The organism is Rhizobium sp. CF122, from assembly GCF_000282035.1.
Lineage (GTDB): Bacteria > Pseudomonadota > Alphaproteobacteria > Rhizobiales > Rhizobiaceae > Rhizobium.
In genome coordinates this window covers 57,672-170,828 of sequence record NZ_AKKA01000072.1, presented here as the reverse complement: position 1 = coordinate 170,828, position 113,157 = coordinate 57,672, and the positions used below count along the sequence as shown (strand labels likewise).

The following is a 113,157-nucleotide window of genomic DNA, read 5'->3' as shown; positions in this document are numbered from 1 at the left end:
ACGCCCACTCATCCACCCCCGATTGACCGAGGTGACCGACGCCTGAGACCCTTTCCGGCTCGAGGAACGGCTTGCCTTCGACAGTTCCTGCGATCAACCGTGCCATGGAGACCGGATAGCCTCCGACATCGAGGATACCGCCGCCGGCCGTCTCGTTGGCAAAAAGCCGATGCTCGGGCTTGAACGAGCCCATGTTGAAACCGAAGCTCGAGCGGATGATGCGCACGCTGCCGATGACACCGCCTTTGATCAGTTCGACGATCTTGGCCGTTTGCGGGTGAACGCGATACATGAAGGCCTCGCCTGCAAAGACGCCGGCCTTCTTGGCTTCGTGATAGATCGCATCGGCGTCGAACGCGGAAAGTGCAATCGGCTTTTCGACAAGAACGTGCTTGCCGGCGCGGATAGCCTTGATTGCCCATTCGGCATGACCGGTATGTGGGGTTGCGATATAGATCGCGTCGATTTCTGCGTCCGCCAGCAGCGCATCATACCCATTGACGATGCGGGCGCCGGGGAAGTTCTCGCCGAGTCCGGGCTTTTGCGGGTTGCGGGTGGCAATGGCGACGAGTTTTCCTGTGCGCGAATGCGCGATGCCGTCCGCAAAGGTGCGGGCGATCGTGCCCGGGCCGATAATGCCCCAACGGATCGGTTGGTCTGTGCTCATAGGGAATTCCTCTTCATTGCATAAATCTTGGGATGAGGTTTACAGTCAGCGCAGGCGGTTGCCGTCGCCATCGAACAGAAAGATGCGATGGGCGCTCAGGCCGACGGTCAGTGTGTCGCGATTGCCGGCAGCGCGCGATTCCGGGCGCTCGATAATGAGCGGCTCGCCGCCTGCCGTGGTCGCATAGATGTAGCTTGTGTTGCCAAGATGCTCGGCGACGTCGATCGTCACGGTGAGATCTGCCTCACCCTGCCCGGCGTCGACAAAATGCTCCGGCCGGATGCCGAGCGTCACCTGTGTGCCGGGCATGACCGAGCTGCTCACGGGCATGTTCAGGCGGACATTCCTGTCACCCGCAAGCGCAATCGTCGCGGTTGCACCGTCCTTTTCGATGATCTCTGCTTCGAGGAAGTTCATCTTCGGCGAACCGACGAAGCCGGCGACGAACTGGTTGGCGGGATCATCGTAGAGGTCGAGCGGCGCACCGACCTGCTCGATATTGCCTGCACGGAGGACGACGATCTTGTCGGCGAGCGTCATCGCCTCCGTTTGGTCATGCGTGACATAGATCATTGTCGTGCCAAGCTGCTTGTGAAGGCGGGAGATCTCGACACGCATCTGCACGCGCAATTCCGCATCGAGGTTCGACAACGGCTCGTCGAAGAGGAAAACCTGTGGTTCGCGCACGATGGCGCGGCCAATCGCAACGCGCTGGCGCTGGCCGCCTGATAGTTGCTTCGGGCGGCGATGCATCAGCTCATTGATCTGCAGAATGTTGGCTGCATGCTTGACGCGCTTTTCCGTGTCCTGTTTCGGGTTGCCGTTCATGCGCAGACCGAAGCTCAGGTTCTCCTCGACCGTCATGTGCGGGTAGAGAGCGTAGGACTGGAAGACCATGGCGATGCCGCGATCGGCCGGCTCGACATCGTTGACGACCGTGCCGCCAATGTTGATCTCGCCGCCCGAGATGTCCTCAAGACCGGCGATCATGCGAAGCAGTGTCGACTTGCCGCAACCGGAGGGGCCGACGAAGACGACAAACTCGCCGTCCTTTACCTCAAGATTGGCGCCATGGATGATTGCCAGCGCGCCGAAGCGCTTGACGACATTTTTCAACGAAAGTTCAGACATCAGGCGTTTTCCGATTATTTGACTGCGCCGGCCGCGATGCCGGCGATGAAGTGGCGCTGCAGGAGCACGAAGACGACAAGGATCGGCGCCGTCAGCATTATTGCTCCCGCCATGATCCCTCCCCACGATACCTTGGTCAGACCAATCAGCGTGCCAAGCGCCACCGGTGCCGTCATCATCCCCGGCTTGGAGTTGATGAGCAGCGGCCAGAGGTAATTGTTCCAGGAGTGCAGGAAGAGGATGATGGCAAGCGCCGCCATCGTCGGCCTTGCGAGGGGCAGTGCGATCCGAAGGAAGATCTGCCATTCCTTGACGCCTTCGACACGCGCGGCATCGAAGAGTTCCCCAGGCATCATCGAGAAGGCCTGACGCATGAACAGCACTCCGAGCGAGTTGAAGAGCGGTGGGACAATCAGCGCAATCCAGGTATTAGCCAGCCTGAATTCGCGGGCCACCATGATGAACTGCGGAATGACAACGACGGCAAAGGGCAGCGTGATCGTCCCGAGAATGATGCCAATGACGATCGACCGCCCGACGAAGCGATAGCGGGCCAGCGCCCAGCCGGCCATCGAGGTCAGAAGCACCGACAGGAACGTGTAGATCACCGCAACGCCGATGGAGATGAACATGGCGCGTATGAAGTCGGTATCGGCCTGCAGGTTCTTGAAATTCTCGACGAAGTTGGTCGACGGCCAGAGCACGATCTCGGGGCTGAATATGCCGAAGTCCGACATCGTCGAGAAGACGAACATCATCCAGAGCGGAAACAGCCAGATTATGGCCAGCGGCGTCAGGACGGCGTGGAGGGCGATCTGCCGGAGCAGCAGCGATTGAGACTTCGATCTCATTTGGGCTCCCTTCCGATCCAGAGGTTGAAGAGTGAGATCGCGACCGCCAGCGCCGCCATCGTGTAGGCGACAGCCGAGGCATAGCCGAAATTGAGCGAGCGGAAGCCCTCGCGATAAAGGAGAAGGCCAAGCGTTTCCGTTCCACCTCCCGGACCGCCGCGATTGGTGATGAGGAATGGTTCGGTAAAGAGCTGCATGGTGCCGATGACCGACAGGATGACGCAAAACAGGATGATCGGCTTCAAGAGCGGCAGCGTGATGTGGAAGAACTGCTGTGTCTTGCTGACGCGATCGAGCGTTGCCGCCTCGTAGACGTCGTCAGGAATGGATTGCAGGCCGGCGAGAATGATGATCGCGTTATATCCCGCCCAGCGCCAGGTCACCGCAATGATGATCAGGGTCATGGCAGCGTTGGCATTGTCGAACCAGGAAACGGCTGGAAGACCGACCAAGGTGATGATCTTGTTGACGATCCCGAAATCGAAACTGAACATCAGGCGGAAGACCGCAGAATAGGCCACCTCGCCAACGACGACGGGCGCGAAAAAGGCGAAGCGGAACAGCGGCCGCGCCTTTAAAAGCGGCGAGTTCAACAGCACCGCCATTACGGTGGCGAGCATGATCATGACCGGGACCTGGATGACCAGGATGATCAGCGTGTTGTAGAGCGCGTTATAAAAGGCCGGATCGCCGATGAGACGACCCCAGTTAATGGAAAGACTGAATTTCCATGGATTGACGCGGGTATTCTGAAACGAGGTCAGAAACGAACTGATGATCGGCCAGATCCAGAAGGTGGCAAAGATCAAGAGGTAGGGCGCAAGAAAGGCGTAAGCGTTTCGGTTGCGGATCGGCATTGTATTCTCCTCACAGACGAGACGAGCCACCCCTCAGGATGGAGGCCGGGCGCGTTGCCACGCCCGGCACCGTTACTCATTTCGCAATGGGAAGACCTGTCGCCGTGGCGATCTGGTTTGCGGCGTCATCGAGCGCGGCCTTCGCGTCGGGGTAGCCGCCGGCGAAGTACTTCGTCTGCGCTGCCCTGTAGATCGAGTCGGCGTCCGTCTGGAAAGCCGTGCCGCGGCTCGGAACGATCTTCGGGAGGGTCGACAGGATATCGACCCAGACCTTCTGCCCGCCCCAGAAAGGTTGCGGCTCGTTGACGAACGGGTCCTGAACGGCGGTCAAAAGCGACGGAACGAGACCGAAGGACTTCAGCATCGTCACCTGGCCCTCATTGGTGCCAAGAGCGTAGTTGATGTAGGTCCAGGCGGCTTCCTTGTTCTGCGAGTTGGCAGCGATTGCGAGCGACGAACCACCAAGGTTTGCCGCATGCGGGCCATCGGCCGTCAGGCTTGGCATCGTGTAGACGCCCCACTTGCCGGAAAGATCGGGGGAGCCGGACCTGATCGTGCCTTCGTACCAGCCGCCATACATCTGGCTGGCCGCCTTTCCTGCCGTATTGGCCTGGATCTTCTCATCCCAGATGGCTGCCGTCAGCGTGCCGGCGTCCTTCATCTGCTTGACCTTTTCGAGCGTCGCAACGCAGGCCGGCTGATTGATGGTAATCGTCTGGCCATCCGTCGAGAAGTAGCCGCAGCCCTGCTCGTTGGAAATCATGCGGAACCATTCGCTGTCGCCGTTGAAGTCAGCTTGCGCCATGACGACGCCCGGATTGGCTGCGGAGATCTTCTTGCCGGCTGCAATGAAATCGTCCCAGGTCTTGATGGTCGACGGATCAACGCCTGCCTTTTCATAGAAGTCGCGGCGATAAAAGACAGCGACCGGGCCCGAATCCCAGGGCATGGCGTAGGCAACATCCCCGACTTCTAGCTCGGTGCGCTTGAAGTCTGGGAACTTTGCCTGAATTTCTGGGGTGTAGCCCAGCTCTTTCAGGTTGGCGAAGCAGTCGGGAAAGCGGCTCCAGAAGATTTCCGCTTCGAAATTCTCGACGCTGACGATGTCCGGCAGTCCTTCGCCGCCGGCAGCGCAGGCAGCCAGCATCTTGTCGAACACCTGCTGGTTGCCGAGGTCCTCGACCGTGACCTTGATGTCCGGATGCTGCTTGTTGAAGCCCTCGAGCGTGGACTTCAGCGCCGATGCGGCGATATTCCAGCTCCAGATGGTGAGATTGCCCGACTGCTGCGCGAACGCAGAACCGGAAGCAAGCAGCGCGACAACAGCGGTCGCACCGATAAGTTTGAAGCGCATTGAAAATCCTCCCTTTTCAATTGCCGTCCCTTAGTGAACGCGGCTAGACTATCTGGAAGGGAGCCGCTGTCTCCTAAAAAGGGAACATGGATTTGGCGGAAAGTAAGATCGTAAGGCGGGCTGTCTATCAGCCGGGAGCAAGCAGTATCGAAGGGTTGCCGACGGCCCTTCAGATGTTTCACAACCACCCGCCAGTCATGTTGATGCCGCATTGGCATGTACAGGTTGAAGTGAACTACATCATGCAGGGGAGCGTCCACTATCGCGTGAATGGTTGCGAAATCACCATGCGGGCGGGCGACATGTGCCTGTTCTGGGGCGGGCAGCCGCACCAGATGGACGATTGCTCCGAGGACGCGATCTATGCCGGCGGGCATCTTCCGCTCGTCTACTTCTTCCGCATGCGCCTGCCGATCAACATTTCCAGCCGCCTGATGAAGGGCGAGATCCTGTTCACCTCGGCAACCGACGCCGCCGACCGGGAAAACTTTCCACGCTGGGTGCGCTACGCCAAGTCAGGCGACCCTGCCAAGGCGCAGCACGCCGTCGACGAGATGATGTTGCGGGTGGAGCGAATCGCACTGGAGCCCTATTCCATGATTCCGACACTCGGGCCGACCGATGCTGACGATATCGAGCAGTGCTATCCGCAATCCTCGCGCAGTGTGGCGCGCATGTGCGACTTCATCGCCGTCAACTTCCTACAGGAAATTGATTCGGTCGATATCGCTCGTGCGGCCGACCTTCACCCGAAATATGCGATGAACCTGTTCAAGAAGACGACCGGCATGACGCTCAGCAAATATGTCAATCTGCTGCGCCTGTCGCGCGCGCAAGCGATGTTGATGAACGACGAGGCAAACGTGTTGCAGGTCGCAATGGACAGCGGATTCGGCTCGATCAGCGCCTTCAACAAGTCGTTTCGCCATATTGCGGGCATGTCACCTTCCGATTTCCGCCGCGATGCGCGCATGGTCACGCAGTATGCGCCTTAGGCTGTTGGAGGCGGCGCCGCATTAAGGGTTTCGCGTTGTGGCAAACACATTGTAGACAAGCTCGGCGGAGGCAGACAGTTCGCGTTCCTTGAGTTTGACGAGGCCAAAACCTGGGACGGAGATATCGCCCTCTATCTGCAGCGCCTTAACGAGACCATGCCGCTCGAGCAGGGCTGCCACGGGCTCGGCAAAGATGCCGAGCCGCTGGCTCTGCAATATCAGCAACATGGTCAAAAGCGCATCGGAAGTCGAAACGACGCTTGCTGGCACGATGCCGTGACGACGGATGAAATCATCGATGACCTGTCGAAGGAACGAGCCATGCGGCTGGAGCACCCAGCTCAGGTGCCTGAGATCGTCCTCGGTGACGACAGGCTTGGCCGAGAGCGGGTGATCCACGGCCACGATGACACGCAGCGTCTCCTGGCCGACCGGCAGATAGTCGAACCAGAGTGGGTTCATGCCACTTGGAATGCGGCAGACGGCAAAGTCGAGCCTTCTGTTCAGCACATCCTCGAGAAGCACGTCGCTGCTGCCAACGGAGATGCTGATGTCGATCGTCGGGTGGGTTTCGAAGATCCGTTTCAGCGCAGGGGCAACGTAATCGGCTGCCGGCGTCATGATCGTGCCGAATGCCACGCTGCCGCCCTGCCCGGCAGCTGCGACAACCATTTCATATTCTGCGCGTTGTGCTTCGGAGATCAGCATTTTGGCGTGGCGAACGATCACTTCGCCCTGAGGGGTGGGGACGAGGCCACGATTGTGTCGTTCGAAGAGCTGGTGCCCAGACATTTGCTCCAGCTCATTGAGGGTTCTCGACAGGGCCGGTTGCGAGATGCCAAACATTTCGGCAACGACGCCGAGCTTGCCGTGCTCGCTGAGCGCCACGAGCATCTTCAGGTGCCGCAGTCTGAAACCATCTAATCCCACGATTGCCTCACTCGATATAAGATATTTGCATATCAAAATGCGAAAGACTGATTATACATTCCTGTATCGATCAGCTAAGTGCATGACAACAGCGGCTTCAAAGCAAGGAAATTCATCGTGGTTGAGAAAAATCCCTCCCCGAATCAGAACGCAGTTCAAGAGCAGGACGGATCGCGCCAGCTTCGCTCCAAGGCCTGGTTCGACAATCTGGCAAACCCCGACATGACCGCGCTCTACCTGGAGCGTTACATGAACTTCGGTCTGAGCCAGGAAGAGCTGCAGTCGGGAAGGCCGATCATCGGTATCGCACAGACTGGCTCGGACCTGTCGCCGTGCAATCGTCACCATATCGAGCTTGCCAAGCGCGTTCGCGAAGGCATTCGTGACGCTGGCGGTATCGCCATTGAATTCCCGGTGCATCCGATCCAGGAAACCGGCAAGCGCCCGACCGCCGGTCTCGACCGCAACCTCTCCTATCTCGGCCTTGTCGAGGTTCTCTACGGCTATCCGCTCGACGGCGTAGTCCTGACGATCGGTTGCGACAAGACGACGCCGGCCTGTCTCATGGCCGCGGCCACCGTCAACATTCCGGCGATCGCGCTCTCGGTCGGTCCTATGCTGAACGGCTGGTTCCGCGGCGAGCGTACGGGCTCCGGCACAATTGTCTGGAAGGCCCGCGAAATGATGGCGCGCGGCGAAATCGACTATCAGGGCTTCGTCAAGCTCGTCGCATCCTCCGCACCCTCGACCGGCTACTGCAACACGATGGGCACGGCGACGACAATGAACTCGCTTGCCGAAGCGCTGGGCATGCAACTGCCGGGTGGCGCGGCAATTCCGGCCCCCTACCGCGACCGTCAGGAAGTTTCCTATGAAACCGGCCTTCGCATCGTCGAGATGGTGCGCGAAGACCTGAAGCCGTCCGACATCCTGACCAAGGAAGCCTTCATCAACGCGATCAAGGTCAACTCCGCAATCGGTGGTTCCACCAACGCGCCGATCCACCTGAACGCTCTGGCACGCCATGTCGGCGTTGAACTGACGGTCGACGACTGGCAGACCTACGGCGAGGAAATTCCGCTCCTCGTCAACTTGCAGCCGGCCGGCGAATATCTCGGCGAGGACTACTACCATGCCGGTGGCGTTCCTGCCGTGATGGGCGAACTGATCAAGCATGATCTCCTCAATACAAGTGCGATGACCGTCAACGGCAAGACTGTCGGCGAGAACTACACAACGGCGACGATCGAAGACGACAAGGTCATTCGCCCGTTCGAGCGACCGCTGAAGGAGCGTGCCGGCTTCCGCGTCCTGCGCGGCAATCTCTTCTCGTCCGCAATCATGAAGACGAGCGTGATCTCGCCTGAATTCCGTCAGCGTTACCTCTCCAACCCGAACGATCCAGAAGCCTTCGTTGGCCGCGCGGTCGTCTTCGACGGACCGGAAGATTACCATCACCGCATCGACGACCCGTCGCTGGCGATTGACGCCTCGACGATCCTCTTCATGCGCGGAGCCGGCCCGATCGGCTATCCGGGTGCAGCCGAGGTCGTCAACATGCGCGCCCCCGACTACCTCTTGAAGCAGGGCATCACCGCGCTGCCCTGCATCGGTGACGGTCGTCAGTCCGGCACCTCTGGCTCCCCCTCCATCCTCAACGCTTCGCCGGAAGCGGCAGCTGGCGGTGGGCTCGCGCTGCTGAAGACCGGCGACCAGGTTCGCATCGACCTCAAGAAGGGGACGGCCGACATCCTCATCAGCAACGAGGAGCTTGCCGAACGGCGCAAGGCGCTCGAGGCAGCCGGTGGTTATGTCTATCCGGAGAGCCAGACGCCCTGGCAGGAAATCCAGCGTACCTATGTCGGTCAGATGGAAACCGGCGCCGTGCTCGAGCCCGCCGTCAAGTACCAGCGCATCGCACAGACCAAGGGTATCCCGCGCGACAACCACTAAGCCGCCGGCGTGCAGTAGTGCACGTTACGTGAGCCACGGCTGATCATGCACAATGGGCGCGTTGCCAACTCCGGCACCGCGCCCTTTTTCATTTTCGAAACGAGGTCGAGATTGATTGGTTTTGACCTTGCCGACGGGCATCTATTGTGGTCGATTTCCCCGCGCCGTCGGGTTGGAGGGCGGCTGGTTCGTTTTGATTTTGAGCGCCTCCATCGCTCGCGTGACGGAACACATCGATGTCTTACACTCTTCTGGACGCTGTCGCCGCTGGCGGCTTGTTTATCGGTCGTGCCTGGAACCCTGCTGTCCGAGGTCCATGCGTCGTGGTGGTTCGGGATGGCCATCTGGTCGACATCACCTCCAAGACCGTGCCGACGTTGAGCGCACTGCTGGAGCAGGTCGACCCGGCTGCCTTCGTGCGCGCTGCGCGCGGTCCTGTGCTCGGCGCGCTCAAGGAAGTCGACGCCGTTGGTATCGGAACGCCTGACCCGTCTCGCGTCCATCTGCTTGCTCCGGCCGACCTCCAGGCGATCAAGGCCTGTGGGGTGACATTCGCTCAGTCGATGATCGAACGCGTGATCGAAGAGAAGGCGGCCGGAAATCCAGATCGCGCCGCCGCGATCCGCGAGCGCGTCAGTACGCTGATCGGCGGTAGCCTCAACAACCTGAAGGCAGGCTCGCCGGAAGCCTTGAAGGTCAAGCAGGCGCTGATCGAGGAAGGCATGTGGTCTCAATATCTCGAGGTTGGCATCGGACCGGACGCCGAGGTGTTCACGAAGTCACCGGTGCTCTCGTCTGTCGGCTGGGGCGCCGATGTCGGCCTGCATCCGATCTCGAGCTGGAACAACCCGGAGCCCGAGATCGTGCTTGCCGTCAACAGCCGCGGCGAGATCAAGGGTGCAACGCTTGGCAACGACGTCAATCTGCGTGACGTCGAAGGCCGTTCGGCGCTGCTCCTCGGCAAGGCAAAGGACAACAATGCGTCGTGCTCGATCGGTCCATTCATTCGCCTCTTTGATGAGAGCTATAGCCTCGATGAGGTCCGCAGGGCGGAACTCGATCTCAAGGTTACTGGGACAGATGGATTCATCCTTCACGGAAAGAGTTCGATGTCGAAGATCAGCCGAGATCCGTGCGACCTCGTCAAGCAGACCTGCGGGCCTCACCATCAGTACCCCGATGGCTTCATGCTGTTCTTGGGGACGCTGTTTGCCCCGACACAGGATCGTGACGCACCAAACCAGGGGTTTACCCACAAGGTGGGCGATGTCGTCGAAATTTCGTCGGCGGGCCTCGGCTCGCTCGTCAATACCGTGCGGCTCTCGACCGAGTGCTCTCCCTGGACTTTCGGTATCACCGCGCTGATGGCAAATCTTGCAAAGCGGGGCCTGTTATAGGCGTTGGGCAAGCGTTGCGGCGGACCTGCTGAATTCTTGCGCCAGACGGCATCTGTTCCGGCCCGATTGATTGCATATATGCTTCAGGAATGAAACAAAACGGTCGAGGGTACCATGAAGAAGGCCCTTGCGTTGATTGGTGTCCTCGCACTTGTCGGGTGCACGACGAAGGACTTTTCTTCGCCGGGTCTCGATCCGATCCCGGGCAGCGTCACCTATGGCGGCCAGCCGCGCACCAAGTTGACGAAGTCCCCGCCCGGGTCGACCTTCCCGCACAACTTCATTGATCAGTGGGGCCGGCAGATCGATGAGACCTACATGATACAACCTGACAGGTCGCTGAAGATCGTGCACAGGGAAATCCGGCCAATTCGCTTCAAGCGTTGACCGAGTGCTTCGGCGCATCCAGCACGGTCGCCGTCGACCTAAGGTCTGGTTGCAGTGCTGTTCTACCTTGTTGCGGTGAGTGTCTGATTTCTGCCAGATGATATTACGCAGGTCGTATGAACTAACAATTGAATTTGGTCGACGGCTAATACACATTTCATGAGAGTGCTGTATACCGGAGGTCGAGCGATGATCGCGACACCAGCCCGGCTCATGGAAACATTGACGATGAATGCAAAGACGCCGAATGCCATCGATACCTATGTCGGTTCTCGCGTGAGGATGCGCAGACAACTGCTTGGTCTTAGCCAGGAAAAACTGGCCGATCAGATAGGTGTTACATTCCAACAGGTGCAGAAATACGAAAAAGGTCTGAACCGGATCGGTGCCAGCCGACTGCAACGGATTGCCGAGGTACTGAGCACGTCTCCGAGCTTCTTCTTTCAAAAGGACGACTCCGAGCCACGGAGCTTGGCCGGATCTGAAATGACTGTCGCGGCCGACCCCGTTGCCGAATTCCTGCATTCGAAGGAAGGCCTCGCCCTCAACCGCGCTTTCCTGCAAATCACCGATACTCAACTGCGCGAAAAGATTGTCGCCTTGGTCAAGGCGATGGCGCAGGCTCAGGAAGGACGCGACATTGCGACGGGGCGGTCGAAACCGGGCGAGACTTTCGCCTGAGTGGGATACTGCCGCACGGGTGAGATTGCGACCCGCTGGTTGTAAGCGTACAGTCTTCTGCGCCGCTTACGCCCGCTCCTCCCATACCTTCGCGAGTTCGACGAGCGTGGCTACGGCCTTCTCCATGTCCTGCCTGCTGATCCATTCGCGCGGCGAGTGAAAGGCATGGCCGCCAGCAAAGATGTTCGGGCATGGCAATCCCATGAAGGATAGACGGGAACCGTCGGTTCCGCCTCGGATACTGCCCCGGACTGGCGACATGCCGGCTCGCCGAATAGCTTCCACAGCGTTCTCGACAATCTGAGGGTGGCGATCGAGCATGACCTTCATATTGCGGTACGTCTGCTTGACGAGAAAGGTATAGGAAGAACCGGGATAGTCAGTCATGATCTCGCGCACCAGTGCTTCGAGATGTTTCTCCTTGTCGATGAGACCGGCTTCCTCAAAGTCGCGGACAATGAGGCTGACAGCCGCCCTTTCCATCGAGCCGGTGACGCCGGTCGGATGAATGAAGCCTTCTCGTCCTTCGGTCGTCTCTGGTGCGGCATTCCTCGGCAACCGGTCGATGATGGCGCCTGCGATCTTGATCGCATTCTCCATCTTACCCTTCGCAAAGCCCGGATGGATGGCGACGCCCTCAATGGTGATCTCGACGCCATCGGCCGAAAATGTCTCGTCTTCGATGTGCCCGGCGGTTTCGCCGTCCATCGTATAGGCAAACTGCGCGCCAAGCTTCGCCAGATCGACCTTGTCGACGCCACGGCCGATCTCCTCGTCCGGCGTGAAAAGCAGCTTGATGGTTCCGTGCCTGATGTCGGGATCGTCCACGAGGATTTGCGCTGCCGTCATGATCTCGGCAATGCCTGCCTTGTCGTCAGCGCCGAGCAGCGTCGTTCCGTCGGTAGTCACGATGTCGTTGCCAATCTGGTCATTGAGAGCTGGATTGTCACTGACCCGAATGACCTGCTTCCTGTCACCGGAAAGCTGAATGTCGCCACCCTGATAGTTGTGCACGATCTGCGGCTTCACGTTCGTCCCGGTGAAGTCGGGAGCGGTGTCCATGTGCGAGCAGAAGCATATGACCGGAACCGCTTTATCGACATTCGAGGGAACGGTCGCATAAACGTAGCCATGCTCGTCGAGATGAGCATCGGATAGGCCGATTGCCAACAATTCGTCGACCAGCAAACGCCCCAGGTCCTTCTGTTTCATGGTCGACGGCTGTGTCGATGATGCCGAATCCGACTGGGTATCGATGACGACATAGCGAAGAAAGCGATCGAGGACGGTTTCGGTCATGGCAGGTCCATTCAATGTTTTTGCGTCGCCCCGGTATAGCCGTCGAGGACGCGTTGTGAACAGAAGTATTCGGGCGCTGACGAGCGCATTTAACAACAAATGGTTGTCTTTGCGCGGTCCCGTGTGAAGCCAAGGTGACGAAGCGGCCGCCGGAGGGAGGGCCACGTCGGACCTAAGTCCGATGGAACCTTGGGGCAGCGGACTTAGTTCCTACCCGGCAAACCAATAATACAATCGCAGGAGTAGCGGATGAGAAAAATTATTCTAGTTGGCGCATTTATGGGTGCATTGGCGTCATGCACAGCCACCGAAAAGGGAACCGCAATCGGTGCCGGTACCGGCGCCATCATCGGCGGCGCCGTCAGCAACAGCTGGGGAGGCGCAGCCATTGGCGCCGTGGCGGGCGGTGTTGCAGGCGCTCTGATTGGACGCTCAACCGAACGTCGTGGCTATTGTGTTTATCGTGACCGATATGGCCGCACCTATGAGGCGCGCTGCCGATAGCCGGAGCCGCCAACCGACCGCCTCGTTGCAAGAGGCGGTCTAATTCCTTGAGATTTTGAACTAGTGGGCGCTTTGCTGTTTCGCCCTCGCTACGATCTGCGTCGGGTTCACGAACTGCAAAGCGAGAACCAGCCAGAACAATGTCGTGATCATGTAGACCACCGCCATCGCATCAATCGACTGACCCGCGCGAACGCCCGACGCAAAGACGGCGTAGTAGAGCGACACCACCAGCGTTTGCGTCGTCGGCCCGGCAATCAGGAAGGTCAGCTCGAACATTGCGATGGTGCGCACCAACACAAGCAGCAGTGCAGCCAGCATCCCCGGCAGAAGCAACGGTAGCAAGATGCGCAGGAAGAGGCTCGTCGTTCCTGCACCAAATACCCGTGCGGCCGCTTCGATACGCGGGTCGATCTGTTCGATGAAGGGGATCATCACCAGCACGACGAAGGGCAGAGACGGGACAACGTTGATCAGCACGACGCCCCAAAACGTGCCGCCGAGCCCAAGCTGATAAAGGACGGTTGCGAGCGGAATGCCGTAAGTCAGCGGCGGGATAAGCAGAGGCAGCAAGAACAAAAGCACGACCAGACGCTTTCCGGGAAAGTCGCGCCGCGCCAGTGCATAGGCGGCCGTGATGCCCAAGATTCCGGACATGATGACGACGGTGAAGACTATCTCGAACGTGACAAGAACCACGCTGGAGAGCTGGAATTCCTTCCAGGCACTGAAATACCAGCGTGTCGTCCAGCCGACCGGTAGCCATGTGCCAAGCCAGCGCGTCGCCAAGGAGTTGACGATGACGGCCGCGATGACAGCAAGCAGATTGAGGACAAAGAGGATGGCCAGCGCCCAAATGGCAAAGCGCCAGATCTTCGAGGTGAGGCCCTGATCTCGGATCATGACTAGCCTTTCGTGCCGCCGGTCGGGCCGCGGTAGAAGAGTGAGCGTGTGGCCAAAACGGCGAGCACGACGACCAGCTCCACGCCGCCCATGATGAGCGCGATCGCCGAACCGAGGGAATGATCATATTGCTCGAAGGCTGCCTGATAGGCGGCAATCGAAATGACGCGCGTTGGGCCTGCAGGCGCCCCAAGAAGAACGGCGGAGGGGAACACTGCGAAGGCCTGCACAAAGGCCAGGCAGAAGGTGACTGCAAGCCCAGGGACGAGAAGCGGCAGAAAGACACGGAAGAACCGTTGGCGCGGTCCCGCGCCCAGCGTCGCCGCGGCCTGCTCGATGGCCGGGTCGATGCCGGTCACGTAGGACAGCGTCAAAAGGAACGCGAAGGGAAAGCCGGTGATCAACAGCGAGGCAAACACGCCCCAGTAATTGTTGGTCAGCTTCACCGGTGCGTCGAGAATGCCGAACATCAATAGCGTGTGATTGAACCAGCCGCGCGGCCCGAGAAACGTCAACAGGCCGTCCGCGACGAAGACAGTACCAAGGGTGATCGGCAGGACAAGAATGGTGGTTAACAGCCGCTGTCTGCGCATCAGGCGCACACGTAGCGCGACCGGCACGGCGAAGGCGAGGTTGATGACGGTCACCGGTAGCGCCAGCCACATGGTTGCAGCGATGGTCTGGTACTGGAATGGGTCACTAAAGAACTTTGCATAGTTGGCGTACCACGCGCCCTCTTTCGGCACGAGAGAATCGGCCACCCCATAAAGAAACGGATAGACAAACAGCGCGATCATGAAGAACAGCCCCGGCAACAGCAGGAGCGTCGTGCCATCGAGCCCCCGGGCGGCAAGCCGTATTTGCAACGACGGTCCGCTCATTGCGCCGCTCCCGCAAAGACCAGCGCCCGGCCGGCAGCCGGTTGCAGCCTTGTTGACGCTCCGCGCGCCAACGGCTCATCTGCCCGGAAATAGAGTTCCGAACCGTCCGTTGCCCGCGCCATGCCAAAGAAAGCACGACCGCGATATTCCATGCTGCTGACGGTTGCGGCGATTCCCTCGCCACTTGATGCGACAAGATCTTCCGGCCGGACAGACAGAATGGCTGCGTCGCCAACGCTGAGCGGCGACCGCATGGTGCCGACGAGCCGCGCGCCGGCGACCTCAATCTCGGCCTCATCGGTTGATACGCGTGTAATGCGGCCCGCAACGCGTGTCCGGAAGCCCATGAAATCCGCGACCTCGACGTTCACGGGGCGCTGGTAGAGATCCTGCGGTGAGCCGATCTGTTCGATATTGCCTTGGCTCATGACGACGATACGGTCGGCAAGCGACAGCGCCTCGTCCTGGTCATGCGTAACATAAATGGTCGTGGAGCCGATCTGGTCGTGGATGCCGCGAATTTCGGCGCGCATCTCTAGCCTTAGTTTCGCATCGAGATTGGAGAGCGGCTCGTCCATCAACACGATCGGGGGGCGAATGACGATGGCGCGGGCGATCGCGACGCGCTGCTGTTGGCCGCCGGAGAGCTGGCCCGGCAACTTGTCGGCCTGGCTTTCGAGACGCACCAGCGCCAGGGCATCGCGGATACGCTGGTCGGCTTGCGGGCCCTTTATGCCCTGCATGGCAAGACCGAATCCGACGTTCTTGCGAACGCTCATATGTGGAAACAGCGCGTAGCTCTGGAAGACCATGCCAAAGCCACGACGCTCGGGTTCGAGCTGGTCAATGCGTGTGCCGCCAAGGCGAATTTCGCCGCCCGTCAGTGCCAGCAGGCCGGCAATGCAGTTCAGCGCGGTCGACTTGCCGCAGCCGGATGGACCAAGCAGGGCCACGAACTCTCCCGGCTCGATCGCAAGATCTATGCCGTTCAAGGCGTTGAACGTTCCAAAAGCGCGACGCATCCCATCGAGTTCCAGGCGTGCGTTCTTGCGCGTCGGTGCGGCGGCATTCGAAACCGAGGTCAAACCAATCTCCATCTGCAGAATGAGGTTGCCGGCCCAAGACGCGATCCCGGGCCGGCTGATTTCTTTCGATCAGCCCTTCTTGGCGCCGATCTTCTCGTCCCAGATGCGGAAGGCTTCAACCAGCTGCTTCGGTTCCAGCGGAACCTCCAGGGGATTGTTGGCGATCCATTCGGCATATTCCGGCCGGCCGAATTCCTTGATCGTGTCCTGGCTTTCCTGCGGCGCCATTTCGAGGGTGACGTCCTTGACGGCAGGACCTGGGTAGAAATAGCCAGCATCGTAGGCGATCGCCTGCTGCTTTGGTTGCAGGATGTAGTTGAGGACGTCGATCAGCACGCCGATCTTCTCGTCCGACACGCCCTTCGGGATCACGGCGTAATGGGCATCGGTGACCCAATGGAAGCCATCGAGCTTCTGCACCTTCGCCTCAGCCGGCACGATGCCGAGCGCACGTGGATTGATGTCCCAACCGGTCGTCGAAACGACGATGTCGCGCGTCCCTTCGCCAAGCTCCTTCATCACCTGGCCGGTGCCGGTCGGATAGTACTCGATGTGTTCGCCGAGCGCCGCGAGATAGTCCCACGTCTTTGCCCAGCCCTTAGCGGGATCGCGTGGGTCACTGTCACCAAGGAGGTAGGGCAGGCCCATCAGGAAGGTACGGCCAGGACCGGAATTGGCCGGTCGGGCATAAATGAAGCGGTTCTTGTTTGCCTTCGCCCAGTCGAGCAGTTCCTGCGCGGACTTCGGTGGCGTAGGCACCTTGTCGGGCATGTATTCGATGAGCGGACCGGACGGGTAATAGGTGATGACGACGCCCTGATCCTTCGCAAGAGCCTGCATCTTGAAGGCTTGCGGCTGCAGGATCTGCTCGAGGTTGGGAAGCTTAGACTTATGTGCCGTAAGATCGATCCAAAGGCCCTGATCAAGACCGGCCGAAAGCGCGTCCGTGCCGGTCAAAACGAGATCGATGTCGACCTTGCCGGCCGCCTGCTGCGCCTTGATCTTGCCGGGCAGTTCCGGTGCCGGCGCCTTCGTGAAGGCAAAGCTGGAGACCCAGTCGGCCTTTTCCGAGGCATAGGCCTCGAACATGCCCTGCGTCAGCGCCAAGTTGCCGGCGACGTCCGCGATCGTGATGGTGACGGGGCTTGCCGGCTTCTTGGCCTGGGCAAAGACTTTCAGCGGCAACATGGTTGCGACGGCGGCGCCTGCCGCGGTGCCGACAAATGTTCTGCGGGTGACTTTCATAGTGTTTCTCCTCCTCTCGTTGCGGGACGCTGCAAATACGGTGCTAGGCGTCCACGGGCCAGTCGCTGCGGGACCGGAACCTTGTCTTTAAATGTGTGAAACCTCCTGAAATGATTGCCAAAAACACCGTTCCTCCTCGGCGTGCCTTGGCAGTCGCAATAAATTGATATACTAGTATGCACGATCAAGTCAACGTCAGGGTACGTTATGCAGGCAGCAGTTGTTTCCGTCCCGGCAGCCATGGCTTCCGAAGCCGACAGGCCGGTGAAGATCCGCCGCGTGACAACTGCCGACGCCATCTACGATCGGCTCTACGCGGACATTCTCGCTCTCCGGATGCCGCCCGGAATGCAGTTGCAGGAAAAGCGGATTGCGGAAGAATTCAACGTCAGCCGCACGCCGGTGCGCGAAGCGTTGCTGCGGCTGTCCGAGGGCGGGCTTGTTGATATTTACCCGCAATCCGGTACCGTGGTGTCGCAGGTGCCGGTCTCGGCGATCCCCGAGGCCGTGGTCGTTCGAAAGTCGCTTGAGGGCACAACGGTGGAGCGCGCGGCCGAGATTGCAACGGCAGCCGATATCGCCCGCCTGGATTCCATTATTTCGCGACAGAGATCGCTTGCCGCCCTTGGTGATACCTCGGCCTTTCACGAAGAGGACGAGGCCTTCCACGAGGCCATCGCCAGCATTGCCGGCTATCCCGGCATCTGGACAATTCTAAAGACCGTCAAGGTGCAAATCGACAGGGCGCGGCGTCTGACGCTGCCGGTTCTTGGCCGCATGGACAACGTCTTGCACGAACACGGGCTCATTCGCGACGCGATTGCAGCCCATGACGCTGAGATAGCGCGCGCGGCGATGATGCAGCACCTCAGTGCCGTCGTTCCCGATGTCGCCGAGCTTCGCAGCCAATATCCAGATTATTTCCGCTGAGCCGATCAGCCGACAACGCCAAAGAAGACCCCAAGGAGGTACACATGCGCCAAGGTTGGAGATGGTTCGGGCCGGAGGCACCTGTCACGCTTGATGAGGTGCGCCAGACCGGAGCCACCAATATCGTTTCGTCACTGCACCAGGTTCCGATCGGCCGCGCCTGGACTGAAGGCGAGGTGCGCGAGCGACAGGCCATGATCGAAACGACACCGCCCGGGCGCTCGCGCCTCGCCTGGTCGGTGGTCGAGAGCATCCCGATCCCCGATGCCGTCAAGCGCAATGGCGGACGCGCCAAGGCCGAAATCGAGGCCTGGATCGCCAGCCTTGAAGCTGTGGCCGCCTGCGGGATTCCGATCGTCTGCTACAACTTCATGCCCGTCGTCGATTGGACGCGCACGGACCTTGACCATGTGATCGATACCGGTGCCACCGCCATGCGTTTCGATCATGAGACGTTCGCCGCCTTCGATCTTTTCGTACTCCAGCGTGCCGGCGCCGAGCAGCAATACACCCCTGAGGACATGGCGCGTGCGCGCGACGTGTTCGATGCGATGAGCGAAGAGGAAGTCGCGGAGATCACCCGGATCATAACGTCCGCGCTGCCTGGCTCGACAACCGAGCCGCTGACGATCCCGCAGTTTCGTGAAAAGCTTGCCGCCTACGCCGGCATCGATGCCGCCAAGCTGCGCCAGCATCTGATCGAATTTCTCCAGGCAGTGACCCCGGCTGCGGAAGCTCGCGGTGTCAAGCTGACGCTGCATCCGGACGATCCGCCGCGCTCACTCTTCGGTCTGCCGCGCATCGCGTCGACTGCGGACGACTATGCCGCACTCTTCGAGGCGGTACCCTCTGAGGCAAACGGCATGTGCTACTGCACTGGCAGCCTTGGCGTGCGCGCCGACAATGACTTGCCGGCAATCGCTCGCCGTTTCGCGTCGCGTATCCATTTCGCGCATCTGCGTGCAACCAAGCGCGAGGGCGACGGCCGTACTTTCCATGAAAGCGCGCACCTTGAGGGCGACGTCGATATGGTTGCGGTTCTGAAGGAGCTTGTCGCCGAAGACCGCCGGCGTCAGGCAAACGAGACCATCGTGTTCCGCTCGGACCACGGCCATCGCATGCTCGATGATCTCAACAAGAACGTGACGCCAGGCTATCCCGCGATCGGGCGTCTGCGCGGCCTGGCGGAGCTTCGCGGCATACTCTACGCGCTGGGCGCGCCGCCGACATGAACCGTGGACTGGAATTACCTGCTGGTCTAGTCCGGCCAATACCTAAGTTTAGTTACGCGGCCTGCCGGACGGGGCTACCTTTCACCCGTCGCCTCAACCCCTCGATGAGGCGGGTAGCGTCCTCGCTGCTACCGGCTTCGGTGTCCCTCCCCTCCGCCGAGGCCGCGGATCCTCCCAAGGTCCGCTAAAGGCCGTCTCCATCCGCCCGGAGACGGCCTTCTCCCCTTGTGAGAGCCGCATCGGATTCAAGCGATAGAAGAACAGACATGGCTCGTATCCGGCCAAGGCAGGCGCACGGAGCGATATCGCGCACCAGATAGCTGGGGCCTGCGCTATTTTCATGTGCGGATACCGGGCCAACGATCGGCGCCCTATGCCTCTGTATAGTGTGCAACGTTCGCACGCGTTGCTAGGTTCTCGGCTGATGTGCACTCATCTGCGGCGTCCTGGTCGCCGCGCAGGATCGAAGGAGCTTCGACATGAAGGATCAGCGTCCAGAAGGCATCGAGCAATATGATCAGCCGGCCGGCGGCTGGGGCGCGCTCAAGGCGGTTGCCAAGACGCTTGCGCATCAGCAAGTCGTGGCGCAAGGCACCATGACGCTGCTGAAGGCCAATCAGCCGGAAGGGTTCGATTGCCCCGGCTGCGCCTGGCCGGATCCTAAGCACACTTCGTCATTCGAGTTCTGTGAGAACGGCGCCAAGGCGATCACCTGGGAATCCACGGCCAAGCGCTCAGGGCCGGAGCTCTTCGAAAACAATACGGTCTCGCAGCTTTGGAAGTGGACGGACCATGAACTAGAAGATGCCGGGCGGCTAACAGCGCCGCTGCACTATAACAGCCAAACCGATCGCTACGAGCCGATCGAGTGGGATGAAGCCTTCAAGCTGATTGCGGCTGAACTGAACAAACTCGACGACCCCAACAAGGCCGAGTTCTACACATCCGGTCGCACCTCAAATGAAGCGGCTTTCCTCTACCAGCTCTTCGTCCGCGCCTTTGGCACCAACAACTTTCCCGACTGTTCCAACATGTGCCACGAGGCAACCAGCGTCGGGCTTCCAATGTCGATCGGTGTCGGCAAGGGCACCGTGACGTTGGAGGATTTCGACGACGCCGATGCGATCTTCAGCTTCGGTCATAATCCCGGTACCAACCATCCGCGCATGATGACGACGCTGCACAATGCGTCGCGTCGCGGCGTGCCGATCGTCGTCTTCAATCCGCTGAAAGAACGCGCATTGGAGCGCTTCGCCGCGCCACAGGATCCGGTCGAGATGGTGACGCTGTCCTCCACGCCGATTGCCTCCGCCTATCACCAACTGCGCACCGGAGGTGACCTTGCGGCGCTGAAGGGCATGATGAAGGCGGTGTTCGAGCGCGATGCCGCCGACATCGCTGCTGGCGGCTCCGGTGTGCTCGACCGTAGTTTCATCAAGGAGCACACAGTCGGCTTCGACGTCATGCGCGCGGATGTCGATGCCACCAGCTGGGGCCAGATCGTCGCTGTCAGCGGCCTTACGAAGAATGCGATCGAGAGTGCGGCCGACGTCTACGTGAAAGCCAAGAATGTGATCGTCTGCTATGGCATGGGCATCACCCAGCATGCCAACGGCACGGGCAACGTGCAGCAGATTGCCAATCTGCTGCTGCTGCGTGGCAATATTGGCCGGCAAGGAGCCGGGATTGCACCGATCCGTGGCCATTCCAACGTCCAGGGCGACCGCACTGTCGGGATCACCGAAATTCCAAACAAGGCGTTGCTTGACGGGATGGAGCGGGCATTCGGTTTTCGTCCATCCGGGGAGAAGGGCCACAATGCGATCGAGGCGGTGGAAGCGATCATCGCCGGTGAATCGAAGGCGCTGATTTGCCTCGGCGGCAATCTCGCCGTCGCCATGTCCGATCCGGAATCCACCTGGCGGGGAATGCGCAAGCTCGATCTTGCAGTCCATATTGCCACCAAGTTGAACCGCTCGCATCTCCTGACGGCAAAGACGTCGCTCGTCCTGCCCTGCCTCGGCAGGACCGACCTCGACACGCAGGCCTCCGGCCCGCAGGCGGTGACCGTCGAAGATTCCATGTCGATGGTGCACGCCTCTCGAGGCTTCCTGAAACCCCCGAGCGAGGCTTTGAAATCCGAGCCCGCCATCGTCGCCAACATCGCCAAGGCGACGCTCGGCGATCGGTACGGCATCGACTGGAACGGGCTGATTGCAGACTATGACCGGATCCGTGAGAAGATCGAGGTGGTCTTCCCCGACTTCCACGACTTCAATAAGCGTGTGCGTGCGCGCGGGGGGTTCCGCCTTGATGTCGCCGCCTCCTTCCGTCGATGGAACACGAAAAGCGGTAAGGCAAACTTCCTTGTCGCCCCAGGTCTTGACGAAGATCCGCTGATCAAGAACCCGGACGCTCTGGTCCTGACGACGATCCGCAGCCACGACCAGTACAACACCACGGTCTATGGCCTGAACGATCGCTATCGCGGTGTCTTTGGTCGCCGCGACGTGATCTTCATGAACAGGGATGATCTCGCCCGTCTTGGTCTCAAGGACGGTGACCGGATCGACATTCGCGGCCTCGTCGGGGCTGGCCAAGCAACGCACCTCGTGCGTGGCTTCACGGCGGTGGAATACAACATCCCGAAGGGGTCGGCTGCCGGTTACTACCCGGAGATGAATGCGGTCATGTCTCTGCGCCACTATGACCGGCTCTCGGGAACACCGTCCTACAAGGGTGTGCCTGTGATGGTCACCGCTAGCAACAGCTGACCCATCACCGACTTTGCCAGATCCAACTCCGGCGTCGCAGATGCCGGGGGACTGTTGCCGACCGGCGGCGACACGCCGCCTTCGCTCTGCCTTTCGCGGCTGTGACGCTGGCCTAGGCTAGACCTTCCTCTCACCCACCTACACTTACGTATGGTTCAACGCTGCGCCGCGTGCGACTAGCCTTCCTCCATCAACCAGCGAAGCGCTCGGCCCGGTCCGGGCAGGATGCGAGGATTTCGTCATGTACCAGGATTCCATCACAAATTTCGCCGAGTCAGGCGAACACAAGGCGCTCATTGTCCGTACGCAGTTCTTCGCGTTCCTGATTGGAGCGGCGATGGCCGGTGCCTATATCGGCTTCGGCGACATCCTCATGTACACCGCCGGTGCGCATGCCGATCCTGCCTGGGCCCATCTCGTTATGGGCGTGGTCTTCTCCTCGGCCCTGACGATCGTCGTGTTTGCAGGCTCCGAACTCTTCACCGGAACGGCCATGTATATGCCGCTCGCGGTGCTGACGGGACGCGCGCGCCTTTCGGACGTGCTGCTCGTCTGGTGTAGCGCGTGGATTGGCAACCTGATCGGTGCGGTGATCCTCGCCGCCCTCTTCCACATGGCAGGCGGCGGCGTACTGCTGGGCGATGGAAGCCAGGCGTTCTTTTCAGCCGTTTCGGCAAAGATGTCGGCAAGCTCCGAAGAGCTTTTTGCCCGCGGAATCCTGTGCAACTGGCTGGTCTGCCTGGCAATCTGGATGGCCGGGCGCACCGATAACGCCGCGGCCAAGATCATGCTGATATTCTGGCCGATCACGATCTTTGTCGCGGCCGGATATGAGCACTCCGTCGCCAACATGTTCACCTTCTCCATGGCGCTGATCGGCGATCATCCCGCAAATATCACACTTGCCGGTGCGATCCACAATCTGGTCTGGGTTACGTTTGGCAATCTGATCGGCGGCTCGGTCTTCATGGCACTGGGCTATTGGGCGCAGTTCCACAGCAGCGGGCACGTTTCATTTGTTCCGGCACCCGCGACTGTCCGCGCAAAGATTTCCGCCAACCGGAACGACAAGTGAGGGTCGTCATGGCCGACCAGCTTCGTATCACAAATCTCAGCCCGTCGCCTGCGACCAGTCGAGCACCGGCCGCAGAGGCGCCCAAGCCGATCGCGCAGCCTTCGACGACCGTGGCGACAATCCGGCGCCTCGCTATTCCGGTTCTTGCAGTCGTCATCGTTGGCGGCAGCGTGGCTCTGGTCATGGCAGATTGGAACCGATGGGTAGCGGGTGCTGCCCGGCAAGCGACCGATGACGCCGTCATCAACGCCGATGTCTCCGCCCTCAGCGCGCAGGTTAGCGGCACGATACGGAGCACGCCGATTGGCGACTATCAGCGGGTAACGAAAGGCCAATTGCTCGCGCAGATCGATCCTCGCGAGTACGATGCCGCCGTCGAGGTGGCGACGGCAAACCTGGCATCTGCCAACGCCTCGCTCGCAAACCTTGCGAACCAGATCGAATTGCAGAAGGCTGTCATTGAGGCCGCCGAAGCGCAGAACGCATCGGCGCTTGCCCAGCAGACGCAGACCGAGCTTGAGTTTCATCGGCAGACCAGCCTGGGCGATGCCACGTCGCAGCAGCAGCTTCAGCAGGCGCAGTCGTCCTATCTCCAGGCGCAAGCTGCCGTCAAATCGACCGCTGCCGCGATCGATCAGCAAGAAGCGCAGTTCAAGGTGCTCGACGGGCAAGAGCCGTTGTTGCGCGCGCAAATCGGCGCCGCACAGGCAAACCTCGACACGGCGCTGATCCGTCAGGGCTACACCAGGATCTATGCGCCCTTTGATGGCGTCCTTGGTCGCAAACTCGTCCACGAAGGCGATTTTGTTGCGGCCGGAACCAGCGTCAATTCGGAGGTCCCGCTTCCTAGCGTCTATGTGACAGCAAACTTCAAAGAGACCCAGCTTGCGCGGATGACCCCGGGCCGCACGGCCGAGATCACCATTGATACATTTCCGGGTCAGACGCTCCACGGCAAAGTCTCCCGGCTGTCGCCTGCAAGCGGCTCCATATTCGCGCTGCTGCCGCCTGACAACGCGACCGGCAATTACACCAAGGTTGTGCAGCGCATTCCGGTCAGGATCGATCTCGATCCCGGCCAACCGCTGATCGATCAGCTCCGGCCTGGAATGTCGGCCATCGTTAACGTCGATACATTGGCGGACACGACGCCATGAGTGTCGCACCGAGCGCCTTTGGCCCGGTGACCAGCGGCACGACGGCGAGCCGCCCTCACCTTATCGTCGCTGCGCTATTGCTCGCCTCCTTCGTGGTAGGCTTCGACACCAGAGTATTTAGCGTAGGCCTTCCGGATCTCCGGGGCGCCTACTCGTTGGGAATCGACGAGGCCTCGTGGCTGAGCACCATCGCCAACGCACCGCAAATTCTCGTCTCGTCGGCCGTGGCATGGCTCGCCACGGTGTTCGGCATCCGCCGCGTGATGATCCCTTCGAGCCTTATCTACGCTTGCATCTCGTTGGCGATCCCACTCCTCCATGACGGCTCGGCACTGTTTGCCCTTCATGCCGTAAGAGCGCTTTTGCTCGGCGTGTTCATTCCGGCAACGATCATGGTGATCTTCCGGAACCTCGACATGAAATACTGGCTGATCGGAATTGCGATCTACGCGCTTCGCGTTCCGCTCTCGCAAAGTCTCGGTTTTGTCCTCGTCGGTGTCTATGGGGATTATATCGGCTGGCAATGGCTGTATTGGCAGGACGTGATCGTCGCGCCACTCATCGCGCTATTGCTCATCGTAGCTGCTCCCAAGGAAGAGCTCAACGTCAGCCTGCTTGAAACTGCCGATTGGGGCGGCATGCTCCTGCTCGGTTCGTCAATGACAATGCTCTATGTCGCGCTTGACCAGGGAAACCGGCTCGACTGGTTCCAGTCAGGCATCGTCACGTCGCTTGTTGTGGGCGGCGGTATTCTAGCCATTGGATTTTTTATCAACGAGAGCGTGGTAAAACGTCCCTGGGCTCATGCGAGCGTCATCCTGTCGCGCAATATCGGAATTGGCTACGGCATTATCGTTGCCTTCACATTCTCGAGCTCGGGCGGATCGATTGTCATACCGTCGTTCCTGCAAAACGTCGCAGGGTTACGGCCGATCGCGATTTCGGAACTCTACGTTGTTGGTGCTGTCATTCCGGTCTTCGTGTTCATTACCCTGGCCGTCTACCTGCAGCGTCGGGTGGATTCGCGATTGTGCATCCTCATCGGTCTCGTGGCGATGGCCCTTGGATCCTTGATCGGTTCGAGGTTGACGATTGAATGGTCGCCGTGGAGTTTCCTGCCGGTCGTTCTCTTGTTCACAGCTGGCCAGTCATTTACCTTCTTTTCGACCGTCGTCTATCTGCTGGCGAACACCGATCCGAAGCGCGCGACGGCGTCGTCCGCCTATATCCAGGTCATCCGGCTCGGCAGTGCGGAGCTGGCTGTCAGCATATTGAACACATGGCTGCGGCAGCGCGAGCAGTTTCACTCCAACATACTGGGCGGCCCGATTGCGGCTTCGTCGCGCGATCTCCATGGCGTGATCAACAAACTGGAGACGCTGTTTGGGACCTCTCCGCGGGGAAGCCTGGAAGCCTTGTCGGCAGTCGCGTCGCAGGTCCGGGCGCAGGCCTATGTGCTTGCCTATGCCGATGGCTTTGTGCTGTCATTCTGGTTCGCGATGGCCGGCCTGTTGCTGGTGGTGTTCATGGGGGCTATGCCATTCGGCCCATTGCACCCCGATTTTGAACACAATGCGCCTCAAGCCGCCCCGGCAGCACAGGAGAAGGCCGCTTGATCGGCGGGCTGCCAACGATATGGTCGCATCGGGCCACACCTATGTATAGGTTAGATTGCGTCTGCAACAGGATATGCTCGCGCCCAAATAGACTGGGGGAACAATGTCTATAGTGTCAACTTTACTTCGCGCCCGCGATGCTGAAGGAGGCCACAACGTGGCCTTCGGCTTGATTGCCGTCGGGCTCGCCGCGGCCGTCTTTTATGTCGATACGTACACCGACATCGAGGGCGCCATCGCGGTGCTCTATGTCGTCATCATGCTGCTTGCCGCCCAGGCCACCACGCGCGTCGGCCTGTTTGTGATTGCGGCTGCATGTGCCGCTCTCACGCTCCTTTCCTACGCCATGACGCATGGGGACAATGCTGACCTTCAGTCTACCACCCGCCTGATCGTCGCTCTCGCGGCGCTGTTCGTAACGACGATGCTGTTGGTGAAAACGGAGACAGCGCGCCTTACGCTGCTTTCAATCAATTCTGCCTTGAAAGAGAGCGAGGCAAGATACCGTTCGATTTTCGATCGTACGCGCGTCGCGCTCTGGGAGCGAGACTATTCGAAGTTGCGGAGTTATCTGATGGATGTCAGGGCGCAGGGCGTTACCGACATCAAGACCCATGCGCGCACCAACCCGACCTTCGTCGATCATTGCATCGGCCTTATCAAGGTTGTCGCGGCCAATGAAGCGGCACGCGAGATGCTGGGGCCAGAATCTTCCGCAGTCGGCAGCCTGCGTCGATCCTTCATCACCGGGCAGGAACGGTTTCTCGACGTAGTGCAGGCAATCATGGACGGCGAGAGGGTCTTTGAAGACAAGGCCGAGGTACGCGCGGACAATGGCGAAGACAAACTCGTGCTGCTCAGTATCGCATTTCCCGAGGATCCGGCCGCATTCAACCGTGTGGTTGTCAGCATGGTCGATATCACACAGCGCGAAATGGCCCTTAAGGCCTTGGCCGAAGCACAGGCTGAGTTGACGATGGCATCGAAGGCCGCAACGGTCGGCGCAATGTCGGCATCGCTGGCACATGAACTCAACCAGCCGCTTGGTGCGATCGTGGTAAACTCTCAGACGCTCTTGAGGTGGCTTGATCGCGATCCGCCAGATCTCGCGGCTGTGCGCCGCTCGGCCGAACGAATGATCCGCGACAGCCAGCGCGCCAGCGACATTATCCAGAACACCCGCGGCCTTCTTTCTCCGTCGAACAACAAGCTCGAGAGTATCAGCCTGGACAGGTTGATCGACGAGACCATGGCTCTTATGGAGCACGAGCTACAGCGGAGTGGGACGACCGTGCATATCGAACGGAAGGCTCACATTCCGCCCGTCTCAGCCGTAAAGATCGAGCTGCAACAGGTACTGATCAATCTGCTTACCAACGCCATTCAGGCAATGGATGAGGCCAGCAGCCCGCAGAGGATCATCAAGATAGCGACAGCGCGGCCGGATATTGAGCATGTTAGTATTGCTGTGCGTGACACCGGACCCGGGATCACCGACGATGTGAAGGACAAACTGTTTGCCCCCTTCTTCACGACCAAGGCGGCCGGCATGGGTATGGGCCTGTCTATTTGCCGCACTACATTGGAAGCCCGTGGTGGAAAGCTGGATGGGACCAATCATCACGACGGTGGCGCGATCTTCGAGATGAGCCTGCTGATTAAGCCGGAGGTGGAACATGCCTGATACACGTAGGCTGCAAAAGGAGCCGCCTGAACCTGTGGTCTTTATCGTCGATGACGATCTCTCGATGCGAGAAGCGCTGACGGACTTGTTCCGATCGATGAAATTCGACGCTGAGGCATTCGAGAGCGCGACGGCCTTTCTGGAAACCGCGAACTTCAACCGTCCGGGCTGCATCCTCCTCGATGTCCGCTTGCCAGGTGTCAGCGGTTTGGACTTCCAGACGCAGCTGGAGCGCATCGGCAGCAAGATGCCGATCGTCTTCATGACGGGGTTTGGTGACATTCCGATGAGCGTGCGAGCAATGAAGGCCGGCGCCGTCGATTTTCTGACCAAGCCCTTCAAGGACCAGGATATTCTCGACGCCGTTGCAGCGGCGATGGAACGTGACGCTGCGCGCCGCCGGCAAAATGCGCAAAGCGAAGCGGTCGCTTCGCTGGCGGGAAGCCTTACCCCGCGCGAGCGCGAGGTCATGGAGGCGGTGGTCAAGGGGCTGATGAACAAGCAGATCGCCTATGAGCTCGGTATCAGCGAGGTCACGGTGAAGCTACACCGCGGCAACGTCATGCGGAAAATGGAAGTTCGCTCGGTCGCCGAGCTCGTGAGGAAGACAGAAATGCTGGGCGAAGGAGTACGACCACCTGTATCTTAGTATGATATCTTTGAATGGGGCGTGAGCGCATAACAAGAATGTGAAAGCAGTCAGAAAAGGTCGGTTCATTGCCCTCAGTCCCTACCATAGCCGTCGTCGACGACGACCAGGCCATCCGTGAAGCTATGGATGATCTCGTCAAGTCCTGCGGTTACGAGTGCCGTTTGTTCGCCTCGGCGGAAGAATTCCTCGTCTTCGAACCGCGATCAGCGATCGATTGCATGCTCGTCGACGTGAAGATGCCCGGCCTCAGCGGAATCGAACTGCAGGCAGAGTTGAACAAGCATTCGCAGCGTCCCCCGATGATCTTTGTCACGTCGTACAAGGACGAGCGGACGCGCAGCAGGGCAATGAACGGTGGCGCATTCGCCTTTCTTGGCAAGCCGGTCGATATCGAAAAGCTGATCGTTTGCCTCGAGCAGGCGCTCGCGCACTAGGTCGGATTGACGCGCCGCGGCTTCGATTGACGAGGCTTTAGCGCGTCGGATTATCGCCTATAAAAAACGGCCCGCCTGGCGAAAGCCAATGGGCGCATCTCAAATCGGTACTTCACCGGGACATGCCCTGACGACACCGTCTGGGCACGCGGTCCCGTGGTGCTTGCCCAGACATACCCGAAGCAATATGCACAAGGAGACAAGATGATGTTCTCATTCACGAACACCCAGCTGTCAGAGCGAGACGGCTTGCTGTCCCTGAGTGTCAGCCTGGTCAATCACGTCTCGCGTCGATCATATACGTTGCGGTGCGAACTGCGGCGCGACGAGCCTGGCCACACGATTGACGCGGCACGTTTCGACGAGCGGCTTCAATCGCTCCGCCGGTCGATCGACAACTCCTTTTCCGGCAATTGACCGCCGCACAACCTTCCATGAATCGACATCCGTCTACCCCTGTCAGCCGATCGCCAAGCGAACAGGTCAATGCTCGAGATCGTTTACCGCCGGCAAGAGCAGCCAGGAAATCGCGCTCATCCGCGGTTTGAGCAGTCACCCTGTCAATACCTATCTGCGCTCTGCCATGGGAGGCTGGACGTGGTCAATCAGATCCAGGCGGTCGCTGCCACGTGCTGTCTTCGGCTGATCTAATCGGGAACAATCGCCCTAGACGCACGCCGCAGCGGTCCAACAGCCGGCCGAGGTCATTGGCGCATTGGTGGCGACATCGGCGCCTGGCATCACGCTCATACCTTTTGCGAGATCCGACTAGACCTGCGTATAGATGTGCCGATGCCCATCCAGTTGTAGCCTTCTGTCATCACATTCATTGACAGGAGGACATGATGTCCAGGTTCAAAAACAAGCCAACCGTCCTGGCCCGGCTATTGGACGACATCGTCAAGTCAATCTCGATCCGATTTGAAGACGCCATCGAGGCGGCAGCACGCCGTCCTGAGGGTCTCTGGATGCAGCCTCAATACCTTCCTGTCCGCGTCCGCGCGGACGCAAGCCGGCGCACGGCTTCCTATCACCGCGATCGATCATCAATCGGCTGATGCCGCATCTCAACACAATGGTTCGATCTACATTTCTGGAGCCCGGAATGACAACCATCCGAACCATTGCTACCCCTCCGAAACACAGGCGATCTGCCGCAGCCGCCGCTATCGTTGTGCTCGTGGTCGCGGGTGTGTCGGCAGCGTCGTTCTGGGTCGCGGGAACCGGGCCGACCGCAGCAGCACCTGAGGCCGGCGCTCCGGCAGTGCCGGTCCAGGTTGCCGCACCGTCGATGCAAGAGGTGCCGGTTTATCTCAATGGCCTCGGCACTGTGCAGGCGAATTACACGGTCAACATCACGACCCGCGTCGACGGCGAGCTTCAGAACGTCCTCTTTACGGAAGGACAGGCGGTCAAGAAGGGCGATCTTCTCGCCGTCATCGACCCCCGTCCCTATCAGGCCGCGGCCGATCAGGCGGCTGCAAAGATCCAGCAAGATCAAGCCGATCTTGCCAATGCGCAGTATCTGCTCGCAAAAGACCAAAAGCTCTCCCAACAGCAGATTGCCACCCAAGAGACCGTCGAGCAACAACAGAGCCAGGTGGCGAGTTTCACGGCCCAGCTTGCCGAGGATCAGGCGGCCAAGGAAGCCGCCGACGTCTCGCTCTCCTATACGCAGATCCGATCACCGATTGACGGGCGCACCGGTATCCGCCGCGTCGACGCGGGAAACCAGGTCCACACGACAGACACCACGCCGATCGTGACGATTACGCAAACGCAACCGATTTCTGTGGTATCGACGCTTCGCGAAGACGATCTCGGCGCTGTTCGGGATGCGATGAAGTCGGGTCCCGTTGCAGTCGATGCGCTCGCGATGGACCAGTCCAGAACGCTGGCGACCGGCAGCCTTTCCCTGATCGACAACGTGATCGATCAAAACAGCGGCACCATCCGCATCAAGTCCACGTTCGAGAACCAAGACGACGCTCTGTGGCCGGGACAATTTGTGCTGCTGCGGCTCAGGCAGAAGACGCTTCATCAGGCGATCACGATCCCGTCGGCGGCGCTACAGCGGGGCGCGGATGGCTTCTTCGTCTACGTCGTCGATGGCAACGGCACTACCGCGGTCCGCAAAGTTGTTCCCGGGCCGATCGAGAAAGGCCGGGCCGTCATCACAAACGGGCTTGCCGGCAACGAGCAGGTGGTGACCGCCGGCCAGTACCGGCTCGATGTGGGCACACATGTGTCTGTCGAGCAAGGCTCATCAAACACGGCGCAGAAGGAGTAGCGTGGTGTCTATCTCCTCGTGGTTCATTCAAAGACCGATCGCCACCTCTTTGCTGATGGCGGCGTTGTTTGCAATCGGGGTCGTTGCCTACCCGCTCCTGCCTGTCGCGCCGTTGCCTCAGGTCGACTTCCCTACGATCCAGGTGTCGACGCAGTTCCCGGGCGCCGATCCGAAAACAATGGCCTCATCCGTCACGCAGCCGCTCGAGCGACAGTTCGGTCAGATTCCCGGCGTTACGCAGATGACGTCGACGAGCACGCTCGGCAGCAGCTCGATTACGCTTCAGTTCGATCTGTCACGCGATGTGGACGGCGCTGCACAGGACGTTCAGACAGCGATCAACGCCGCCGGCGGGCAACTGCCGACAGGCCTGCCGTCGCCGCCGACCTACCGAAAAGTCAACCCGGCGGACCCGCCCGTCATGGTGTTGGCACTAACATCGGACACGCTGCCGCTCACCCAGGTTGATGACTATGCCGAGAGCGTTCTCGCCCAGCATGTCAGCCAGCTCAATGGCGTTTCCCAAGTCCTGATCTTCGGCCAGCAGAAACCCGCCGTACGCCTACAGATCGATCCTCGTAAAATCGCGAACATGGGGCTGTCGCTCGAAGACGTCAGGACCGCTGTCACCGGCATCACCAGCAACGCCCCGAAGGGCTCCGTTCAGGGAGCAGAGCGTACGTACACCATCTACGACAACGACCAATTGCTGGATGCAGCGCCCTGGAACGATGCGATCGTTGCCTACCGGGACGGTGCGCCGGTTCGCATCCGCGATATAGGTCAGGCGGTTGATGGACCGGAGAACACCCAGCTCGCCGCCTGGGCGAATGGCAAGCACGCGATTTTGCTGCCGATCTTCAAGCTGCCGGGCGCCAATGTCGTCGAAACCGTCGATCAGATCAAGGCGACGCTGCCTCTGCTCCAGGCGATCGCGCCCGCAGCCATTCATCTTTCGATCCTCAGCGACCGGACCGAGACAATCCGTGCGTCGGTGCTCGACGTCGAGACGACACTAATGATCACCATCGCGCTGGTGGTCACGGTCATCTTCGTCTTCCTGCGCACTCTCTGGGCAACCGTCATCCCAAGCATTACAGTGCCGTTGGCGCTCCTGGCGACGCTGGCTTTGATGTATCTCGCCGGATTCAGCCTCGACAACCTGTCGCTGATGGGATTGAGCATAGCTGTCGGCTTCGTCGTCGATGACGCGATCGTCATGGTGGAGAACATTCATCGCCACATGGAGATGGGCAAGACGCCGAAGCAGGCTGCCATCGATGGTGCCCGCGAGATCGGCTTCACCATCATCTCGATCAGCATCTCTCTGGTCGCGGTCTTCATACCGCTGCTTCTAATGGGTGGCATTGTCGGAAGATTGTTTCGCGAGTTCGCCATTACCGTGACGATGACAATCGGCGTTTCCGCACTCGTCTCGCTGACCATTACGCCGATGATGGCCGCCCGGTTCCTGAAACCTGACGAGGCGTCCGGCCATGGAAAGCTCTATGTTGCATCCGAGCGCATCTTCGACCTCATGCTTGACGTCTATCGGCGCACACTCGACGTCGCGCTGCGCCACCATCGCCTGACGATGGTCGCATTCCTTGCCTCGCTCGCAGCAACTGGCATCCTCTTCGTCAACATTCCGAAAGGCTTCTTCCCGACGCAAGATACGGGCCTGATCACCGGCATCCTGGAATCTTCCCAGGATATCTCGTTTGCCGAAATGGCACGGCATCAGGTGGAAGCAGGCAATATTGTCGCGAGCGATCCAGGCGTTGCGACAATCGGCATGGCTGTCGGCGGCGGCTCGGGGCTGACGGTTAACACGGGCCGCATGTTCATCACACTCAGGCCGCGCGATGAGCGAGACGCATCGGCGAGCGAGATCATCAACCGGCTGCGCACGAAGCTGGCACAGATGCAGGGCGCGCAGCTTTTTCTACAGCCGGCGCAGGACATCAATGTCGGCGGCAGGAGTTCGGCCACGCAGTTCCAATACACGCTGCAGGATGGCGACGCTGACGAGCTCGACGACTGGTCAAACAGGCTGCTGGCCAAGTTCAAGACCCTGCCTGAGCTGACCGACGTCGCCACGGACCAGCAAAATGGTGGCGCTACCGTCACCCTGGCAATCGATCGCGATCAGGCATCCCGCTTCGGCATATCCCCCCAGACGATCGACAACACGCTCTACGATGCCTTTGGTCAGCGCCAGGTCACACAGTATTTCACCGACTTGAACAGCTATCATGTCGTCCTTGAGTTGGCTCCGCAGTTTCAGAATTCGCCGCTGGCGATCAATGGCCTCTACATCGAGTCGCCGCTGACCGGCGAACAGGTGCCGCTCAACCAGCTGGTCAGGCAGACCACCGAACCGACGGCGGTTCTCGCGGTCAATCATCAAAGCCAGTTTCCCTCCGTCACGCTGTCCTTCAACCTAGCCAAGGGCGTGGCGTTGAGCCAGGCGGTCGCAGCCATCGGCGAGGCCGAGGTGGAGATGGGCAAGCCGGCGACGTTGATCGGCAGTTTCCAGGGTAACGCCCAGGCCTATCAAAGCTCTCTGGCGAGCGAGCCGCTGCTGGTACTTGCTGCTCTCGCGGTCATCTATCTCATCCTCGGCGTGCTATACGAGAGCTACGTCCACCCGCTGACTATCCTGTCGACCCTTCCCTCCGCTGGTCTCGGCGCGCTGGCGATGCTGTGGCTCTTCGGCTTTGACTTTACCGTAATCGCCCTGATCGGCGTTATTCTCCTGATCGGGATCGTGAAGAAGAACGGCATCATGATCGTCGACTTCGCCATCGCGGCTCAGCGCGAAGAGGGCTTGTCACCGGAGGATGCGATCCGGCAGGCCTGCCTGCTGCGCTTCCGTCCGATTATCATGACAACTTGTGCGGCGCTGCTTGCCGGCATGCCTTTGATGGTCGGTCACGGCACCGGCTCGGAGCTTCGCCAACCGCTCGGCTACGCCATGGTTGGCGGCCTTTTGATCAGCCAGGTCATGACACTCTACACAACACCGGTCGTCTACCTCTACCTCGAAAAGCTCGGCGAACTGATCCGTCGAAAGCGACCTGCAGTTCCCGGTGTTCCAGCGCCGGCGGAATAGTCCAAACAGGAGTGACAGCCATGGAACCCTTATCAAGACGCACAGTGCTTGCCCTTGGAGCGATGGGAGGCACGGCGCTCGCGGCGGGTGCCGCCCACGCCGCCAGCTTCGGCAATCCGGATCAGCCGGCCGAGGGCGCGATCAATGCCAATCGTGCCGGCCTTTCGGATCCCGGTCCGAAAAACCCCGCGATCAACGAGCAATTTCCCTCGTTTCAAAACCCGCCAGCAACGGATGTGGGTGACATGCAGCTGTTTTGGGGATCGTTCAACAATGCCGCCAAGCGCATCCAGAATGGAGGCTGGGCGCGCCAGGTCACCAAGTCGGATTTTGCGATCTCCGAGGCCGTTTCCGGCGTCAACATGCGGCTCGGTCCCGGCGGCATCCGCGAGATGCACTGGCACCGTGCCGCCGAATGGGCGATCATGACCAACGGGCGCTGCCGCGTCACGGTTCTTGATCCCCAGGGGCGAGCCTATGTGCAGGATGTGGAGGCAGGCGATCTCTGGTATTTTCCAGCCGGATTCCCTCATTCGCTGCAAGGACTTGGGCCGGATGGCTGCGAATTCGTGATCGTCTTTGACGAAGGCGACCAATCCGAATATGGCACGCTGCTTCTGACGGACTGGCTGGCGCACACATCGCCGGAACTTCTGGCCAAGAACTTCGGCGTGCCGCAGGAGACGTTCAAGAACATTCCGTTGCAGGATCTCTGGATCTTCCAGGGCAAGGAGCCCGGTCCGCTTTCGGCCGACCAAGAGGCCGTCGCTTCTGCTGGACTGCCGCCGTATCCCTTTACCTACAGGCTGACGGCCTCGGCTCCACTGAAGCAGAACGCATCCGGCACGATCCAGCTTGCCGACAGCAATAGCTTCAAGGTGTCCAAAACCATTGCGGCGGCGATCGAGACGATTAGGCCCGGAGCCGTGCGGGAGATGCATTGGCACCCGAATGCAGACGAATGGCAGTATTGGATCAAGGGGGAAGGTCGAATGACGGTGTTCGACGCCGGTCCGCGCAGCCAGACGGCCGACTTCCGGCCGGGTGATATCGGATACATAAAGAGAAGCCAGGGCCACATCATCGAAAACACCGGCAAGACGGATCTGCAATTCGTGGCCGTCTTCAAGGTTGCTGAGTATCAGGAGATAGGCCTGTCGTCCTGGCTGACGCACACGCCGGCAGCGCTTGTGGCACAGCATCTCAATGTCAGTGTCGCCGACATTGCGAAATTCCCTGCCGATCAGCCGGGTATCGTGCCGCGCTGAACCCCGATATCGCGGCGGCGCCAGGCGCCAAGATGCCCCTTTTCTCCCGTCATCGACTGGAGAACAGACAAAGCGCCGGCGAAAAGCTCGTCAGGGTGCTTACAGATCTCGTCGGAGGTACCGACCTGCTGGATGTCACCGGCTTTGAGAATGACGATGCGATCGCAAGCGTCATTCCCTCGGCCTGGTCGTCGGTCACGTCGATGATCGCTGTGCCGACGGCTCGGTGCAGCCGCTTGATTTCGGTACGGGTCGTGGCACGTCAACTTCGTTGAAGACAAGGAATCGTCGAGTGGTTGGCTGGGCACCTTTCGGCCTGGCGTGACGGACCAGCTTAGTCGACGCTGTCGGCAACGATACGCGAACCGCAGCTAAAAGCCACAAGTCGTAAAGAACATACAAAATGTCGCACATGCGATATCACGTAATTAAATGAAAGCTAATGTGCGTCACAACGAAATAAATCGCGCGCCAAGCGCGCCGGGAACGCATCAAATGACTCCGTCCGAATTCAGGGCGGCGCTCGCTGTCACTGGATTGACGGCAAGCGTCGCCGCAGAGCTTTTTGGCGTCGATGAACTCGCTAGCCGTCGGTGGGCGTCGGGTGAGCAGCCGGTCCCACGTGCCGTTGCGCTCAGTCTGTGGCTGATGGCATCCTATGGCGTTTCAGTGGCCCAAGCGCGAATTCTTTCAGAAAGTCCAAAATTGCCAAAGTCGGCTTGAGCGCTTAGGCCCGGAATCTCCTGTTACCGCCGGAGGCCTCTTCCGAGCGAAGGTCGGCGTCGTGGTGAGGCGCTGAGGGGCCGCCTGATCTTGCTCAGCCTCTGCGAAAGGCGGCATTTCTATCAAGGCTGTGACGCAGGTTTGGGGTTCCTACGCGATGGAATCGGCGGCGACCCGTTCCCACTCATGATCCTGCGCCCAATCCGCGCTACTTATTGAATTTGGCCTAGCTATCCGGATATATAGGAGGAAAGAAGAAATCTCGGAGACAGACCGTGCGCCAGGAAATTATTGAGGAAACTGTCGCTGAGAGCGGTTATCGGCAAATAAGGGCGGACATAATATTCGGGCGCCTCGCGCCCGGCCAGAAGCTCAAGCTGGAGAATTTGAAAGGCGCTTACGAGACCAGCGTCAGTACGCTCCGGGAAATTCTCAACCGCCTGACGTCTGAAGGGCTCGTTGTGGCTGAAGGTCAGCGAGGCTTTGAGGTTGCACGAGTATCCGTTGCGGACCTCAAAGAGATCGCAGCTCTGCGCCTGCTTCTCGAAGAGCACGCGCTCGAACAGTCCTTCGAACAGGGCGATGTGGAGTGGGAGGCAAGACTGGTGTCTGCTCATTACAAGCTTGCGCGGATGGAACAGGTCATGGCGTCGGGCGACACAAGCAGAGCGGAAGACTGGAAGCGCTACGACTGGGAGTTTCACCAGGCCCTGATTTCCGCCTGCGGATCGCGTCTGCTGATGGAGACCCACTCGGCCGTTTTCGACAAATACCTGCGATATCAGATGGTTGCGCTGTCCTATCGCGGCAGCGTTGCCGAACAGGAACATAGGCAACTTCTGGAGGCCGCGTTGCAACGCGATAGCAAGACCGCAAAGAAGGTCCTGCAGTGTCATATACAAGCAGGCGTCGAGCATGCGCTTGGAAAAGGCCTGTTATCCGCCGTGCCACGACAATCGTGATAGTCGGCACTCTCGTAGTGCCTGAGCAAAGCAGAGGACCTCATGCTCAAAATTGCCGGTGAACCTTCCGAGACTGTAGGCGACGTCGTTTTCCGGCAGATCCGTCAGGACATCATTTCCGGCGCCTTGGCGCCTGGTGCGAAAATCAAACTTGAGCAAGCCAAGGAGCGCTATTCGATTAGCGTATCGTCGCTGCGCGAAATACTCAGCCGCCTGACCACGGAGAACCTGGTGCTAGCGGAAGGCCAGCGCGGCTTTGAAGTCAGCCCGGCCTCCCGCAAGGAGCTCGAGGAGCTCGCCGATCTGCGTACCGTGTTGGAAACCCATGCGATCGACCTTTCATTTTCGGCCGGAAATCTCGAGTGGGAGGGACGCATCGTCGCCGCCCACCACAAGCTGGCGGCAGCGGAGAAGAAACTGCTAGCAGGCGATACATCACGCACCATCGACTGGGTTCGCTATGATTGGGAATTTCACCAGGCGATCGTATCGGCTTGCAATTCCGCAACACTCATGGCGGCGCTATCTTCTGTGTTCGACAGGTTTTTACGCTATCACATGCTAGCCCAGAGCTTTCGCGGTCAGGCCGTCGTTGACGACCACAAGCTACTTTTCGAACTTGCCTTGAAGCGCGACATCGAGGGCGCTCGAGCCGTCATTGCCCGGCATATAGAAAGCGGCGTGGCGCACGTCCTGAAGAGCGGTCGCATCGACTGACGCCGATCAGACGGCATCCTTCGGGACACCTTCGGGCCGCATCTGCCTCTTGAGTGCAGCAATACGGAAAATGGCGTTCGGCGCGCCATAACCCCGATAGCCGCGTCGTTCGACGATTTCGAAGAAGAACCCCTCGCCGTAGGTGCCGCTGTAGAGCTGGAAATATTCTCCATGCTCATCGCGGTCATAAAGGATGTTTTCTGCCTTCAGGCGCTCGGTGAGATCGGCATCCAAACCGAAGCGGGCTTCGACATCGTCATAATAGTTCGGTGAGATATGGAGCGGCTTGAAGCCTTGCTTGCGAAGCGATCTGGCGGTGACGAAAATGTCGTCGGTCGAAAAGGCCAGATGCTGGATGCCCGAACCGAATTTTTCGGCGATGAAGTGACCGGCGAGCGTGCGGCGGTTCTCCGCGCCATTCATTGTAAGGCGCAGCCTGCCGGTTTCATTTTCAACGACCTGGCTGCGCACAACGCCGCTCGGATCGATGATATCAACCATTGGCGTCTTTCTGGTCTCGAAAATTGAGGTGTAGAAGAGCAGCCAGGTCAGCATTTCATCATAGGCGACCGTCTGGGCGATATGGTCGAACTGCAGCAGTCCGGCGCCAGCCTTGCCGCCGTCTTCTGAAACCGGCTCGAAATCGATTTCCGAGAAACGGCCGAGCGGGCTCTTGTCGTCGATGAGGTAGATCAAGCCGCCGCCGACGCCGCGAATTGCCGGCAGTTCGAGTTCGCCATCGGCAACGGCCTGTTGGAAGGGCTCAGCATCCATCGCAAGAGCGCGCCGATAAGCTTCAGTGGCATCCTCGACAACGAGCGCCAGAGCATAAGCGAATGTGCCGTGGACTGCATAGGCAGCGCTTGCAAAACCGAGCGGATCGGCATTGACCAGAATCCGGATGCTGCCCTGTTCAAACAACGTCACCTTTTTAGATCGATGGATGGCCCTCTTGCGGAAACCCAAGGCCTGTAAGAGCGCAATCAGCTCGACGGCCTCATCTTCATCGGTGGCGAATTCAACAAAGCCAATACCCCTGACGACAGCACGTTCCGGCATGGGAACGCCGATCGGCGTCTGCACATTGCGGCGAACCTGGTCGGCCAGATAGATCAGCGAACGATGACCATCCGCGGCGATCGCCCGCGTGGAGCCGCCACGAAACTGGTCATTGAAGATCTCCAGCGAGAAATAGCCGTCATACCCGGTCGACGCCACGGCCTCGGTGAACGCTGTTACCGGCAGATCGCCCTCGCCTGGCATGTTGCGAAAATGGCGGCTCCAATAGAGCAGATCCATGTCGATCAGCGGCGCATCGGCCAATTGTACGATGAAGATCCTCTCCTTTGGAATCGACCGGATCGAGTTGATATCAATCTTGCGCGAGAGCGAATGGAAGCTGTCGAGGATAAGCCCGACGTTCGGATGATTAGCGCGACGCACGATCTCCCAGGCATCGCGGTGGTCGTTGACGTAGCGGCCCCAGGCGAGCGCCTCATAACCCACCTTGAGGCCGCGTTTGGCCGCGCGCTCACCCAATTCGTGAAAGTCGGCAGCCGCGCGATCGATGCCTCCAAGCGCTGCCTGCGAGACGTTCGAGCAGACAAGCACCATGTCGGTTCCGAGCTCCTGCATGACGTCGAACTTGCGTTCAGCCCGGTCGAAGGTACGGCTTCGAAGCCCATCCGGCATGCCTTCGAAGTCGCGGAAGGGCTGGAAAAGCGTTATCTTGAGCCCGAGATCGTTCGCCATCTTGCCGACGTCGGCGGGGCTCCCGTCAAAGGCCAGAAAGTCGTTCTCGAAAATCTCGACACCGTCGAAGCCCGCGCGCGCAATGGCTTCAAGCTTGTCGGGTAATTCGCCGCTGAGCGTTACCGTCGCAATCGAGGTCTTCATAATTCAAAACCCTTTCCATCGGCGCACCGGAGCGCCGCCATGGGCCACTTTGCCTGACGCGCCAACTCTCGATCATGGCATTATGCCAAATGTCGTGAACATTTCAAATCAATTGGTCAACTCAAAAGTATCATATGATTTTTAAAAACTATGTTGATTTATAGCAGATCCTCTGGCAAAAGTTGGTCATGCAGTCGGGAGAGGATGACTGTTGGGTCCCGAGCGACCGCCAAAAAGGAGGAGGAATCAATGTTCAAATCGCTGCTGACGCGCCGAAATGCGATGCTGGGTGCCGCTGCTGTCGTAGCTGCCATCGGGCTTGCCAATCCGGCTGCCGCCGTCACGCCCGAAGAAATCAAAGCCAGAGGAAAGCTTATCGTTGGCATCCAGGGCGACAACCCGCCGTGGGGCTTTGTGACGAGCGGCGGCAAGCAGGACGGCCTCGATGCCGATATTGCAACGCTTTACGCAAAGGAACTGGGCGTTTCCGTCGAATTCGTGCCGCTGGAAGTCAACAACCGCATTCCGGCCCTGACCACGGGCCGCGTCGACGTTCTCTTCGCAACGATGGCCATGCTGCCGGAGCGCGCCAAGGCCGTTCAGTTCAGCAAGCCTTACGTCGCCAACGCCATCGTGCTGATTGCGCCAAAGTCCATGTCGGTCAAAACGAATGACGACATGGCCAATCTTTCGATTGGTGTCGCGAAAGGTGCGGCTCAAGATACCCAGGTCACCAAGAACGCACCCCAGAGCGCTACGATCCGCCGCTTCGACGGCGATGCACCCAGCGTCCAGGCGCTGGTGTCCGGCCAGGTGCAGGCGCTCGGCGGCAACATCTTCTACATGGACCGTGTCGAGAAAGCCCGTCCGGGCGAATTCGAAAACAAGCTTGAGTTCCAGAAGCTCTACAATGGCGCTTGCACACGGCTTGGCGAGAAGGAGATCAACGCCTCGATCAACGCCTTCGTCGACAAGATCAAGGCCGATGGCGAGCTCAAAAAGATCTATGACAAGTGGATGAAAGTGCCGGTTCCCGAGTTCCCCGAGAGCCTGGACGGCATTCCGTTCACCGCCAACTGAGCCACTAACCGCTTGGCAAAAGCAAACTGGCGGGCGTTGCGATGCCCGCCGACGGTGTCGCGACGCCGAAAAGCACGGCTTTGCGCGTTTCGAGGAGCGCGATCATGAACAATACGATATTTGTGCTCAACGGGCCCAACCTGAACCTGCTCGGCCAGCGGGAGCCCGCCATCTACGGCGCGACAACACTGGCGCAGATCAAGGAAAAATGCCTCGCCAAGGCAAATAACCTTGGGTTCGACATCGACTTTCGCCAGACAAATTTCGAAGGTGAGCTTGTAGAGAGCGTACACCAGGCACGCAACGAGGCCTGCGGCATCATCATCAACCCGGCCGGCTACACCTTCACGTCGATTGCACTACTGGACGCGCTGAAGACTTTCGATCCGCCGAAAATCGAGCTGCATATCTCCAACGTGCATGCGCGTGAGAGCATCTATCACAAGTCCCTTATCTCTCGTGCAGCAACGGCAATCATCATTGGGTTTGGCGCAGCTGGCTATGAATTGGCGATCCAAGCCATGGCCGGGATGGTCGAACGCGACTGAGGAGAGGTGATGAACTACACGTTGGATTTCACGCCGGTCATCGATGGCCTGCCGAGCCTGCTCCTCGGCTGTCTCGGCACGTTGCTGCTTGCCATTTGCGGCATGCTGCTGGCAATCGTGATTGGCATCGGCGGCGTCGCATTGCGCGATTCGCGCTACAAATCGCTGCGCTGGCTGGTGATCGGCTTCGTCGAGCTCATTCGCAACACGCCGTTCCTGGTTCAGATCTTCTTCCTGTATTTCGCCCTCCCCCTTGCCGGCATCCGGCTGGATCCGACGCCAACGGCGATCATCGCTCTTGGGATCAACGGCGGCGCCTACGCCATCGAGATTATCCGTGGCGGCGTCCAGTCGATCTCGAAGGGTCAGATGGAAGCCGGCCTCGCGCTCGGCCTGCACAAGGCGCAGGTTTTCCGCCTCATCATCCTCAAGCCGGCGCTGAGGGCGATCTATCCGTCGCTGACCAGCCAGTTCGTGCTGCTGACGCTATCGACCAGCATTGCCTCGGCCATCTCGGCCTATGAGCTCACCTCGGTTTCGCAGCGCATCGAGTCGGAGAGTTTCCGCAGCTTCGAGGTCTATTTCACTGTGACGGTTTTCTACCTCGTCATTTCTTGGCTGATGATGCGCCTCTTCGCGTTCTTTTCGGCACGTTATTTCGCCTATCCGGTCAAGTAGGAGCAATCGATGGGCAGCGAAGAATTCGTCTTCCTTCTGATCGGTCTGAAATGGACCGTCGTCTTGTCCGCGGTTGGCTTCGTCTGCGGATGCATTGCCGGGCTCGGTGTGGCGCTCGCGCGCACTTCGGAAATTCCGCTGCTGGAGCGAGTGATGGCTGGCTACATCGCGGTCTTTCAGGGAACACCACTGCTGATGCAGCTCTTCGTGGTCTATTACGGACTTGCCCTGATCGGTTTCAAGCTCGATGCCTGGGTGGCTGTTGCCATCGGCCTGACGCTGCATGCCAGCGCCTATCTCGGCGAAATCTGGCGTGGCTCGATCGAAGCGGTTCCGCACGGCCAGACCGAGGCCGCAAGAGCGCTCAGCCTCAAATATGTCTCGCGCATGAAGGACGTCATCCTGCCACAGGCTCTGCGCATCTCACTGCCGGCAACGATCGGCTTCCTCGTGCAGTTGATCAAGGGAACCTCGCTCGCCTCCATCGTCGGTTTCACGGAACTCACCCGCGCCGGCAACATCATTTCCAACCAGATCTTCGAGCCGCTGACGGTCTTCGGGATCGTGGGCGCGCTGTATTTCCTGATGTGCTGCCCGTTGACGATTTTCGGCGCCCGTCTTGAACGGAAGTTCGTCGCGTCGCGGTGATCTCCGGCGCCTGCCACGAAAGAGACGGAATTAAACTCATGAACAGTCCTTTGCCCGCATCGACCACCGAAACCATTATCACCATGAACCACGTGGAGAAGTGGTATGGCGCCTTTCAGGCCTTACACGATGTCAACCTGTCGGTTCGCAAGGGCGAGAGGATTGTGCTGTGCGGTCCGTCCGGCAGCGGAAAATCGACGCTGATCCGCTGCATCAATCATCTGGAGACCTATCAGAAGGGGGAAATCCGCGTCGGCGGCATCCTGCTCGGAAACCAAGCGAAGGCAGTCGACGCGATCCGCCGCGAAGTCGGCATGGTCTTCCAGCAGTTCAATCTCTTTCCCCATCTGACCGTGTTGCAGAACTGCATGCTAGCGCCGATGCGCGCGCTTGGCGTTGGAAGGGCGGAGGCAGAGGACCGCGCACGTTCTCTGCTAGGCCGGGTCAAGATCCTCGAACAGGCAGGCAAATATCCTGTGCAGCTTTCAGGTGGCCAACAGCAGCGCGTCGCAATTGCGCGGGCGCTCTGCATGCGCCCGAAGGTCATGCTCTTCGATGAGCCGACCTCAGCTCTGGATCCCGAGATGGTCAAGGAAGTGCTCGATACCATGATCAGCCTTGCCGACGAAGGCATGACGATGGTCTGCGTGACGCATGAAATGGGCTTCGCCCGACAGGTCGCAAACCGCGTCATCTTCATGGCGAGCGGCGCGATCGTCGAGGAGGCGCCTCCTGCGGAGTTCTTCACCAATCCCAGCCATGAGCGCACACGCAAATTCCTCGGCGAAATCCTGCGCAACTAGGACCTTTGAGGGAATTTTCATGTCAGCACCATCGCAGTCGGCCCCCTTGAAAATCGCGGTGATGGGCGCCGGTCTCATCGGTCAGCGCCATATCGAAGGCATTCTGGCCGAGCCGCGCACGATACTTTCCGCCGTCATCGATCCCTCTGATGCCGGGCGTGACTTTGCGGCAAGCAAGGGCGCTTCATGGTTTTCCACACTTGCCGAGGCGACAGCAGCCAAGCGCCCGGACGGCGTAATTGTTGCCACCCCGAACCAACTTCATGTCGACAACGCCCTGGAGGCCATTGCAACGGAAATTCCCGTCCTTGTCGAGAAGCCGATCGCCGATAATGCGCAAGCAGCGGCCCTCCTCGTTGCCGCCGGCGCAAGGGCAGGCATCCCCATCCTGGTTGGTCACCATCGCCGTCATAATCCCATGATACGGGCGGCAAAACGCGTTCTCGACAGCGGTCGGCTCGGTAAGATCCTGACTGTCCAGGCGACATTCTGGGTCGCCAAGCCGGAAAGCTACTTCAATATCGGTTGGCGCCGACAGGAAGGTGCGGGGCCGACCTTCATCAACCTGATCCATGACGTTGATCTCTTCCGCTATTTCTTCGGCGAGGTCGAAGCCGTCCATGCAATGGAGTCAAATTCGGCCCGCCAGCACCTTGTCGAGGACACCGTCATCATCCTGCTCCGTTTCGCGAGCGGTGTGCTCGCAACGTTGAATGCATCCGATGCCGTCGCCTCTCCCTGGAGCTGGGAGATGACGACTGGGGAGAACCCGGCGTTTCCGCACCAGGATCAATTTTGCTACCAGATCGGGGGGACGGGCGGATCGCTGGCCATTCCCCAACTCGCGCTTTGGACCAATGCGTCGAAGCCAGATTGGCTTGAACCGCTTGTCACGGAACACGTGCCCTTCACTCCGGCCGATCCACTGGCGCTACAGCTTCAACACTTCTGCGATGTCATTCGTCGTGAAGCAGAGCCACTTGTCAGCGGCAAGGAAGGTCTTGCGACCCTGCGCGTGATCGAGGCGATCAAGGCATCGGCGCGGTCAGGCGAGACGATCCACCTGGACAAAGTCCAGGTTCGACGAGGTCATTGAAATGATTACTGGGACCACCCGGCTAATTGCTCATCTCGGCTATCCGACAGAGTCATTCAAGGCTCCCCTGATCTACAATCCCTATTTCGAAAAGAATGGCATCGACGCCGTCGTCGTACCAATGGGTTGCAAGCCCGAAGACTATCCGTCATTCCTCAAGCTCGTCTTCAGACTTTCGAATATTCACGGCGCCCTCGTCACGATGCCCCACAAGATTACGACAATGGGGTTGATTGACGAGGTGTCGACGAATGCGAAGGTGGCCGGCTCCTGCAACGCGGTCAGGCTCGCGCCGGACGGACGGTTGATGGGCGACATGTTCGACGGCGAGGGTTTCGTGAGGGGACTCTTGCGCAAGGGACAAACGATAACAGGGGCGCAGGTATTGATCGTCGGTGCTGGCGGTGTTGGGTCGGCGATCGCTGCGTCACTGGCAGGCGCTGGCGTGCGCCGGATTGCGCTTCATGATGACAACGCTGTCACGCTCAATGGGCTTAGAAGCCGTCTGACGACACACTATCCGAAGACAGAAGTGACTGCTGGCTCGAATGACCCGACGGGTTTCGATATCGTCGTCAACGCGACACCGCTCGGAATGGGGAAAGACGATCCGTTGCCTCTTGATGTGTCTCGGCTGTCTGCGTCCACTTTCGTGGGCGAAGTCGTCATGAAGGAAGAAATCACGCCGCTGCTGGCCGCGGCACGCGCGCGTGGATGCCCATTTCAGATTGGCACGGATATGTTGTTCGAGCAGATCCCGGCCTATCTGGAATTCTTTGGATTTCCAACGACAACGGCAGATGACCTGCGGTCGATCGCAAGGCTTCGATGATCGCGCTCCGATCACTTGCGCAGCGCGCCAAGCCTTGCAAGAACCTCGTCGGGGATTTCGTAGCGCTTGATGACATCCCTCCCATTGTGGAGCCCGCAGATCTCGCGTTGAATAAACAACGCCCAAACGGCTTCGGAGGCGTCATCGAGAAGGCTTTGCCGGTCAATTCTTCGGTCGTCTACCGACCACGCTGCAAGCCTCGCCAACGCGGCTTCCGCTTTCCTGCCCTGACGGCCCAGAGCGTCCGCTCGCGCTGAGGCAAGCTCATATTCCAATGGATTCAAGGCACTCGACTGGCCGGAGAGTGATCGTGGTGGCCTCAGACTCACAATGTCTCCTTTCCCGGATATCCGCTCCATTCTCGTCAGCCAGCGAAGTCGCGTTGCCAACGGGCTTCCTAGATGTATCAACCAACTCGCTCAGTTGGTATGGCATGTTTCCTTCTTCCCATCACGCGTCAGCGTGGCTTCCCGGCCCTTGATCCAGAACTCCATATCACTGTTGGCGTAGCGGCCGCCGTCGGCCGAAACGACCTGCGGCAGATTGATCTCGCTAGATGAACCCGAGAAGACAAGCACGACACTTCCGGGCGAACCACTGGGTGACGAAAAGGCTGCATGGAGACGTGTGCCGGCGGTGCATTCGTATTGTGCCTCGATGGCAACCGTACTGTTTGCCGATACCGCAAGAGCGGCAAACGCAAGCGTCACGATTGTTTTCGCAGTCATCACGGCCCCTTTGCCAAACTCGATAATCAATCGGCTCGTTTCACGCCTTGCGCCAGCGTGTCAGCCGTCGGATGACGCTCTGGTCAACAACCAAGTCTAACCCTGCAGCGCTCTTGAAGAAAGGCATCGCGTCTTTGGCCCTGCTTCCAAAGCGTGCTCACGCTTCGTGAGCGGCGGCATGCTGTTTGACGTTCGCGCGTTTCATAGGCGAGCGAAATTGAACCGGTGACACCGCTATGGCGTCGCCAACAAGCATTGCGATCCGAGCCTTCAAGGCGCGAGCCGCACGATGTTGCATTTGGGCGTGCAACGCACTATCCAGCCGGCTTCAGAATATGGAGAAGCCAAGTCATATTTTCTCCAATGCGGATTTTGGGCTGATTGGATTCGGCCGTCCCCTGTTCATTTCGAGTGCTTCAATGTTGCGTCGCTTCTTCTCCTATTATCGGCCGTATCGCGGCCTTTTCATTCTCGACTTTTCCTGCGCCATTCTGTCAGGCCTGTTGGAGCTTGGCTTTCCCATGGCCGTCAAGCTGTTCGTCGACAGGCTCCTGCTCAGCCATGAATGGCTGTTGATCCTGCTTGCGTCGGCAGCTTTGCTTGCAATCTATGTCGTCAATACCGGCCTGATGACGGTCGTCACCTATTGGGGTCATATGCTTGGTATCAATATCGAGACAGACATGCGCCGCGCGGCGTTCAATCATCTGCAGAAGCTGTCTTTCAGCTATTTCGACAACCAGAAGACCGGACATATCGTCGGGCGGCTGACGAAGGATCTCGAAGAGATTGGCGAAGTCGCACACCACGGCCCCGAGGACCTTTTCATCGCATTGATGACCTTTGCCGGCGCCTTGCTGCTGATGTTCTCGGTCAACTGGCAACTGGCGCTGATAACGGCTGTTGTCGTGCCCCTGGCAGCCTGGGTGACGAGCCATTTCGGGAGCCGCATGACGCAGAATTTCCGTCATCTCTTCGACCGGGTCGGCGACTTCAACACCCGCATTGAGGAAAATGTCGGCGGCATCCGCGTCGTGCAAGCTTTCGCCAACGAGAACTACGAGCGCACGCTCTTCGAAAAGGACAATCAGAGCTATCGGCGCGTCAAGCTCGACGCCTACAAGCTCATGGCGGCAAGCAGCTCGCTGAGCTATATGAGCATGCGGCTGACGCAGATGGTCGTGATGATCGCCGGGGCTTATTTCGTGCTCTCTGGCAACCTCACCGCCGGTGGCTTCATCGGTTTTCTGCTTCTGGTCGGCGTCTTTTTCCGTCCTGTCGAAAAGATCAACTCCGTCATTGAAACCTACCCCAAGGGCATTGCCGGCTTCCGACGCTTCACCGAGCTGATCGATACCGAGCCAGATATCGCCGATGCACCTGATGCCGTCACGGTCGATCATCTCAACGGCGAAATCGCCTATGAGGACGTTTCTTTTGGATACAGTTCGTCAGCGGCGGTTTTCGAGCATGTCAATCTGACGATCCGCGCCGGGGAAACGATCGCTTTCGTCGGCCCTTCGGGCGCCGGCAAGACGACGATCTGTTCGCTCCTGCCGCGCTTCTACGAGGTTCGCAGTGGCCGCATCACGATTGACGGCCTCGACATCCGCGACATGACCAAGGTGTCACTGCGCCAACAGATCGGCATTGTGCAGCAGGACGTCTTCCTGTTCGGCGGCACGATCCGCGAGAATATCGCCTACGGTCGATTGGGTGCCAGCGAGGGCGAGATCGTCGAGGCAGCCCGTAGGGCACGGCTGGAAGAAATGCTTGCGGGTCTGCCCGCAGGTCTCGATACCGTCATCGGCGAGCGCGGCGTCAAGCTTTCCGGCGGACAGAAGCAGCGTGTCGCCATTGCGCGCATGTTCCTGAAGAACCCTCCGATCCTGATCCTCGACGAAGCGACATCGGCGCTCGACACCGAGACGGAGCGCGCAATCCAGCGCTCACTTGGCGAACTGTCGGAAGGACGCACGACCCTCGTCATTGCCCATCGGCTCGCGACCATCCAGGGAGCGGATCGGATTGTCGTCGTGGACGGCAAGGGCATCGTTGAGCAGGGCACGCATCTGGACCTCATCGCCAAACGCGGCGCCTATAACCGGCTGCATGATGCACAGATGAGGAACCACTGAAAAGCCTGAAACGTCACGATTGAAGCGATGCAATAAACTTGATAATTGCACACATGTTTTATAGTTGCAGGACATTGCCATGACATTTCAGCCGCGCATGCAGAACGCGATCGAGGGGTTCTCGGTCGTTGGCGGGCTCAGGCGTCGAAACTGGAACGGCATTACAGCCGACCTGTGGGATGTCGAATGCGGCGCTTATGCAGGCGGACATTACGTGGCGCGCGATCCGCGCCTCTTCATCCTTCTCGACCACCTCGGGCGCGGTCGTCCTTCGGTCAGGCGTTCGGCGACGGCAGCCGGGACACCGCAGGACCGTCGAGCGAGTCCAATTTCCTACATTCCAGCGGAAATGGAACTGTGGGTGGACATCAGAGAGGTACACCAGATGCGTCATCTCGACGTCCATTTCGATGCCGATGTCATCAGCCAGCGGCTGATGGAAGATATCGATCCGCAAAAACTGAGAGAGCCGCAACTGCTCTTCTTCGACCAGCGGGCAATGGCGCTTGCCGAACTGATTGCCACAGAGATCGCCAGCCCCATTCCGTTGCATGATCTCTACGGCGATGGTCTTGCGCTCTCACTTGTCATCGACGTGCTGAAGATGGTCAAGACGCCGCCGCGCAAGCGCGGTGAACTGGCATCCTGGCAATTGCGCCGCGCCACCGAGTTCATGCAGGAGCATTGCGGTCGCAACATCCGCCTGCAGGAACTGGCCGAACTGACGGGGCTGTCGCAGTCGCATTTCAGCCATTCGTTCAAGGCCTCTACCGGCCTCACGCCACACGATTGGCAGATGAACGCCAGACTTGAGCTTGCCAAAGAGCTGCTGCGCGATGGCGATCAAGGCCTCACCGCAATCGCCGTGGAGACGGGCTTTTCCGATCAGGCACATTTCACACGTGTCTTTCGCAAGCACGTCGGCACGACACCGGCGCGCTGGAAGCGGTCTAAGTGTGAGTGATGCATTTTTGCAAAGATTTGCCCACGAATTTTGAAATTGCCCAAAATCGTTCAATCGCCGCTGATCAGGCCAAGCCCGACCTTTAAATTTGAGTTAATCGCTCAGCTTATTGGAGCTGGCGCCTGACAGGCCGCCGGTGGGCCTATGAGCGGGGTAGTAGGAATATGCAAAAAGTAGAAGATTTCCAGGGCGCGCGGCGGGCTCTGAGTGCGAGTGTCGCGCTGATCGGTCTTTGCGCCGCCTGGACGGCGCAGGCGCAGACGGCCGACACGGCACTTGCGCCGATCGTCGTCCAGGGCAAGAGCGCCGACAACAAAGCGATCGGTCCCGTGAACGGATACGTCGCCAAGGAAACCACGACGGGATCGAAGACCGACACGCCGCTCAACGAAATTCCACAGGCCGTCTCCGTTGTCGGAAGGCAGGAAATGGATGACCGCGGCGTCGTCAACAAGGTCGATGAAGCCTTGCGCTATACGCCTGGCGTGACCGCTGCTCCTTATGGCACCGACCCTGACACGGACTGGTTTTACATTCGCGGCTTCAACGCCACGCAAACGGGCGTTTTCCTCGATGGCCTCAGCCTGTTCAGCTATGGCTTCGGCGGCTTCCAGATCGATCCATTCATGCTGGAGCGTGTCGAAGTGCTGAAGGGGCCCGCCTCCGTTCTTTACGGCGGCTCCAACCCAGGTGGCATCGTCAACATGATACGCAAGCGACCGACCGACGAGCCCTATTATTATACCGAGACCGGCATCAACAGTAACGGCAACGGGTTCGGCGGTTTCGACTTCTCGGACAAGGTCGGCAGCAGCGATACCATGAGTTATCGCCTGACCGGCAAGATCGCCGGCGGCGACAACTATTCCGATTTCTCACATGACCTGCGCGGCTTCATCATGCCGCAGCTAACGGTCTCCCCGGACGCCTCCACCAATTTCACCGTATGGGCCTACGCTGGCGGGCTCGATCAGGTCCATATCGGCAACGGGTTCCTCCCCTATGTAGGCACCGTGGTGGACGCGCCGTTCGGCAAGATACGCCGCGACTTCTTCCCGGGCGAACCGGACAGCGACACCGGTCGCTACAATCAGGAAATGGTCGGCTATGAGCTGGAGCACGAGTTCGACAACGGCTGGAAACTGTCGTCGAACTTTCGCTACGGGCATCTCAACAAGTATGAATTCGGACCCTACCCCTACGGCTATGTCGGGGGCACGCCGACGGCGCCGAACTACGACCTGCTGCGCATCGGTTTTGAGGGTGATACCAGCGCCGACACATTGGCATTTGACAACCGCGTCGAGACCGATTTTGAGCTCGGCGGTGCCAGCCATACCGTCATGGCCGGGATAGACTACCGCTACTATCGCATCGATAATGTTCAAAACTCGCTGTTCGGGACGACGCCGATCAGCCCGGTTAACCCGATCTACGGGCTGCCGCTGCCGCCCAACAACCCGCTTTACAATCAGGTTCTGGCGATGAACCAGCTTGGCTTCTACGCCCAGGACCAGATCCGCTTCGGTGATGGCTGGATAGCCACGCTTAACGGCCGCTACGACTATGTGCGCAGCGAGATGGACGATCGGCTGCCCGCCAATGACGACTTCCGCACCTCCGAAGGCGCATGGAGCGGTCGTGCGGGCCTCGCCTATGAGTTCGCCAATGGCGTGACGCCTTACATCAGTGCCGCAAGCTTCTTCAACCCGTTGGTTGGGCTCGGCGCGCAAGGCCCGCTGCTGCCGGAGGAAGGCGAGCAGTTTGAAGCCGGTGTAAAATACGAGCCGACCTTCATGGACGCGACCTTCACGGCCTCGGTCTTCCACATCAACAAGCGTAACAACGTCGTGTCGATCGCAGTACCACCGTGGCAGGATCAATTGGGTGAAGTCAGATCCCAGGGTGTCGAACTGGAAGGCAAGGTCAACCTCAACGATAACTGGAAGGTTCTCAGCTCAGTTGCCTATAATGACGTCGAGGTCACCAGGAACGATCCCAACCCGTCGCTTGTCGGGAAAACCCCGTACATCGTGCCGGACGTTACAGCCTCCTTGTGGCTCGACTACACCGTCACGACAGGCACACTCGAGGGCCTGAGCCTCGGCGCAGGCGTGCGTTACAAGGGTGAGTCGTGGGCCGACGAAGCGAATACACTCAAGGTTCCCGACGCGACACTTGTTGACGCCGCGGTCCGTTACAAAAAGAACGACTGGGTCGCGTCACTCAACGTCACCAACATATTTGACAAGGTATACGTGGAAAGCTGCGGTGGTGTAGGCGCATGCGGTTATGGTGACGCACGCACCTTCACCTTCAAGCTGAGCAAAGTCTGGTAGCATAATAATTTTGCATATGAAGAAGGCCCTTCCGGACCTTCTTCGCGCGACTGGAGATGAATTTGCGCGCATCACTGCTCGCCCGCAGGACTTTTCTGGCTGGAGCGGCCACGTTCGTTACGAGTGTGGCGCAAGGCCGGTCGCCAGAACCACGGGTTGCCACGCTCGACTGGGCGCTCTTGGAAACGCTGCTTGCGATCGGTGCCAACGTGGTTGCGGCGACGGAACTGCGCCAATTCAGGCAGATCGCCGTAACACCCGAAGTGCCCGAGACCGTCGCTGATCTCGGGCTGCGCGGAACGCCGAACCTTGAGGTTTTGCGCTTCGCGCGCCCCGACTTGATCTTCAACTCAAACTTCTACGCCTGGGCCGATCCGCTGATGAGCCGCATTGCAGCGGTCGAAAGTCATGCGATCTATGTGCCCGGAAGAAGTCCTTACGAACTGGCCGAGCAGGCAACACTGGCGATCGGCGAACGCCTTGAGCGCAAGGAGGCGCGGCAGCTGGTCGAGGATCTCGCTGCGAAACTGGATCGCTATAAGTCCCTGTTTGCCGCCAGCGGCGATGGACGCCCCATCCTGCCAATCAATCTCGGCGATGCCCGCCACTGCCGGGTGTTTGGTTCCGACAGCATGTTCGGTGAAGTATTGCAGCAGGTCGGACTGTCTAACGCCTGGAAAGGAGCGACCAGCTATTCCGCCACGGCGCCTGTCGGCATTGAAACTCTGGCGTCCATGCCAGATGCCTGGATCCTCCTCATTCCGCCGCATCCGCAAGACGCGTTCGATGCCCTGACCGGCAGCGCATTCTGGAAGGCCCTTCCGGCCGTACGCGAGGACCGCATCCTGACGAGCGGTTCGATCAACCCCTATGGCGCGCTTCCGGCCGCGGGTCGCTTCGCCGACTTTCTCGCCGAAGGATTCTCCCGTGTCCGAAACCGCTAGTCTCGTCATACCACGTGCGTGTTCACGCAGTCCAATCATGCCAGCTAGCACACTTGCCGTCGCCTGCGTCGTCGCCTTCGCCCTGCTGTTGCTGTTGCGTCCTCAGGTGCCCGGCGATCCTGAGCAGGCCAAGGCGCTCGACGCGATCCTGCTGTGGAGCAGCCTTATGCCACGGGCTGTGATCGCTTTGATCTCGGGGGCCGCACTGGGCCTCGCCGGGGCGCTCCTGCAGCGCATTCTGCGCAACCCGATCGCCGATGCCTCGACGCTCGGTATCGCCTCCGGCGCACAACTGGCGCTGACGATCGGTCTTAGTTTTTCGCCCGTCCTTGCCGGTGCCTCGCGTGAGCTCATCGCCTTTGCCGGTGGCCTGAGCGCCGTCGCCCTTGTCCTTGCCTTGAGTTGGCGCCGCGGTCTTGATCCGGTCACCGTGGCCATCTGCGGCATGATCGTCAGCATGGTTGCAGCCTCACTTAGCGTTACGCTGGTGCTGGCGCGAGGCGAATATGCCATGTCGATCCACATCTGGGGCGCCGGCGCCCTCAACCAGCAGGATTGGGGTGGCGTAACATCGCTTGCACCTCAGCTCGCTGCTGGTATCCTCGCCGCGCTGCTTCTGCTCAGGCCGCTCAACATGCTGGCTCTGGACGATGCCAGCGCCAAAGGTCTCGGTGTTTCGCTACACGCCGTCCGGCTTGCCGTTCTGATGCTTGCCGTTTGGCTGTCGGCCTCCGTCACCGCGACGGTCGGCATCATTGGCTTCCTCGGGCTTGCCGCGCCGGCGATCGCACGGCTTTGCGGTGCGCGCACCACGCGTCAGATCATGACGACCGCGCCTCTTGCCGGCGCCGCGGTGTTGTTTCTGACGGATTGCCTGACGCAGCTGCTCGGTCCCGGCTTTTTTGACCTTGCGCCAACAGGAGCAGCCACCGCGCTCATCGGCGGCCCGCTCCTGCTGTTTTTGCTGCCGCGCGTGCACGGGCGGGCGGCGGTTACGGCAAGATCGGCCGGGGCTGTGCGACGTCGATTGCGACCAGCACCGGCGCTTCTGCTCCTCGCCGCTGGCTTTCTGCTTGTGTTCGTAGCCGTGCTTGTTGTTGGACCGACCGAGGGTGGCTGGAGAGTAGCCATCGGCTCGCTGCTCTTAGATCTTCTACCGTTCCGGCTGCCGCGGATTGTCGTTGCGGCCGGAGCAGGCGCGATGCTCGGTGCGGCCGGCTTCATCATGCAACGCGTGACCGGCAATCCGCTGGCTAGCCCCGAGGTGCTCGGCGTCTCCTCCGGCGCCGGGGCTGGACTGACGGTGACGCTATTCATATTCGCCTTCCCCTCGCCTCCAATCATGATCGCCGGCATGGCATCAGGCGCACTCGCTTCATTCCTGGCCATGATCGCCATTGCCCGGCGCGCCGGGCTATCGACGGAGGCACTCCTGCTTGCAGGTGTTGCCATCAGCGCTTTGTGTCTTGCAATCGTCGGCATGGTGCTCGCCCAGGGAGACATGCGAAGCTACATTCTGCTGACCTGGATATCGGGCTCGACCAACCGCGCCGGCACGCTCGAAGCCTGGACGGCAATCCTCTCGCTAACAATTCTGACAGCACCGCTCTTCCTGATGACGCGCTGGTTCGCGATCCTGCCGCTTGGCGAAGGGTTGGCGCGCAGTGTCGGACTTCGCGTCACATCGACACGGCTGCTGCTTGCAGCCTTCGCCGCGCTGATGAGCGCGATCTCTTCCTTCCTCATTGGGCCGCTCAGCCTCACCGGCTTGATCGCACCCCACCTGTCAAGATTGATCGGCTTTCGACGGGCCAGCGATAACCTGCTCGCGGCCATGCTGATCGGCGCCGGCCTGCTTCTCGTGGCCGACTGGTTATCGCGTGTGGTTATCTATCCCTACCAGGTGCCGGTCGGCCTGTTCGCCGCCCTGATCGGAGGACCGTACCTTCTCTGGCTCCTCGGTCGAAAGGAAACGCGCTCATCACTCTAGGACCCGACCAATCGGCACTCCGGGAGCGCGCAAGCCAATAGCTAGCGTTTGGGCACGGTCACATTCCGTAACGCAAGGTCGATGCATCCGAGTGCAAGCACAATGTCAGCCAACTCAGTGAGTAGATTGATTATTTGATGATTTCGATCACGCTGTGCATATGTGGATCGACGATCACGCGTTGCTTGTTGATCACTGTGTAACCGTATGCATCATTGCTGGGGATCGTGTGTATTTCAACCGAAGACGGCAGTTGCGATCCGACAATGATATCAGTCGTAGGCAACGGACGGTACTTCCTGTCCGGTTATGTAGGTTCTCACCTCGCCAGGCACGGTCACAACAGTCTGGGCATAGCGGTGCCGGTAAACGCAAGTGCTGCTGCAGCAGCTATTGTAAGAGCTTTCATATCTGCCTCCATAGATGAAAAGGGGAACGCCCTTTCCACATGAAGGTCCCGCACGAACGAGGTCCAATCGACTTACTGAAGTGTGCGGCTTGCGCCATCGTCGAGCGGCACTTCAGCGGTCAAGAGAAGCTTGTCGATTCTACGTCCATCAAGGTCGACCACCTCGAACCGCCAGCCGTTCATCACGAAACTCTCGCCGACGTCAGGCAGATGCTTCATCTCTTCCAGTACGAGCCCTGCAACCGTCTGATAATCCCTGTCACTGTCAATCTGGAAGCCCATGAAATCGGCAAACTCATCGATCGGCGTCCAGCCGGATACGAGATAGCTGCCATCGTGGCGGCGTACGATCGCCTTCTCGCCAATCGAGTCCTCCTGGACCGCGCCCAGGATTGCTTCCAGAATGTCGCCGGAGGTGATGACGCCTTCAAAGTGGCCATATTCGTCATAGACCAGCACCATGTGGCAGCGTGAACGACGAATGGCCTGAATGACGTCGAGAGCGCCTGACAGATCAGATACGATCGGCACTTGCTGCACAATAGCGGTGATGTCGACATGGCCGGACGACGCAAGCGCGTCGTAAAAATCCTTGGTCAAAAGCACGCCGATGATTTCGTCGGAGCTATTCTTGCGCACTGGCAGTCGCGCCTGCGCGGTCCGGCGGAGTTGATCCCGAATCTCGTTGAAACCGTCCTCGACATCGATCACCTCCACCTCCCGGCGCGGTGTCATCAAGGCTCTGGCATTTCGGTCGGCCAAACGCATGACACCAGAGATCATTGCAGACTCTTCCATCTCGATGACGCCAGCGCTGTGCGCCTCTGCCAGGACGGTCTTGATTTCTTCATCGGTCACCACGTCACCAGACTTGCCCGATTGACCCAGAAGACGAAGGATGGTGCGGCCGGAGAAATCCAACAGCCAGACGAGCGGGGCGGCCAGGCGAGACAGAAGCATCATCGCCGGAGCGACTTTGCTTGCAACCGTCTCGGGGGCGCGAAGCGCGATCTGCTTTGGTACCAATTCGCCAACGATCAGCGACAGGTATGTGATGGCGACAACGACCGAGCCGACCCCGAGTGCATCGGCTGCGGCCTGTGACAAGCCGTGCGTGCCTAGCCAACCGGCCAGTCGCGCGCCAAGCGTTGCACCCGAGAATGCACCGGACAGTACGCCAACGAGCGTAATGCCGATCTGTACGGTCGACAGAAACCGACCGGGCTGCTCAGAGAGCCGGATTGCCATGGCGGCCCCGCGGCTTCCCTGATCGGCCATGACTTTGAGACGAGCCGGCCGTGAGGAAACGACCGCAAGCTCGGACATGGCGAGGACGCCATTCAAGATGGTGAGAATAACAACGATTGAAATTTCGAGAAGCAAAAATAGGAACCCTGTAGTTTCGAAACTACGCGAAACATAGGCATTCTCCCACAGAACACCAGCGCCAAGCCGGTCGCAACGACTGTTTCTTTCGCTTCTTTCAAGATCGCCAGCATTGCAGGGGATCGGATCACCGCAACACAGCCAGGAACCATAGCCAGGCACGCTTCGCTTCATCTCCGCCGCGATTTTTGAGCCATCCTTGGCAAGCATCTTTGGCGCCTGCCAAGCCTCCTCCGGCTCGATTGACGCCAACCAGTTGGCCGTGAGCGCATGTTGATCGCCCGCTTCTCCTCAGGCGCCCAGGCGAGCCGAACGTTTCGCCACTGCTCGCCGGAAAACATAGGCACTGACCGGAACAAGGATCGCAACACAGGCCATCGCGATCAACAAATGCAAGTGGAGTTGCAGCCGTCCGAGCAAGGCCTCAACTGCCTGCCCGGCGAGGAACCCAATTGCAGTTATCAGGACGCCCCAAATTAGCGCAGCGATCGCGTTGAGTATGACAAACCTCCGCGTCGAAACCTTCGAGACGCCGATTGCAACGGGGCTGATCGTTCGTATGCCGTAGATGAAGCGAAAGGCGAGGATGAAGCCCGTGGGGTGCGCTTCGAGGAGCCGCGTCACTCTCGCAATCGGTTCCGATCCAAGCAGCTTCTGGACGTAGGACCACTTCGTGGCGTAGCGACCGGATAGAAAGAAGAACTGGTCTGCAGCAAACGATCCGAGGCATGCGGCCAACGCGACCTGCCAGTACGGGATGAGTTGCCTATGGGCGAAAACTCCGCCCAGGAACGCGGCCGTTTCACCTTCGGCTGCGGCTCCGAGAAAAACGGCGAGCACGCCGTACTCACCAATCAGCCTGTCCAGCAATGCCTAACCTCCGGCGGTACAACGATGGGCAATCTGCCCTGAATTGCGTCCTGCGGCAACGTCGGCAGGACATCCCAGGGCGGCGGGCAGATGGACAAGCGGCAGCGCGTGGTCGCGCTCGATGTCCGCTCCGACGACCTCAAAACGATCGTGCTTGATGAAAATCTGCCAGGAAATCGATCGCCGCAGGCTTATGGCCAATCGATGTCATTGGCTCCCATGCGCGCCCGGGAGTAAGCAGAACGCACCACATGGCAAGCGAGTTTGATCTGCCACGCCTTTGACGAACACATTCGGCCGCTGGGCAAGCCCGCGCCGTCCTGCCTTGCAAACGGCCGTGCGAGACGATAATCCCGCTGTCCACGACATGTGCGACTAACATCGCGCGTTTCGACGGTGCGGGGGGCAATCGGATGGACGTACAGAAGATCGGCTTCATAGGAACAGGGGCCATTGCCGACGCCATGGTCAGAGGCCTGCTGACCAAGCCTGCCGCCGTCTCGCAAGTGACGATTTCGCCGCGCAACGCCGAGATCGCGCAACGCCTGGCGGCCGACTTTGCCGAAATCACCGTTGCTGCCGACAACCAGGCGGTCATCGACGCGAGCGACATGGTTGTCTTGGCGGTGCGGCCGCAGATTGCACAGGACGTCCTGAGCGGACTGACGTTCCGAAAGGGACAATCCGTCCTCAGCGTTATCGCGGCGACCGACCGCAAGACGCTTTTCGACTGGATCGGTGCAGATGTTCACCTCGTACAGGCCATTCCGTTGCCCTTCGTCGCCGATCGCGATGGGGTGACTGCCGTCTTCCCGCCGGACCCTCCCGTTGCGGCGCTCTTTTCCGTGCTTGGCACTGCGGTCGAATGCGAGACCAAGGAGGAGTACGACCTTTTGGCCGCCGCCAGCTCGCTGATGTCCACTGTCCTTGGGATCATGGATGTCTCGGCGGCCTGGCTGGAACAGCGCGGCCTCGCCAAAGGCAAGGGGCGCGCCTTTATCGCGCCGCTGTTTGCGAGCCTTTCGCAAACGGCGCTGCGCTCAGACACCGTTCCGCTCGAAGAGCTCAGCGGCGAATTCGCGACAAAGGGCGGCCTGAACGAACAGGTTCTGTCCGATTTTCACAATAACGGCGGGCGCGATGCCCTGGTCCTGGCGCTTGACCGTGTTCTGGCGAGGATACAAGGCGCCTAGAAGGTCGGAGGCGTACAGGCGCTGATGACCTCGCACGCGACCGGTCCGACGCATCGGAACCGATGCGGCCGGCGGCTTTCGAAATAATAGGCGTCGCCCGGCCCAAGGATCCGGCGCTCGTCGTCGACCGTCACTTCAAGTCGGCCGGAGAGGATAATCCCGCCCTCTTCTCCCTCGTGAACGAGGGGAACCTTGCCAGTGTCTGAGCCTGGCTGATAGCACTCCTTCAGGATCTGCAGGCTGCGGCCAAACAGACTTTCTCCGACCTGCCGATAAGAGATTGCCCCCTTGCCGATCTCGACGAGTTCTTCGGCTGCATAGAATGCCTTTCGCGGTCGCTCCGGCTCGAACGCGAAGAACTCCGCCAGGCCGATGGGAATGCCATCAAGGATGCGCTTCAGCGCGCCGACGGAGGGGTTGGAGGAATTCGATTCGATCAAAGATATGGTCGAATTCGTGACACCGGCGCGCTTGGCGAGCTCGCGTTGGGAGAGATTGTGCATCATCCTCAGATGACGGAGACGATTGCCGATATCGATGGACATGGCGTGTTTTACCTGTTGCAAATATCAAACATGTTCGTCTCACACACATAAATTTCAAGTGCTTATGCGCGCACAGAAAAGGACTTGTCCATAGCTGTAAATCACTCAACATTCTTCAAACCCAACGGAGAATATAGTGATGGACCAGGTAAGCATGTCGAACCGACTTTCTCTCGAGAATTTCTGGATGCCGTTTACGGCAAACCGCCAGTTCAAGGCCGCTCCCCGGCTGCTCGCCTCGGCTGAAGGCATGTATTACACCGATGTCGACGGCAACAAGGTGCTGGACGGCACGGCCGGCCTCTGGTGCGTGAATGCCGGCCACGGTCGAAAGCGCATTGCGGACGCCGTTGCCCGCCAGTTGCAGACGATGGACTTCGCTCCGACGTTTCAGATGGGCCATCCCGTCGCCTTCGACTTTGCCGAAAAGCTCGCAAGGATCGCACCGGGCGGGCCGGCCGCAAAACTCGATCGTGTGTTCTTCACCGGCTCCGGCTCGGAGTCTGTTGATACCGCGTTGAAAATCGCAATCGCTTATCAGCGCGCCATCGGCCATGGCACCCGCACCCGCATCATCGGTCGCGAGAAGGGCTATCACGGCGTTGGCTTCGGCGGCATCTCTGTCGGCGGGCTCGTCAATAATCGTCGGGTCTTTCCGCAGATTCCCGCAGACCATATGCGCCATACCCTCGACATCGAGCGCAATGGTTTCTCGAAGGGACTCCCGCGGCATGGCGTCGAGCTTGCCGACGACCTGGAACGCCTGGTCGCGCTACATGGCGCGGAGACGATCGCCGCGGTCATCGTCGAGCCGATGTCCGGATCGGCAGGCGTCATCCTGCCGCCGGCCGGATATCTGGAGCGCCTGCGCGCCATTGCCGACAAGCATGGCATTCTCCTGATCTTCGACGAGGTCATCACCGGTTTCGGCCGGCTGGGCACGCCATTCGCGACCGACTATTTCGGCGTCGTCCCCGATCTCGTCACCACCGCCAAAGGCCTGACGAACGGCGCCATCCCGATGGGAGCGGTCTTTGCCAGCCGAAAAGTCTACGACGCATTGATGGTCGGACCGGAAAACCAGATCGAGCTCTTCCACGGCTACACCTACTCCGGTCACCCGGTTGCCTGTGCCGCCGGCATCGCGACTTTGGAAATCTACAAGGAGGAGGGCCTGCTCACCCGAGCCGCCTCTTTGGCCGACACATGGCAGGAGGCTCTTCACTCCCTCAAGGGGCTGCCCCACGTTGCCGACATCCGCAACCTCGGCCTTGTCGGCGCCGTCGAACTTGCGTCACGCGACGGCGCGCCAGGAACACGCGCCTATGACGTCTTCGTGGACTGCTTCAGGAAGGGACTGCTCATTCGCGTCACCGGCGACATTATCGCGCTGTCGCCGCCACTGATCATTGAGACGGGTGAAATTGAAAGGATCGTCGCCATTCTGGCAGATGCCTTGACGCGCGCGCTATAGCAATCACGTCCGAAGCGTTTCTGTTTGGCGACCAACGGCCAAACAGAAACACAACGCGTTCGCTCGACGAAGAATTCTGCCATCGGCCTGCAGGCATCGCGCCAACTATCCTCGGAAAAGGCGCTTCGAACGGTTTGCTTTTTGATCCCGCCGGGATAAGGATCCCCGATGTGACCAAGGAGTTTTCCACATCGATGTCGAAACCCCGGTTGAGACGGGAGGCAGATCTCCTTCTGCATCGTGGGACCAGGGCTGCCAGCGGCGACTATCCTGTGAGCCGCGCGCGCAGGCCTGCCGCCGTGCAACGTCTGATCGGTGCATTGGGCAACATCATGCTGTCCGACGCCGCTCCATTCATGGAAAAATTCGTTGCTGGGAAGGTGTTCCACCTGCTGCAGGAGCCGGGAGCAATCGCAACGAAGCCAGCCACGCCTGTGCCCTTGGGACCTCAGTTGCAGTTTGCACTGCGCAATTTGGCCTCGAAGGGTGAGCCCTTCGCCGAGGTCGCGGCTGCCATCAACGATGTTGCCAAGAGCCTCGAATGGGTTGCGAGCAAGACCGGCCCATTTGCCAGCATCAACATCGAGCATACACATGCGCATGCGGTGGTGGCGGGCATATCGGGCGCGGAGGAACGAGGCGACGTGGCTCTCGGCCTGACGATAATGGCGCCCTACAGCCGCTTCCCAGATCATATACAGTATCGCTCCCGCGTTTTTCTGGCACTATCCGACTGCGAGTTCTCTTGTGACGACAGGGGCTGGCAGCGCGCTTCCATCGGCTCGATTTTCTTCAACGAAGCGGGCCACAACGTCGCGATGCGGTGCACCGCGCGACCTCTTCTGGCGGCTTGGTGTCACGTCGAGAGATAGCTTGAGCGCCTCCCTGATTTGCCTTTTGGGGTTTGCGCGCCAAACTTTTGAATTGTAAAGGCCATTCTAGAGAGGACGAAGCTCCTGCGCAGCAGCGACACATATCCCGAGTCAGGCGAGATGGCCGATCGCATTTATGGCGGTGACTGGGAAGCAAGCGCTCTAGGCCCGCCCTCCTCGTGGCCACTCTGCTTGAAGTCGGCCGTCGACATCATGCTGCCTGCCAAAGCTCAAATTGTCATCTTCTGGGGCCAGGATTTCGTTGCCTTTTACAACGATGCCTATGCGCCCACCATCGGGAGCAAGCATCCTCATGCCCTCGGCCGCCCGGCCCGCGAGAACTGGAGCGAGTTGTGGAGCGATCTGGAACCGCTCCTGCGGCGTGTGCTTGACCACGGCGAAACGGTGGTCGCCAAGGACCGTGCATTCTCTATCGAGCGTCACGGCTATCGCGAGACTGTTCACTTCGACATTTCCTACTCACCGATCCGGGACGAGGAGGGCAAGGTCGGCGGCGTCTTCTGCATTGTCAGTGAGACCACCGAACGCGTTAAGTTTGAAACCGAATTGCGAGAGAGCGAGGACCGGTTTCGTGCAATATTCTCGCAGACGGCAGCGGGTATCGGTCAGTCGGATCTCGCCGGGCGTCTCCTCCTGGTCAACAGCCGCTTCTGCGAAATCGTCGGCTACACGGAAGCCGAGCTTCAGAAGATGCGTGTGCAGGACATCACATTTCCCAGGGATCTGGACGACTACGTCCGATCATTCAGGACAATGTTGGAAACCGGCCAGAGCTTTGACATAGAGAAGCGCTATGTGCGCAAGGACGGTAGCCTCGTTTGGGTGGCTAATTCCATCTCACCGCTTCGCGACACGAACGGAGCGATACGGCAAGCTGTCGCCGTTGTCGTCGATATCACCGAACGCAAGCGCGCTCAGGAAGTGGAGCGTCGCCTTGCCGCGATCATTGCCTCGTCCGACGACGCCATTCTCGGGACCGACCTGAACATGAGAATCACGAGCTGGAACATCGGAGCCGAGAAGCTCTATGGCTATTCGGCCGAGGAAGCGATCGGCCGCTCAGTCATGCTTCTGGTTCCTGATGACAGAATTGAAGAGGAGCCGGCAATCATCCGGCAGGTCAACGCCGGTCTAAGGGTCGCTCCCTATGAGACCAAGCGGCGACGCAAGGACGGACGGCTGGTCGACGTCCTGCTCAGCGTTTCACCGATCTTCGACGCTTATGGCAGGATCGTCGGGGCTTCAAAAATAGCACACGACATCAGCGCACGAAAGGAGGCCGAACGGCTCCAGACCGTTCTCGTCGGCGAACTCAATCATCGTGTGAAGAACGTGCTCGCAACGGTGATGGCCATCGCGCGGCAGACGCTCGGGCGCGAGAAAGCAAACCGAGCGGGCGTGGACGCGTTCGAGGCTCGGCTTGCCTTGATGTCGAGGGCCCACGATCTCCTGACGCACGGCAACTGGGAGCAAGCAGAACTAGAGACGGTCGTCAGACAATCACTTTCTCCCTATCAACAGGACAGGTTTTCGATCTCCGGCCCGAGCATTCAACTTGCGCCGCGAGCCGTCGTGTCGATTTCCCTGGCACTGCACGAACTGGCAACAAATGCCGCCAAGTATGGAGCCCTGTCCACACCGGAAGGCCGCGTTTCGATTGAATGGTCGTTCGAGAGGAATGAACATTCCAGGCTGCGACTGCAATGGTGGGAAACGGGAGGACCGACCGTTACTGCGCCCTCGCGCAAAGGCTTCGGCTCACGCCTGATAGAAAGCCTGCTGGCGGCCGAATTGAAAGGTGAAGTAACGATCACCTACGACCCAGCGGGCGTGGTCTGTGTGGTCGATGCCCCTGTGGGCGGTGGATGGGATCACGAGCACCCGCTTGGATCTCCGCAGTGACATCTGCTCGGCGGCTCGTCCTTCCTACTCACTTTACAAGTAGCGGGGCCTTGCCTTTCACGCGTTCGTAAAGGTCGATGACGTCCTGATTGAACATCCTCACACAGCCAGACGACGCGTTCTTGCCGATTGACTGCCACTCTGGTGAGCCGTGGATGCGATAGAGCGTATCTTCGCCGTCCTGAAAGATATAGAGTGCGCGCGCACCCAGGGGGTTATTGACACCGGGCTGCATGCCCTGCCTCCACTGTTCGAGTTTTGGATTGCGCTTGATCATCGAAGGCGTGGGGGTCCATGTCGGGAACTTTCGCTTCCACTGAATGATCGCGCGTCCCTTCCATGCGCGACCCTTTGCGCCTAGGCTCACGCCGTAGCAATGGCTCGTCCATCCTTCAGAACAAAGTAGAGGAACTTTTTCTCGGTCTCGACGACGATGGAGCCTGGCGGCTCGTCGGTTGCGTAATCGACTTCCTGGCGCAGATAGTCGGGATCGACGGCCGTATAATTTATAGCCGGCCAACGAAATTCGCCGTCATCCACTTCGGCATAGGCGAGCGCATAATCCGGCTTTTCGGAAGCAGGGATCACTGGCTGGGTTTGGGGCTGTCGCTCTTGTTGGGGCGCGACCACCTCGACGGAGGGGGACTGGGCGGCTTCGACAATTCGTTCCGCCGGGAGCTGCGTGCAGGCTGCAAGAAGTGAGATGCCGGCCGCTGCCATCAGCGGCCCGATCATGAATGTGGCATGCAATTTCAAAGATTCCGATTCGTGGTCTGATCAGGTGAGACATGCCCTACTCGCTCATACCATGGCTGAAATATGGTTGAGACTGCCAGAAGTTTCGAGCAACGTCTCGCGCAGTCACGACTGTTGGAAGAGTGCAACAATGCCTCTGGCAGTTGCGGCTTCCCCCGTTCACTTCACAGGGCCACCTCGCCCCATGCACTGAACCACCTCTTCGCCTTCAGTCGGCGTAGCTACACTGTGATCTGGAACCCGGAGGGTATGGCCTCAGGAGATGCCACTTCCACTTCGACAGCAACGACCGACGCGCCGGGCGGTCCTTTCCAGAATTGCTTCAACATCGCTGAGACGGCCGTCTCCTGGCCGGCGATGAGCGCTTTCACGGTTCCATCATCTTCGTTGCGGACCCAGCCCACCAGACCGAGCTGTTCAGCCCGGGCGCGTGTCCAGACGCGAAAACTGACGCCCTGGACCCGACCGGATATCCGCACCAACACTGCCTTCCGATCCTTCCCCATGCTCGTCTCCATTCGCGTGCCTTGTAGGCAATCTGGAACACTGGGACAGAATTCAAGCACGGTCTGTCGCGAAGCATGCGGCAATCGCCAAGCGTCACCAAGACATCGCGCGATTTCAACGCCATATCCCCTCTCGACGCTGGTACAAACCAAACGGCGCGCTATACTCATAATTGCATCAACGTGAAGGGATCTCGATCATGCGCAGGCTTATCGCAGTGACTTCAGTCCTAGTCCTCAGTTTCGCCGGTTCAGCCTTTGCGCAAGCGAATATGGGCATGGATAGCAGCGGCCGCTTCGACGGTTCACCGCCGCTCGGGACTTCCCGCGAAGACGAGGCACCGAGCGGTGGATTCGCAATACCGTTCGACACGTTCCAAACCGGCAGTACGACAGGGTCCGGCAATATACAATGGACGCGATGCCCACCACAGCGCCGTGGGGTCCAAGGCAACAACCAAGCTTGCCTTGAGAGGAACTGAAAGCAAACCTTGCAGCCAACCGCGAGCCCGTTTCCAGGTTCGCGGATCTGCCATTTCTGTGCTAGGGGAACCGCGCAACGCGAGGCACGAATAACATGCTCCCCTGGATCCAGCTTGATTCCGCCCCCATTCCTGAAGAAAGCGGTGAATTGCGTCTCAAACGGCGAGGCAGCGAGTTCTCGATCATGCTGGGCTCGAACGAGCTGATGAACAGCCGCCTGAGCGGCTCCGAGGAGGCGCTCGCAACGCTTTCTCATGAAAGGATCAAGGGGCGTGCGCGTCCGCATGTGCTGATCGGTGGTCTCGGGATGGGTTTCACGTTGCGTGCTGCCCTTTCCGTTTTGCCACAAGATGCATCGATTGTCGTTGCCGAACTCGTGCCGGCGGTGGTGAAATGGGCACGCGGGCCAATGTCAGACGTATTTCAGGGTTGCCTTAACGATCCACGCGTCGCCATCCATGAGGGCGACGTTGGCGAACTCGTACGGCGAAGCAAGGCGCAATTCGACGCAATCCTGCTTGACGTCGACAATGGGCCTGATGGTCTGACGCGCCGCTCCAACGATCGCCTCTACGATTTTGCGGGTTTACGCGCTGCACGCGATGCCCTGCGACCCGGCGGCGTTCTTGCCGTCTGGTCATCAGGTCCCGACGCCGGTTTCACCCGGCGGCTTGGCGACTGCGGCTTTACCGTCGATGCCGTCAACACACGCGCCAACGGCAAGCGCGGTGGCGCGCGTCACGTCATATGGCTCGCCGTCAAATAGATCAGCTTGCCTGGACCCGCCTGGCGGCTGCAATCGCGCTTGCTGCACCTGAACGCAATTGCTGCGTGTCGGCCCCGGCGATAACGAAATCGAAACCCATTTTCAACAGTTCGCCCGCCCGCTCACCATTGCTGCCGAACACGCAGGCAAATTTGCCGTGAGCCCGGCAACGGGCGATCAAGTGCTTGAGAACGGCGTCGACCTGCGCCGTATCGGGTGCCACCTTCGCTCCATCTGACAGTGCGATCGACAAGTCGGATGGCCCGACGAAGATGCCGTCGATGCCGTCGACACGCATGATTTCATCTGCAGCATCAAGGGCCGCGCGCGTCTCGATCATGGCAATTGCCACGGTCTGCTGGTTGGCGGTCGCGAGATATTCGGTTGCCGAAAGCCCCGTATGGTTCATCGCCAGGGTCGGCCCCCAGCTACGCTCGCCGAGGGGTGGGTATTTGGTGGCCGTCGCCAGGGCCCTGGCGTCCGATGCCGAGTTGATCATCGGCGCAATGATGCCGGAGGCTCCCGCATCGAGAAGACGCGAGGCCGATGCGAAATCGCCGACCGGAATGCGAGCGAGCACCGGTTTGCCGGCAAGCCTCCCTTGGCCAATACCAACAGCGGCCGATCCGATATCCCAAACGCCATGCTGCATATCCAACACAACGGCATCAAAGGCCTCTTGCGCCAGATGATTGACGAAAAGCGGATCGGGAATGCCGATCCACGCGGATATCAATCCGCCCTCACCGCTTCGGATCCGCTTTGCGAAGCCGTCGATCGTCGTTGCGCCACTCATGCCATGCTCCTTTCGCGGTTCAGCCAACCGCGCGCTGCTTTTCTTGATGGAAGTCCTCGACGAATGCCTTTTCATGCAGGATGCCGTCCCACTCATCGGCAAAAAACGATGAATCGTAAATCAAGGTATATGGTCCGCTGTAACCTGCCGTCCGGCACGCCTCCAGGCATTTGCGGTAGTCTGCACTGTCTAGCCCCGATCCGTTGAAATCGGCCTTGGCGTGACAGAGTTCCGCACGACGCAAGATGTCGGAAAGCCCCGCGTACTTTGCCGGTGCAGCCCAATTGCCAAGATCGCCATTCAGACCGACCTTGCCTTGCAGAGTATCCAGCAGCCAATTCGTCTCCTTCGCAGAAGCCAGCAGGTCGAACCAGTTCTCGGTGACAATGCGAACGCTACTGTTGTGCGCCTGTTTCGCAAGCCAACCAAGATGGCCCGCTGCCCGCTTGAGGTTTTCTGCCGTCGGCGGCTGCTTACCTGCGATCACCCGCATGTTCTTGGCGCCAAGCGCTTGCGCGATCTCAATCCAGCCGGCGATCCACTGGATATCCCGCTCGGCGGTTTCGCGATGGCTTGGATCCCCATCTTCAACGAGCAGCGTCTGGAGCAGGATCCCAGCGTCCTGAAGCGCGGCGCGCATCTCCGCGAGATAGGAGGGTTCAAGGCTTGGCAGGTGGAACGAGCATATCTCAAGCCGTCCGATGCCACGGTCGGCAAGTTGCCCCGGGATATCGGTCAACGCGGACCGCCCTGGCCCATAGGGCTCCTTGCACGTGGCACTCTTGTCCGGATCGGGGTTGTAGGGATAGACGGCCCCTAACAGCCGATGCAGCGACCATGTCGAAACTGCAAAACGTCCATTCTCCAAATTGCCTTCAGTCATGTTCTCCTCCCAGGAGCAATAGCGACCGTCTTAAATGAGTTATCCGCGGATAACCTCCTCCACCGAGAGCGCTGCGCTGAGAAGTGCCTCGTCCCGTTTGCCCAAGGCAGAAAGCAGCAAGCCTACCGGCATGTCAGCATCTCCCGTCCCGCACGGTATCGATACGCCGCACCAATCGAGGAAGTTGCCAAGCAGCGTGTTGCGCAACGTCTTCCCGTTGGTTGCGAAAAACAAATCGTCGTCGGCTTGAAGCGGCGCGATTGGCGGCGCCACATGGACAACAGATGGAAAAGCGACGAAGCTATCGCCGACGAGGCGCTCGACATCACCTATCAACCTTTCGCGCTTATCGAGGATCGCAAGATAGTTCGCCAGCGTTGTCTTCTCGCCAAGCCTTATGCGCATCACGACGCGGTGATCCATGTCGGCGGCTTGCGGCCCCGCCAACCGTTCGCGGTGAAGCGCAAAGGCTTCGGCCGTGACAAGGGCGCCGTACTGGGCCATGAGCGCCAACAATTCATCAAAAGCCGGGATTTTGATCCGGCTGATCGATGCGCCCTCCGCCGCGAGCCAATCGACTGCCGTCTCGAAAGACGCAACAACCCCGGCTTCCGCACCATCGAACACGACGTTGTCAGGGATCACGATATCGAGCCCCTTGAGCGGCCGGGCAACAATTGCCGGCGCCGCCGCACCGCGCATTCCAGCGTCGATCCAAACCGCATCCTGAACGGTCCTGCAGAGCGGACCCAGCGAATCCAGACTTTTCGCCAGCGGATAGACGCCCGCCATGGGGTAGCGGCCGCGGGTCGCCTTATATCCGACAATGCCGTTGAAGGCGGCAGGGATGCGCACGGAGCCGCCCGTATCCGTCCCCATCGCCACCGGTACGAGGCCAGCTGCCACCGCAACGCCAGCGCCGGAAGACGAACCGCCCGGAACGCGTGGAACATCGCTGCTGCGCGGATTGTGGGGCGTATCGTAGTGCGGATTGAGGCCGAGCCCGGAGAACGCGAACTCGCTCATATTGGTACAGCCGATCGAGACCATGCCCGCCTGCTTCAGCGTTGCCACGACTGGCGCGTCTGCCTGCGCAGCCGGACCGCTTGCCAGAACCGTCGATCCGGCGGTCGTTGTGCGACCCTTGATATCAAAGAGGTCCTTCCAGGCGATTGGAATGCCGTCCAGCATGCCACGCGAGCGGCCCTCTTTCATTCGCTTCGATGAGGCTTTCGCCTCTTCCGTCGCGCGATCCTTCAGGATTGTCGTGAAGACCGCCCGATCGGCATGTGCTTCGATGCCATCGATGACGGCTTCCGTCACTTCGATGGGATCGACAGCTGTCGTTTGGATGAGACTGGAAAGCTGCGCGACGGACATGGCGCCAAATGTTTTCGTCATGGGGGTATCCACAATCTGACTGACCTGCCGAACTAAGCCGAATTTATTCGGCGAGCCAAGCCCTTAAAGTCAAATCAAACCGATTGGTTCGATTTTATGAACACTGCGTTTGTGTATCCGGTCTTCCATTGGGGACCAAGAAAACACACATGGCTTTTGCGTGCTGTTTGCCGGCGAAAGGACGATCATGTGCCGGTGTACGCATCCGTGTAGGAGTTAACAAAATGACAAACGGCGAGAGTTGGAACACGGCGCACGGCGACGTGGTGCACCACCACGCAATAGATGACGAGTTGGACGGCATGGGCGAACGCGAATACGTTGAGCATGTGAATGCGCACAAACCTTCAATATCAGAACGCTTCATCGTTCTTGCAGCCTTTGCGCTTCTGGGCATTGCGGGGCTGACGGTCCATTTGACGGCACCCATGGCATCGGGCCTCGACACGGCAACGGTGGGATCGATCTCGGAATCGTTGCCCGCGGTCGATTACTGCCGTGAGCACAGCCCGTACCCAGACAGATCCTGCTGAGGATCTGTCGCGCTGCGGGCATGGACAACCCTTCCCTGCGATATAGTTATGCGCAAGAGGAGGATCGTCGATGCCCGATGAGATTGACTATAATCTGGGCCGCTTTGTTGACGCGCAGAATGGGGACTATGAGCGGGCGCTTTCGGAGTTGAGAGCCGGACATAAGCGCTCCCACTGGATGTGGTTCATCTTTCCCCAGATCGCCGGCCTCGGCTCATCATTCATGGCAGAAAAATACGCCATCCGATCAGCGGAAGAGGCCGCTGCCTATCTTGCAGATCCCGTTCTCGGCGGCAGGCTACTGCGCTGCGTCGAAGCCGTCCTTGCTATCGAGGGCAAATCCGCGCACGAAGTCTTTGGCTCTCCTGATGATTTCAAGCTGCGCTCTTCCATGACGCTGTTTGCGGCGATCAGCGAACATGGATCGCCTTTTCACAAGGTGATTGATCGGCTCTATCGGGGAGAGTTCGACGATCGCACCATCCAGTTATTGGACGCGAGCAACTAAAGTGCGCTCGAATGCTCCAGCACGTCGATCTCAGCAGATAATTCATTGATCCGCTCTCGCAACTCTTGATCGGTGCCGTCATCGATCTCTTCGTCGCCGAAGCAACCGCGCGCCTCATAGAGCTCGAGCTTTGCCTCGAGTTCGGCTCGTTTTGCATACAGACGGTGAAGGTAGGTGTAATCCATGCCTTTACTTCCCACATCGTCCGAAACGAGTGTAAAGGCGTATGGTTCCCGCCGATCGGCGGGCGCCATCACGCAAAAGCGGTGATGGCAGCGTTGCAGGCCTTCGAGAAATGATTGCAACATGTGTCGTTGCCCATGGCTTGGCGCGTCACGCGAGCGCCCTCAAGAAGGAGCGTCAGCGTATCGGCCAGCAGTTTCGGTTCGCGCGCACCGGCTGAAAGACAGAGCGCTTCCAGCCTGTCGCGTTGCTCTGCCTTGTGGCGTTCGATCACGCCATAGGCCGGATGCCCCTCGCCTTTGAGCTCGATGGCTGCATTGGCAAGATCACAGCCAACATGTTCACCGCAAAGGCTCTGCGTTCGCGCTTCGACCCATGCCCTGAGCTGCCCTTTCGGATCGCCCGGATGGGCCGTCTCGAGATCGCGCCAGATCGCCTCGGCTTTTTCCGAAGCGCGGCGCAGCGTCTCGCAGACCAGCTCGTCTTTAGAGCCAAAATGGCGGTAGAGCGTCATCTTGTTGGTCAATGCGGCGTCTGCGATCGCATCAACGCCAATGCCGCGGATACCGTGCTCACGAAACAGCTCGGCGGCGGTCGAGACGATGCGCTCCCGTGGCGGGATTTTCTCGTCAGTATTTGCAGGAGACAGCAGGCTCGATGATTCTGATTTTTTTGCGGACAAGGTCCTTGACATCCATGTGACCGATCGGTAACAAATGCATTGTTACTTACCGGTAACACCACTTCTCGCTGAAGTCAACGTGGTTGAATGATGCAGCCGGGGTGGAACACGGGCTACCGCCCACGAAAGGAGGCAAACCATGAGCAAGACCAGAGAAGACCTGACCATTACCGAAGCCCTTCGCGACCCCCTGATCGCCATGGTGCTCCGCGCCGACGGCGTGAAACTTGACGATTTCAAGCGTCTGCTTGAGACGGCCGCCAAGAAGCGCGAACAACGGACCTCTCCAGTGGGCAAATTTCTGAGCGTGATCTCCAACAACCCAGCGGCCATGTGCAGCTATTGCTGAAGTTTCGGGTGCTTCCCTGCCCCTGTGAGAGTCGTCGCTGACCAAGCGGCGGCTCTTTCGGTTTGGGGATCGGCGCCACTATTCTCCCAGCAACTCGTATTTTAGATGGCCGAGATACTCGGGGGCAGCAACCGCATCGATCGCAGTGATCTTCTCCTCTTCGAAAGTCAGAAGCAGGACGACGCGCAGTTGTCCACCCACAACAACCACCAGCCCGAACTCTCCATCGATCAGCGCGGGCTGGGCGGCCTGGGCCCGCCCCTTGAAGGTTTCTGCGACGGCATTTGCGCCGCGAAGCTCGTGAACGGAGGGGTTATAGCGCATCGCTGTAGCGTCGGGGGTGAAGACCACCTGCGGATCGAGGATCGAGAGCAGTGCCTTGATGTCGCCAAGACGCGAAGCCGCAAGGAACGCGTTGACGATCTGCTTCTTGCGCGCGGCGTTCGCCTCCGGGACATCGGTCCTGCCCTGGACCCGACGGCGGGCGCGACTTGCGAGCTGGCGCGTTGCCGCCGAAGAGCGGTGAATGATCGGCGCAATGTCGTCGAAGGGCAGATCGAACATATCGTGCAGTACAAAGGCGACGCGCTCGGCCGGCGCCAATGTCTCCAGAATGACGAGCAGCGCCAGGCCGACGGAGTCGGCAAGGGCCAATTCCCGTTCCGGATCGGTCGCCTTGGACGTATCTGCGACGCGCTCATGAACGGGTAGGTCAAACGGCTCTTCTCGCCTCGTCTTTCTTGATCGCAGCACGTCCAGGCAGATGCGTGCCACAACGGTCGTCAGCCAGCCGCCGACATTGTCGATCGTGTCCGCATCAGAACGGCCGAGCCGCAGCCAGGCCTCTTGAACGGCGTCGTCGGCCTCAGCGCGGGAGCCGAGCATACGATAGGCGACGGCGCTGAGATGCGCCCTGTTCGCTTCGAATTCTCCAGCCAGCCAGTTTTTCTTATCCATTGTCACATTCCTCCAGCCTGTTTCGTCAACTCCATGACGAACGAAACCCGGCCGATGTGACAAAGCACAGCCGGCGGCGTCATTTGGGAAAACACCTCAAGGAGACATATGATGCAAGCAAGAATGGGAAATCCAGCCGTCGTCGTCCCTGAAGCGATGCAGGCTCTGCATGCCCTCGGGACAATACCGGCCAAATCAGGTCTTTCGCCAATCCTGTTGGAACTCGTCAATCTGCGCGCCAGCCAGATCAATGGCTGCAGCGTTTGCATCGACGGGCATCCGCGCATTGCCAAGAAGGCGGGCGAGACGGATGAGCGCCTGTTTGCTGTTAGCGCCTGGCGCGACACGCCGTACTTCACGCCGGCCGAACGGGCAGCCCTTGCCTTGACGGAGGCGGTCACTCGCGTCAGCGATCGCGCCGACCCGGTGCCCGATCACATCTGGGACGAAGCCACGCGGCATTTCGACGGCAAGAGCCTGGCGGCCCTCGTCATCGCCATCGCCAACATCAACGTCTGGAACCGACTGAACATCGCCACCCGGCAGATCGCCGGCGAATGGAAGCCGTAAAACGGGATCGGGCCGCCGTCCCGTAGACAGCGGCCCGACAAAACAGCCTTGGGAGGCTTAAGGATCAGATGATGCCACCACCGCCGGCAACCGAAGCCGGACGCTCGGCAGCGACCTTCCTGCGGTAGCCGCTTGCGCGGTAGGTTGCGACCGGATCGATCGCACCGCCAGTACGGCGGCGCGCTTCCGCCAGGATCGGCTCAACGTCAGAACGATAAGCGCGCTTCAGGGCTTCGCTCGCCATCAGCGCGTCGTTTTCGTCCTGATAGCCGGCCAACGCCTTGCGGTCGACAAGCAGAGCCTGCGCATAAGCGCGGCGGATTTCGTTGGCGCTGTTGATCAGGCTTTCGATCGGATCGGTCACATTGTGTGATTGGTCGATCATGTGAGCCGGATTGAAGTCGTTGACGCCACGCTGCTCGGCATCAACCAACTCGTTGAACACCAGGAACAGACGGTATGGTTCGATCGCACCGGCATCGAGGTCGTCGTCGCCATACTTCGAATCGTTGAAGTGGAATCCGCCGAGCTTGCCGAACTGGATCAGGCGGGCAACGATCATTTCGATGTTGGTGTTCGGCGCGTGATGGCCCAGGTCGACCAGGCATTGCGCCTTAGGGCCGAGCGTCTGGGCGATCAGGTAGTTGGTGCCCCAGTCCTGCACGACCGTCGAGTAGAAGGCCGGCTCGTACATCTTGTGCTCGGAAAACAGCTTCCAGCCGTCCGGCAGTGCCTTGTAGATGTCGGCCATCGACGCAAGGTAACGCTCGAAGGCCTTGGTGAAGTTGCTCTGGCCGGGGAAATTGGAGCCGTCCCCAATCCAGACGGTCAGCGCCTTGGAACCGATCGCCTTGCCAATCTCGATACATTCGAGATTGTGCTCGACGGCTTGTGCACGCGTTGCGGCATCAGTGTGGCTGAGCGAACCATACTTGTAGGAATGCGTCTGGCCGGGCGCGTCGGAGAAGGTGTTCGAATTCATCGCGTCGAAACCGAGGCCGAGCGCATCACCCTTTGCCTTCAGTTCCTTGGCATCGGTCTTGTCCCACGGAATGTGGAGGGAGACGTTCGGCGTGGCGCGCGTCAGCTCGTTGATGACGGAGCAGTCGTCCAGCTTGTCAAAGATGCCACGAGGTTCACCACTGCCGGGAAAGCGCGCAAAGCGCGTGCCGCCAGTGCCCACGCCCCAGGACGGAACGGCGACAAAGAACTCGGATACGCGGCGTGTGATGTTTTCAATGTCGATGCCACGGCGCGAAAGATTGGCGCCAAGTGCTTCGTAGTCGGATTTCAGCGCGGACGCGCGCTTGTCGTTTTCTTGCGCAATCAGATCCTGCGCGATCTTGAACTCGGCCATGGTTTCCTCCCGACATATGTGGATAAGAAGCGGCGGGCATGGCGCCCGCCGTAGCAGTTGGACTTAGCGCGGGAAGCTCTGCGCGTTGCCGGCATCGACGTTGATGATGTTGCCGGTCGATTTCGCCGAGAGATCAGACGCCAGGAAGTAGATTGCTTCGGCGATGTCCTCAGGGAAGACATTGAGCTTCAGCATGGAACGCTTGCGGTAATGCTCCTCGAGCTCGTTGATCTCGATCTTTGACGATGCTGCACGCTGTTCGCGCCACTCGCCGCTCCAGATCTTCGATCCGCGAAGAACTGCATCCGGATTGACGGTGTTGACGCGAATGCCAGCTTCTGCGCCTTCGAGCGCCAGGCAACGGGCAAGATGGATCTCGGCCGCCTTGGCCGTGCAATAGGCCGCAGCGTTCGGCGAGGATGCCAGACCGTTCTTGGAAGCGACGAATACGACGTTTCCGCCGAGGCACTGCTTGCGGAAAAGACGGAAGGCTTCGCGCGACACCAGGAAGTAGCCGGTCGCCAGAATGTCGATGTTCTTGTTCCACATCGAAAGCTCGGTGCTTTCGATCGGAGCAGACGAAGCGATACCTGCGTTCGAAACGAGGATATCCACACCACCGAATTCGACGCAGGCTTCCGCAAACGACGAAATCACCGCGTCTTCCTTGGTCACATCAAGCTTGACGCCGCAAACAGCATCCGCGCCGAACTGCTTGGCGAAATCGGCCTTTGTGCTGTCGAGTGCATCCTGGTCGATGTCGGCAAGCACCACGCAAGCACCCTCGCCGATCAGGCGGGCAGCCGTTGCACGACCAATGCCGCCGGCACCGCCAGTGACGAAGGCAACCTTGCCAGCAAGGCTCTTCGGCTTCGGCATGCGCTGGAGCTTGGCTTCTTCGAGTAGCCAGTACTCGATGTCGAATGCTTCCTGCTCGGGCAGACCCTGGTATTCGGAAACGGTCGAAGCACCGCGCATGACATTGATGGCGTTGACGTAGAACTCGCTGGCGATGCGGGCAGTCGCCTTGTCGCGGGCGAACGACAGCATGCCGACGCCGGGAACGAGGAAGATAACCGGGTTCGCGTCGCGCATGGCGGGCGAATTGGCATGCTTGCAGTCGCTGTAGTAGCGGGCATAGTCGGCGCGGTAGTCTTCAAGCGCCTTGTCGAGACCGGCAACGATCGCATCCACGTCAGGCTTTGCCGGGTCGAAATTGACGATCAGCGGGCGGATCTTGGTGCGCAGAAAGTGATCCGGGCAGCTGGTACCGAGCGCGCCTAGCGGCTGCAGGTTCTTGGAGTTGACGAATTCGAGCACGGCGTCCTGGTCGTCGAAGTGACCGAGCTTGCGCTCCGCCTTGCCGATGCGGCCGCGGATTTCGGGCATCAGGCGGGCTGCAATGGCGCGGCGCTCTTCAACCGGCAGGCTCTGCGTAGCGGCGCCACCGAAGATCGTCTTGCCTTCCGTCTTTTCGGCAAACCAGACGATCGCCTTGTTGATGATCTCGAGCGTCAGCTCGTAGCAGGCCTTGGCATCGTTTGCCCAGGTAAAGAGACCGTGGCTTTCAAGCACGACGCCCTTCGAATTCGGGTTCGCCTTGACGAAAGCTTCGAGGTCCAGGCCGAGCTGGAAGCCCGGACGGCGCCATGGCAGCCAGCCGATTTCATCGCCAAAAATCTGTTTCGTCAGTTCCTTGGAGTTCTTCGAGGCAGCGATTGCGATGATTGCATCCGGATGCATGTGGTCGACATGCCTAAAGGGCACGAAACCGTGTAGCGGCGTGTCGATCGAGGCAGCGCGGCTGTTGAGGTTGTAGGTGCAATGCGGCAGGAAGCCGACCATGCGGTCCTCATCCTCGACGCCCTTGTAGATCGCCTTCAGCGAGTCGAGCTTGTCCTGATAGAGCGTCGCAAATCCGTCGAGCTTGATGGTGCCGACGTCGCCACCGGAACCCTTGACCCAGAGAACCTTTACCTTTTCGCCAGTCAGCGGATCGGTTTCCATCACCTTGGCAGAGGTGTTGCCGCCGCCATAGTTGGTGATGCGCTTGTCGGCGCCAAGCAGATTCGAGCGATACAAAAGCTTACCGGGCTCATCGAGGCCTGCCGCGTGTGAATCGTCCCAACGGTTATCAAGAAGCCGGACGGTTGCCGCCATGTCATCCTCCCATGTAAAATTTCTTGGAAGCGCGAACGACCTCAGCGCTCCTTTGCGGTGACGGTATCGCTCATCGAAATGGACATTGTCAATCGAAAACGATCAACTTCGATTATGTTGCAGCGCACTATGAAATTTTATGATCGTTTTTGATTGACACATTCTCACAACTGCGAAATAAGCAAGCTAGGAGGAACCCCATGCACGAACGCGAACGCCATCGCATCATATTGAGCGCCGTTCAGGAAAAGTCGGTCGTCACGATTCAGGATATTTCCGAACTGACCGAGGCTTCCGAGGCGACGATCCGGCGTGACATCGCGGCCCTTCACGTGCAGGGAAAGATCCGGCGTGTGCGCGGTGGCGCCGAAGCCGTGCACCCGCCGCAGCTCGGGAATCTCGCTGGACGCCCCTTTCGGGTTTCGGAATCAGTCAACATCGATAAAAAGCGCTCAATCGCGCGGGCAGCCGTTGATCTGTGCGATCCAGGCGATGCCATCATCATCAATGGCGGGACGACCACGTTCCAGATGGTGCACTTCATGGCGGCCCATCGCATGCAGGTGATGACCAACTCGTTTGCGATCGCCGAGCACCTGGTCAAGCATTCGAAGAATACGGTGACGGTGCCAGGTGGCGTCATCTACCGCGAGCAGAGCCTGATCCTGTCGCCGTTCGACAACGATGCGATCCGCAATTTTTACGCCCGCCGCTTCTTTATCGGTGCGCAGGGCGTCGGCCCGCTCGGCATCATGGAAGCCGACGCGCAAATCATTCAGAGCGAGCAGAAGCTGATGCATCAGGCCGACGAGTTGGTCGTCATGGTCGATTCCAGCAAGTTTCACCGCCGGTCGAGCCTCATTCTGTGCCCGCTCGACCGCGTTTCGACAATTATCACTGACGACGGTGTTCCCGAGGACTCCGTCCGGATGATCGAAGATGCGGGCATCAAGCTCGTCATAGCGAGCACTGTCTCGCAAGCGAAGGAGGATTCCTCGTCGGTCGCGTGAGTGGCGCCGTCAGGATGTAGTCAAGTCTTATCAACGTGGGAGGATGAAAGCATGAAACTTGCAAAGACACTCGCAATCGGCGTGGCGTTTGCCGTCGCCATGATGGCCGGCGCGGCTAGCGCCAAGGACGTCAAGATTGGTCTTGTGGTGAAATCGCTCGGCAACGGCTTCTTTGAGGCTGCGAACAAGGGCGCCCAGGAAGCAGCCAAGGAACTCGGCGGCGTGGAAGTGATCTACACCGGCCCGACTTCGACGACGGCCGAAGGCCAGATCGAAGTCATCAACTCGCTGATCGCTCAGGGTGTTGATGCCATCGCCATCTCCGCCAATGACCCGGATGCAGTTGTTCCGGCCCTGAAGAAGGCCAAGCAGCGCGGCATCAAGGTCATCTCGTGGGATTCCGGCGTCAACAAGGACGGCCGCATCCTGCAACTGAACCCGTCGTCGAACGAACTGATCGGCAAAATGTGCCTGACGCTCGCCAAGGACCACCTCGAAGGCGGCAAGGGTGACTTCGCGATCCTGTCGGCCACGACGACCTCGACGAACCAGAACATCTGGATCGACCAGATGAAGAAGCAGCTCAAGGACTTCCCGGGCCTCAACCTCGTCACCACCGTTTACGGCGACGATCTGTCGGACAAGTCCTATCGCGAAGCCGAAGGCCTGCTGAAGTCGAACCCGAACGTCAAGGTCATCGTCGCTCCGACGACGGTCGGCGTTCTGGCCGCTTCCAAGGTCGTCGAAGACAAAGGCCTTGTCGGCAAGGTCTATGTGACTGGCCTCGGTCTGCCGTCGGAAATGGCTGGCGCGATCAAGTCGGGTGCAACCAAGGAATTCGCCATCTGGAACCCGATCGACCTCGGCTACTCCGCAACGCAAATCGCCTACCATCTCGTAAAGGGAGACGCGACTGGCAAGCCGGGCACCGAAGTCGAAGCCGGCCGCATGGGCAAGATCAAGATCGGCGAGAACGGAGAAGCTGCTATGGCCGACCCGTTCGTCTACAATGCGTCGAACATCGACCAGTTCTCGAAGGTCTTCTGAGCCTGAATTCGCTCAAGAAACAGAACCCGGCGGCTAAAGCCGCCGGGACGTCCCAATTCGACACCGGTAACCGCTGATGAACACCGCCCTTCAACAACCCGTCGCAGGCCTCAAGACCGACGACGCGCCCGCCATTCTGGAAATGCGTGGCATTTCGCAGATTTTCCCCGGCGTGAAGGCGCTCGACAACGTCAGCATCGCGCTCTATCCGGGCAAGGTCACCGCCCTGATCGGCGAAAACGGCGCCGGCAAGTCAACACTCGTCAAGATCCTGACCGGCATCTATCGGCCAAACGAAGGCGAGATCATCGTTAACGGCAAGCCCACGACCTTCGCCAATGCGCAGGCCGCCATCGACGTCGGCGTCACCGCCATCCACCAGGAAACCGTGCTCTTCGATGAGCTGACGGTTGCAGAAAACATCTTCCTCGGCCATGCGCCGCGCACAAGGTTCCGCACGATCGACTGGAAACTGATGAACAGTCGCTCTAAGGAATTGCTGCATTCGCTTGAAAGCAACATCGATCCGACGATCCGCCTTAAGGATCTCTCGATTGCTCAGCGCCATCTCGTCGCCATCGCGCGAGCGCTTTCGATCGAAGCACGCATCGTCATCATGGACGAGCCGACCGCAGCACTATCGCGCAAGGAAATCGATGATCTCTTCCGCATTGTCGAGGGGCTGAAGGCGCAGGGCAAAGCCATCCTCTTCATCAGCCACAAGTTCGACGAACTTTACGAGATTGCCGATAACTTCGTCGTTTTCCGCGATGGTCGTGCTGTTGGCCACGGCCAACTCAAGCAGACGCCGCAAGATGATATCGTCCGGCTCATGGTCGGCCGTGATGTCGAGAATGCATTTCCCAAGGTCGACGTGGCCATCGGCGGCCCGGTGCTCGAAGTCGAGAAATACTGTCACCGGACAGAGTTTCGCGATATCTCGTTCACCCTTCGCAAGGGTGAGATCCTCGGTGTCTACGGGTTGATCGGTGCGGGTCGTTCCGAGCTCTGCCAGTCCCTCTTCGGTATCACCAAGCCTGCATCCGGCACGCTGAAGCTTGAGGGGCAGTCGCTTTCAGTCCATTCCCCGCTTGATGCTATCCGAGCCGGCATCGTTTATGTGCCGGAGGAGCGTGGCCGCCACGGCTTGGCCCTGCCAATGCCGATCTACCAGAACATGACCCTGCCATCACTCACGCGTACATCGCGCAAGGGCTTTCTGAAGGCGGCCAATGAATTTGCGCTCGCCCGCAAATATGCCGAACGCCTGGATCTGCGCGCTGCAGCACTCTCCGTTCCTGTCGGAACGCTATCTGGCGGTAATCAGCAGAAGGTCGTGATCGGTAAATGGCTGGCGACATTGCCCAAGGTGATCATCCTCGATGAACCGACGAAGGGCATCGACATCGGTTCGAAGGCTGCTGTGCACGGTTTTATCAGCGAGCTTGCCGCCGAGGGCCTATCGATCATTATGATCTCGTCGGAACTGCCGGAGATCATCGGAATGTCCGACCGCGTCCTCGTGATGAAGGAAGGCCTGATGGCCGGTCTCTTCGAACGCAAGGATCTGACGCCGGAAACGCTGGTTCGCGCCGCGACCGGTAATGCTTGAGGTAATCGGAATGTCCAGACTCCTAAAAAAGCGCGAAACGCTGCTCTTCGTCATTATCGCGGTCATGGTCGCGATCTTCTCTGCAAGAGCCCAGGATTTCGCAACGCCTGGCAACCTCGCCGCAATCTTCAATGACACGTCCATCCTTATCATCCTTGCGCTCGCGCAGATGACAGTCATTCTCACCAAGTCGATCGACTTGTCGGTTGCTGCAAACCTTGCCTTCACGGGCATGGCGATCGCGATGATGAATGCCGCCTATCCCGACCTGCCCCTCATCGTGCTCATCCTCGCGGCGATCCTGATCGGCGCCTTTCTCGGTGCGATCAATGGCTTCCTCGTCTGGGCACTGGAAATTCCGCCGATCGTCGTCACGCTCGGTACGCTCACCATCTATCGCGGCATGGCTTTCGTGCTGTCTGGCGGCGAATGGGTCAACGCGCACCAGATGACGCCGACGTTCCTCAACGTTCCGCGCACTGTCGTCCTTGGCATGCCGGTTCTCAGCTGGGCTGCGATCGTCATTGTCGCCCTGATCTACATGCTGCTGAAATACAGCCAGTTCGGCCGTTCCACCTATGCTGCGGGGGGCAATCCGACGGCCGCGGTCTACGCCGGCATTGATGTCGGCTGGACGAAGTTCCTCGCCTTCGTTCTGTCAGGCGCGCTTGCCGGCCTTGCAAGCTATCTCTGGGTGTCGCGCTACGCCGTCGCCTATGTCGATATCGCCAGCGGCTTCGAACTCGACAGCGTTGCGGCCTGCGTCATCGGCGGCATATCGATTGCCGGCGGCGTCGGCTCGGTCATCGGCACTGTGCTTGGAGCTCTGTTCCTCGGCGTCATCAAGAACGCACTTCCCGTCATCGGCATCTCACCGTTCACGCAAATGGCGATTTCGGGCACCGTCATCATTCTCGCCGTCGTCTTCAACGCAAGGCGCGAGCGCAATCGCGGTCGCATCATTCTGCGCGACAAGGCCGCAGCAGAGATCCCCGCAGAGGTGGCAGCATGAGCACCGTCGTTTCCACCCCGAGCGAAAAGCGCGTCATCCCCGATCGCCTCGGCACGCCGTTCAAGCGCATCATGTCGAGCTGGGAGGTTCTGCTCTTCGGGGTCGCCGTCCTGATCTTCATCTTTAACTCTCTGGCATCCCCCTACTTCCTGGACGCCTGGAACCTGTCGGACGCGACCTTCAACTTCACGGAAAAGGCGATGATCGCCTTTGCCATGGCGCTGCTCGTCATTGCCGGCGAGATCGACCTTTCGGTTGCCGCCATTATTGCGCTAGCCTCGACAGCCATGGGAGCGGCAGCGCAAGTTGGCGTCGGAGCACCCGGCTTGGTCCTCATCGGCATTGGCGTCGGCCTGCTGTGCGGCATGTTCAACGGCTTTCTCGTCTCCGTCATGAAGCTACCGTCGATCGTCGTCACGATCGGCACGATGAGCCTGTTCCGCGGTATTTCCTATATCGTCCTCGGCGACCAGGCCTATGGCGGTTATCCGGAGGATTTCGCCTTCTTCGGCCAGGGTTACGTCTTCTGGGTCTTCTCCTTCGAACTCGTGCTCTTCATTGTGCTGGCAATCGCCTTTGCGATCCTGCTGCATGCCACGAATTTCGGCCGCCAGGTCTATACGATCGGCAATAACGACTTCGCCGCCCGCTTCTCGGGCATTCCGGTCGAGCGCGTGAAATTCATTCTCTTCATCCTGACCGGCGTCATGAGCGGCGTTGCCGCCGTCTGCCTGACCTCGCGGCTTGGTTCTACCCGTCCCTCGATTGCCCAGGGATGGGAACTCGAAGTCGTCACCATGGTCGTACTGGGGGGTGTCTCGATCCTCGGCGGCTCGGGCAAGATCGGTGGCGTCGTCATCGCCGCCTTCGTCATGGGCCTCGTCACCTTCGGGCTCGGCTTGTTGAATGTCCCTGGCATCGTCATGTCGATCTTCATCGGCCTGCTTTTGATCATCACCATCGCGATCCCGATCGTCGCCCGCCGCCTCAAAGCCATGAGCTCCAAATGACGCTGGAAAAACACGCCTTCAAGATGACGCTCAACCCCGGCATGGAAGCCGAGTACCGGAAGCGGCACGACGAAATCTGGCCGGAACTGATCGATCTGCTGCACCAGTCCGGCGCCAGCGATTACTCGATCCATCTCGACCGCGAAACGAACACCCTGTTCGGCGTTCTGACACGTCGCGCCGATCATACGATGGCAAGCCTGCCCGAGCATCCCGTGATGAAGAAGTGGTGGGCGCACATGGCTGATATCATGGCAACCAACCCGGACAATTCTCCCGTCCAGAGCGACCTCGTCACTGTCTTCCATATGCCATGACATCGAACGACAGCCGCATCGCCGTTCTCGATATCGGCAAGACCAATGCCAAAGTGGTTGTCCTGGACAGCGCGACGGGCGCGGAGGTCGCAGAGGCGAGGACCCCGAACACGGTCCTCAGTGACGGTCTCTATCCGCACTACGATATCGACAAGCTCTGGTCCTTCACGTTGGATGCCCTTCGCTCCTTCGCCAAGGAGCCTGGTTTCGACGCCATCTCGATCACCACCCATGGAGCGTCGGCTGCGCTTCTCGACAAGGCCGGCAATTTGGCCATGCCGGTGCTCGATTACGAGCACGAATATCCCGCCGATATTCGCGATGCCTATGCGCGGCTGCGCCCCCCCTTCGAGGAAACCTTTTCGCCGCACCAAACCATGGGCCTGAATATCGGCGCACAGCTGCATTACCAGAAGACCGCCTTGCCCGATGACTTTGCCAAGGTGGTAACGATCCTCACCTATCCGCAATACTGGACAGCGCGGCTGACCGGCATTGTGTCTAACGAGGTAACCTCACTCGGCTGCCATACCGATCTCTGGAACCCGCGTGAGGGCCGCTATTCCTCGCTGGTCGACGCGCTTGGCGTCCGCGATCTCATGGCGCCGATCCGCTCTGCCTTCGATCCGCTCGGGCCGGTTCTGCCTGATATTGCCGAAGCGATCGGCCTCACCCGCGAGATCCCTGTCTATTGTGGCATTCACGATTCCAACGCGTCACTTCTGCCGCATCTAATTGATCGAGCAGCACCGTTCGCAGTTGTCTCGACAGGCACATGGGTGATCAGTTTCGGTGTCGGCGGAGATCTCGATCACCTCGATCCCAAGCGCGACACACTTGCCAATGTCGATGCCTATGGCCGAGCTGTTCCCTCCTCCCGGTTCATGGGCGGACGCGAATTTGAAACGATCTCAGGCGAGATCGGACATGTTGACAAGGAAGAGGTTGCCTCGGCAATCGGGCAGGTCATCGTGAAAGGTCTGATGCTGCTTCCGAACGTTGTACCCGGCTCCGGACCGTTCCCGGGCAAAAGCGCACGCTGGGTCAACGCGCAGAGCGCGACCGGCGAAGAGCGGTATGCCGCGCTGTGCCTCTATCTCGCATTGATGAACCAGGCCTGCCTCGATCTGATTGGCGCGCAAGGCCCGGTTATCGTCGAAGGACCTTTTGCACTCAACGATTTCTATCTGATGCTGCTTGCCGCACTCACCAATCGCGATGTCATCGCCATCCCCGGATCGACCGGTACGAGCCAGGGTGCCGCGCTTTTGACCGGCATCAAGCCGCCTGCCGGCGGCGAGCGGCGTATTGCGCCGAGCGCCATACCCGGGCTCGGCGCCTACCGCCAGGCTTGGCACGCAGCGGTGGCATAACAGTCTTTCCATCGCGACCCCTCGCTCCATCTTAGCGTTAGCTATAGGCTCGCGACTCAAAGAAAAATGGAGGAGACCTTATGGCAGCTTCAGCCGCCGCACCCTTTGATCCGCGTACACTTGCAGCAAAACTACACGGCCTGCGCCGTTCACAAAGCCAGGCGCCGACGGCGGAATTTGCGCTGCCTGCCGATCTCAGGCACGCAATGGACGCGCAGAATTTTCTTGTCGCCGATGAGGCTATCGAAAGCAATGCCTGGAAAGTGACCGTCTCGCCCGATGGGCAGGCCGTGACCGCGCCACTGCATCCCTATGTGCAAGCCGACTCTGGAGCGCGGATTCCCTGGCAGCGAGGCACAAAGTTCGAGGCAGAGATCGCTGTGCGCCTCGGTCGCGACCTGCCGATCCGCCGCGAGGGCAGCTACAGCCGCGCCGACATCGTCGATACGATCGACGCTGTTCATCTCGGCGCGGAACTTCTGGCGAGCGCGGTCGAGGAGAGCGGCAAGATCTCGTTCCTGCTATTCCTGGCCGATCGGCTTGGAAATAGCGGCTATGTGCTCGGTCCTAGGGTGGAAAAGTCGGCCATCGATGGGGCAAGCGGCACGCCGCTCAAGATAACGTTCAACGGCCAGCCTATCTTTGACGCGCCAGCTCAACATCCGAAGGGTGACGTGCTGACATGGCTTTTGGACTACGCCAACGATGGCCTGCGGCGGAACACGTCGCTCAAGGCCGGGGCGCTCATCACAACGGGCACGCTGTGCGGCGCGATCGAACTCGTCACGCCTGGGGATATTGAAATTGCTTTTGGCGATACTGCTTTTCTCCGCTTCGCCCTCGTCTGAGCGGCTAGAGGACCGTTTCGACCTCGTCTAACCGCCACCTCGTGGCGCGCGGCGTTAGAGCCGCGCCCCATGGCCAGCGCTTGGCATCGAAATCGACAATACGTGCCACCGCTTGTGCAGATGATCATCATCGAAAGGATAGCATCGATGGCTGCCTCCACAGAACGAGAAGATCTCGAGGCCAGAATTGCCGAAGTCAGCGAGCACATCAGGACCCTCATCGAGCAGGCTCCCGGTGTCAGCGGCGCGTCGGATGACGACTTAATTCAGGAGCGCCTTGAAGAGCAGCAGGCACTATACAAGCAGTTGCTCGAGCAGCGGGACGCGCTCGACAACGCATCGTGATGTGGCCTGAACCGGTGCCATCTACTAGGTGCCCCTGGCATTGATGCAATATTTGGCCGTCGCTTAACCCGGAAGCCAGCGTAGCCATAGTACCTGCCGCCGCCAGCCACCAGACGCCAGTCGGAGTCATATACTTACAGACGGGTTGTCATTTCCGGGCGTAGCACAAGACCGATTTTTCATTCATCGACTACGCTTCCTTGTAGGCGTCGCTCGAACTCTCGGGCATTGGCCCGCAAGCTGAACGCTTATGATAAGCCAGGACCCACGGTTGGAAAAGCGCGGTTCTGCGGCGTGATCGTCAATATGCCTTGGTCGGGCTATTAGGACTTCGAAGCCGCAACTTCCAGGACGTCACGGCTAGAAGCTCAAAACGGCTCGTCTGCGTTGGTGTAGTTGGCCGACAATGCTTGTTATCGACGCTTGCGTGTTATGTCCGTTTAAGGTATAAATATTCACGACTATACCTTTAAAGTGTTTATTACGATGGATTTGGCTCAGACTGTGCGGGAGCTGCGTAAATCGAAAAAGATGTCTCAGGCATCCTTGGCCGATCTTGCGGGTACAAAGCAAGCTACGATTTCTGGCATCGAAACCGGTACCGCCAACGTCGAGCTAGCAACCCTGCGCTCTGTCTGCGCAGCCCTCGATGCTGAGATCGTCATAATCCCGCGAAGGGTCATCGGCTCGGTGCGCAACGTGGTGCAACAACACCTGCATCGCGATCATCAGCAGGTTCCGGAGCCAGTGAAGAGCGTCCGGGACGAACTGTTCATCCCCGACGCCAATGATGATGGTGATGACGATGATCACGGGCCGAATGCATGAGCAAATTTGACCTCCTTGGCGTTTATCTGGCCGCTGGTGCGCACGAGGTGCGCGTCGGCTCACTCGTGCGCGACGAGAGTGGCATCGTGCGCTTCGATATCGACGAAGCCTATATCGAACTGGGGCAGTATAGGCCGATCCTCAGTTCGTCCCTCCTCCGCTACGGAGACGAAGATCAGACGGTCGCGTTGCTGCGCGATGGCTCAATGCGCAAACCTGGCAGGGACATTCATCCCTGGTTCGCCAACCTGCTTCCAGAAGGCGCGTTGAAGGACCTGGTACTGCGCGGCATGCCGACCGGCTCGACCACCGATTTCGACGTTCTCCGTTGGTTGGGTGGCGACCTCCCGGGCGCGGTCCTTGTACGAGGTGAGGAAGCCAACCCATTGCCCGTAACCTTGCCTACCGAGCCATCGACGACGTCCTCTGGAATTCGCTTTTCTCTAGCTGGTGTGCAGCTCAAGATGTCAATGCAGAAGCAGGACCAACGCCTGACGATTCCGGCCATTGGTGGAATAGGTGACCTCATTGCCAAGCTGCCGAGCGAGCGGTACCGGAGCCTGCCGGAAGTCGAGTATTCGTCTATGATGCTGGCCAAGGCTGTCGGTGTAGAGGTACCGGACTTCGAGCTGGTTTCGATCTCCGATCTGGTGGGCGTCGAGGCGGGTCTGCTGAAAGGCGGCGACCTGGCGCTGGCGGTAAAGCGCTTCGACCGGCAGGAGGGTGGAAGGCGCGTCCATATGGAGGACTTCCTGCAGGTGTTGGGTGACCAGCCAGACCGCAAATATTCGGCAGCGAACGAAGAGACGATCATGGCCATCGCCACCCGATTGGGCGGCGGGACACAGGCATTTTTGCAATCGGTCCGTCGCGTCGCAGCCAACATTCTGATGGGCAACACCGATGCGCATACCAAGAACTGGTCGCTGTGGTACCCGACGCCATCCGAAGGCCAGTTAAGTCCTGCCTACGATATCGTCGCGAGCGTCGTTTACGACCCGTCGGACAAAATGGCGTTGCGGTTTCGCGGCACGCACGACAGCCACATCATCACCAGTCAGCGCTTCCAGAGAGCGGCGTCGCTGTGCGGTGTACCTGAGAAAAGGGCAACGAAAGAAGTCAGGCACGTCGTGGAGCAAGCCGCAGATGAGTGGCGAAATCTCTTGCAGGACATGCCGATGCCGGAAGACTATGCCAAGACGTTGATCGCAAGGGCCCAAACGCTGGCACTGACCAAAGAATTCGAAAGCGAGTGTTCTAAGCGAACCTGAGCACCCTATACCTCATAGAGAATATGATGATCTGATTATACCATATAGGGTCTATTTTTCAGGTGACCCTGTCACCCGACACAAAGCCAGCGACTGGCAATGGCCGCTGACATTTAGATCTACTTCTGCGATCCTCGATCACCCTGGCAGCGCGATTCGAATGAAAACACCAAAATCGGTTGCTGCGCCAATATCTCCCACGTAGACAGGGTGCTGAGATTCCGGGCCGTGGAGAAAATGGCCATCGTCCATGCCGAAATCTTGCATCGAAAGAGATACCGCCACGCGCGATGCGAACGCCTCGAACACCGTTTGCCCCTTTGACGCTGCAGGATGGTTCCAGGAACATTAAAGTCCCAGTTATTGGAACCAATGGGTCCCAGGCTCGTAGCTTCTCGCGTCCCTTTGCCGCCCCAGGATCCGATCTTGTGTCCCGATGCGGCTAGATGCCGACTAGCCGTGAGGCCATCCCGCCCCAGCCGTCTCGACCTCGACGGACAAGACCTGGCCAGTTCCGCCCATCTGGTCCATCTTGTCCATCCCGAACCATTTGGCGGCAGTTACGTATAGGGTGGTTCGATCAGGTCCGCCCAGCATGCAGGCGAATGCGCCGCGATCGAGCTTCACTTCATCGAGTAGCTCCCCTCCTTCACGAACCCTGCGGCAGCAGGCATTGGGTACGTCGGCGTACCAGATCGCGCCTTCAGTGTCGAAACATATACCATCGGGCGGCCCGACAAGATCGGCCCAAACCCTTCGATTCGAGAGTTTCCCGTCGGCGGCGACGTCAAACGATGTCAGCCGTTTCGCCCAGCTTTCGGCGCAAACCAGTGTGCGGCCGTCCGGGCGAACGGCGGTCCTAAACCGCCAAGGCCCGTTTTGGCGTAGCTTCCCTTGGCAAGTCGCCTGCATTGACGTATTTCCACAGCGCGACGAGCCGCTTGCGAGCGAGCGCGACAATCGTCGTCTTCTTGAAGCGACCGCTGTTCCGCTTGACCCGGTCCCTCCTGTGTCTGTCGGACGGCACGAGCACGGTTTGGCGCAGCATTTGGCGCTACGGCAATTCTGAGGTGGCTCGAGTGAGATCGTAATGGCCCCGAGCAGGCTAGCGTTAGCGCCATTTATAGGGTCCGACACATTGGAGACGGGGTCCATAGTAGGGCTGGAAAGTATTGTCGAATGCTCTGTACGTACGATAGCGCGCAAAGCACCAACTCACATGGCTCCCACCCTCATAGGCGACCGACGGTTCATATTCGTGGTACGGCCTATAATAGCCATACGGCCGATGCTGATATCTGTAAGAGGAGCCGTAATATGTTGCAAGGTACGGACCGTAGTGCGGCTGTGTTAATGCGCCGCCGACGCTCGCAACGTAACCGCCGTAGGGGCCGCTGTCTCCATGACGCCATTGTACGGATTCTACCTGCTGCGGTGGTTTGATCCCGGGTGGGCTGATTGCCGGAAACGCCTGGGCTGGCATATTGAAGAGAGCGCTTGTGATCAGGCCAAGCGCTACCGGGACCAGCTTACCCATGACTGAGCTTCCTTTTGTCTCCAGGTGGGAAATATCCGGATTATGAAGCAAATGCCACAAGGTAGAAACCGCTTATCGCCTCGGCCAAGGCAATATTCCTTGGCGCAAGCCTCTACCCTCCTTCTATCATCACGGTGCAATCAACCGCCATCGGACAACGGGGATACTCCGAAGCTCGTTGCTGGTGAAGGCCGAACGTAATACCGCATGCAAAAGCGGATCATCAGACGTGCTCGCCGCAGAGCCCAGCCAGGAACTTATTACGTACGCGTTCTTGGCCAACACTGAGATGGGCTGGTGTTGATCTGCCGAGAGCGCAATCTCCCCAGCGAAGCGTTCTCGAAACCATTCGAACTCCTCCGCCATATCTTGCACTCTGGTTCCATTTGCCGCGCGTCTTGTCGGAACCGGCTCTTCGTGTGAAACGCATCGAGGGCAAGAAACTTCGCCGAGCACAGTACGGCCTCAATCCCTGCTTCTACGCTCGCATGCAAACCCTCATAGAATGGTGTGCTTCCGAACATCGCAGCGATATTCACCTCATTTCGCTTCGCCAACGGAACATACTGCATAGTATGGGCCAAACGGCTATTCGATCGCCGTAGTCGTCATCATCATTGCCGTGAACGTCAAGAGACGAGACTAATTAATACGCATCCTCATTGATCAGAACGCATTTGCCCAGTCTCTGCGCCCGATGGACATGATGCGCCAAGGCTGGGTTTCGAGTTTGCGCCAGGCATCGCAGCAATGGTCGACGATATTGTCGTAGGATTTGAAGATGCGGTTCGACAGCCAGTTCTCGCGCATGAAGAGCCAGAGATTTTCGGCGGGGTTAAGCTCCGGCGATTTAGGCGGGAGGGGCAGGATCGTGATGTTGTCCGGCACGACGAGATTGTTGGACATGTGCCATCCCGCTTGGTCCATGACGAGGATGGCATGCGCGTCATCGGCAACATGATGGGATATTTCTGGAAGATGTTGGTTCATGGCGTAAGTATCACACCAGGGCATCACGAGAGCGGCAGCCTTGCCGAGCTTGGGGCAGATGGCACCGAAGATATAGGCTGAGCGTGTGCGCTGATCATGCGGCGCGGACGGCCTTGAGCCCCGCTTTGCCCAGCGGCGGGTGATCTTGTTCTTTTGACCGATCCGAGCCTCGTCCTGAAACCAGATTTCTATTCGCTTGCCTTGAGCGGCGCCCCGTTTGCGATCTCTGCCACTGCGGCGGGGAAGTTTTTTTAAACGCCTCACTCGCTTGAGGGTCCTGCGCATGATGTTTCGGTCGCGCTGCCAGCTTGCGGTAGCCCATGGCACGCACCTCCCGGCTCAGCGTCTGTTCGCTCACCGACACACGAAACGCCTCCCAGAGCCACTGGGCCAGATCACACAGACGCCAGCGCACGACAGCGTCGAGATAGGGCGTCGGTCCCTGTTCGATGGCCCTTGCCAGCGCCGTCCGCTGCGCATCGTTCAAGCGTGACTTGGGTCCGGGAGCCTTGCCATCGATCAGCCCGTCGGGGCCATTCGCATTGAACCGCAAGACCCAGTCACGCACGATCTGAAGGGTGACATTGCCAAGACGCGCTGCATCCGAGCGCGAGCCTCCGCCATAGATCAAGGCAAGCGCCAAAAGACGACGCGCCTGCGCCGCATGCTTGCTCTTGCGGGCCAGACGCCGAAGACCTTCCGCGTCAAAATCCGCCCGTAATGAAATCGCTGCTCCCATCGCGAACCTCCCGTTTGCAACAGTGATTCTGATTCATCGTCATTTGGGAAGCTCAAGTGTCTCACTCAGCAAGAGGGCGTATTAATCCCTGTCAGCTTGCCGGATTGCGCGCGGTGACGATCCACGCCGCGCCGTCGATCATCACCGACCGCTCACCGGGGCAGCCCGCGAAGGCGGCACGAACCGCGGCCGAGGCGCGGGCCCGGATGTCGTCGGGCTGATCAGCGAGAGCGCGCGACAGCGGGCCGACCTCGAGTGTCATGTTCATTGCGTCGTCGAGAGCCGCATCCCGCGTCTCCCCCTTGCCGAATGGGATGGCGGTATCGAAGGGCGCGATAGCGACACCGGTGAAGCCAGCCCCCGTTAGAATACGGGCCACTCGCCCTTTGTCGCCAAACGAGAACGGGCCGGGCGCTTCGGGATCGGGCGGCGCCGTCGGCGGGACGATGCCCTTGATCGCGCCCATCGGCAAGCGCACCCAATCGTTCTCGGCCATGCTGCGCCAGCAAACGAAAGCAACCCGACCGCCCGGCCGGACCGCAAGGCGCATATGAGCGAACGCCGCCGTAGGATCGTCAAAGAACATCACTCCAAAGCGCGAGAACAGGATGTCGAACGCGCCCTCGGGCAACTCGGTGCTGCTGGCGTCGGCCACCTGGAACAGGGCCGGCGTATCCTGCGGCGCTAGCGCGCGCGCTCTGCCGATCAGCGGTTCGGATATGTCCACGCCTAGCACATGGCCCCCCGCGCCAACGCGGGCGGCCAGATCCAGACTAGACGTCCCCGCGCCGCAGCCGACGTCCAGCACGCGTTCGCCCGTGACGGGCGCGGCGGCTTCGATCGCGGCCTGGCCGAACACCGCCATCATGGCATCGAGCCGGGCCTGGTAAGCGACCCAGCGCTCCCCGCTTTGGCCATTCCAGTCGGCTACCTGATAAGCATTTTTCTCTGCCATGCCATATCCTTGTTCTGATCCGTTCTTAACCAGGCTGTCCGCCCGCGTGGTCGTTGCCACCGTGCGCGGCGATGAACATGGCGACAGCCGACCGGCAATAGGATTCGATTTCGTTGTCGTCCTCTGCTCTCGCCTGATCGAAGCGTGCGATAATCAGGAGATCGGATCCTTTGATAAGCGCGGCAAACAAGCGGGCGGACCGGAGAGGATCGGGCACGTTCAGAGCCCCCTTCGCGTGCAACTGACGCAACAGGGCCTCGATTTGGGCGATGATGTGGGCAGGGCCGGCTTCGTAATGGAGCTTGCTCAACGACTTTTGGTTCGGCGTGTCGGCCATGACCATGGCTTCGACATTGCGGACGTCCGGGCGCGACAGCGTGCGAAGCAGCGACGATCCCACCGCCATGAGCTGATCTTCGGCCGAGCCGTCGACGCCTTTAAAGAGGGCCTGTGGTATTAACTGCTGGCAGCGGGCCGCAAAGGCCGCGCCGAACAGCGCCTCTTTGTTCTCGAAGTGCTTGTAGATGCTGAGCTTCGATATCTTCGCTCGCTGGGCGACCTTGTCCAATGTCGTCGCTTGAAAACCCAATTCCACAAAGAGTTCGCACGCGGCGTCGACTATCGTTTGGCCGAGCGCCTCGTTGGCGGGCCGGCCGCGCCGGGCCTGGCTATTTTCGGTCACGACAAATCCAGTCCTTGACAGTATCCTAATTCTTGACTTACGATACCATATAGTATCTTAAAGGTGCAAGCCAATGCGTAGGTGTCCTCCAAATCAAGTTTCCCCGGGCCGCCCGGCGATATCGAATGCGACATTGTCCGGCCGGCCAAAACAGTGATGGGCGACTCTCTCGTCGATGCCGACGCCCTGCTCGCTACCCGTCTCGAGCGCGTATTGCTGGACGATATTTCGCGCCGGGCCCAGCCCAACCCCCTCCATCCACAACACGGAGCCTATCACCATGGATGACGTCATCATCATCGGCGGCAGCTTTGCCGGTCTCGCCGGCGCCCTGCAGCTCGGCCGTGCTCGCCGCAAGGTCACCGTTCTCGATACCGGCCTGCCGCGCAATCGCTTCGCCGGCCACTCGCATGGTCTGCTCGGCCACGATCACAAGCCACCGCTGGACATCCTGGCCGAGGCGCGGCAGCAGCTGGCGCGTTATCCCACGATCAGGCTGGTCAGTGCCCGGGCCGACAGCGTCTCCGGCGCCATCGACGATTTCTCCGTCCTCACTGGCGATGGCGAAAGCCTTGGGGCGCGCCGCCTGATCCTGAGCTATGGCGTCGCCGACCAGATGCCTGATGTTCCGGGCTTTGCCGAAAATTGGGGTACGTCCATCGTGCCCTGCCCCTACTGCGACGGCTTTGAAGTCGCCGGCCAGCATTGGGGCCTCGTCTGGTCCGGCCCGCAGTCGCACAATTATGTCAGGCTGTACCATGATTGGACCGACACGTTAACGGTCTTCGCAGATGGTCACGACATTCCACCCGATATCCGGGCCGATCTGGCGCGCCGCAACATACCTGTCGTCGACGGCCGGATCATCGAGATCGCTCATAACGGGGGCCATACCGCCACCGTCTATCTCGATACCCACCGCAATGTCGCGGTCGACATCCTGTTCGCCCATCCGCGCAACAAGCCGTCCGCAAGCCTGCATGAATCACTGGGTCTCGCCACGGTGGATACGCCCTTGGGCATCGCCCTCAAGGTCGACGAGCGCCGCGAAACCAGCATGCCCGGCATCTACGCCGCCGGCGACCTCGCCAACCCCCTCATGGCCTCGGTCACCCTGGCAACATCGCACGGCGCGACGGCGGGTATCTCCGCCCAGCAGTCGATGCTGGTTTGAGCACAGGTTCCCTTCTCCGGTTGCCGCGGGCTATCGGATTCTGAAGGTTGCGGGGCCGGTGTCATCGAAAACCGACTGGTCGGCTGCCCCCGCAGTTCACCCGGCGCCTGAGGAGACGCACATGTCCAAAGCCACAGACACCGAAGCCGGCATCAGCATCTCTCGTCCGACCGCTCTTGGAAAAGGCTGACACACATGGAGTTCGAACACGTCACCTTCGACCTGCCACACGGCACCTTTCACGCGCCGCAGGGTGGCTTTCAACTGCCGGGAAGCGGCTGGATGGTCACCGCTCGCGATCTCGCCCTCATCGACCGCCTCTGGCGTCAGTGGTCGCCCGGCCTCTCGCTCGATCCTGCTCTCCACGCGGAGCTACACGAGCACCTGCGGGCGAGCATGCCCGCGCCTCTAAAGTACTACCGGGCGATGCTGCGACCCGGCATGCTTGGGGCGACGCGCCGCCTGTCTCAGCCGATCGCGGTGCCCCTGCTGCAGCTTCACGGTGCCGACGACGGCTGCATCCTCCCCCCGCAGGTCGACGTCTTCCTCGCCGGAAGTCGCTCGCCCATTTTGGCTGTCGCTTTGCCGAGCCGCCTCCAGAGCAGGGCGACGAGATTATTGCCCCTATTATCGAGGCCAGCCTGCAGTTGAGTGTTGCCGAGGCGAGCGACCTTGACAACACCGAGGCTCGGAAACAACCCGCCTGCCCTATGCGTCCACGAAATCAGTGCTGCGTGTGATGGTCTCCCATGCGTCGATCTCCTCGGCGACGTGATCGATTTTGCTTCGCGCGCGCCGGAGAGCATCGCTTCCCAGTAGGAGATGGAGCGGAGCCTTATCGGAGTCCGCGAGAGCCAGGATTGCCCGCGCGGCGAGAACCGGATCGCCGGCCTGTCGGCCATGGGCAGCGTCAAAGGCTGCTGAACTCTTCCCGACCGTTTCCGCGTACGGTTCACCGGCGGCATCGCTCTTTCGGATTGAGTGGCCCGATAGGAAATCCGTGCGGAATGCACCCGGGGCGACCGCTGTGACTTTGATACCGAAAGGCGCGACCTCCAGCGCAAGGGCCGCCGACATCCCTTCTAGGGCAGCTTTGGCGGCAGAATACATGGCGGTTCCGACGCCAGGGGCGCGGCCTGCGATAGAGGTGACATTGACGATATGACCACGTCCCTGCGCTCGCAAGTGCGGTAGGGCTGCCTTGATAATGCGGAATGGCCCGAAGACGTCGACCGCAAAAAGCCTTGCGACATCCTCGTTGGCTGCCATCTCGAGCGCGCCGAGTAGGCCATAGCCCGCGTTGTTGACGATAACGTCAATCTGTCCCGCGATCTCAAACGCCCGACGTGTGACAGCCTCCGCGGCCTCGCCGTCGCTAAGGTCGGCCGAAAGAACGTGCAACCGACCCAGACCGTGTTCTATGGGCAGGTCGGTCCCGCGGACCGTGCCAATGACAGTATCGCCCCTTGCTAGCCCTGCCTCGGCCAGTGCTTTCCCAAGGCCGCGTGAAATGCCGGTGATGAACCAAGTGGTCATGAAATGCTCCTTCGCTTTCGACAAGAAGGAACTTGCCACATCGCCTGGCGCTGTATAATCCGCAGGAAAGTGAATGTCCTTGTTAGGCAAACTTAACAATGCAAGACATGTTGGTGGACAAGCTTCCGGCGGGCAACGACTACAATCAAATGCGCGCCTTCATCGCCGTTGCCGAATACCTGAGCTTCAGCCGCGCCGCAGAGGTGCTCGGTGTGTCGCCATCGGCACTTAGCCAGATGATCCGCAGCTTTGAGGAACGGGTGGGAATGAGGCTCCTCCACCGAACGACCAGGAACGTATCACTGACGGAGGTTGGCGAGAACCTGTTCCGACGCGTTCGACCCGCGGCGTTCGAGTTGGGTGAAGCCCTGGCACAGACAAGAATTGCTGGCGAGCGACCGGCGGGCACTGTCCGCGTGCACACGTTCCGCTCGGCGGCGCAGAAGCATATCGAACCAATCCTCACGAGCTTTGCCGAACGCTATCCCGACATCGTGCTCGACATCACGATCGATGATGAGACGGTTGACATCGTCGCTCGAGGCTATGATGTCGGGCTAAGGATCGGCGAGGTCATTGAACGAGATATGGTCGCTGTCCGTCTGGGACCTGAGTTACGCCAACTGGCTATCGCGACACCTGACTACTTCCGCCGGCATGGTCGTCCCGAGCATCCGCGTGATCTTGTCCACCACCGATGCGTACGGTGGCGCTGGCCTGGACATCAGGCGCCTTATGCCTGGGAATTCTTCGAGAACGACGCATGGTTCAGCGTCGCCGTCAACGGTCCCCTGATCGTGAGCGACAAGGAAACGGCGGTGAATGCTGCTCTTCAAGGGATGGGAATAGGATTTGCGGTCGAGGACACGGTAGCCGATTATCTTGCGCAGGGACGCTTGATCAGTTGCCTCGAAGCTTGGTCCGCGCCGTTCCCGGGTTGGTTTGTCTGCTACCCGCAGCAGCGGCAGATGGCTCCTGCGCTGCGAGCGTTCATTGATGCCGTCAGGTCTGGGCTGTCCGTTCCCATTGCTGAGCTTTCAGGAGGAGCAAATGTTGTCGGCTGAACAGAAGGACGAGTTGGTCCGCCTCTTCGACGCGCAACTCCCATCAAGTGAAGGCGATGCAGACGCATATCTGGAAGTCGATAGCTTCCGAATGTTCGCCGCTACGGAAAAAGGCGACCTGCTCGCCCGCCTTGCCCTCTCTAGCAGCGAGACGATGGATCTGGCGATCAATCCTCTCTGTGCTGTGCGCCTTGCGGCGACGATCCTCGATCTCGTTGGCAGGTCGGGTGACTTCGTGGTCGATCTCGCCCTTTATGATGCCCAGACCGGCGAGCAAATGGTACGGCTACGCCCTTGAGTGGAGGCGTAAGTTCACGCATCCAATATACTGTTGCCCTGCCACGATCCGCTCGATGTCAACCCGCCCGCTGTGCTCATTGCAAGGCAGCCGGACGACGTCTGAGGCTGACGTGCCCCCGCAGAGACGACAGCCGTCGGCTCAGTAAGATATCTGCGCCACGATGGGGCAATGATCGGAAATGGCGAGCTTTTGATCGCTACCATCAGGTTTGGTTCCCGCTATGCTGCTACCGAGATCGCTGATGCTTAAATGCTTGGCACCTTGTGAATTTTTGACCCCGCGCCCGACAAGGATGTGATCAAGGCCAACCGGGTTGCCGCAACCAAGATATCCTGGCGCGCTGAGCAAAGCGCGCTCTTCGCGGTCCAACGGACGGCTTTCGCTAACATCGCAGAGCAGCGAGCCGACCTCACTCGTCTCGCAGTGTTCGTCGAGTAGGCGCATCACGCTGGTGGCTGGCGCACCGTCAATTAGATCCTCGATCAGGGAATTGGTGAGCGAAGCCGGTATGTGTGGTGATGCTGGCGAACCACCGTCCGTCCTGACGGGCGAGAGATCACGCAGTTCATGCCAAAAGTTTCTGTTAAAGTCGCCCATTAGGACCACTTTGGCATCGTCAGCTGTCTCGCGCTCGATCCACGCTTCGAGCGGCTCGACTTGCTGCTGCAGTATAGGGCAATGATCTCCGGGCGACGCTAGCCTGCCGTTCTCGAAGGGCGAGACGCATCTGGATTTCAAATGGACGGACAGTATCCGGACGGTCGTCCCGTCGATGTCGAGGGAGAGCGCCAGGCCGGGCCGAGGCCGCTCACTTTCGGGATTGCCGGGAAGGCTTACAGGGTCCTCGATGGCACAAGAGATCTTAGTTCCCACTGATTTCTTCCACGCAATCACGATACGCTGAACCTTGTATCCAACGACCGCGCAGAAATCGTACTGATTGCCGTGATCCGGAAGGATTTCCCGAATGGAATCCTCTCCGTTGACTTCTTGGAAGGCAATAATGTCTGCGGGCACCGAGGATGCGACGTATCTTGCAAGGCTTTTATGCCGTTCTTGGTATCCGGCAGGTTTTACGAAGACAATCTTGTTGTCCCGATCTCGGTAAACGCCGCAAACGGGAAACCTCGTCGTATCCCATCCGTCGATTTTGAACGCGTCGACGAACCAGCCGGGTTTGGAATCCGGACCGCTTCCCTCGCGCCAGACATCAGCCGTGGCATCTTTGACATATCGCTTGCTGCAGAGGTCAATCCACTGGTTGGCCGTCGCCAAATCCATGTGCCAGCCAAGGTTCCAGCTTGCGATCGTAACGTCTTTTGCTTGGGCGCTAAAGCCGCAAGCAAGCATCCATGACAATGCAACTGCGAACCTCAACATGAACGCCCCTTGCTCAGAAGTTGGTTCGCAGAGATAGATACAATTTTAGCTTGGGCGCAAGTACAACGATAGCGATAGGCTATGGCCGGGCTTGCCCGTCAAGCTTCGGCGTTCCTGCGAGCTGACACCGTCAACCAGATCGCGGAAATCAGAAAGTAGAAGGCACCGAAGGCGGCATATGGGGCGACGTCGAGAATGGAAGGCGGCGTGGTACCGAGCGATTGGGTGATCATAAACCCGCCAGCCAGGCAGGACTGGCCTCCGCTCAGGATCATCGCCCACTGCGCACCAAAGCCGCGCCACCGGCGCACACCGGTCATCAGCTGGAGTGCACCGGACAGAATGGCCCAAACACCAAACACGGCCAAAATGGCATTGGTGCTTTTCGTCGCGGCCAAGATCACGGTAAGCGTCGTAACGGTGCTGACGAAGATGTTGAGGGTTTGCGAGCTGTTCGCTTTGAAGCCGCCATTTGTGCGGGCGTCGACAAGGTTCGCAACGGCATCCCATGCAGGGTAGATTACGAGCAATCCCGATGCCAAGATCGGGTTGCCGGCGTAGAGAATGGCGGCCGCCACCCAGATGATCGAGAAGGCTGCACGCACGTAGTAATAGGATCGCAACCAGTTGGACTGCGAGGATTGTTGGCTGATCATAGCTGGCTCCGTTTACGTTTTGCCTACCTTCTAGTAGGTAGCCCTGAAAATTCTGTCAAGTAGTTATAGACTTCCTATAGAACGTTGACAGCCTTCCTACCAATAGGTAGGAACAGCCATGGAGACAATGCCTTCGACCTCGGACAAGATATTGGACATCGCGCAGTCACTCATCGTGAGAGGTGGCTACAATGGCTTCAGCTATGCCGATATCTCGGGTGCCATTGGAATCCGGAAGGCAAGCATCCATCATCATTTCCCGACCAAGAGCGAGCTGGTCGTGGTTCTCGTTGATCGATATCGTCGGCAAGCATCCGAGGGCCTCAAGGCCCTGGACGAGAGCTTTCCCAACCCGCTCGAGCGACTGAAAGCTTATCTCGGTTACTGGCAGCAATGTATCAAGGACGCATCGGCACCGATCTGCGTCTGCGCCATGCTCGCCGGCGAGATGGCAATGTTGCCAGAGGAGGTAGCCGCGAGAGTGCGTGCGCATTTCCAGCGGTTGGCTCAATGGTTGAATGACGTTTTGAAGGCTGGGGCGGACCAAGGCGCATTCCAGCTCACCAAAAAGCCCGCTGACGAAGCTCAGTTATTCATGGCAACAGTGCACGGCGCGATGTTGTCAGCGCGGGCCCTGGACGATCCCAAGCTGTTCAACGTTATCACGAAACCTCTACTCGACAGGTTGAAGGCAGCTGACGTCGGTTGGAATTCGTGAAGGTCACGCAAGGTAATCACTAGATCCGTGTTCGCGTCCCAGGCTCTTGCTGGGACATTTTCTGGAGAGAAATCGTCTCCGCACGGAGTACCCCTCGGATGTGACTTTGACGGGCGTGAAACCGCTGCGGCAAACCGTTCAGTGAAGCGCGCCCAACTCGCTATGTCGCCGTCCCAAATCGTGCCGGTTGTGAGCGATAGAATCGGTTGCTATCGCTCACAAATTGCAGGAGCATGAGTTATAGAAAGGACGTCTATACCTCATGAAGTGGAATTGGACGCAGCAAGCTTGGCCTCAATTCATTTATGACGAGGCTCACCTCAAGACACTGGAAGATCGTTTTCTTCTATCTTCTGGGGAAGTGATCGGGGCTGTCCGTCACATCCGTGATGAGGAGCGCAATCTGCTGTCTGTCGAGCTTTTAAGCGACGAGGCCGTAAAAACCTCGGAGATAGAAGGCGAAATGCTCGATCGACTGAGTGTCCAATCCTCGTTGCGCCGGCAATTCGGTCTCGATGCTGACAACTGGCCCGTAAAGCCGCAAGAGCGCGGGATCGCCGAAATGATGGTCGATGTGTACGAGACCTGTTCGGGCCCACTCAATCACGAAACTCTGTTTCGCTGGCATGGAATGCTGATGACAGGAAACCGTTATCTTGAAACGATCGGCAGATATCGGACCCATGACGACGCCATGCAGATCGTGTCCGGCCGTATCGACCAGCCAGCCGTTCACTATGAGGCTCCACCATCAAGGCAAGTGCCGGCAGAAATGGAAGCTTTCATGGACTGGTTCAACAGATCAGCGCCGAGCGGTGAAAGTCCCCTGCCCGCTCTGACACGAGCGGGATTGGGTCATCTGTATTTCGAAAGCATCCATCCATTTGAAGATGGTAATGGCAGAATTGGCCGGGCGCTTGCGGAAAAATCACTGGCGCAGAATATCGGCCAACCGAGCCTGATTGCATTTGCCTACACGATCGAGCGCGGCCGCAAAGCTTATTACGATCAGCTCGAACGCCATCAGCGCACGCTCGATATCACCGACTGGCTGGTCTATTTTGCCGAAACCGTTCTCGAGGCACAGCAGACGACCCTGGAGCGTGTGGCCTTCTTCATCGCCAAGGCGCATTTCTATGACCGCTTTCGCGATCGGCTCAACGAGCGGCAGGAGAAGGTCATTGCTCGCATGTTTCGTGAATGCCCAATGGGTTTCAAGGATGGATTAAGCGCTGAGAACTATATCTCGATCACCCGAAGTTCCCGAGCGACCGCCACGCGCGACCTTCATGATTTAGTGGAAAAAGGTGCACTCAAGCGTGCGGGTGAGCGACGGTACACGCGCTATGCCCTAAATCTGCCTGCAATTAAATAGCGGCCAACAAGGGCACTTACCCAAGCTTCCAGCAAAACGGCGCTTGTCTAGTTCGGTGACTGCCGGCGTCCTCAGAAAACACCTCTCCCTGTCGTCAAACGCTTGTCATTCTGGTGTCCCGCTTCGATAGCTTTGAGACTTTCGATCAGAAGATCGGACAGTGCAGCGTATCCATCCGAGGAGGGCCGCGGGATTTTGGGCGCCGCGCGTGGTAACGTCGGTCCATGGAGATCGATGAGGACAGGATCGACGATGCCGTTTTGGCGCTGTTATGGCTGACGCTGCATAACGAGCGATAGCTTAGCAGGGCTGACGAGCAAATTTCCTCGTCGCATGACGTCCCTGCGATCCCGAGGGTCCGACGCGCTCCAGGCAAGAGAAATCCCTTGCACTTGCGTATCTCGTTGGGACATCTTGGTTGGCTACTCACTGAGGGAACTTTCAACATTCTGAAGCATTCTTGATCATCTTCAGGGGAGGACGTCATGAAGTGCTGCCGACATGCTGCTGTCACCCTGCTCTTCTTAGTGGTGACAGGCGCTGCATATGCCGATGAGGCGCCTTTCCTCCAATCGCTGGTCGGTGATTGGACCGGAGGAGGCATGATGAAGCGCACGACATCCTCGTCCCCGATCAACCTCAACTGCAATTTCAAGACGCAGGCCAGTGGCGAGGCGCTTTCGATGCAGGGAATTTGCCGTGGGATGATCGTCGTCACACGAGCGGTTTCCGCCAACATCAAAGTCAATGGCGCGCACTATGCCGGCAGTTACATCGGCCCGGCAGGGGGCGTTTCGGGCCTGCGTGGAACGCGCAGCGGCGATGCTATCAATCTCGCCGTGCGCTGGTCGAAGGTAATCAATGGCGATCGCAGCGCCAGCATGACGATCCAGCGTGTGGACGCCAATGCGATCCGGATCCGAACGGTCGACGTGGATCCGGCGTCCGGCCAGCAGGTCGTGACAAGCGATCTCAATCTGCGTCGCAACTGAGATCCTTTGCAGGGATAGGACCTCTCGTCGGAGCAAGTCGGGAAACCTATATAGCCGCAAAACGCCGGCGATTTTTGCCGACTGAACCGGAGATATGTATGAGCCGCGACCCGTACGAGCTTCTCGGCGTGAAAAAGGACGCCACGCAAAAAGACGTTCAAAGCGCATTTCGCAAGCTCGCAAAGAAACTTCACCCCGACCTTAACCCCGGCGACAAGAAGGCGGAGGACCGTTTCAAGGAGATTTCTGCTGCTTACGAACTGCTGAGCGACGAAGAAAAGCGCGGGCGCTTCGACCGCGGCGAGATCGACATGAGCGGCGCCGAGCAGCCGCAGCGCCACTACTATCGCGACTATGCCTCGGCCGCCAACGCCGGCAATCCTTACCACAACAGTGCGGGTTTTGCCGATTTCGGCGACAGTGACGATATATTCTCGAGCTTCTTTTCGCGACGCGCACGAGGAGGAGAATTTCGCGCACAAGGCCAGGACCGCCACTACTCGATGGAGGTGGATTTCCTCGATGCCGTCAACGGCACGAAGACACAGATCCGTTTGCCGGATGGGCCAGCGCTCGATCTGCAGATACCGCCTGGAACGCGTGATGGCCAGACGCTCAGGCTGCGAGGCAAAGGCGAGCCCGGTATTGGCGGCGGCTCATCTGGAGATGCGCTCGTGGAAATTCGCGTGCGTCCGCATCACTTCTATGTCCGTGATGGCGACGACATTCGCTTCGATCTGCCGATCACGCTGCGCGAGGCCGTGCTCGGCGGCAAGGTGCGTGCGCCGACGCCGTCCGGTCCCGTCAACCTCACATTGCCGTCGCATTCGAACACCGGGAAGGTTTTGCGCCTGAAGGGCAAGGGCGTTCCGAAGAAAGGCGGCAGCGCTGGAGACATCTACATCTCGCTGAAGATCGTGCTGCCGGACGCACCCGATCAACAGCTGACCGAGTTCATGACCGGCTGGACGGCAGGCGATGCGCAGGATCCGAGAAAGGGCATGGGAGAATAGCCATGGATGATCTTGAATTCCGCCGTTTTCTGAAGATCGATGTGAGGGTGCTTGAGGTCTGGGTTGAGCAGGGATGGCTGCTGCCGCAGACACGTAACGGCGCCCGCGATTTTCGCGACCCTGACGTTGCGCGGGCACAGCTCATCCTCGACCTGACGCGGCATATGGGTGTCAACGACGCCGGCGTCGACCTCATTATGGATCTCATCGATCAGATTCATGGATTGCGCGGAACGCTTCGCGAATTGCTTGCCGCCATGGAGGAGCAGGACGAGGAGGTCAAGCGCAGGCTGCGTGGTAAGCTGGACGATATCGCCGGCATCCGAGGCCTTTGACCAATCGCCTGTTGACTCCTGCTCGCAGGGCCTAGCGATATCATCTGAAAGGGTGACCACCCTCAGGGAGGCATGAATGACCCAGGATCATCATCACGATCAGATCGACTGGCGCGAGCATGGCGTAAAGGTCATTCCAGGCAACTCACTTGATCCCAATACGGCGCAGACACCCGGAATGAACCGGGCAACGGCGATCAATCGTGCGCGCGCCGGGGCCGAAAAGATATGGGCTGGCACCGTCACCATCCACGCGAATGCGAAGACCGGCGCCCATCACCACGGCGATCTCGAAAGCATCATCTATGTGGTCAAGGGAAAGGCGCGCATGCGCTGGGGCAACCATCTCGAATTCACGGCAGAGGCCGGCCCCGGCGATTTCATCTATGTGCCACCTTACGTGCCCCACCAGGAGATCAATGCCAGCCGCGACGAGACCCTAGAATGCGTCGTCATCCGGTCCGGCCAGGAGCCGGTTGTCGTCAATCTCGATATCGAACCGGTCGAAAAGCCGGAAGACGTGCCATGGATCGATCCGATCCATAGGCAGTAACGCCCTTACAGTGAATCCTTGAGAATAGCCGCAAAGCTCGGATCAAAGGCGCGGCTGATCGGGTCGGCGGCTGCGCCAAGGGCGACGGCCCAGGGGTCGGTCATTCCAAGCTGGAAGCGAGGAATGAGCCGGTCTCGGCGATCGGCGATCGACGGTGGGAGTGGGTGCATTGCCTCGACCAGACGCCGCGCCAGGGCTTCCGGCGCACCGCCGCAGAGGATCACGGTCTGCGGATCGAAGATCGATTCGATCAGGTGCACGCTCCAGCGCAGATCCATCACGGCTTCTTCAATCCAGCTCTGAATCCTCGCATCATCCTTCAGCGCCAGTTCGTTCACCATCGCGTAGACGCCTGGATCGGCGGGATCGATCGCCAGATGCTGGTAGAGCGAGGCGAGTGAAGCGCGATGTTCGAGTGGGGTCGGGCTGCCGCTTGCCGAAAGCAGGGCCATGCCGATTTCGCCGGCATTGCCATGCGCACCGCTGTAGAGTTCCCCGCCGAGGATCAGGCCGGCACCGATACCGTAACCGAGATAGAGGCAGACGGCGTGATCGAGCCCGTGGGCGGCGCCAACCATGCGCTCTGCCGTGGCGCATGCAGCCGCGTCGTTTTGCAGACGAACGCCAAGCCCCGTGCCCGTCGCAAGCGTTTCCAGCAGCGGAAATTTCTGCCAGGCCGCCATCATCCAGGGATCGTCACCGGTCGCCTCGATACCGAACGGGCCGGGCATTGCCGCACCCAGACCAACGAGCCGCCGCTCCGATTGCGCGACAAGCCCAGCAAGATCGCGGCGAACCTTCTCGATGAGTTCGAGAATAACCGCTGCACCGCGTGACGGGCCATCGGGCGGCAGGTTCGCCTCGGCTCGCGTCAGCACATTGCCGACAAGATCGACGGCGATGGCACGGGTTACGTGACGATCAATCTGTAGCCCGATCGCAAACGCCCCTTCCGGCACCAGCCGATAGGGTGTCGATGGTTGGCCCCTGCCCTTGCGGACGGCTTCCTGCGCGGTGACCAGCCCTTCCTGTTCGAGTTCGTCGATAATGTTCGACACGGTCTGCTTGGTGAGCTTCGTGGCGCGCGCCAGATCAGCGCGCGAGAGCGCCCCGTTCATCCTCAGGGCATCCATCATCACACGCCGGTTATGGGCGCTGGTGCCTTCATGATTGGTGCCACTCTTTGCCCGTATCGGGCGCGTGTCGTTCATCCTGAATTCCCTCTTGACAGCAGTAGAATATTGAAGAAGTAATAAGTCAAGACAATTGACTTAATAAGGAACCAAAGAGTTCCAGGGAACGCGAAGAGCCAGAAAACGGCTCTGACGACGCTCTGAATCTGGCAGCTGGCTCACCGGCGCCTTTTCGACAGCTGATGGCGACGACCGCCGCCCTCAGGAATTGGGTGAATGTCAAAAAACTGGAGGCTGGAATGTTGAAATCCTTAAACAAGACGCTGCTCGGAGCGGCACTGATTGGTGCATCTTTTGCGCCACACGCCTTTGCCGAAACGACGATCAATGCGTTGTTCATGGCTCAGGCCGCCTATAGCGAAGCCGATGTCCGTGCCATGACGGATGGCTTCTCAAAGGCAAACCCGGACGTCAAGGTCAATCTCGAATTCGTTCCCTACGAGGGCCTGCACGACAAGACGGTGCTTGCCCAAGGTTCTGGCGGCGGTTATGACGTCGTCCTCTTCGACGTCATCTGGCCGGCCGAATACGCGACCAACAAGGTGCTGGTCGACGTCTCCTCGCGTATCACCGACGACATGAAGAAGGGCGTTCTGCCTGGCGCATGGACGACGGTTCAGTACGACGGCAAGTATTACGGCATGCCGTGGATCCTAGACACCAAGTATCTGTTCTATAACAAGGAAATCCTCGAAAAGGCAGGCATCAAGGCCCCGCCGAAGACATGGGACGAGCTGACCGAACAGGCAAAGACGATCAAGGACAAGGGCCTTCTCGCAACGCCGATCGCCTGGAGCTGGTCGCAGGCCGAAGCCGCGATCTGCGACTACACCACGCTCGTCAGCGCCTACAAGGGCGACTTCCTGAAGGACGGCAAACCGGACTTCCAAAATGGCGGCGGCCTCGACGCGCTGAACTACATGGTGTCCAGCTACAAATCTGGCCTGACCAACCCGAACTCCAAGGAATTCCTGGAAGAGGATGTGCGTAAGGTCTTCCAGAACGGCGATGCCGCTTTTGCGCTGAACTGGACCTACATGTACAACATGGCGAACGATCCGAAGGACAGTAAGGTCGCGGGCAAGGTCGGCGTCGTCCCGGCTCCGGGCGTGGCAGGCAAGAGCGAGGCGTCGGCCGTTAACGGCTCGATGGGTCTTGGCGTCACGACCGCCAGCAAGCATCCGGATGAGGCTTGGAAGTACATCGCCTTCATGACCTCGCAGGCGACGCAGAACCAGTACGCCAAGCTTAGCCTGCCGATTTGGGCCTCCTCCTACGAGGACCAGACCGTGACCAAGGGCCAGGAGGAACTGATTGCTGCAGCCAAGATCGGTCTCGCCGCCATGTATCCGCGCCCGACGACCCCGAAGTATCAGGAACTTTCGACGGCCCTGCAGCAGGCGATCCAGGAAGCCCTGCTCGGCCAGTCCTCGCCGGAAGACGCCCTGAAGTCGGCTGCAGAGAACAGCGGTCTCTAAGCGATATAACCGTCCAGGCGGCCTGGTGCCGCCTGGCTCCCCTTTGACAATCCGATGAACTGAGAGGGCGCCTCATGTCCGGCACCTGGATGACAACGCGCGCGTGGCTTTTGATGTTGCCGCTGCTTGTCGTGATGATCGCCGTCATCGGATGGCCGCTCGTCGACACAGTAGGGCTGTCTTTCACCGACGCAAAGCTCGTCGCCACCGCCGGCAACTTCGTCGGCATCGATAACTACGTGAAGTTGGTCTCCGGCTCGAATTTTCAGAAGAGCCTGATCACGACCACTTGGTTCGCGGTCATTTCGGTCGCCGCCGAAATGGTGATCGGCGTTCTTGCAGCCCTTCTCCTCAATCAGGATTTCCGCGGCCGCGCGCTGTTGCGCGCGCTGATGATCCTTCCCTGGGCGCTGCCAACGGTGGTGAACGCGACGCTCTGGCGGCTGATCTACAATCCGGAATACGGCGCGCTCAACGCAGCGCTGACGCAAATCGGCCTGATAGACGCCTATCGCTCGTGGCTCGGCGAACCGGGCACGGCGCTTGCCGCCCTGATCGTTGCCGATTGCTGGAAGAACTTCCCGTTGGTAGCGCTCATTGCGCTTGCTGCCTTGCAGGCAGTGCCGCGTGACGTCACCGCTGCCTCGCTGGTCGACGGCGCCGGCCCCTTCGCCCGCTTTCGCTTCGTGATCCTGCCTTATCTCGCCGGCCCGTTGATGGTGGCGCTGGTCCTGCGCACCATCGAGGCTTTCAAGGTCTTCGACATCATCTGGGTGATGACCCGTGGCGGTCCCGCCAACAGCACGAGGACGCTATCGATCCTGGTCTATCAGGAAGCGTTCTCCTTCCAGCGCGCTGGCTCCGGCGCCTCGCTGGCACTGATCGTTACACTGCTGGTGACGCTGCTTGCCGTCGCCTATGCCGCGCTGGTGCGCAAGACCGCAGGGAGTGCTGGCTGATGGAACGCAAGAGCCCGATCTTTTCAGTCTTCATTTATGCTTGCGCGTTGCTGCTTGCCGCCGTCATTCTCGCACCAATCCTGTGGCTGTTCATCATGAGCATCTCGCCGGCTGCCGACCTTGCCGCCAAGCCGCTGCGCTGGTGGCCGCAGTCGGCTGATTTTTCGCGTTACGGCGTTCTGTTGTCGACCATCGAAAACAGCGCTGGCGCGGCCTTCACCTCGTCGCTCAGAAACAGCATCGAAGTTGCAGGCATGGCAACGATTGCAGCCATCGCGCTGGCCATTCCGGCCGGCTGGGCCGTGTCGCGGACGCCTTCCGTCGGCTGGTCGCTTTCAATGGTCATTGCCACGTATATGCTGCCGCCGGTGGCCCTTGCCGTGCCGCTCTACATGGGCTTGGCCCATCTCGGCATGCTGAACAACGTTTTCGGCCTCGCTCTCGTCTATCTGACGATCCTTGCCCCTTTCACGACATGGCTCATGAAGTCCGGCTTTGACTCCATCCCGAAGGAAATCGAAGCAGCAGCCATGATCGACGGCGCGGGTCTGCTCCAGACTTGGAAAATCATCACCCTGCCGCTCGCCATGCCGGTCGTCGCAACCTCGGCGCTGTTTGCCTTCCTGCTCGGCTGGGATGAGTTCTTCTATGCGCTGCTCTTCACCTCCGACCAGCGCGCCAAGACACTCACGGTTGCCATTGCCGACCTCGCCGGTGGCCGTGTCTCCGATTACGGACTGATCGCAACCGCCGGCGTGCTTGCCGCCCTGCCCCCGGTGCTGGTTGGTCTTGTCATGCAACGAGCCCTGATTTCCGGGCTGACCAGCGGCGGCGTCAAGGGATGACAAGCACCATGGGAACGAGACGACCAGCCGGCCTGATCGCAATCGATCACGAAATGTCGCGCCAGCATGCCGACGCCCTGGCGTCCTACGCTGGCGCGACGCAGACTGCGCAAACCATCGCGGCATCGCTGAAGAAGAAAGGCAGCCTCCTCCTTCTTGGCATGGGCGGATCCCATGCTGTCGGTCGTGCCGTCGAACCGCTTTATCGCGCCCTCGGCATCGATGCGATCGCCCTGCCTCTTTCCGAGCAATTGGGGCAGCCGCTTTCGCTCGAGAGGCGAACCGTCCTCATTACGTCGCAATCCGGCGAAAGCGCCGAAGTGGTGCGCTGGTTCAATGAGACCGGTGGCGGCTCCGACACGTTCGGACTGACGCTGGAGGCAGGATCATTTCTGGCGCGTACAGCACCCTGCCTCATCGGTGCTGGCGGCACGGAACTGGCGTTTGCGGCCACCCGCAGCCTGACTGTCTGCTTTGCGCTGCATCTTGCAGTGCTGGCGGCCCTTGGCGAGGATCCTGCAACCGCGCTTGCCGCACTCACCTTTCCCGAAACGCCAGACATCGATGCCGCTCTTGCGGCGCTGGACGGCGTTTCGACCGTCGTCACGTCCGGCAGGCGCCTCCAGGGCCTGGCGGAAGCGCTGGCGCTTGGCCTGACCGAGCTCTCCCGCCGCCCCTGCTTTTCGCTGGAGGGCGGGCAGTTGCGACACGGGCCGATGGAAATGCTTGGCTCGACAATCGGTGTCGTTCTTTTTCGAGGAGAAGACAGCACGGCCGGCTTGGTCACGGCCATGGCTGTATCAGCAGTCGAAACCGGCGCTCCGGTGATCATCTTCGATGCGTCGGGCAAAGAGCCAGTCGCAGGTGCCGTTACCATCGGCTTCAAGGCGGTCGCGGGTCTGGCGGCGATCTTCGCAATGCTGCCGGTGGCACAGCGCTTCATGATTGCGTTTGCTGATGCGCGGGTCGAGAACGCCGGTACACCGGTGCGCTCCACCAAGATCACCCGGAGCGAATGATGCGTCCGCTTGCTGTTATCGGAAATGTCAATGTTGACCTCATCCTCGGCCCGGCGGCGCCCTGGCCGAAGGCCGGTACCGAGATCATCGTCGATCATGACGAACTACGCGTCGGCGGAGCAGCCGGCAACAGCGCCCTTGCCTGGAACGGCCTCGGCGTCGAGTTCGAGATTGCAGCCAATGTCGGCAACGATCAGTTCGGCCGGTGGCTGAGCGAGGCTTTTGGCGAGCGTGCCGCGAAGTGGCCCGTGCGCCCCGAGCAGACAACACTGTCCGTCGGCATCACCCATCCTGATGGGGAGCGCACGTTCTTCACGACCCGTGGCCACCTGCCGCGCTTCAGCCTGGCCGATGTGCTTGCAGTTCTCGATGGCGCGCAGCTGTCGGGCGGCTATGTGTTGCTCTGCGGCTCGTTCCTGACGGACGATCTCACACGCGACTACGATGCGTTCTTCGACTGGGCGGACCAGCACGACATTGCGGTCGCGCTCGACACCGGCTGGCCGCTCGACGGCTGGACGGAAAGAAACTGCGATGCCACGCGACGTTGGCTGTCTCGCTGCGCAATCGCTCTTCTCAACGAGGTGGAGTCCACCACGCTCGCCGGCCTCGACGACCCAGCCGAAGCAGCAGCAGACATCCGATCGCACATGCCGGATGGTGCGATCGTCGTTGTCAAACGAGGCCCCGATGGAGCTCTCGCGATCGGCGGTGACGGGAAAACCGTCTCGGCCCCGGCCCCGGCGGTCACGGTCGTCGACACGATCGGCGCCGGCGACGTTTTCAACGCCGGCTTTCTGGCGGCCCTGGCACAGGAAAAGTCTATCGCTGACTGCCTTGCGGCTGGAACTGCAGTCGCCTCACGGGCCATTTCCACCCTTCCCCGCAATTACGGCGGACCGTCCGCCTCCGAGGAAACCGCTCAATGAGTGCGCTTGAAATTGTCAACATCCGCAAAACATACGGCGATGTCGAAACCTTGAAGGGCATCGACATTGCGCTCGAAAGCGGCGAGTTTCTCGTGCTGCTCGGTTCCTCCGGCTGTGGCAAGTCGACCCTGCTCAATATCATCGCAGGCTTGGCCGAAGCCAGCAGCGGCGACGTGCGCATCGGCGGGCGCTCCATCCTTGGCGTGCATCCAAAGGACCGCGACATCGCCATGGTCTTCCAGTCCTATGCGCTCTATCCAAACCTGACGGTTCACCGCAACATCGGTTTTGGCCTGGAGATGCGCAAGGTTGCGGCTGCCCAGCGCGACCGGGCAGTGCGCGATGCGGCCAAACTGCTGCAGATCGAAAACCTGCTCGAGCGCAAACCGAGCCAGCTGTCGGGCGGCCAGCGCCAGCGCGTTGCGATCGGTCGCGCGCTGGTGCGAAAGCCGGAGGTCTTCCTCTTCGACGAACCGCTTTCCAATCTCGATGCAAAATTGCGCATGGAGATGCGCACAGAACTCAAGCGCCTGCATCAGATGCTAAAGACCACGGTCGTCTATGTCACCCATGACCAGATCGAAGCCATGACGCTCGCCACCCGCATCGCCGTCATGCGAGACGGGCGGATCGAACAGCTTGGCACTCCGTCTGAGATTTACGACCGGCCGGCAACCCTCTATGTCGCCACCTTTGTCGGTGCGCCGCCAATGAACCTCTTGAACGTTACGGCTCGCGGCAGTGAGCTTCAGATCGACGGGAGCGATACCGTGCTGCTGCTGCCGGAGGGACTTGAAACCCGACCCAAGGACGGACAAAAGCTGATCATAGGTATACGGCCGGAAGCATTTCGACTTGGCTCGGCCGGCCTCACGGTTCCGGTGACGTGCGAGGTTGCCGAATTGACCGGCCCCGAGCTCGTCGTCACCGCTTTTGCCGGCACGCAACGGATCATGGCCTGCCTGCCGCCGCGCACGGCTTTGGAGAATGGCCAGCCGCTGACGCTTTCTTTCGACCGGGAGGCAATTCACCTCTTCGACGCAGAGAGCGGATCGCGCTTATAGGGATCGGTTCCGGTACGGGTCGAAATGACACCCGAAGCATATGCAATCGGGCGGTCCGGTGAGGGGCAAGCTGCCACGACAATTGAGGCGTGGCCGGGATGGCTCGGTTGCAAGAAGCCGCTTTGGATGAAGCTCGCCTTTCCGCCCGACGTTTTCAGACGCGTGGATACAAAGTAGCCAAACCTCGCTTCCGGGCCATAGCTCCTGCTTCACGAGGAGAAATACCATCGAACAGGCCTCGGCCAAGATCGTTTCGAGGCTCGACACCCACACAACCAAGCGTCTTAGCCAAGTCAAGGAACGCTTCATAAGAAAGGTATGGGCTGCTTTCTGATTAAGCGCTCTTTTGATCATTTTGCATCGCGCTCCATGATCCACTCGACTTCAGGCGCGGGAATGAAGCGCCATTTGCGCAGCGGCCCGGCCATGACGTTGAGATAATAGGCTTCGAAACCGTAAGGGGTGCCACACGGATGATGGCCGCGCGGAACCACGACGACGTCCCCGTCCATGACCGCCATCGTTTCGTCGAGCCGTCTATCATCGGTGTAGACCCGCTGGATTCCGAAGCCGGAGGCAGGGTTGAGGCGATGATAATAGGTTTCCTCGAGATAGGTGATCCGCGGAAAGTCGTCCTCGTCATGGCGATGACTGGGATAGGAAGACCAATGCCCGGCAGGCGTGAAGACCTCCGTCACGAGGAGGCTGTCGCAATAGTCCTCGTTCTCCATGGCGATGTTGTTGATGTAGCGGGTGTTCGTGCCCTTACCGCGCGCGGTCAGGGAAATACCGTCCGGCCCGATCCGGCGCGCGGAGTGGCCGCCCTGCCCCGGTGCTGAACATACGGCGATGATGCAATCGGTCTTAGCCACCGCCTTCCAGTCGTGGCCATTTGGTACATAGAGGCAATGGGGCGGTGTCTTCTCGAAAACGGCCATGCGATCCCCAAGTACGCCCCAGTCTACCCCTGCCGCCTGGAACTCGGCTTTCCCTTCGACCATCACCAGGATAACCTCGCGATCTCCAGTCGTTTCCGTGGCCACCTCGCCCGACCTCAAGCGGTAGAGCGAGAAGCCGACGTAGCGCCAACCTGCTGACTGCGGCGTGACCTCATGAACTTTTCCGTGGTTGCCAAATGGTTTGCGCAGAAGATCAGCCATAACGGGGCCCTCAGTTGAAAGTCCGCTGGTCACGCGCATTCTGGTTATAGTGCTCGCGCGCGCGCTCTAGCCGTTCAGGGCCACCGGTTTGGGGCACGGCAACGTCCCACCAATGACCACCAGCCCCCGTGCCCGGAACAGCATCTGTATCGATCACGATGACGGTCGGTTTGGTGCGAGAACGCGCTTCAACGATCTTCCGCTCGAGATCCGCAATGTCGGCTGCCTTCTCAGCATGCGCACCCATGGAGCGGGCATGACCGACGAAATCGAGCTCGGGCATCTCCTCGATATTACTGTCCTTGTACATGTTGTTGAATTCAGCGCCGCCACACTCGATCTGCAGGCGATTGATGCAGCCGTAGCCACGATTGTCGGTCAGGACGACCGTGAACGGGACCCGACGCATGACCGCCGTGGCCAGCTCCGAATTCGCCATCATGTAGGAACCGTCGCCAACGAAGCAGACAACCTCTTTCCCGGGAACAGCCAGCTTGATACCCATGGCACCGGCCACCTCGTAGCCCATGCAGGAATAGCCATATTCCATATGGTAGCCGCCCTTGGCGGACTGCCAGAGGACCTGCAATGCACCAGGCATGGTGCCGGCAGCACACATGACCACGGTTTGGTCGGTTGAGACCCTTTGCACCGCTCCGATGACCTGCGCATCGGTCGGGAGGTGGTTCGCCAATCCGGAACCAGGCGCTGCCGTGACGTGTTTCACAGCCGCGTGCCAGCTTGTTCGCGAGGCTGCGTCAAATTCCGGGGCCTTGTGATCTGCAAGAAGGGCAGACAGCTTCTCCAGCGTCACGCGTGCATCACCGACAACAGGAGCCGCACCATGCTTCGTTGCGTCATAACCGTGAAGGTTGATCGAGATAAGCTTCCGACCGTTGTTCTTGAACAGCGCCCAGGATCCTGTTGTGAAATCCTGAAAGCGCGTTCCGACACCGATCACGAGATCCGCATTCTCGCATAGACGGTTGGCGCATTCTGAGCCGGTAACCCCCGGAGATCCGAAGTTGAACTCATCGGTCCAGACGTTGCCGCCCTTCCCTGCCTGCGTTTCGACAAAGGGAATATTGTGTTCTCTCGAGAAGGCGGCCAGCGTATCTTCTGCATCCGAATAAAGCACGCCACCGCCGGAGATGATGACCGGGTGCTTGGCGGCACGGATCAAGGCTGCGACCTCTTCCAGCTCGCGCGGATCGGGCTCGGGACGGCGGATGCGCCAGACCTTCGGCTCGAAGAAGCTTGCCGGATAGTCGAAGGCATCCGCCTGCACATCCTGACAGAACGCGAGGCAGACAGGCCCGCAGTTCGCGGGATCGGTCATGACCGAGAGCGCCCGTGGAAGAGCTGTCAGCAGATGCTCCGGCCTCGAAATCCGATCGAAATATCTGACAATGGGCTTGAAGGCATCGTTGGCACTGATCGTGCCGTCGTCGAAATCCTCAATCTGCTGAAGGACGGGATCTGGCCGGCGATTGGCAAAGACATCACCGGGAATGAACAGCACCGGCAACCGATTGACATGTGCAAGTGCTGCCGCCGTCACCAAGTTCGTGGCCCCCGGTCCGATGGACGACGTCACGGCATGGGCGTGCTTTCGTCGCTTGGTCTTGGCGTAAGCGATGGCAGCATGCGCCATCGTCTGCTCATTCTGGCCACGCCATGTCGGCAAGGCATTCCCAATGCCATGCAAGGCTTCACCTAAGCCCGCCACATTTCCGTGGCCGAAGATTGCCCAAACGCCTTCGATGAAACGCTCGCCGTCTTCTGTCATCTGCACAGAAAGCCACTTTACGAGCGCTTGTGCTGCCGTGAGCCTGATTGTGG

110 protein-coding genes and 5 pseudogenes (2 of these 115 running past the window's edge) are annotated in these 113,157 nt (G+C 59.6%); 72 read left to right on the top strand and 43 right to left on the bottom strand.

Translation table 11 applies throughout. The features are described 5' to 3' along the window. The 5 genes from PMI09_RS15930 to PMI09_RS15910 form a co-directional block, all read right to left on the bottom strand. Window positions 1-667: the 5' portion of an aldo/keto reductase gene (locus PMI09_RS15930; RefSeq protein WP_007796073.1), read on the bottom strand. 1,337 nt of this gene lie to the left of the window's left edge; only the first 667 of its 2,004 coding nucleotides appear in the window; its start codon is at window positions 665-667; its stop codon lies beyond the left edge, outside the window. Between the two features lie 45 nt (window positions 668-712). Next, entirely contained in the window at window positions 713-1,798 is a 1,086-nt protein-coding gene (locus tag PMI09_RS15925) for an ABC transporter ATP-binding protein (protein ID WP_007796070.1), read from the bottom strand. 14 nt (window positions 1,799-1,812) lie between these two features. Then, complete coding sequence (locus PMI09_RS15920; protein ID WP_007796066.1) at window positions 1,813-2,649, bottom strand: carbohydrate ABC transporter permease; 837 nt, start codon at window positions 2,647-2,649, stop codon at window positions 1,813-1,815. Further along, a complete protein-coding gene (locus tag PMI09_RS15915) occupies window positions 2,646-3,506 on the bottom strand; it encodes a carbohydrate ABC transporter permease (protein WP_007796063.1) in 861 nt (286 codons plus the stop codon). The genes PMI09_RS15920 and PMI09_RS15915 overlap by 4 nt, the downstream gene beginning before the upstream one ends. Window positions 3,507-3,582: 76 nt before the next feature. Then, window positions 3,583-4,860: an ABC transporter substrate-binding protein gene (locus PMI09_RS15910; protein ID WP_007796060.1), complete on the bottom strand. Its 1,278-nt coding sequence runs from the start codon at window positions 4,858-4,860 to the stop codon at window positions 3,583-3,585. A gap of 86 nt (window positions 4,861-4,946) precedes the next feature. Between PMI09_RS15910 and PMI09_RS15905 the strand changes: the two genes are divergently transcribed. Next, window positions 4,947-5,855 (top strand): helix-turn-helix domain-containing protein, encoded by a 909-nt coding sequence (locus tag PMI09_RS15905; protein ID WP_007796058.1) that lies wholly within the window; start codon window positions 4,947-4,949, stop codon window positions 5,853-5,855. A 21-nt stretch (window positions 5,856-5,876) separates the two neighbouring features. Here the strand turns inward: PMI09_RS15905 and PMI09_RS15900 are convergent, their stop codons facing one another. Next, window positions 5,877-6,785 (bottom strand): LysR family transcriptional regulator, encoded by a 909-nt coding sequence (locus PMI09_RS15900; RefSeq protein WP_007796055.1) that lies wholly within the window; start codon window positions 6,783-6,785, stop codon window positions 5,877-5,879. A gap of 117 nt (window positions 6,786-6,902) precedes the next feature. Here PMI09_RS15900 and PMI09_RS15895 point away from each other — a divergent pair, with 117 nt between their 5' ends. From PMI09_RS15895 to PMI09_RS15880, 4 genes are all read left to right on the top strand, one after another. Further along, window positions 6,903-8,738, top strand: a complete 1,836-nt coding sequence (locus tag PMI09_RS15895; protein ID WP_007796052.1) for an IlvD/Edd family dehydratase — start codon at window positions 6,903-6,905, stop codon at window positions 8,736-8,738. A gap of 236 nt (window positions 8,739-8,974) precedes the next feature. Then, window positions 8,975-10,135, top strand: coding sequence for a fumarylacetoacetate hydrolase family protein (locus PMI09_RS15890; protein WP_007796049.1), 1,161 nt, complete (start codon window positions 8,975-8,977; stop codon window positions 10,133-10,135). 114 nt (window positions 10,136-10,249) lie between these two features. After that, complete coding sequence (locus PMI09_RS15885; RefSeq protein WP_007796046.1) at window positions 10,250-10,522, top strand: hypothetical protein; 273 nt, start codon at window positions 10,250-10,252, stop codon at window positions 10,520-10,522. Between the two features lie 228 nt (window positions 10,523-10,750). Then, window positions 10,751-11,203: a helix-turn-helix domain-containing protein gene (locus PMI09_RS15880; RefSeq protein WP_037083281.1), complete on the top strand. Its 453-nt coding sequence runs from the start codon at window positions 10,751-10,753 to the stop codon at window positions 11,201-11,203. Between the two features lie 66 nt (window positions 11,204-11,269). Here PMI09_RS15880 and pepT read toward each other — a convergent pair whose 3' ends face one another. Then, window positions 11,270-12,502 (bottom strand): peptidase T, encoded by a 1,233-nt coding sequence (gene pepT / locus PMI09_RS15875; protein ID WP_007796041.1) that lies wholly within the window; start codon window positions 12,500-12,502, stop codon window positions 11,270-11,272. Window positions 12,503-12,751: 249 nt separating this feature from the next. Between pepT and PMI09_RS15870 the strand changes: the two genes are divergently transcribed. Further along, the gene (locus tag PMI09_RS15870; protein ID WP_007796039.1) at window positions 12,752-13,006 is read left to right on the top strand and encodes a YMGG-like glycine zipper-containing protein; all 255 of its coding nucleotides are present in this window, start codon (window positions 12,752-12,754) and stop codon (window positions 13,004-13,006) included. A gap of 60 nt (window positions 13,007-13,066) precedes the next feature. On the opposite strand, the gene PMI09_RS15865 is transcribed toward PMI09_RS15870, so the two are convergent. From PMI09_RS15865 to PMI09_RS15850, 4 genes are read right to left on the bottom strand one after another with little or no spacing between them, the layout of a single operon-like run. Next, window positions 13,067-13,909, bottom strand: a complete 843-nt coding sequence (locus tag PMI09_RS15865) for an ABC transporter permease (protein ID WP_007796035.1) — start codon at window positions 13,907-13,909, stop codon at window positions 13,067-13,069. A 2-nt stretch (window positions 13,910-13,911) separates the two neighbouring features. Beyond that, window positions 13,912-14,790: an ABC transporter permease gene (locus PMI09_RS15860; RefSeq protein WP_007796033.1), complete on the bottom strand. Its 879-nt coding sequence runs from the start codon at window positions 14,788-14,790 to the stop codon at window positions 13,912-13,914. Further along, a complete protein-coding gene (locus PMI09_RS15855) occupies window positions 14,787-15,887 on the bottom strand; it encodes an ABC transporter ATP-binding protein (protein ID WP_037083232.1) in 1,101 nt (366 codons plus the stop codon). Before PMI09_RS15855 ends, PMI09_RS15860 begins: the two co-directional genes overlap by 4 nt. Window positions 15,888-15,944: 57 nt before the next feature. Then, entirely contained in the window at window positions 15,945-17,120 is a 1,176-nt protein-coding gene (locus PMI09_RS15850) for an extracellular solute-binding protein (RefSeq protein WP_007796027.1), read from the bottom strand. A gap of 207 nt (window positions 17,121-17,327) precedes the next feature. On the opposite strand from PMI09_RS15850, the gene PMI09_RS15845 reads away from it, so the two are divergent. The 14 genes from PMI09_RS15845 to PMI09_RS15780 all read left to right on the top strand — a co-directional run bounded on the left by PMI09_RS15845 (window position 17,328) and on the right by PMI09_RS15780 (window position 35,347). Beyond that, complete coding sequence (locus tag PMI09_RS15845; RefSeq protein WP_007796025.1) at window positions 17,328-18,050, top strand: GntR family transcriptional regulator; 723 nt, start codon at window positions 17,328-17,330, stop codon at window positions 18,048-18,050. Between the two features lie 44 nt (window positions 18,051-18,094). After that, window positions 18,095-19,282, top strand: a complete 1,188-nt coding sequence (gene uxuA, locus PMI09_RS15840; protein ID WP_007796022.1) for a mannonate dehydratase — start codon at window positions 18,095-18,097, stop codon at window positions 19,280-19,282. Between the two features lie 479 nt (window positions 19,283-19,761). After that, window positions 19,762-22,056: an FdhF/YdeP family oxidoreductase gene (locus PMI09_RS15835; RefSeq protein WP_007796019.1), complete on the top strand. Its 2,295-nt coding sequence runs from the start codon at window positions 19,762-19,764 to the stop codon at window positions 22,054-22,056. A gap of 241 nt (window positions 22,057-22,297) precedes the next feature. Next, window positions 22,298-23,131, top strand: a complete 834-nt coding sequence (locus PMI09_RS15830; protein WP_007796015.1) for a formate/nitrite transporter family protein — start codon at window positions 22,298-22,300, stop codon at window positions 23,129-23,131. A gap of 8 nt (window positions 23,132-23,139) precedes the next feature. After that, complete coding sequence (locus tag PMI09_RS15825; RefSeq protein WP_007796012.1) at window positions 23,140-24,288, top strand: HlyD family secretion protein; 1,149 nt, start codon at window positions 23,140-23,142, stop codon at window positions 24,286-24,288. Further along, on the top strand, window positions 24,285-25,904 hold the full coding sequence (locus tag PMI09_RS15820; RefSeq protein WP_007796011.1) for an MFS transporter: 1,620 nt from the start codon (window positions 24,285-24,287) through the stop codon (window positions 25,902-25,904). The genes PMI09_RS15825 and PMI09_RS15820 overlap by 4 nt, the downstream gene beginning before the upstream one ends. Before the next feature lie 103 nt (window positions 25,905-26,007). Continuing rightward, window positions 26,008-27,588: a sensor histidine kinase gene (locus PMI09_RS15815; RefSeq protein WP_037083228.1), complete on the top strand. Its 1,581-nt coding sequence runs from the start codon at window positions 26,008-26,010 to the stop codon at window positions 27,586-27,588. Continuing rightward, window positions 27,581-28,237: a response regulator transcription factor gene (locus tag PMI09_RS15810; protein WP_007796002.1), complete on the top strand. Its 657-nt coding sequence runs from the start codon at window positions 27,581-27,583 to the stop codon at window positions 28,235-28,237. Before PMI09_RS15815 ends, PMI09_RS15810 begins: the two co-directional genes overlap by 8 nt. A 68-nt stretch (window positions 28,238-28,305) precedes the next feature. Then, entirely contained in the window at window positions 28,306-28,674 is a 369-nt protein-coding gene (locus PMI09_RS15805) for a response regulator transcription factor (protein ID WP_007795999.1), read from the top strand. Between the two features lie 207 nt (window positions 28,675-28,881). After that, the gene (locus tag PMI09_RS15800; protein WP_162130398.1) at window positions 28,882-29,091 is read left to right on the top strand and encodes a hypothetical protein; all 210 of its coding nucleotides are present in this window, start codon (window positions 28,882-28,884) and stop codon (window positions 29,089-29,091) included. A 428-nt stretch (window positions 29,092-29,519) separates the two neighbouring features. Further along, a complete protein-coding gene (locus tag PMI09_RS15795) occupies window positions 29,520-29,732 on the top strand; it encodes a hypothetical protein (RefSeq protein ID WP_007795992.1) in 213 nt (70 codons plus the stop codon). 47 nt (window positions 29,733-29,779) lie between these two features. Further along, window positions 29,780-30,964, top strand: a complete 1,185-nt coding sequence (locus PMI09_RS15790; RefSeq protein WP_007795987.1) for an efflux RND transporter periplasmic adaptor subunit — start codon at window positions 29,780-29,782, stop codon at window positions 30,962-30,964. Window positions 30,965-30,968: 4 nt separating this feature from the next. Continuing rightward, on the top strand, window positions 30,969-34,079 hold the full coding sequence (locus PMI09_RS15785) for an efflux RND transporter permease subunit (RefSeq protein ID WP_007795983.1): 3,111 nt from the start codon (window positions 30,969-30,971) through the stop codon (window positions 34,077-34,079). Between the two features lie 20 nt (window positions 34,080-34,099). Then, the gene (locus PMI09_RS15780) at window positions 34,100-35,347 is read left to right on the top strand and encodes an oxalate decarboxylase family bicupin (protein WP_007795981.1); all 1,248 of its coding nucleotides are present in this window, start codon (window positions 34,100-34,102) and stop codon (window positions 35,345-35,347) included. Between the two features lie 74 nt (window positions 35,348-35,421). On the opposite strand, the pseudogene PMI09_RS32235 reads toward PMI09_RS15780, so the two are convergent. Beyond that, window positions 35,422-35,609, bottom strand: a pseudogene (locus PMI09_RS32235) (glycerol-3-phosphate ABC transporter ATP-binding protein); the annotation flags it as partial. 736 nt (window positions 35,610-36,345) lie between these two features. On the opposite strand from PMI09_RS32235, the gene PMI09_RS15765 reads away from it, so the two are divergent. Continuing rightward, complete coding sequence (locus PMI09_RS15765; protein WP_007795973.1) at window positions 36,346-37,032, top strand: GntR family transcriptional regulator; 687 nt, start codon at window positions 36,346-36,348, stop codon at window positions 37,030-37,032. A 42-nt stretch (window positions 37,033-37,074) separates the two neighbouring features. Then, window positions 37,075-37,749: a GntR family transcriptional regulator gene (locus tag PMI09_RS15760; RefSeq protein ID WP_007795970.1), complete on the top strand. Its 675-nt coding sequence runs from the start codon at window positions 37,075-37,077 to the stop codon at window positions 37,747-37,749. A 6-nt stretch (window positions 37,750-37,755) separates the two neighbouring features. Here the strand turns inward: PMI09_RS15760 and PMI09_RS15755 are convergent, their stop codons facing one another. Continuing rightward, window positions 37,756-39,645, bottom strand: coding sequence for a bifunctional sugar phosphate isomerase/epimerase/4-hydroxyphenylpyruvate dioxygenase family protein (locus PMI09_RS15755; protein WP_007795967.1), 1,890 nt, complete (start codon window positions 39,643-39,645; stop codon window positions 37,756-37,758). A 249-nt stretch (window positions 39,646-39,894) separates the two neighbouring features. Between PMI09_RS15755 and PMI09_RS15750 the strand changes: the two genes are divergently transcribed. From PMI09_RS15750 to PMI09_RS15720, 7 genes are all read left to right on the top strand, one after another. Then, a complete protein-coding gene (locus PMI09_RS15750; protein WP_007795964.1) occupies window positions 39,895-40,725 on the top strand; it encodes a transporter substrate-binding domain-containing protein in 831 nt (276 codons plus the stop codon). Window positions 40,726-40,829: 104 nt separating this feature from the next. Then, entirely contained in the window at window positions 40,830-41,273 is a 444-nt protein-coding gene (gene aroQ / locus PMI09_RS15745; RefSeq protein ID WP_007795962.1) for a type II 3-dehydroquinate dehydratase, read from the top strand. A 9-nt stretch (window positions 41,274-41,282) separates the two neighbouring features. Further along, window positions 41,283-41,951: an amino acid ABC transporter permease gene (locus tag PMI09_RS15740; protein ID WP_007795960.1), complete on the top strand. Its 669-nt coding sequence runs from the start codon at window positions 41,283-41,285 to the stop codon at window positions 41,949-41,951. Between the two features lie 9 nt (window positions 41,952-41,960). Further along, a complete protein-coding gene (locus tag PMI09_RS15735) occupies window positions 41,961-42,599 on the top strand; it encodes an amino acid ABC transporter permease (RefSeq protein ID WP_007795957.1) in 639 nt (212 codons plus the stop codon). A gap of 38 nt (window positions 42,600-42,637) precedes the next feature. Next, window positions 42,638-43,402, top strand: coding sequence for an amino acid ABC transporter ATP-binding protein (locus PMI09_RS15730; RefSeq protein ID WP_007795954.1), 765 nt, complete (start codon window positions 42,638-42,640; stop codon window positions 43,400-43,402). A gap of 19 nt (window positions 43,403-43,421) precedes the next feature. Further along, window positions 43,422-44,498 carry a Gfo/Idh/MocA family protein gene (locus tag PMI09_RS15725; protein WP_007795951.1) on the top strand — a complete coding sequence of 359 codons (1,077 nt, stop codon included), beginning with the start codon at window positions 43,422-43,424 and terminating at the stop codon, window positions 44,496-44,498. A gap of 1 nt (window position 44,499) precedes the next feature. Continuing rightward, a complete protein-coding gene (locus PMI09_RS15720) occupies window positions 44,500-45,330 on the top strand; it encodes a shikimate dehydrogenase family protein (protein ID WP_007795947.1) in 831 nt (276 codons plus the stop codon). An 11-nt stretch (window positions 45,331-45,341) separates the two neighbouring features. Here PMI09_RS15720 and PMI09_RS30450 read toward each other — a convergent pair whose 3' ends face one another. Together PMI09_RS30450 and PMI09_RS15710 are read right to left on the bottom strand one after the other, a co-directional pair. Then, on the bottom strand, window positions 45,342-45,659 hold the full coding sequence (locus tag PMI09_RS30450) for a DUF6665 family protein (protein WP_085990688.1): 318 nt from the start codon (window positions 45,657-45,659) through the stop codon (window positions 45,342-45,344). 90 nt (window positions 45,660-45,749) lie between these two features. Continuing rightward, window positions 45,750-46,058: an MliC family protein gene (locus PMI09_RS15710; RefSeq protein ID WP_007795942.1), complete on the bottom strand. Its 309-nt coding sequence runs from the start codon at window positions 46,056-46,058 to the stop codon at window positions 45,750-45,752. 419 nt (window positions 46,059-46,477) lie between these two features. Between PMI09_RS15710 and PMI09_RS15705 the strand changes: the two genes are divergently transcribed. From PMI09_RS15705 to fhuB, 5 genes are all read left to right on the top strand, one after another. Next, window positions 46,478-48,196, top strand: a complete 1,719-nt coding sequence (locus tag PMI09_RS15705) for an ABC transporter ATP-binding protein (RefSeq protein ID WP_007795939.1) — start codon at window positions 46,478-46,480, stop codon at window positions 48,194-48,196. Window positions 48,197-48,275: 79 nt separating this feature from the next. Next, window positions 48,276-49,160, top strand: a complete 885-nt coding sequence (locus PMI09_RS15700) for an AraC family transcriptional regulator (protein ID WP_007795936.1) — start codon at window positions 48,276-48,278, stop codon at window positions 49,158-49,160. A gap of 164 nt (window positions 49,161-49,324) precedes the next feature. Then, entirely contained in the window at window positions 49,325-51,499 is a 2,175-nt protein-coding gene (locus PMI09_RS15695; RefSeq protein ID WP_007795933.1) for a TonB-dependent siderophore receptor, read from the top strand. Window positions 51,500-51,561: 62 nt separating this feature from the next. Continuing rightward, complete coding sequence (locus PMI09_RS15690) at window positions 51,562-52,443, top strand: ABC transporter substrate-binding protein (protein WP_007795930.1); 882 nt, start codon at window positions 51,562-51,564, stop codon at window positions 52,441-52,443. A 37-nt stretch (window positions 52,444-52,480) separates the two neighbouring features. Further along, a complete protein-coding gene (gene fhuB / locus PMI09_RS15685) occupies window positions 52,481-54,433 on the top strand; it encodes a Fe(3+)-hydroxamate ABC transporter permease FhuB (RefSeq protein WP_052026544.1) in 1,953 nt (650 codons plus the stop codon). 130 nt (window positions 54,434-54,563) lie between these two features. On the opposite strand, the gene PMI09_RS32830 is transcribed toward fhuB, so the two are convergent. The 3 genes from PMI09_RS32830 to PMI09_RS15670 all read right to left on the bottom strand — a co-directional run bounded on the left by PMI09_RS32830 (window position 54,564) and on the right by PMI09_RS15670 (window position 57,098). Continuing rightward, window positions 54,564-54,719, bottom strand: coding sequence for a DUF1236 domain-containing protein (locus PMI09_RS32830; protein ID WP_443216182.1), 156 nt, complete (start codon window positions 54,717-54,719; stop codon window positions 54,564-54,566). Between the two features lie 195 nt (window positions 54,720-54,914). Then, window positions 54,915-56,225 carry a hemolysin family protein gene (locus PMI09_RS15675; protein WP_037083274.1) on the bottom strand — a complete coding sequence of 437 codons (1,311 nt, stop codon included), beginning with the start codon at window positions 56,223-56,225 and terminating at the stop codon, window positions 54,915-54,917. Between the two features lie 294 nt (window positions 56,226-56,519). Next, on the bottom strand, window positions 56,520-57,098 hold the full coding sequence (locus tag PMI09_RS15670) for a DedA family protein (protein WP_007795922.1): 579 nt from the start codon (window positions 57,096-57,098) through the stop codon (window positions 56,520-56,522). Between the two features lie 90 nt (window positions 57,099-57,188). On the opposite strand from PMI09_RS15670, the gene PMI09_RS31385 reads away from it, so the two are divergent. Together PMI09_RS31385 and PMI09_RS15665 are read left to right on the top strand one after the other, a co-directional pair. Beyond that, window positions 57,189-57,335 (top strand): hypothetical protein, encoded by a 147-nt coding sequence (locus PMI09_RS31385; RefSeq protein ID WP_157213380.1) that lies wholly within the window; start codon window positions 57,189-57,191, stop codon window positions 57,333-57,335. A 176-nt stretch (window positions 57,336-57,511) separates the two neighbouring features. Next, window positions 57,512-58,291, top strand: a complete 780-nt coding sequence (locus PMI09_RS15665; RefSeq protein WP_007795919.1) for a pyrroline-5-carboxylate reductase — start codon at window positions 57,512-57,514, stop codon at window positions 58,289-58,291. On the opposite strand, the gene PMI09_RS15660 is transcribed toward PMI09_RS15665, so the two are convergent. After that, window positions 58,288-58,836, bottom strand: coding sequence for a cupin domain-containing protein (locus PMI09_RS15660; RefSeq protein WP_007795916.1), 549 nt, complete (start codon window positions 58,834-58,836; stop codon window positions 58,288-58,290). The genes PMI09_RS15665 and PMI09_RS15660 overlap by 4 nt on opposite strands. Window positions 58,837-58,975: 139 nt before the next feature. Between PMI09_RS15660 and PMI09_RS15655 the strand changes: the two genes are divergently transcribed. The 3 genes from PMI09_RS15655 to PMI09_RS15645 all read left to right on the top strand — a co-directional run bounded on the left by PMI09_RS15655 (window position 58,976) and on the right by PMI09_RS15645 (window position 63,105). Next, window positions 58,976-60,310, top strand: a complete 1,335-nt coding sequence (locus PMI09_RS15655) for an aspartate aminotransferase family protein (RefSeq protein WP_007795913.1) — start codon at window positions 58,976-58,978, stop codon at window positions 60,308-60,310. Window positions 60,311-60,504: 194 nt separating this feature from the next. Beyond that, window positions 60,505-61,182: a dimethylsulfonioproprionate lyase family protein gene (locus PMI09_RS15650; protein ID WP_037083271.1), complete on the top strand. Its 678-nt coding sequence runs from the start codon at window positions 60,505-60,507 to the stop codon at window positions 61,180-61,182. A gap of 120 nt (window positions 61,183-61,302) precedes the next feature. Then, window positions 61,303-63,105: a PAS domain S-box protein gene (locus PMI09_RS15645; protein WP_007795907.1), complete on the top strand. Its 1,803-nt coding sequence runs from the start codon at window positions 61,303-61,305 to the stop codon at window positions 63,103-63,105. Window positions 63,106-63,133: 28 nt separating this feature from the next. On the opposite strand, the pseudogene PMI09_RS32825 reads toward PMI09_RS15645, so the two are convergent. Then, window positions 63,134-63,840: pseudogene (locus tag PMI09_RS32825) on the bottom strand (L,D-transpeptidase). 242 nt (window positions 63,841-64,082) lie between these two features. Continuing rightward, entirely contained in the window at window positions 64,083-64,367 is a 285-nt protein-coding gene (locus PMI09_RS15635; protein ID WP_007795898.1) for an acylphosphatase, read from the bottom strand. A 577-nt stretch (window positions 64,368-64,944) separates the two neighbouring features. On the opposite strand from PMI09_RS15635, the gene PMI09_RS15630 reads away from it, so the two are divergent. Further along, window positions 64,945-65,616, top strand: a complete 672-nt coding sequence (locus PMI09_RS15630; RefSeq protein WP_007795896.1) for a spermidine synthase — start codon at window positions 64,945-64,947, stop codon at window positions 65,614-65,616. A 1-nt stretch (window position 65,617) separates the two neighbouring features. On the opposite strand, the gene PMI09_RS15625 is transcribed toward PMI09_RS15630, so the two are convergent. The 3 genes from PMI09_RS15625 to PMI09_RS15615 are packed head-to-tail and all read right to left on the bottom strand — an operon-like array spanning window position 65,618 to window position 68,696. After that, window positions 65,618-66,412 carry an HpcH/HpaI aldolase family protein gene (locus tag PMI09_RS15625; protein WP_007795895.1) on the bottom strand — a complete coding sequence of 265 codons (795 nt, stop codon included), beginning with the start codon at window positions 66,410-66,412 and terminating at the stop codon, window positions 65,618-65,620. A 19-nt stretch (window positions 66,413-66,431) separates the two neighbouring features. After that, window positions 66,432-67,295 carry a sugar phosphate isomerase/epimerase family protein gene (locus PMI09_RS15620; protein ID WP_007795891.1) on the bottom strand — a complete coding sequence of 288 codons (864 nt, stop codon included), beginning with the start codon at window positions 67,293-67,295 and terminating at the stop codon, window positions 66,432-66,434. 39 nt (window positions 67,296-67,334) lie between these two features. Further along, on the bottom strand, window positions 67,335-68,696 hold the full coding sequence (locus tag PMI09_RS15615; protein ID WP_007795889.1) for an amidase: 1,362 nt from the start codon (window positions 68,694-68,696) through the stop codon (window positions 67,335-67,337). A 224-nt stretch (window positions 68,697-68,920) separates the two neighbouring features. On the opposite strand from PMI09_RS15615, the gene PMI09_RS15610 reads away from it, so the two are divergent. Then, window positions 68,921-69,229 carry a hypothetical protein gene (locus PMI09_RS15610; protein WP_007795886.1) on the top strand — a complete coding sequence of 103 codons (309 nt, stop codon included), beginning with the start codon at window positions 68,921-68,923 and terminating at the stop codon, window positions 69,227-69,229. A 70-nt stretch (window positions 69,230-69,299) separates the two neighbouring features. Continuing rightward, window positions 69,300-69,737: a DUF1810 domain-containing protein gene (locus PMI09_RS15605; RefSeq protein ID WP_007795883.1), complete on the top strand. Its 438-nt coding sequence runs from the start codon at window positions 69,300-69,302 to the stop codon at window positions 69,735-69,737. Here PMI09_RS15605 and PMI09_RS15600 read toward each other — a convergent pair. Next, window positions 69,734-69,922: a hypothetical protein gene (locus PMI09_RS15600; protein ID WP_037083219.1), complete on the bottom strand. Its 189-nt coding sequence runs from the start codon at window positions 69,920-69,922 to the stop codon at window positions 69,734-69,736. The two genes, PMI09_RS15605 and PMI09_RS15600, sit on opposite strands and share 4 nt — an antisense overlap. A 68-nt stretch (window positions 69,923-69,990) precedes the next feature. After that, on the bottom strand, window positions 69,991-70,614 hold the full coding sequence (locus PMI09_RS15595) for a TetR/AcrR family transcriptional regulator (RefSeq protein ID WP_007795877.1): 624 nt from the start codon (window positions 70,612-70,614) through the stop codon (window positions 69,991-69,993). Between the two features lie 127 nt (window positions 70,615-70,741). Between PMI09_RS15595 and PMI09_RS15590 the strand changes: the two genes are divergently transcribed. Beyond that, a complete protein-coding gene (locus PMI09_RS15590; RefSeq protein WP_007795874.1) occupies window positions 70,742-70,951 on the top strand; it encodes a hypothetical protein in 210 nt (69 codons plus the stop codon). Window positions 70,952-71,029: 78 nt separating this feature from the next. Here PMI09_RS15590 and PMI09_RS15585 read toward each other — a convergent pair whose 3' ends face one another. After that, window positions 71,030-71,908, bottom strand: coding sequence for a sigma-70 family RNA polymerase sigma factor (locus tag PMI09_RS15585; protein ID WP_007795871.1), 879 nt, complete (start codon window positions 71,906-71,908; stop codon window positions 71,030-71,032). A gap of 111 nt (window positions 71,909-72,019) precedes the next feature. On the opposite strand from PMI09_RS15585, the gene PMI09_RS15580 reads away from it, so the two are divergent. Further along, on the top strand, window positions 72,020-72,478 hold the full coding sequence (locus PMI09_RS15580) for a carboxymuconolactone decarboxylase family protein (protein ID WP_007795868.1): 459 nt from the start codon (window positions 72,020-72,022) through the stop codon (window positions 72,476-72,478). Window positions 72,479-72,542: 64 nt separating this feature from the next. On the opposite strand, the gene rhaI is transcribed toward PMI09_RS15580, so the two are convergent. Together rhaI and PMI09_RS15570 are read right to left on the bottom strand one after the other, a co-directional pair. Further along, window positions 72,543-73,835 carry an L-rhamnose catabolism isomerase gene (gene rhaI / locus PMI09_RS15575; protein WP_007795864.1) on the bottom strand — a complete coding sequence of 431 codons (1,293 nt, stop codon included), beginning with the start codon at window positions 73,833-73,835 and terminating at the stop codon, window positions 72,543-72,545. A 63-nt stretch (window positions 73,836-73,898) separates the two neighbouring features. Beyond that, the gene (locus tag PMI09_RS15570; protein ID WP_007795862.1) at window positions 73,899-75,995 is read right to left on the bottom strand and encodes a bifunctional rhamnulose-1-phosphate aldolase/short-chain dehydrogenase; all 2,097 of its coding nucleotides are present in this window, start codon (window positions 75,993-75,995) and stop codon (window positions 73,899-73,901) included. Between the two features lie 200 nt (window positions 75,996-76,195). On the opposite strand from PMI09_RS15570, the gene PMI09_RS15565 reads away from it, so the two are divergent. From PMI09_RS15565 to PMI09_RS15515, 11 genes are all read left to right on the top strand, one after another. Further along, window positions 76,196-77,005 carry a DeoR/GlpR family DNA-binding transcription regulator gene (locus PMI09_RS15565; protein WP_007795859.1) on the top strand — a complete coding sequence of 270 codons (810 nt, stop codon included), beginning with the start codon at window positions 76,196-76,198 and terminating at the stop codon, window positions 77,003-77,005. Between the two features lie 51 nt (window positions 77,006-77,056). Beyond that, entirely contained in the window at window positions 77,057-78,052 is a 996-nt protein-coding gene (rhaS, locus tag PMI09_RS15560; RefSeq protein ID WP_007795856.1) for a rhamnose ABC transporter substrate-binding protein, read from the top strand. Window positions 78,053-78,128: 76 nt separating this feature from the next. Continuing rightward, a complete protein-coding gene (locus tag PMI09_RS15555) occupies window positions 78,129-79,664 on the top strand; it encodes a sugar ABC transporter ATP-binding protein (protein ID WP_007795852.1) in 1,536 nt (511 codons plus the stop codon). Window positions 79,665-79,674: 10 nt separating this feature from the next. Beyond that, window positions 79,675-80,676 carry an ABC transporter permease gene (locus PMI09_RS15550; RefSeq protein ID WP_007795850.1) on the top strand — a complete coding sequence of 334 codons (1,002 nt, stop codon included), beginning with the start codon at window positions 79,675-79,677 and terminating at the stop codon, window positions 80,674-80,676. Next, window positions 80,673-81,686: an ABC transporter permease gene (locus tag PMI09_RS15545; protein ID WP_007795847.1), complete on the top strand. Its 1,014-nt coding sequence runs from the start codon at window positions 80,673-80,675 to the stop codon at window positions 81,684-81,686. Before PMI09_RS15550 ends, PMI09_RS15545 begins: the two co-directional genes overlap by 4 nt. Further along, complete coding sequence (rhaM, locus tag PMI09_RS15540; protein ID WP_007795842.1) at window positions 81,683-82,003, top strand: L-rhamnose mutarotase; 321 nt, start codon at window positions 81,683-81,685, stop codon at window positions 82,001-82,003. The genes PMI09_RS15545 and rhaM overlap by 4 nt, the downstream gene beginning before the upstream one ends. Beyond that, window positions 82,000-83,376 carry an FGGY-family carbohydrate kinase gene (locus PMI09_RS15535; protein ID WP_007795839.1) on the top strand — a complete coding sequence of 459 codons (1,377 nt, stop codon included), beginning with the start codon at window positions 82,000-82,002 and terminating at the stop codon, window positions 83,374-83,376. Before rhaM ends, PMI09_RS15535 begins: the two co-directional genes overlap by 4 nt. Window positions 83,377-83,456: 80 nt before the next feature. Further along, a complete protein-coding gene (locus tag PMI09_RS15530) occupies window positions 83,457-84,224 on the top strand; it encodes a fumarylacetoacetate hydrolase family protein (protein WP_007795836.1) in 768 nt (255 codons plus the stop codon). A 147-nt stretch (window positions 84,225-84,371) separates the two neighbouring features. Then, a complete protein-coding gene (locus tag PMI09_RS15525) occupies window positions 84,372-84,569 on the top strand; it encodes a hypothetical protein (protein ID WP_007795834.1) in 198 nt (65 codons plus the stop codon). 486 nt (window positions 84,570-85,055) lie between these two features. After that, window positions 85,056-85,397 carry a helix-turn-helix domain-containing protein gene (locus tag PMI09_RS15520; protein WP_007795830.1) on the top strand — a complete coding sequence of 114 codons (342 nt, stop codon included), beginning with the start codon at window positions 85,056-85,058 and terminating at the stop codon, window positions 85,395-85,397. Continuing rightward, window positions 85,394-86,668, top strand: coding sequence for a type II toxin-antitoxin system HipA family toxin (locus PMI09_RS15515; RefSeq protein WP_007795828.1), 1,275 nt, complete (start codon window positions 85,394-85,396; stop codon window positions 86,666-86,668). Before PMI09_RS15520 ends, PMI09_RS15515 begins: the two co-directional genes overlap by 4 nt. 138 nt (window positions 86,669-86,806) lie before the next feature. Here the strand turns inward: PMI09_RS15515 and PMI09_RS31590 are convergent, their stop codons facing one another. The 8 genes and pseudogenes from PMI09_RS31590 to PMI09_RS31380 all read right to left on the bottom strand — a co-directional run bounded on the left by PMI09_RS31590 (window position 86,807) and on the right by PMI09_RS31380 (window position 91,853). After that, on the bottom strand, window positions 86,807-86,977 hold the full coding sequence (locus PMI09_RS31590) for a hypothetical protein (protein WP_162130397.1): 171 nt from the start codon (window positions 86,975-86,977) through the stop codon (window positions 86,807-86,809). Window positions 86,978-87,121: 144 nt separating this feature from the next. Continuing rightward, a pseudogene (locus tag PMI09_RS15510) lies at window positions 87,122-87,523 on the bottom strand (SMP-30/gluconolactonase/LRE family protein); the annotation flags it as partial. A gap of 4 nt (window positions 87,524-87,527) precedes the next feature. After that, window positions 87,528-87,674, bottom strand: a pseudogene (locus PMI09_RS32230) (IS110 family transposase); the annotation flags it as partial. 105 nt (window positions 87,675-87,779) lie between these two features. Next, window positions 87,780-88,205 (bottom strand): BA14K family protein, encoded by a 426-nt coding sequence (locus PMI09_RS30435; RefSeq protein WP_007795822.1) that lies wholly within the window; start codon window positions 88,203-88,205, stop codon window positions 87,780-87,782. Window positions 88,206-88,871: 666 nt separating this feature from the next. Beyond that, window positions 88,872-89,934, bottom strand: a protein-coding gene (locus PMI09_RS30430) for an IS630 family transposase (protein WP_244423774.1) whose coding sequence is annotated in 2 segments (ribosomal slippage) — window positions 88,872-89,403 and window positions 89,402-89,934 — 1,065 coding nt in all. Because the reading frame shifts where the segments join, the coding sequence is not laid out codon by codon here. A 91-nt stretch (window positions 89,935-90,025) separates the two neighbouring features. Beyond that, the gene (locus PMI09_RS15490; protein ID WP_007795811.1) at window positions 90,026-90,889 is read right to left on the bottom strand and encodes a class I SAM-dependent methyltransferase; all 864 of its coding nucleotides are present in this window, start codon (window positions 90,887-90,889) and stop codon (window positions 90,026-90,028) included. A 25-nt stretch (window positions 90,890-90,914) separates the two neighbouring features. Then, on the bottom strand, window positions 90,915-91,571 hold the full coding sequence (locus PMI09_RS15485; RefSeq protein WP_007795806.1) for a TetR/AcrR family transcriptional regulator: 657 nt from the start codon (window positions 91,569-91,571) through the stop codon (window positions 90,915-90,917). Window positions 91,572-91,664: 93 nt separating this feature from the next. Continuing rightward, window positions 91,665-91,853 carry a hypothetical protein gene (locus tag PMI09_RS31380; RefSeq protein ID WP_037083209.1) on the bottom strand — a complete coding sequence of 63 codons (189 nt, stop codon included), beginning with the start codon at window positions 91,851-91,853 and terminating at the stop codon, window positions 91,665-91,667. On the opposite strand from PMI09_RS31380, the gene PMI09_RS15475 reads away from it, so the two are divergent. Next, entirely contained in the window at window positions 91,852-92,745 is an 894-nt protein-coding gene (locus PMI09_RS15475; protein ID WP_007795802.1) for an NAD(P)/FAD-dependent oxidoreductase, read from the top strand. The two genes, PMI09_RS31380 and PMI09_RS15475, sit on opposite strands and share 2 nt — an antisense overlap. Before the next feature lie 195 nt (window positions 92,746-92,940). Next, entirely contained in the window at window positions 92,941-93,396 is a 456-nt protein-coding gene (locus PMI09_RS31845; protein ID WP_007795799.1) for a hypothetical protein, read from the top strand. 57 nt (window positions 93,397-93,453) lie between these two features. Here the strand turns inward: PMI09_RS31845 and PMI09_RS15465 are convergent, their stop codons facing one another. Then, entirely contained in the window at window positions 93,454-94,281 is an 828-nt protein-coding gene (locus tag PMI09_RS15465; RefSeq protein ID WP_007795797.1) for an SDR family NAD(P)-dependent oxidoreductase, read from the bottom strand. A gap of 98 nt (window positions 94,282-94,379) precedes the next feature. On the opposite strand from PMI09_RS15465, the gene PMI09_RS15460 reads away from it, so the two are divergent. Then, entirely contained in the window at window positions 94,380-95,345 is a 966-nt protein-coding gene (locus PMI09_RS15460; protein WP_007795794.1) for a LysR family transcriptional regulator, read from the top strand. Continuing rightward, window positions 95,332-95,643 carry a hypothetical protein gene (locus tag PMI09_RS15455; protein ID WP_007795792.1) on the top strand — a complete coding sequence of 104 codons (312 nt, stop codon included), beginning with the start codon at window positions 95,332-95,334 and terminating at the stop codon, window positions 95,641-95,643. Before PMI09_RS15460 ends, PMI09_RS15455 begins: the two co-directional genes overlap by 14 nt. Window positions 95,644-95,784: 141 nt before the next feature. On the opposite strand, the gene PMI09_RS15450 is transcribed toward PMI09_RS15455, so the two are convergent. Both PMI09_RS15450 and PMI09_RS15445 read right to left on the bottom strand, forming a co-directional pair. Further along, window positions 95,785-97,026: an endonuclease/exonuclease/phosphatase family protein gene (locus PMI09_RS15450; protein WP_007795789.1), complete on the bottom strand. Its 1,242-nt coding sequence runs from the start codon at window positions 97,024-97,026 to the stop codon at window positions 95,785-95,787. Window positions 97,027-97,124: 98 nt separating this feature from the next. Continuing rightward, window positions 97,125-97,682 (bottom strand): DUF308 domain-containing protein, encoded by a 558-nt coding sequence (locus PMI09_RS15445; protein ID WP_007795784.1) that lies wholly within the window; start codon window positions 97,680-97,682, stop codon window positions 97,125-97,127. A gap of 118 nt (window positions 97,683-97,800) precedes the next feature. Here PMI09_RS15445 and PMI09_RS15440 point away from each other — a divergent pair, with 118 nt between their 5' ends. The 7 genes and pseudogenes from PMI09_RS15440 (at window position 97,801) to PMI09_RS15415 (ending at window position 102,668) form a co-directional block, all read left to right on the top strand. Beyond that, complete coding sequence (locus PMI09_RS15440; RefSeq protein WP_007795778.1) at window positions 97,801-98,400, top strand: TetR/AcrR family transcriptional regulator; 600 nt, start codon at window positions 97,801-97,803, stop codon at window positions 98,398-98,400. A gap of 262 nt (window positions 98,401-98,662) precedes the next feature. Beyond that, window positions 98,663-99,775: a Fic family protein gene (locus PMI09_RS15435; RefSeq protein WP_007795776.1), complete on the top strand. Its 1,113-nt coding sequence runs from the start codon at window positions 98,663-98,665 to the stop codon at window positions 99,773-99,775. A gap of 224 nt (window positions 99,776-99,999) precedes the next feature. After that, window positions 100,000-100,071, top strand: a pseudogene (locus PMI09_RS32820) (DUF6429 family protein); the annotation flags it as partial. A gap of 309 nt (window positions 100,072-100,380) precedes the next feature. Further along, window positions 100,381-100,767 carry a hypothetical protein gene (locus PMI09_RS15430; protein ID WP_244423773.1) on the top strand — a complete coding sequence of 129 codons (387 nt, stop codon included), beginning with the start codon at window positions 100,381-100,383 and terminating at the stop codon, window positions 100,765-100,767. Window positions 100,768-100,865: 98 nt separating this feature from the next. Then, the gene (locus tag PMI09_RS15425; RefSeq protein WP_007795769.1) at window positions 100,866-101,780 is read left to right on the top strand and encodes a DnaJ C-terminal domain-containing protein; all 915 of its coding nucleotides are present in this window, start codon (window positions 100,866-100,868) and stop codon (window positions 101,778-101,780) included. A 2-nt stretch (window positions 101,781-101,782) separates the two neighbouring features. Then, complete coding sequence (locus tag PMI09_RS15420; protein ID WP_007795768.1) at window positions 101,783-102,115, top strand: chaperone modulator CbpM; 333 nt, start codon at window positions 101,783-101,785, stop codon at window positions 102,113-102,115. 76 nt (window positions 102,116-102,191) lie between these two features. After that, on the top strand, window positions 102,192-102,668 hold the full coding sequence (locus PMI09_RS15415) for a cupin domain-containing protein (RefSeq protein WP_007795766.1): 477 nt from the start codon (window positions 102,192-102,194) through the stop codon (window positions 102,666-102,668). A 5-nt stretch (window positions 102,669-102,673) separates the two neighbouring features. Here PMI09_RS15415 and PMI09_RS15410 read toward each other — a convergent pair whose 3' ends face one another. Further along, window positions 102,674-103,879, bottom strand: a complete 1,206-nt coding sequence (locus PMI09_RS15410; RefSeq protein WP_007795763.1) for an ROK family transcriptional regulator — start codon at window positions 103,877-103,879, stop codon at window positions 102,674-102,676. A 221-nt stretch (window positions 103,880-104,100) separates the two neighbouring features. Here PMI09_RS15410 and PMI09_RS15405 point away from each other — a divergent pair, with 221 nt between their 5' ends. The 6 genes from PMI09_RS15405 (at window position 104,101) to PMI09_RS15380 (ending at window position 110,155) form a co-directional block, all read left to right on the top strand. Then, a complete protein-coding gene (locus tag PMI09_RS15405) occupies window positions 104,101-105,339 on the top strand; it encodes an extracellular solute-binding protein (protein WP_007795761.1) in 1,239 nt (412 codons plus the stop codon). A gap of 74 nt (window positions 105,340-105,413) precedes the next feature. Continuing rightward, window positions 105,414-106,298 (top strand): carbohydrate ABC transporter permease, encoded by an 885-nt coding sequence (locus PMI09_RS15400; protein WP_007795756.1) that lies wholly within the window; start codon window positions 105,414-105,416, stop codon window positions 106,296-106,298. Further along, entirely contained in the window at window positions 106,298-107,143 is an 846-nt protein-coding gene (locus tag PMI09_RS15395) for a carbohydrate ABC transporter permease (RefSeq protein WP_007795753.1), read from the top strand. The genes PMI09_RS15400 and PMI09_RS15395 overlap by 1 nt, the downstream gene beginning before the upstream one ends. Window positions 107,144-107,151: 8 nt before the next feature. Continuing rightward, a complete protein-coding gene (locus PMI09_RS15390; protein WP_443216181.1) occupies window positions 107,152-108,162 on the top strand; it encodes an SIS domain-containing protein in 1,011 nt (336 codons plus the stop codon). Continuing rightward, window positions 108,162-109,091 (top strand): PfkB family carbohydrate kinase, encoded by a 930-nt coding sequence (locus PMI09_RS15385; RefSeq protein WP_007795746.1) that lies wholly within the window; start codon window positions 108,162-108,164, stop codon window positions 109,089-109,091. Before PMI09_RS15390 ends, PMI09_RS15385 begins: the two co-directional genes overlap by 1 nt. After that, window positions 109,088-110,155, top strand: a complete 1,068-nt coding sequence (locus PMI09_RS15380) for an ABC transporter ATP-binding protein (RefSeq protein WP_007795743.1) — start codon at window positions 109,088-109,090, stop codon at window positions 110,153-110,155. Before PMI09_RS15385 ends, PMI09_RS15380 begins: the two co-directional genes overlap by 4 nt. Window positions 110,156-110,505: 350 nt before the next feature. On the opposite strand, the gene iolB is transcribed toward PMI09_RS15380, so the two are convergent. Both iolB and iolD read right to left on the bottom strand, forming a co-directional pair. Then, complete coding sequence (gene iolB, locus PMI09_RS15375; protein WP_007795740.1) at window positions 110,506-111,315, bottom strand: 5-deoxy-glucuronate isomerase; 810 nt, start codon at window positions 111,313-111,315, stop codon at window positions 110,506-110,508. A 10-nt stretch (window positions 111,316-111,325) separates the two neighbouring features. Further along, window positions 111,326-113,157, bottom strand: the 3' portion of a protein-coding gene (gene iolD, locus PMI09_RS15370; protein ID WP_007795738.1) for a 3D-(3,5/4)-trihydroxycyclohexane-1,2-dione acylhydrolase (decyclizing). Its footprint extends 7 nt past the window's final position; only the last 1,832 of its 1,839 coding nucleotides appear in the window; the start codon falls outside the window, past its right edge — the gene reads right to left on this strand; its stop codon occupies window positions 111,326-111,328.

Coding starts and splice junctions, on each gene's coding strand:
- PMI09_RS15925 (WP_007796070.1), bottom strand. CDS start 1,798: ATGTCTGAACTTTCGTTGAAAAATGTCGTCAAGCGCTTCGGCGCGCTG.
- PMI09_RS15920 (WP_007796066.1), bottom strand. CDS start 2,649: ATGAGATCGAAGTCTCAATCGCTGCTGCTCCGGCAGATCGCCCTCCAC.
- PMI09_RS15915 (WP_007796063.1), bottom strand. CDS start 3,506: ATGCCGATCCGCAACCGAAACGCTTACGCCTTTCTTGCGCCCTACCTC.
- PMI09_RS15910 (WP_007796060.1), bottom strand. CDS start 4,860: ATGCGCTTCAAACTTATCGGTGCGACCGCTGTTGTCGCGCTGCTTGCT.
- PMI09_RS15905 (WP_007796058.1), top strand. CDS start 4,947: ATGGATTTGGCGGAAAGTAAGATCGTAAGGCGGGCTGTCTATCAGCCG.
- PMI09_RS15890 (WP_007796049.1), top strand. CDS start 8,975: ATGTCTTACACTCTTCTGGACGCTGTCGCCGCTGGCGGCTTGTTTATC.
- PMI09_RS15885 (WP_007796046.1), top strand. CDS start 10,250: ATGAAGAAGGCCCTTGCGTTGATTGGTGTCCTCGCACTTGTCGGGTGC.
- PMI09_RS15880 (WP_037083281.1), top strand. CDS start 10,751: ATGAATGCAAAGACGCCGAATGCCATCGATACCTATGTCGGTTCTCGC.
- pepT (WP_007796041.1), bottom strand. CDS start 12,502: ATGACCGAAACCGTCCTCGATCGCTTTCTTCGCTATGTCGTCATCGAT.
- PMI09_RS15870 (WP_007796039.1), top strand. CDS start 12,752: ATGAGAAAAATTATTCTAGTTGGCGCATTTATGGGTGCATTGGCGTCA.
- PMI09_RS15865 (WP_007796035.1), bottom strand. CDS start 13,909: ATGATCCGAGATCAGGGCCTCACCTCGAAGATCTGGCGCTTTGCCATT.
- PMI09_RS15860 (WP_007796033.1), bottom strand. CDS start 14,790: ATGAGCGGACCGTCGTTGCAAATACGGCTTGCCGCCCGGGGGCTCGAT.
- PMI09_RS15855 (WP_037083232.1), bottom strand. CDS start 15,887: ATGGAGATTGGTTTGACCTCGGTTTCGAATGCCGCCGCACCGACGCGC.
- PMI09_RS15850 (WP_007796027.1), bottom strand. CDS start 17,120: ATGAAAGTCACCCGCAGAACATTTGTCGGCACCGCGGCAGGCGCCGCC.
- PMI09_RS15845 (WP_007796025.1), top strand. CDS start 17,328: ATGCAGGCAGCAGTTGTTTCCGTCCCGGCAGCCATGGCTTCCGAAGCC.
- uxuA (WP_007796022.1), top strand. CDS start 18,095: ATGCGCCAAGGTTGGAGATGGTTCGGGCCGGAGGCACCTGTCACGCTT.
- PMI09_RS15835 (WP_007796019.1), top strand. CDS start 19,762: ATGAAGGATCAGCGTCCAGAAGGCATCGAGCAATATGATCAGCCGGCC.
- PMI09_RS15830 (WP_007796015.1), top strand. CDS start 22,298: ATGTACCAGGATTCCATCACAAATTTCGCCGAGTCAGGCGAACACAAG.
- PMI09_RS15825 (WP_007796012.1), top strand. CDS start 23,140: ATGGCCGACCAGCTTCGTATCACAAATCTCAGCCCGTCGCCTGCGACC.
- PMI09_RS15820 (WP_007796011.1), top strand. CDS start 24,285: ATGAGTGTCGCACCGAGCGCCTTTGGCCCGGTGACCAGCGGCACGACG.
- PMI09_RS15815 (WP_037083228.1), top strand. CDS start 26,008: ATGTCTATAGTGTCAACTTTACTTCGCGCCCGCGATGCTGAAGGAGGC.
- PMI09_RS15810 (WP_007796002.1), top strand. CDS start 27,581: ATGCCTGATACACGTAGGCTGCAAAAGGAGCCGCCTGAACCTGTGGTC.
- PMI09_RS15800 (WP_162130398.1), top strand. CDS start 28,882: ATGTTCTCATTCACGAACACCCAGCTGTCAGAGCGAGACGGCTTGCTG.
- PMI09_RS15795 (WP_007795992.1), top strand. CDS start 29,520: ATGTCCAGGTTCAAAAACAAGCCAACCGTCCTGGCCCGGCTATTGGAC.
- PMI09_RS15790 (WP_007795987.1), top strand. CDS start 29,780: ATGACAACCATCCGAACCATTGCTACCCCTCCGAAACACAGGCGATCT.
- PMI09_RS15780 (WP_007795981.1), top strand. CDS start 34,100: ATGGAACCCTTATCAAGACGCACAGTGCTTGCCCTTGGAGCGATGGGA.
- PMI09_RS15760 (WP_007795970.1), top strand. CDS start 37,075: ATGCTCAAAATTGCCGGTGAACCTTCCGAGACTGTAGGCGACGTCGTT.
- PMI09_RS15755 (WP_007795967.1), bottom strand. CDS start 39,645: ATGAAGACCTCGATTGCGACGGTAACGCTCAGCGGCGAATTACCCGAC.
- PMI09_RS15750 (WP_007795964.1), top strand. CDS start 39,895: ATGTTCAAATCGCTGCTGACGCGCCGAAATGCGATGCTGGGTGCCGCT.
- aroQ (WP_007795962.1), top strand. CDS start 40,830: ATGAACAATACGATATTTGTGCTCAACGGGCCCAACCTGAACCTGCTC.
- PMI09_RS15740 (WP_007795960.1), top strand. CDS start 41,283: ATGAACTACACGTTGGATTTCACGCCGGTCATCGATGGCCTGCCGAGC.
- PMI09_RS15735 (WP_007795957.1), top strand. CDS start 41,961: ATGGGCAGCGAAGAATTCGTCTTCCTTCTGATCGGTCTGAAATGGACC.
- PMI09_RS15730 (WP_007795954.1), top strand. CDS start 42,638: ATGAACAGTCCTTTGCCCGCATCGACCACCGAAACCATTATCACCATG.
- PMI09_RS15725 (WP_007795951.1), top strand. CDS start 43,422: ATGTCAGCACCATCGCAGTCGGCCCCCTTGAAAATCGCGGTGATGGGC.
- PMI09_RS15720 (WP_007795947.1), top strand. CDS start 44,500: ATGATTACTGGGACCACCCGGCTAATTGCTCATCTCGGCTATCCGACA.
- PMI09_RS15710 (WP_007795942.1), bottom strand. CDS start 46,058: ATGACTGCGAAAACAATCGTGACGCTTGCGTTTGCCGCTCTTGCGGTA.
- PMI09_RS15705 (WP_007795939.1), top strand. CDS start 46,478: ATGTTGCGTCGCTTCTTCTCCTATTATCGGCCGTATCGCGGCCTTTTC.
- PMI09_RS15700 (WP_007795936.1), top strand. CDS start 48,276: ATGACATTTCAGCCGCGCATGCAGAACGCGATCGAGGGGTTCTCGGTC.
- PMI09_RS15695 (WP_007795933.1), top strand. CDS start 49,325: ATGCAAAAAGTAGAAGATTTCCAGGGCGCGCGGCGGGCTCTGAGTGCG.
- fhuB (WP_052026544.1), top strand. CDS start 52,481: ATGCCAGCTAGCACACTTGCCGTCGCCTGCGTCGTCGCCTTCGCCCTG.
- PMI09_RS31385 (WP_157213380.1), top strand. CDS start 57,189: ATGGACAAGCGGCAGCGCGTGGTCGCGCTCGATGTCCGCTCCGACGAC.
- PMI09_RS15665 (WP_007795919.1), top strand. CDS start 57,512: ATGGACGTACAGAAGATCGGCTTCATAGGAACAGGGGCCATTGCCGAC.
- PMI09_RS15660 (WP_007795916.1), bottom strand. CDS start 58,836: ATGTCCATCGATATCGGCAATCGTCTCCGTCATCTGAGGATGATGCAC.
- PMI09_RS15655 (WP_007795913.1), top strand. CDS start 58,976: ATGGACCAGGTAAGCATGTCGAACCGACTTTCTCTCGAGAATTTCTGG.
- PMI09_RS15650 (WP_037083271.1), top strand. CDS start 60,505: ATGTCGAAACCCCGGTTGAGACGGGAGGCAGATCTCCTTCTGCATCGT.
- PMI09_RS15645 (WP_007795907.1), top strand. CDS start 61,303: ATGGCCGATCGCATTTATGGCGGTGACTGGGAAGCAAGCGCTCTAGGC.
- PMI09_RS15635 (WP_007795898.1), bottom strand. CDS start 64,367: ATGGGGAAGGATCGGAAGGCAGTGTTGGTGCGGATATCCGGTCGGGTC.
- PMI09_RS15630 (WP_007795896.1), top strand. CDS start 64,945: ATGCTCCCCTGGATCCAGCTTGATTCCGCCCCCATTCCTGAAGAAAGC.
- PMI09_RS15625 (WP_007795895.1), bottom strand. CDS start 66,412: ATGAGTGGCGCAACGACGATCGACGGCTTCGCAAAGCGGATCCGAAGC.
- PMI09_RS15620 (WP_007795891.1), bottom strand. CDS start 67,295: ATGACTGAAGGCAATTTGGAGAATGGACGTTTTGCAGTTTCGACATGG.
- PMI09_RS15615 (WP_007795889.1), bottom strand. CDS start 68,696: ATGACGAAAACATTTGGCGCCATGTCCGTCGCGCAGCTTTCCAGTCTC.
- PMI09_RS15610 (WP_007795886.1), top strand. CDS start 68,921: ATGACAAACGGCGAGAGTTGGAACACGGCGCACGGCGACGTGGTGCAC.
- PMI09_RS15605 (WP_007795883.1), top strand. CDS start 69,300: ATGCCCGATGAGATTGACTATAATCTGGGCCGCTTTGTTGACGCGCAG.
- PMI09_RS15600 (WP_037083219.1), bottom strand. CDS start 69,922: ATGGATTACACCTACCTTCACCGTCTGTATGCAAAACGAGCCGAACTC.
- PMI09_RS15595 (WP_007795877.1), bottom strand. CDS start 70,614: ATGTCAAGGACCTTGTCCGCAAAAAAATCAGAATCATCGAGCCTGCTG.
- PMI09_RS15590 (WP_007795874.1), top strand. CDS start 70,742: ATGAGCAAGACCAGAGAAGACCTGACCATTACCGAAGCCCTTCGCGAC.
- PMI09_RS15585 (WP_007795871.1), bottom strand. CDS start 71,908: ATGGATAAGAAAAACTGGCTGGCTGGAGAATTCGAAGCGAACAGGGCG.
- PMI09_RS15580 (WP_007795868.1), top strand. CDS start 72,020: ATGCAAGCAAGAATGGGAAATCCAGCCGTCGTCGTCCCTGAAGCGATG.
- rhaI (WP_007795864.1), bottom strand. CDS start 73,835: ATGGCCGAGTTCAAGATCGCGCAGGATCTGATTGCGCAAGAAAACGAC.
- PMI09_RS15570 (WP_007795862.1), bottom strand. CDS start 75,995: ATGGCGGCAACCGTCCGGCTTCTTGATAACCGTTGGGACGATTCACAC.
- PMI09_RS15565 (WP_007795859.1), top strand. CDS start 76,196: ATGCACGAACGCGAACGCCATCGCATCATATTGAGCGCCGTTCAGGAA.
- rhaS (WP_007795856.1), top strand. CDS start 77,057: ATGAAACTTGCAAAGACACTCGCAATCGGCGTGGCGTTTGCCGTCGCC.
- PMI09_RS15555 (WP_007795852.1), top strand. CDS start 78,129: ATGAACACCGCCCTTCAACAACCCGTCGCAGGCCTCAAGACCGACGAC.
- PMI09_RS15550 (WP_007795850.1), top strand. CDS start 79,675: ATGTCCAGACTCCTAAAAAAGCGCGAAACGCTGCTCTTCGTCATTATC.
- PMI09_RS15545 (WP_007795847.1), top strand. CDS start 80,673: ATGAGCACCGTCGTTTCCACCCCGAGCGAAAAGCGCGTCATCCCCGAT.
- rhaM (WP_007795842.1), top strand. CDS start 81,683: ATGACGCTGGAAAAACACGCCTTCAAGATGACGCTCAACCCCGGCATG.
- PMI09_RS15535 (WP_007795839.1), top strand. CDS start 82,000: ATGACATCGAACGACAGCCGCATCGCCGTTCTCGATATCGGCAAGACC.
- PMI09_RS15530 (WP_007795836.1), top strand. CDS start 83,457: ATGGCAGCTTCAGCCGCCGCACCCTTTGATCCGCGTACACTTGCAGCA.
- PMI09_RS15525 (WP_007795834.1), top strand. CDS start 84,372: ATGGCTGCCTCCACAGAACGAGAAGATCTCGAGGCCAGAATTGCCGAA.
- PMI09_RS15520 (WP_007795830.1), top strand. CDS start 85,056: ATGGATTTGGCTCAGACTGTGCGGGAGCTGCGTAAATCGAAAAAGATG.
- PMI09_RS15515 (WP_007795828.1), top strand. CDS start 85,394: ATGAGCAAATTTGACCTCCTTGGCGTTTATCTGGCCGCTGGTGCGCAC.
- PMI09_RS30435 (WP_007795822.1), bottom strand. CDS start 88,205: ATGGGTAAGCTGGTCCCGGTAGCGCTTGGCCTGATCACAAGCGCTCTC.
- PMI09_RS15490 (WP_007795811.1), bottom strand. CDS start 90,889: ATGGCAGAGAAAAATGCTTATCAGGTAGCCGACTGGAATGGCCAAAGC.
- PMI09_RS15475 (WP_007795802.1), top strand. CDS start 91,852: ATGGATGACGTCATCATCATCGGCGGCAGCTTTGCCGGTCTCGCCGGC.
- PMI09_RS31380 (WP_037083209.1), bottom strand. CDS start 91,853: ATGGTGATAGGCTCCGTGTTGTGGATGGAGGGGGTTGGGCTGGGCCCG.
- PMI09_RS31845 (WP_007795799.1), top strand. CDS start 92,941: ATGGAGTTCGAACACGTCACCTTCGACCTGCCACACGGCACCTTTCAC.
- PMI09_RS15465 (WP_007795797.1), bottom strand. CDS start 94,281: ATGACCACTTGGTTCATCACCGGCATTTCACGCGGCCTTGGGAAAGCA.
- PMI09_RS15460 (WP_007795794.1), top strand. CDS start 94,380: ATGCAAGACATGTTGGTGGACAAGCTTCCGGCGGGCAACGACTACAAT.
- PMI09_RS15455 (WP_007795792.1), top strand. CDS start 95,332: ATGTTGTCGGCTGAACAGAAGGACGAGTTGGTCCGCCTCTTCGACGCG.
- PMI09_RS15450 (WP_007795789.1), bottom strand. CDS start 97,026: ATGTTGAGGTTCGCAGTTGCATTGTCATGGATGCTTGCTTGCGGCTTT.
- PMI09_RS15445 (WP_007795784.1), bottom strand. CDS start 97,682: ATGATCAGCCAACAATCCTCGCAGTCCAACTGGTTGCGATCCTATTAC.
- PMI09_RS15440 (WP_007795778.1), top strand. CDS start 97,801: ATGGAGACAATGCCTTCGACCTCGGACAAGATATTGGACATCGCGCAG.
- PMI09_RS15435 (WP_007795776.1), top strand. CDS start 98,663: ATGAAGTGGAATTGGACGCAGCAAGCTTGGCCTCAATTCATTTATGAC.
- PMI09_RS15430 (WP_244423773.1), top strand. CDS start 100,381: ATGAAGCGCACGACATCCTCGTCCCCGATCAACCTCAACTGCAATTTC.
- PMI09_RS15425 (WP_007795769.1), top strand. CDS start 100,866: ATGAGCCGCGACCCGTACGAGCTTCTCGGCGTGAAAAAGGACGCCACG.
- PMI09_RS15420 (WP_007795768.1), top strand. CDS start 101,783: ATGGATGATCTTGAATTCCGCCGTTTTCTGAAGATCGATGTGAGGGTG.
- PMI09_RS15415 (WP_007795766.1), top strand. CDS start 102,192: ATGACCCAGGATCATCATCACGATCAGATCGACTGGCGCGAGCATGGC.
- PMI09_RS15410 (WP_007795763.1), bottom strand. CDS start 103,879: ATGAACGACACGCGCCCGATACGGGCAAAGAGTGGCACCAATCATGAA.
- PMI09_RS15405 (WP_007795761.1), top strand. CDS start 104,101: ATGTTGAAATCCTTAAACAAGACGCTGCTCGGAGCGGCACTGATTGGT.
- PMI09_RS15400 (WP_007795756.1), top strand. CDS start 105,414: ATGTCCGGCACCTGGATGACAACGCGCGCGTGGCTTTTGATGTTGCCG.
- PMI09_RS15395 (WP_007795753.1), top strand. CDS start 106,298: ATGGAACGCAAGAGCCCGATCTTTTCAGTCTTCATTTATGCTTGCGCG.
- PMI09_RS15390 (WP_443216181.1), top strand. CDS start 107,152: ATGGGAACGAGACGACCAGCCGGCCTGATCGCAATCGATCACGAAATG.
- PMI09_RS15385 (WP_007795746.1), top strand. CDS start 108,162: ATGCGTCCGCTTGCTGTTATCGGAAATGTCAATGTTGACCTCATCCTC.
- PMI09_RS15380 (WP_007795743.1), top strand. CDS start 109,088: ATGAGTGCGCTTGAAATTGTCAACATCCGCAAAACATACGGCGATGTC.
- iolB (WP_007795740.1), bottom strand. CDS start 111,315: ATGGCTGATCTTCTGCGCAAACCATTTGGCAACCACGGAAAAGTTCAT.